Consider the following 97,173-nt stretch of genomic DNA (forward strand, 5'->3'; position numbering starts at 1 on the left):
TTAGATAAATGAGAGCATTTGTTAGATTTCTAAGAGATCTCCCTTAAACACAAGAACAGTTCAGGTTCTGGGGGATTCTTAAGTGTACGCGCCGCGTACACTTAATTCCTGATTCCAAACAAGCCTCTAATCATCATTAAATTAGATCTTATTTAGTTATTGGTTTGGATAAATAGGAGCAACTGTTGGATTACTAAGAAATATGCCTTAAGCACAAGCACACTTCAGGTTCTGGAGGGGCTTAAGTGTACGCGGCGCGTACACTACACATTATTTTCCAAATAAGCTCCTAAATAATCAGTTAATGTATTTAAATCGGTCTTTTTAAGGACTGATTTTGATAAAGAAATTCGACCTTCAGTTGTTATCCTAAAAAGAACCTCTCCTTTTTGCGATTCATAAACCCGTGTAGCACTTCTATTAGTTTTAGTATTAGATAAAGATTTATCTATTAGCTTTGATATGTTTTCTGCACCCATTCCGTCTTTAATCATAGGTGCTAATTTAATCACCACTTCGATATATGCATCACCTTTGAGACATATAGTTGATAAAAAAGCCGCCGTTCTTGGTTTAACCTTGCTCATATCCTCAACAGCAACCCAAACTTCCTTGGGGACTTTATTGAAAGCCATTAATTCACTCAACGAGGTTTTAGGCAAATTTAATCTACGTGCTAGTTCATTTTGAGAGATATTAAGATCCTTCATTAACTTTTCATATGCTACAGCTAATGAAAAAGGAGAAAGGCTTTTCTTTTTGTTTTCACTGCTTTGGATGATCATACACCCAACTTCGTCTTCATTTGTAAGTATCGCTTTTAATGTAACGCCAGCCAAAAGACAGGCTCTCCATCTTCTCTCTCCTGCTATAACCTCGTAGAGATAATCCAACGACTCTATTCTTCTTAGAATAACTGGTTGTAATTGCCCATTCATTTTTATATCGTCGGCTAACTCTTCAATATTCCCTAACTCAAATTTATTTCTATCAGCATACTTCCAATTACAGCATTTGGTAGGATCGACTTCCAAAATATCTTGCTTTGATTGATTATCTAATTCTATTTGCAGAGTGGCGATTTTATCTTTTAAAACCCTATTCTCTTCAATTTCTTTATTAGCAATGTTCTTCCAATCAGAAGTACTATCTTTAAGAATAGCGCCGAAAACGGCTTCCTTACGTTTATCAGTTTTCATAATTCAACCTTATGCTTTTAAGATAAAATCTATAACATTTAAATACTCGTCAGCAACTCCTGATTTCGGTTCATAATCAACTATAGATAGAGAAATAGCAGGGCTCTTGCATTCTTTGATTTTAACACTTTTTGATATAACTGTTGGGCAAAACTCGTTTGGGTAAACTTCTTTTAGACTATTAATAATTGCACTGTCGAATATAGACATTGGTTTCGACATAGCATTTCCCACAATAGCAGCAACTTTTAGATCATCTGCCACTTTTCTCATTTTCAGTATTTCTACCTTGTCAAAAACATCTTGCATTCCCCAACTATCATATAAATCAATTGTAAAAGGCATAACAATTTTTGTTGTGGCAGCTAAAATTGCATCAAACCAAGGAGAATCCGTTGGAATACCATCGCAAATAATTACATCATATTGGCTTTTATAAACTTGAATCTTTTCCTTTAATCTAAATAGCAAATCTTGAGGAGGGATAGCATCGAGAACCCCTCTTAATTCCTTACCAGTAGCAATAACATCAAGATTATCATTATATTTAAACGGCTCACCAATTTTTCCCATAAGTAAATCACTAGTTGATAATCCAATATTCGATGGTGATTTTACTAAAGATAAACTTAAATGGCCTTGAGGATCTAAATCGATAGCCAAAACCCGCTTTCTGTACGTGTTAGCAAGTATAAGAGCAAAGTTAAAAGCCTGTGTAGTTTTTCCTACACCGCCCTTATTAGTAATAATACTCCAAACTTCAGCGAATTTTAAAACAGTATCATTAACTTCAGAGCTCTTCCCATGTTGACTCCAAGATTCAAGAAGTCTTAACGCTTGAATAGGAGCTTTCGTATAGTATTTTTGCTCCTTTCCCATCATCCACTTTTTTATAGTATTAACAGAATAACCGGTAATTTCAGAAATATCAGAATGCTTCATTAGATGCAGTTCTTTTATTTTTTTTATTCTGTCATTAGTATCCGTATCGTCTATCATCGCTGTCATATTCAGATCCTCATATTTTTTGGTCATTTTCAATCCATTTAGACATATTTAAGGCCTGTCTAAAGCCAAAAAAGGTTCTAACGAATGAACATAATAGTTCTTTTAAGGAACTGAATCAACGATATTGACATAGAAAGTTCTATTAAGATAATATCTAAGCTAGAAAAAGAAAAATGTTACTTGGGAAATTAGATAAGAAAAAAACAAAGAATTATGAGAAAAAGTTACGGAGAGCGCCAACTCCCCATAACTTTAAAATTTATTTAGCTTGGAACGAAGCCAAACACCAAAAATTTAAAAAGGAATTCGAAGTTCCATCGAAATTTTTGGATCCATCCATTTATTATTTTAGCTTCGTTCCCCAAAAAAAACAATAAGATAAGGATATTATCTATGGGGAACCTTTGTTCTATTTTTCATACGAGATTCAAAAATCTCATAAAGATCATTCCGTGTGCGCGAAAAGCGCAATTGATGGATTACATTCTTCTAGGCTGGCAAAAAAGTACATATACACTCAAGAATTCGGACAAAAAGTGGTTTATGAAACCTCATGACGAAATTGTTGAAGAAACTCAAATAAAACTCAGTACCCTAAGAGAATACCTAAAAGAATTCGAAAAAGAGGGGTTTATAGAGCGACGTCAAGCCCGATACAATAGAAAAAACAGTAACGGTGAATATTATGTAACGATGGGTGGTTATATCCATATAACAGATAAGTTTATTGATTTAATCAAAGCCGATCCAATAAACAGCCCCAAAACATCTCAAGATCGCCAAGTAAAAAACGTTAAATCACAAATGCAAAGGGATGATAAAAAACCAAATAGTACAGATTTTGATAATAAACAGATAATTGATTCTCTTAAAACTGGAGAATCATATATAAGAGATCTTCGTAATACTTTTAATAATAATATTAAGTTTAAAAAACTTTTTCTTTCTGTGGAAAACTCGACTTTAGAAAAACTGATTAGTCAGTACGAGTCAATTCAAAATTATGTAGATACAGAAATCAAAGAAGAAATACCGGATGAAATAAGGAAAACGCTTTTAGGAACCTTTTTTAATTTAACATTCGAGCATAAAAAGCAGCTTTCGTCTCCGCAACAAGTTGCTGCGGAATATTTGTTCTCATTAATCAATACAACATATTGCTTGCCCCAGGTAAATGACTTTAAACATCGGAATAATATTCTTGCTAAAAAATTACGTTCTAATCAGTGGAAAACTCCAAAAGGGTTTTATACGCATTTTTATCTTGGCCAAAACTTTAAAGACAAACAACAAATGCGAGATAAGAAATGGCAAGAACAAAAAGAGCGAGAAATGAATCCATCTAATGACCTTAATTTGACGAAAAAAAATAAGAAGTTAATGCATATTGAAGCGCAAATCGTGGAAAAAGGCGCTTTGATAGAAACGCTTACAGAGAGTATTTATCAGCAAACAGATGAAGATCATACGTTGTTTATTCGACAACAAATTGTAACGTTGAAACAGGAGTTAAGCGTTTTATACGATGAGCAATGGATTATTGAAAAAGAGCTGGAAAACGAAGAAAACACAATGAAATGCTGCGCGTGATCTTTAATTAAGCATATTGTGTAATTTGTTCTATAATTTTCTAAGAAGGAACTTATGGAACATACAGATGGCAGTCTCTAGAGTACAGACGGAACAACAAAAAGAGGTGCACTATTTTGGTGAGCCTTTGTCTTTAAATGAACTTGAGCGTAGACCTCATCTGCATTTTCTGGCTTCGTCAATTAGAGAAACGCTTCATGCGAACAAAACAGAACGAGATAAAGAGTTTCTAAGAAAAGTTGCCTATGAAGCTTTTGTGGAATTATGCAACAGAGATATTTTCTTTTTTCTCAAAATCACCCAGCAATATTATTTGCTCAGTAAGTTATTTGAGGAGGTGTTGGGAACAAAAGAAAAATGGGCGCAGTTTGTTGATGAGTTGAAGCACCACTATCATCAACAACAAATGAATCAAGAGGGGCAGTTTATTTCCAAAAACCCTGTAGTAGACAGGCCTCTTCCATCTGTTTTATACGTTCCTCCGTCTGCATTTTCATGGAATGAACCTGATCCAAGCTGGTCTAATTTCCAAAAATGGCAACATTATGAAAATGAATTAAAACGTATAACAAATAATTATCATCAGCAAAAAGCAGCTATTTATCAAGAAGCTGTTGAAGACGATATTAAGCTTGTTGATAATGTGTTCGCTAAATTGAAAAAGGGTAGTCCCGAACATAATGATGTTAAAGCATTAAAAGACGAATTTAATATTAGAGTGAAAGAGCTCAAATCTCGAAATTTATATCATGCAAACGGAGGCCTAGACTCGGTCGCCGTTGAGCAGTATGAGCGCGATTGGGTGCGCATGCATAATGACATGAGTGAAGGGCTTAAAAAATGCTGTAAAAAACATCCGCACAGTACAGAACTACAAGAGGCGTATGTTGAGCACCAAGCTCGACATCAGGGTTTAAAATCGAAAGTAAATAAGCTTGATGCTGAGTTCGAACAAGCACGATCTGAATTAAGTGAAAAACTCAAAGAATGCAGAACAGCATGTAAAGATGAGGTTGATGAACAACTTAAAGAAATCGTCCAGGTAATAGACGAGACTGATTTGTCAGGGCTATCTGATTCTGAAAAAAATAACTTATTTCAACTGAGAAATGCTATTAATGTTCATCGAAAGCAGTTGGCTTCAGCGACTAGCTCAGAACAATGCAACACGATACTTAGTCGTATCTCAGATCAACTTAAAGAGAACGTTCCCTTTTTACCAGACTCATTAAAAGATAAAGTCCAACCCCTTGCGGCTCAATTAGAGGGGCTTACAGTCCTGGATGATTCAACTGTAGCGAAGCAGGCATCTCATACCGAAGCATCTGATTTGCAACACTCTTCTTTTACTCTTAATACATCAGAACACGAAGCGAATGAAGTTGTTATTGATGAGGTTGATTTAGGACTGGATGAAGTAATCAAGAGCAATGAAGAGGTGGAAGAATTACCTCAGGAAAACCCGTCTGATCGACATTTGACAAATGACAATGAAAAAATGCGCCTGTTTAAAGACCTTAAAGCGCAAAACATGGAACAACGTGAACAACTCAATGGAGAGGCAAACCCTATAAAGAAGGATAATAATCCACTAAGTGAGTTGTTTGCTTTAATTAACGAGAAAATTAAAATTAGTGAAAATACAAATTCTTCCGAAGCCATCGTAAACACGCGCGATGACATCAAAGAACTCATTAATGAAATTTCCAATAATCCCGAAAAAGCCCAGGAAAAGATGGATGAGCTGTACGATAAAATTAGTGCGTCTCAAGGTGTATTTCCTAAAGTACAACCGGTACTTGATGAGTTAGATGCAGCTCGAGACGCATTAGAGGACTATTTAGCCAATAAGGAAGAGGAATCGGTTACAATATCACCAAAATGAAAAAATATTCAATTTTAGGGATAAATTAGTATATACTGCGCAAAATTTGAGATTATTAACGTTTTATTAAGGAGCGACAATGCCTACTCCCGCTGATGTGTTCAAAGCCTATGATGATAAAAAATATGAGGAAGTCATCGAATTATTAAAAAAAGATTCAACGCTGGTCAATGCGTATTCTGAAAAGTACCAATCTTCTTTATTCCAGCTTAGCTTGTTGAGAGGGGCGGTTGAAGAAGATTCTCAAGCACTGCTTAAGAGCCTGGTGACCCATCCACAGTTGGATTTTTCTCTTAAAAGTAGTGATGGCGTAGCGTTAATTACCAATAGCGATGCTCTTATTAGTTCGGAGCGAATTGATTTGCTTAAAGCAGCATTAAAAGATCCAATGAACATTAATCCGACCCTCATCGAAGGGGATGGACAATTAACGTACCAACTCGCAGTTGACCAGTTGAAGTTAACACAGGAAAATCTTGCCCGCTTGGAGCGCAGACGGCCTGATTCAAGTGCGTGTATCAGGTCAAGGGAAGCGGTTGCCACCTTTACGGAGGTGGTTTCTTTGGTGCGTGATGCAACGATACTCCATGCTTTAGCACAGGATGATGTGACCTTATTGAATAAACTGGAACTCGTAGGAGGGGAGCCTACTGCCAGCATGGGCGCGTTGGGCGGTGAAAAACCACTTAATTTTTTAGTTACACGAGATAAAACGAATATTAGAGGCTGGCTTAAAGAGCGTTCAGAAGCTAATGATCAAAGGATGAGGAATAATCCAAACTCGTTTTATAATCGTGGACTGAAGGCCTCCCAATTAGAAAATAAACTAGCGCTTCTTGAGAAAGACTACTTAGAGAAAAAAGTAGGTGTGATTAAAGAAGGGATTGAGAACGAATCCCAAACACTTGCATCTCTGAATAGTCAAGGAACCTCAATTAGGAAATAAGTGCGAAACCCACTTTTTTAGTCTCTCAAAAAGCTTTTAAGAAGCCCTTTCTTAAAGGCTTTTTGTGCATTATTCCGTGCTGGCGGTATCTTTTGTGTGAAAAAAATTCGTTTGTTGCGCATGGTGTTGGTCAATGGGTCTAAACTATAAGGAGTTAGGGACAATCTAATGGATTATTATGATGTTTTTAAACGAATTACAGCGTCGAAGACACTCTCAAGCCGGATTAATCCCCCAAAAAATATGGAAACGTTATTTTAAACAGCAATTAACTCGAAGTGAAATTCAGTTAATGACAACGATGCCTCAACGCATTCATTTTCATTCGATGAAATGGCGCAAAAAGACGGTTTATTTATGTTTGTTATCTGCCTACCCCAAAATTGAACCCTCGGTGTTTTTCAACATCGTTGAATGGAATCATGAAAGTATTCTTTTCGCGTTGAAGGCTATCTGTTTAATGAATCGCCTGGATCTTTTGAGCTACTTTGCGACTCATCATCCTGATGAATTCCAGAATCAGATGGAGTGTGATCATTTTAGTCTTGTGCGTGAAGCAGTATCTGAGTATTCATTAAAAATTATTTGTTCTCTCTTTACCCTATTTAAAGGGGATGTGGAGCCTATATTACAAGCGCATGGATATCAGGTATTTGTTTTATGTGGTTGGCGTTCCGAATTTAAAATAAGATTGTTTGATTTTTTATTGGCTTTAAAACCGATTGAATTCAGTAAGATTCCTATAAAAAATAGGTTTTGGATTTTTAATCGAGCACTCATTAATAACAATGAGCCATTAGTTCATAGAATACTGGCTTTATGGCCTCAAGGGGCGGAGCTTTTGTTACGTAAGTCTAATTATGAAGCTTATATGAACGTGGTTACATCCAAAAATCTTACGCTGTTACGTTATTTATTTTCTCTAAATTATTGTTCCAAGGATGAAGTAGTTCGCCATAATAATCATGCAATCATTCATCATGCAGTGAAAAAAGGTAATCTACGAATTGTAAATGAGTTATGTGAGCATTTGAGCCGCGAGGAGATGGAGCGCCTTATTCGAGAAAATGAGTACGAAATAGTGTTTTTGGCTGCAAGTTACGGTCGTGTGCGGATTTTTAATCAATTTTTTAAACATATTTCCAAGCAAGAAAATCCAAAAATTGAAGCCCGATTATTTAAGACATTTATCAGTGCTGCTTCTAAGGGAAAAGTCCCCATGCTGGTCCGATTAATGTCCTGTTTTCCCTCGCATTGTGAGGCGATGAATGCTGCAGAAGATTATGCGGCATTTAGAAAAGCAGCACAGCACGGGCAGTTACCCGTTCTTGAATTTTTATCGAATAAATTTCCGCAAAAAACTCATGAGATGATACGAAGTGATAATTTTTATGCGTTTCGAAATGTGCCATTTTTGGGGGCTCGGTCAGTAGTTAAGTTTTTAGTACGCAGTTATCCTCAAATAACTCCGTGGATGATTGCCGCCAATGAGTTTGAAGTGTTAATTAATGCGTGCCATTCGCAAGATGTTACCCTGGTAAAATGGTTGGCTTCGCAAATACCTGGTCGTTCCAATCGATGGGTTTTCGCCCACGAGGGAATGCCTTTGTTACATGCCTTGGCGCGTGCCAATTTTCCCTTAATCAAGTTTTTAATGACTTTATTAGGAGATGATGTAAGTGATTTTCTAATGGGGATCACTCCGAATAAATTAGTTTCAAATATTACAGATGTCCGTGTTTTAAAATACATTATATCGGTTTGTCCTGAACTTAAAGACAGGCTTGTTTTTTCTTCTGAATATAATTTATTTGAACATGCAATTAGATCTTTATATATGGGTATTGTGGAGTATATAGTTCACGAGTACGCGGATCAGTTATGGGATATAATCGAAACCAAAAAATACAGCATTGTATTTTCCCTCATCAAATACAATAAAGATGCTTCGGTGGTGCGTTTATTTAGTAAAGTCATCCCTCATTTCAACAGGATAATATGTTTTACTGATATGTTAGCTGATGTGGCCTTATATTCCGAGAATCCTACCTTTTTTAATTATTTGATTAATGGACTTTCGCTTCAACAAATTCACGAGTTGTTATTGGATCAAGATTTTATGATTTTTCGAGCGGCAATTAAAAATGGAAATCTCGATATAATTAGACGCATCGATCAGTTGACCCCGATGACACCTCAGGAACTCATTGAGGGCGATGCCACGCTAATCCATGCGGCGATAGCGAACAAAAATCTTGAATTATTGGAGTTTTTATTAAGCCGTTGTCATGCTCAAGAAACAAAAACAATTTTTCATAAGTCCAAAAAAAGAAATGCTCGGTTTTTGCTTCGGATAAGACGGATGGAAATTGAAGAGGCATCAATTATTTTTAATGCGGAGTCGTTATTTCTTGATCCCGCTCAATTAACCATCAAAGAAAAACTTAATTTGGTGTTCAGTAGTATTGTCATGGGTTATGTGTTCATTGCAAAAACCATGGCGTATCAACTATTCGGTAATAAATATTTTTATTGCAAGATGCTCTTGGAGCTTGCTCAATCAAAGCCCAATGCCTCAGTGCTCCTTCCATGTCTTGTGGATTTTTTAAGAACTCGCATCGGTCTATCAGAGGAGCAACTTCAATGTTACCTAACTCAACAAAGCTTTGTTGTGTCTCGTGATAGGGGTTTAAAACGATTGGCCCGTTAGAGCCTTAGTTTTTCTTCAATGGATGAAATGGAACATGCAATTGAATCAATAAATGAATTAAATTCTTCGACCAACTCAATTAACTGTTGCTTTGCTTTGGTTTCACAGACCGCATTCTTATTTTGAATCAACCCTTCGAGGGTCGGATTTAAAAAGAACAGCATGTTTTTGGGACAAGGAAGGATAGAAGTATCTTGTAGAAACAAATTATTTTGCAACATACTGTACTCAATCCTATCTGGGTTAACGCATTCTTTCGAATATAGGCGGTGAGTTAATAGTTCCAGAAAGGCTTCAGAGTGCTCTAAATCAATTTTTTTTACGGCTTCAACTAATGAGGCAGCTTGCTCTTGAGTATAACTGTAGTGAAATCCCAACAACATCACCACCGCATTTTTGAGATCGCCATCTTGAATCAAGCCGATTACTTTCTTATGAATATCGGCTGTGAGCTTTTTCTCTACGGCATCACTCATTTTGAAAGGAGCATGATGAATATGAAACTTTTTTAATTTTGCACTGTAGTTTGATTTGGCTTTGTCCAATAATTGAAGCATTTTATCAAAGTGTTGCTGTTGCTCCGTAGTAATCCGGTACAAAATTGGTTTGGTCATTGCTAAAAGAGATTGGGTATCTTCTAATAGATTCATATCTCGGTGAACTGCATTAACAAAAAATTCCAACGTTTCTCTTAATTGTTTTTTACCTGTAGAGCCGATTTGATGGGAATTGAGAAGATTTTGAGTTCGTTTAATGTGGTCAAATAAGTTTTGCCCAATGGCGTGGTTTAGTTGTTCATGAACTTGTTGGACATTAGGCATGGGCAATTCAACATGAGGTGATATTTGTATGTTGGGTGTTTTTTTTTCTTTTACTTCACCAAAAACATCATTCCAATTCATACTCATTAATTTCTCCTAACGTATTGAATTAACAATTGATTAAATAATCACGAAACTTATAGCTCGCGACATAAGAGATGCTGTGATTATTATCTTTTTCCAGTGTGTATACGTGAGTCATTTTTTTTAGATAAGAGGTGGTTACTAAAGCAAATTGCTCCTCGCAGACCATCAATTCATTCATTTTTGAATCATGTTTTAAGCGGATGAATTGTTCTTTCATTCGATTGCTGTAATCAAAGGCTGTGCGAATGAGATCCATGCTTCCTTGTTCTTGGTTGTTACTACACATCACTAATTCTTTGCAAAGCAATTCTTTTGATGTGTTCAGTGCCTTAAGTGCTGGACTTGTAGAATTTTTAGGTTGGAGTATGGAGTCCATTTGGTTAAAAATGGTGTTGATTTCTGCCATTAGAGTGTCAATGAGCGATTGCTTTTGGTTTTTAATCTTTTGTTCTTGTATGGGTGTAAGCTGAGATAATATGTTTATTAGAAATGTGAAGTATTGTTCTGATGGAAGCGCTGAATCATTTTGTGTTGCGTATCCATTTTGAATTAAACCTAAATACCCCCGCAGCATTAAACTTATGTTTCCAATTTCATCTGCTGAAAGCACATTTATGGTGTTTGATTCCAGTTTTTGTTTAATAGGATAAATGATTTCTGAGAAGTTCTGGGTGAGCATAAACTTTCGTCCAATGAAATTTATACGTTAATTATAGACATTTATTTGAACAAAGTGCTTTAAAGATAATTATTTTTGTTTTTAACAACTAAAGTGAATTGATGAAAAGTCCTTTTTAGGTGTTTATTTAAATAACGTCTATTGTTTGATATCTGGAATCAGGAGTTTGCACCTACGGCATGGGACTAGATAAGTAAAGGATAAGTGACAATCTATTGAGCATTTAAGTGGATTTAGCTAAACTCAGCAGGATGGAAATTAATTACAAGCGAGAACTAAAATGGAAATAACTAAAGTAGCTTTTGAAGAAAAGCTCATTATCATTAAAAATAATCAGTGCATAGAACTTGTACCGTTTATCACCCAAGAACATGGAAATATTAAATTTGGCATCACTGCCCCCAAGGGCGTAAGTGTTGATCGTGAAGAAATCTATCTTTTAAAACAACAAAAACGCCGTCAAAAAGAGGCCGCTGAAGTAGACTGATTTTGGAGCATGTGGTTCCAGCTTTCATGTCGAAGTCGGATTTGATCCGCGATAGGCAATGATGTAAATGCAACACACACCTCACCTTGGCGTATAGAGAGGATAGTAATGCTCCCTAAACGGCTGTCTTGATTGAGATGCCGTTGAGTCAGTTTTTTAAAGAAATGGTGTTTTACAGACTGTACGAAATTGGAATCTTATTATTACTTGTTTTCTTGAGAAAGAACAGGTTGTACTGATTCTCCATTAATGTGTCAATTTATTCCATTCCTCTTAAGTCGTTTTCATAGGCGTTTCTACAAGACTACCCACAGGCTTGTTTGGTAACAGGGCTACATTGCTGTAGCCCCGTCCCATGAGAACGGAGCGTGCGATTTTCACCGCACTCCGCTCAAGCCTTTTCAAAGCCAACTCCGGTTGACCCAGCTGTTTGTTTTCATTTGGTGGTCTTACGCTATTGATAAGCGCACCCCGACTCTCGACTCTGCTCTATCCTTGCTGGAAAGCGTTGGCGTTTATTAAAGTACTCTGTAAAACGCGGATCGTATGGTGTTGCCTCTGATCTTATCTTTGCGTGCCGTTTGATGGCGATGGAACTTGCTGTAAATAAATCTACATAAGATCTCTTGCCATCTTTTAATGTTTTAGTCGTGAAAATCCAGTTTCTTAACCCTTGGCTTCGAAAGTACTTCCTTTTTATCCAATAAGCACCTTTCCCTGGGTGTCTGCGGCAGGCCCAACTCCACAACGCTTTGTAGATAAAATGATCAATGTAACTATACGTCTCTTTTGCGCAGTAAAACCGAAAATAATTCGCCCATCCTCGGATTATAGGATTTAGTAGGTGAATTAGATTTTCCGTTTTCGCCGTAGGATTTGCCTTTATTATTTCTCTAATGTTCATTAAGAAGCGGTTGACGCTCTTTTTCGAAGGTTTGGATATGTACTTACCCTTATATTTCCGAACATTAACACCGAGAAAATCAAATCCATCATCAACATGTGTGATCTTAGTTTTCTCCTGTGAGAGCTCCAGACCACGTTCACACAGAAATAGTTCTACCACCGGTCTGACTTTCATTTCCAATACATCTTTTGATTTACCCGTTATGATAAAGTCGTCTGCATAGATACTGAGATATACTTTATCTTTGCGTTTAGAGACAGAGTTGTGCACAGCCTGTTCTAATCCGCTGAGAGTCAGCACTAGAAGTGTTGGTGATGCTAAGCCGCCTTGTGGCGTACCAGATACCGTTTGATGAAATACGCCTTGATCGATGTATCCTGCTGATAGCCATTTATTCAAAATTTCTTTATCCATCGGGATATTTTCCCGTAGCCAATCGTGGGAAATTTTGTCGAAACATGATTTGATATCCGCCTCAAAAATCCATTGAGCCGAGCTTTTCCTTGCTAGCGCATTGAAGCAAGCTCCCAGTGCGTCTGCCGGGGAACGCTTAGGGCGAAACCCGTAGCTGTTTTTATCCGCGTAAAATTCCGCTATTGGATCCAGTGCTAGCAGGTATAGAGCCTGCATTGCTCTGCATTTCATAGTAGGGATTGAGAGCGGCCTTAGGCGTCCGTCCATTTTGGGGATATAAATACGTTTGAGCGGTTGGGTGTTGTATCCCTTCCGTTTCAATGACTGAGCAGCTTCCAGCTTTTGTTGTGGTGTTTTCCAAATGATTTTATCAACACCGGGGGTTTTCCCCCCTTTGTTTTGTACAACCCGTTTCACTGCCAGCATTTTGGCGTGAAAAGAGTGCGTTAGTAGCCATTGCAACGCTTTGACCTTGCCTTGACGACCTTCGCTGACAGCTTTCGCGATACGCATTTGCAGTCGATATACTTCAGCTTCTATGTTCTTCCAATTGATGGAGTTCCATTTGTCTGAAGCGGAGGACGCACCAGTCAGTGATTTTATCACTGCCGTCATTTGCTTCTCCTCATGCTATTGATTCTCCGAATTATCTCGCGCTTAAAGACCAGTCAGCTGTGGGCTCACTTTCGTGCCAGATTATGTTTCAATCTGTATCCTCACCATTACAGCAAGGCATTCGCTTATGCCAACCTCCTACTCCCACACAGCCATCGGCACCTCTTGCGATGTGCTTTCCCAAAAGAGGGAGCTGTATGGGGTTACCACGTTCCACTAAATAAACCGATTGGGTTAGGTTCTTTCTATTCGCCGGCAGTCTTGTCATCCGTGAAAGCCAAAGTGGATAATTCGCTTTCTGGACTGCTGTACCTTTTGGTTAGAGCCTATCAGCACTTTTGGCTCCTCAAATTTTCACGACGTTTATACAAAAGTTCACATTACATTAACCATACCATTCATCCCTAGGCCCTCTCTGCTCTAGTGCTAGCAGATTCGATTGATCTTCACAGACTTCTCTACGGTTTCCCGCGGATCCATTGTCCCTAGAGCTTCAAACCACTGAATTACTCCAGTCGCATGTCTAGGTAGAGAACTACTGACGGAACAGTAGGTTGCATTCAGGTGGCTGCCTGATGCAACAGTTTATTTAGCGACCTCGTGTCGCACATCCACAAAAATTGTGGATAATTCTTCGGAGAGTATTTTTATTTTAAATGGCTGTAATAAAGGCGTGAGTTAGGACAAATTAAAAATTATTGAAGTTAAAAAAAGAGTACCGGCTTAGGGGAAAATTAAATTATCCACAATAAAATTGCTTTATAGTTCAATAAGCTAAGTCCTATTTATTAAAAATAAAATCAAATAAACGTTGGAAAAATTCATATTAATAGTCTACGCAAAAACACTCGGTCAGTTATGAACAAACGAGTGTATATAGTATTTATGATAATCGAACGCCTTTCTTTTGGGATTTATTCTAGTTTTATGAATGATATCTGTACTGCTTTAAATATTTTAAGAAATGTCTTACAGAAAAAAACGCTTATTTTATGCTTTATTTTTTTTAAAGAACGATATACTGCACGCGCCCGGCGCAGTGGTATCGATTGGTAAGAATGCGAGTCATTTAGGTGCTAGCTGTCTACTCGCATAATAGCCGCAGATTTCCTCTATGTTTCATCCTCGACGACCACAGTCGTTTTCCTCCAATTAATCAATAGCACCTTGAAATCAACCATGTATCCATTTTAACGAAGAAACACCTGGAGCTTCTTCGTGGACGGCACGCACTTTGGCCTATTGCTTTAAGTGTTGGATGCAGTACACTTCAACTCCTTGTTTTCAGGAGTTAGGGATGCGTTTTTTACTCTGTAGCTTGTTGTTTCTAAGTCATTTTTCATGGTCCGATTCCCCCAGTTCGTTTGCTCAGTCTAAAAAAATAGTGCAGCAATTATTTCAGAATCATCCGCAAACGATTTATTGTGGTTGTACTTATCAAGGTAAAACCGTGAATCTGGATTCGTGTGGTATGAGCGAGGCCAAGGAAAAGAAGCGGGCTAATCGTATCGAAATAGAGCACATGTATGCTGCGGAGCACTTCGGTCAGCAATTTACTTGCTGGCGTGAGCCATTGTGCAGGGATAAAAACGGTCGTCCTTTTAAAGGGCGTAAGTGCTGTCAGAAAATTGACGGGCGCTTTCGACATATTGAAGCAGAACTGTATAATCTTGGGCCTGAATCAGGCCTTATAAATCAAGCGCGTTCTAATTATCGATTTGGAGTGTTGCCCAATCAAGAAGGGTATTATGGCTGTTCGATTAAGATTGATAAGTCATCACGACGCGTAGAGCCCTCGGATGAGGCTAAGGGCGTTGTTGCACGTGCTTACCTTTTTATGTCGGAACATTACACGCTTTCATTAAGTAAACAACAAGAGCAATTATTTAGAGTATGGAATAAGCAGTTCCCGCCTTCCGCTTGGGAGCAAACTTGGGCTAATCAAGTTGCCCAGATTGAAGGATATGCTAATTCTTATATAACACAGTGGCCTCACGACTCGTTTAAGCAATAGGATAATTAAAACAGCAAAAGCCATTTAATGGATTTTTCTTTGAACCATATAATTAACATATACACAGACCGCACGAGCAAACATGTCTTGCATTTTTAATCTGTCGCCATCTTTGATTACAGGCCTAATATGGATATCACTTATGGTACACATAGCAATTTTTGGTGTATTGATTGTGGGGGATGTGAGTAAGTCTATACTGTAAATAATATTCTTCGTAAAGAGCGTCTATTTATGTGCGGGCGATTTGCCTTAATCGATACGGTTGAAGAAATTAAATTTCAATTTTCTGTCGAAAATGATTTTGAGCTAAAGCCAAGCTTTAATATTACTCCAAGTCATGACGTTGCTTGTGTCATTGAATCGGAGCCGCATCATCGTCAGTGTGTTTGTTTTCGTTGGGGTTTAATTCCTTCGTGGACTACCAAAGATACTAAAGTAGGACATTTAATTAATGCGCGGTGTGAAACGATATTTCAAAAGCCTGTTTTTAGTAACCCGCTTCAATCAAGGCGTTGCTTGATGCTCATGAGTGGATTTTTTGAGTGGCGGCAGGAGGCTTCTGGAAAACAGCCTTACTACATACACAAAGTGAATCATGAAATTCTTGCGGTGGCGGCGTTTTGGGAGTCTTGGAACAATGAGGATGAAGTCGTCCATTCTTGTTGTTTAGTTACGTGTGAAGCAAGCTCCTTTATGAAGCCGATTCATCATCGAATGCCCGTTTTACTGGATAAGCAGCAACAAGCAATTTGGCTTGATAATTCCCGATGCGACAAAGAGGAGCTTGCATCGCTTATGCATCCTTCGCAAGAAAATGATTTAATCACCTATCCAGTGACTAGGATGGTGAACCGGGCTGAATTTAATAACCCACTTGCAATCGAGCCTTATTTTGATCGAAGTTAAAAAAATAATTTTTTTAATATTCTCTTCAACTTAACTTTTCTATTGGACAAATCCATTAATGGGGGGATTTACAGAGTTGATTTTGCTGCCTATGATATTTGTAACAAAAATCAAAAAGAGCATATTATGTTTCTATGTGGTGGAAAAAAAGAAGGCGCAGTTCGTCTCATGGACGAGCCATCAACGGCAATTCGCATGGCGGTATCTCAAATTAAATCGGTGAAACAGTTTATTTCAAAAACACATCAGCTTCCCGCATTTTCAAGCAAAGTGCAAGCAGGATTTCCATCTCCGGCCGATGATTACATCGAAAGCTATCTTGATTTGAACACGAAATTTATTCACAACCCCTCAGCTACGTTTGTATTGCAAGCTACGGGTGAGTCGATGATTGATGTTGGAATTTTTCCGGGTACTTGGTTAATCGTAGATAAGAGTTTGGAGGCAACGGACGGAAAAATAGTTATTGCTGCAATCAATGGAGAGCTCACCGTGAAGCGCTTTTCATGCCGAGGAGGCATAGTACAGTTATTGCCCGCAAACCCTAAATATGCCCCAATCAATGTCACTGAGGAACAAGATATGGTAATTTGGGGTGTAGTGACCTGTGTAATTCAGGAGATGCGCTAGATGTATGCGCTCATTGATTGCAATAACTATTATGCAAGCTGTGAACGGTTATTTAGGCCCGACCTAAAAAACACACCAATTGTAATTTTATCGAACAATGATGGGGCAATAATTTCGCGCTCGAATGAAGCCAAAGCACTAGGCATAGCTATGGGCGAGCCGTATTTTAAAATCAAACAATTTTGCAAGCAACATGGGGTCAAAGCATTTTCTTCTAACTATACGTTGTACGGAAACATTAGTCAGCGGGTAATGAGTACTATTGAAGAAGCATGGCCGCATCTTGAAGTGTATTCCATTGACGAAGCGTTCATTGATTTAAGTACGATGTCAGAAGACCTGCATGAGTCCTTTTGTATTGCTTTACAAAAGAAAATTCTAAAACACACAGGAATTCCAACCTCAATTGGAATTGGAAAAACTAAAACCCTGGCAAAAGTGGCAAATCATCTATGTAAAAAAGTATTTAAAATCCCAGTGTTTAATATCACACACCAAATGGGCTTGTTAAATAGTATTGCGGTGGGCGATGTATGGGGGGTCGGGCGGCAGTGGGATAAAAAGTTATTTGCGCAAGGGATTCGAACGGCTCATGACTTAAGTGCGATGAATCCGCATTTATTAAAGAAACAATTTAATGTGGTGTTGATGCGTACCGCCATGGAGTTAAGTGGCACTCCTTGCGGAGGGTTAGAAGAGGCTGCTTTAAAACAAAGTATTATGTCCTCTAAATCGTTTGGTTCCATGCAAACCGAGTTTTCAGCTCTTGCGCAAGCAGTCAGTAGCCATTGCGCCCGTGCTGTGGAAAAAATGCGTCTTCAAGGACTGGTGGTGAAAAGCATGACTGTTTTTGTACATACCAATCGTTTTCGCCAAGACCTCGCACAGCATTTTCAATCGATGGAAGTTCGTCTCGTGAATCCAACAGATGATTTACGTTTAATCACTAAGTGGGCGAAGCGGTGTTTACGCCAGATTTATAAGTCGGGTTTCTACTATAAAAAGGTAGGGGTTTGTTTGCAGGACTTAATTCTTAAGGACCCATGCCAGATGGATTTATTTCATCAACCCAGTGAGGAGCAGTTAGAGCATACAGAAAAACTAATGGATGTATTTGATCGGATTAATCAAAAATACGGGCGCAGTACAATTCGCCTGGCCGCAGAAGGGTACTCCAAGCCTTGGGCTATGCGTTCAGAGTTAAAATCGCCTGCGTATACCTCGCGCTGGTCAGAGCTTCCGCAAGTGCGCGTTTATTAGTTCTCATCTTAAAATAAGAAATATCTTACAGTGTATTGCGTAGTAGGCTGCTGGCTAAAGTGTATCATTTTTCTATAATTGAAACGTTTGGCGCAGCTTCAATCGACAGGATGTCGGCCTTGAAATCTTATGGGTATCAAGGTGTATTGTAGCTGTGCACAAGCACGAAAATCGTATTAACCGCTCATCTGTTCCTAGTCGTTGCCTATTTAACTATCTACCTTCAGAGACGTTGTCTTTAACACGACCTATCGGCAGTCATCCTTTAACATAGTCTTATGATTTTTCATCGTTATTTTTTTAAAAGATCATGTTTTGAGCGAATCTCTTGGTGGTTTCTGAGCTGATGTCTTACAAATGAACATGATTGATTTTATTTAAGCACCTAGATAAAATCGCACCTGATTTTAGGAAACTAGTTTTAGTGAGCCACACAACCTTAAAAGGAATGTTATGCCAATACCCGTATTAGCTTTACCCCTTGCAGCTGCAGCTGCATCAAGCGGTGGTACATCCACCGGTGCTGCGATCTTAACTCTTCTGGGCTTAATTGGCTTGGGAGGTGGTGGTTATTGGTGGCGTCGGCAGAGTAGTTCTGAAACAGATCCCGAGCACGTTGACTCTCGGAATAAACAAGCCCATGTACTGCAAAAAGGTCGTGATGGGGTTCAGAATGATGTAGCAGAAGTTCAGGAAATTTCAAAAGAATTTACGGATTCAATTGACTCTGTCGAGCTTGTTGAGCAGCAAGATGCATCACGCCAACACGCTGATGAAACAAAGGCTATGGCTGAATTGCGGCGTTTATTAGAGATAAAAGATACAGCCCTTGAACACGCGCAAGTGGAAAATGAGCGGCTTGAACGTTTATTAATCGATAAGTTAAGTGAAGTGCAAGACCTTCAGAAAGTCATTGATGAACAAGAGGTGACCATTGACGGGTTAAGCAAAAGTGTTGAATACCAAACCGAAACAATTATTCAATTAGATAAGAGAGCAAAAGCGGCTTGGGAGATGGTACGTTTTTTCAAACAACATAAAGAGGCGCAACCCCCACAAGAACAGTTGCCTTCAATAGACAATCCCCAAGCAGCAATGTAGCGGGTTTTAAGGAGGATTTATGAGTCAACCTGAATTAAAGGAAATAGAAGATTACTGGTTTCTACTTCGATTTTTTTATCGGGCTTATAATTATGTAAGCACAGGAGTCACTTGGTTATTTGTGGAGCAATTTGAATTACCGAATGATGCATCCGGTGAGCTGATGCGCCGAACATTGGCTAAAAAGAGTTGGTTTGATGAGCTCAGTGCAAACTGGGTTGAAAAATCATTTTGGACTAAGCTGCAAGTTTTCCTTGGGAGTTCCTTGGCTTCAGGGGTTATGGGGCTTTTTGTTGGCGCATCGATGCTTCTATCAATAACCGCCTTGTTTGTTGCTGTTATTGTCCATGTGTTGCTTGTATCTCATGAGCATCATCGTCAGCAAACAGTACAATTAATGGCGCGAGAAACAATTGAATTAAATCAAGAATTAATAAAAGAACAACAGTCGGTAGCAACTCATGCGCAAGCAGTCAAGGACACAGCCCAGCTATTAACTCAAAAGAAAGAACGCCTTCAGGCTCATTTAGACCGCCTTGAAGAGACTGTAGCTGAAGTCACGGAATGCAAAAATAATCTTGAGATACGAGATGGGGAAATCTTTGAAGCAGAGCAGAGTTTAAGAAACTCAGAGCACGACAGTAAACTCATAGAAAAAGCAGAGGATTCGCGAAGAGTCACTGCAAGTTATCTCCAAAGACATAGTGTATTTATGGAGCAACAAAGAATAAGAGAGAAATCACATAGAGTTTCTTCGTCATTAAATATAGCTGAGCTGGATGCTGACTTGGAGGAAGGAATGGCATTGATGGCTGCGCTAAAACAAGGGATAAGAATATAAGTGGATTTAAATCTACCAAATCTTAACAAGTACAAAGACCCAAAAATGTTTTACTCTGTTAAACAGGAAATGCTTTCCATTGTATTGCTCATCGCAACGAGTTCATCTGTATATGCGTTACCCAGTGACTATCTACTGAATTCTATTCAAGTAAACTCACTACCCAACGCGAAGGTTAATTCGAGTTTTGCCACTATGGCAAAGTCTAGTGTAATTAATAAGACAAATCAGGTTATTACTCTAGATTATTCTATATGTGATTATTCTTCAGTTGTTGATGTTGCGTGCCGGCACTCATCAACTCAAATTTCGCCGTACGAAAGTTATGAGGTCTCTATTAAAGGGACTAGAGTGTCTAGTGGGGTGAAGTATTACCAGAAAATGTATATTTCACAGGTAAGCTCTTAAACAAATTATCAGTACTTTTTAATAGATCCCGTGGATGAAGCTCACTACACCCAATATAAAGAAAAGTTTCATTACGGGATATTTTATCCCACTTTTGAATGTAGTTTAACGGAGGTGGACTTTATAAGAATGGGACTATTCCTGTAAAAAAATAGCTGAACAGTTAGACCTATATCTTCGTTCCCTTAATGTTTCTATTGGCCCCTAAACCCATGAATAAAATAGTTTATCATTTATTTAAATATACAGTTCTACTGCTATTTTCTTTTAATTCTTTTGCCTTGGATAGTCTAACTAATATTCAATCGGGAATTTCCATTTATTCGGAATATTATCCTAATGCGCTAACTCAATTTAAGGGCACAATAATTTTTGAAAATGGCAGTGGAACTACGATAGATGAATGGAAAGAAAACAAAAAATTTTTTAATTGTGTCACACAACTTGGCTCTGTATTTTTGTATGATCGAAGTGGGCTTGGCGGGAGCTATCCTGATCTTAAGTTTTCAGCAACAAATCCACTTACAGCAAAGTTGGTTAGTAATAGGTTATTAAAACTTTTGAAAAAGTTAAATATGAAACCACCCTATTTAATTGTTGCTCATTCATATGGCGCTATGTATGCTGGATATTTTACCTTGAAAAATCCTACTGTTGTAAAAGGTTTGCTTCTAGTGGATCCGGTACCTAAAAATTTTAATTTTTCTACTAAATTAATACAGAAACACAAAAAAGGACTAGAAGAGGCAAAAATAAAATCTGCGAGTTACATTTATAAAAAGTATGGTGGTTCAGAGGCAGAAGTTGCCTATCAATTGTTAGGATTTAGTGAGTCAAAAAATTCAATTAAAAATTTGGGTGATATTAATAATATCATTCCTGTTGTAATTATTTCATCTACCGAAATGGAAAAGGAACATCCATTAAAAGAGGACTGGTATAAAAATCAAAAACAATGGCTTAATAAAAATAAACAAAGTCAAATATATTCCGTGTCGTCGAGTCATTTTGTTCAAATAGAACAGCCCCAACTGGTCTGTAACAAAATTAAAGATCTTTTAAAGGACTAATATCTTAACAAACACGGAACCAAATATTTTGGAACTAACACATTTGGGGGGCTTCCACACGACCCCTAATTAAGAATTTTTATCTGTGCTATGGCACTACATCGAATAGTGCCAATCTAAAGAAGGGTTGAGAATCATTCCATTACACATTGTTCGCCTTCGGTAATGCAATATTCTTTAAATAACTCAATTGCCTTCGAAGTGTATCCTTCAACCAACTCATGCATAAATTTTTCTGCAACGCTATCTTTCATGTTTGATGAAAAAACAAAGAAGTTTGCGCAATGGATACGATGTACAGCCGAGATTAAATACTCCATGCTTCGGTTTGTGCTCGCATAGGTATAAGGTTCTAAGAAGTAGGAAAAATTCGCAAAATTTAAATCTTTTTTATCAGTATAATTAGCCAAATAATTTGTATATTTGGAAGCATACTCTTCCCGGAAATCATAAGATTCCCTTAAATCAAAGAGATATCTTTTCGGTAGATAAAACAAAAAGCTCATGTTATTAAAAGCATCGCCTAAAGCGTTATAATATCTTGTATCCGTTACTTTTTTAAAATAGAAGGCGCGAGAAATATCATATTTTACCAGGGTGGCCAATGAAAGCATTAATTCAAAATCGGGATTGGGTTCTTGTATCAGTTCGTAGATTCTATATAAGCGCCAAATACTCGTTTTAGCATAACCGTCACAAGTAACCCTATTACACATATCAAATATTTTATTATGTGCGTAAATGGCCGTTTTAATGAATTTGTCTTTTTCAAAATCAGTTGGATGTGGAGGGTGAGAAGTAACGGGGTATTGCCCAATACTCTCAAGATAATATCCGGTATAGTCTGCACCAAAATTGATGTTTCCAAGTTTTTCCATAGAGCACCCAATCGGTTTATGATTGGAATAAAGCTTAGGAAAAAGAATTAGGTTCTTAAAGGTTGCTTCTAAAGGGTGGTTATCAAGAAACAGTTGATGGTTTTGTTCAATTTTTTTTATGAAAGGTTCCAAAGTTTGAAAACATCCTCGACGTTTTAATATAGAAGTGGTCTCTTGAATTTGCCATTTAAAATTTTGATCGATACGTTCCTTGCTGTAGAGCGAAAATGCCTCTGGGGCATGAGTGAATGATAATATAAGTAGTAAAACGAGTTTTTTAATCATATTTTCTTTCCATATTAGTGCGAGAAATTTTAATAAGCTGAAATAAAATTGTTTTGGACGTGTAATAACCCCAATTTGTTTAAACATTAACCTGTTTTGATATTGAGAAAATGTTTAATCCATTCTCAAACTGTATGCGATTAGGGTTTGGGATATCGAATGTGTCAACGATGGTTTGATTTTTTGCACTAAAAGCAATTTTACCACGTGAATGGAGTGCGCGATTAATGTTTTGGATAATGCTCTTAGAATCAATCTCGTCAAAAATAAGCCAAATGTTACGGCTGAGGGCAAAGTCTATAATTGAATTAAGCACAAATTTATTCCCGTCAGTATCTTTTTCTCCAGGGTAATAAGTAAAAAGTCCTTCATTATTTATGGAGTCAAGAGAATTAATAAAATCATTTAAAACGGGAATAATCAATGTTTGATATTCTTGAAATTCAAACCGAGGATCTTTGAATTCATGGGAAAGCCAAGGGTTAAATACCCGGTCCTTTGAATGGGGTTTATATTCTTTTTGACATCGCTCATCGCCAAAAAAACAAAATCGTTGATTCATCGCGCGAAGAGAGCGAATTAATTCATTTAAAAAAACAGTTTTTCCTGTTCTAGTATTACCACTCAAGATTAGACTTTCATCGTTGTTCGTGTACGTAGAGAGATTGTTTTGAATCATTTGAAGAAGATCTGCATATCCATGAATTTGGGTGTTCATTCTAAATTTCCATAATGAGAAAGACCTAAACTATGAATTATATCGTAATCATGTTTTGAAAACTATTCGTTCTTTGTATGTATTTGTTTTAGATGCATTCGATAAATCTGTTCGTTGTTATCAAATATTATTGATTCAAAATACCCAATATACATTATTACCGTTATTGTTAAATAAACAAGAACTAGAGCCCTTATGAAAAAAGAAGACATTAAACTGCCTTTTGGTTTGAATGAGCAAAATAATCTTGTTCATATAGCTGATGTAGAGCGTAGTTCAACGCACAGCTATTTTTGCCCATCCTGTAAATCGCCACTCACTCCGGCAAAAGGGCGTATAAAACAACACCATTTCAAACATGCGATGGGTAGTGAGTGCGGTGGCGGCTTAGAAAGTGCAATACATTTAGCCGCGAAGCAGCAGATAATGAAACACATGCACATTATGCTTCCTGAATATGTGTCTATTGCTCAGGCTACTGATTCAAAGGGAAAGAATCACCGGGAGCAACAAGAATACATCGGGCGGGAAGGGAAGATGATGTCTTTTCCTAATATAGAGGAAGAAAAAGTACTGCATGGAATGAAAGCTGATCTTCTCGCAACTAAAGGAGAGCATTTTCTTATTATTGAAATTTATTATCGACATCGAGTGGACGAACAAAAAATTGAGAAAATAAAGAAGGCCAACATCTCAGCTATAGAAATTAATTTATCGGATTTGCAACCTGATGAGGTAAAGGATATGGATTCGTTTTGGTTGTCTCTTAATAATTCTAAACGAATGCAATGGTTACATAATGCGAAGGCTCATGCTGAATTTCCAATGCTCGAAAAGAAACTACTCACTCGGATTGAGCAACAAGAGGAACAATATAAGTTAGAAATGGAACGAGATCAAAAAAAGGAAGATAAAGAAAGAGCCCAGCTTAGTGCGGCTGTCGATGAATTACTGCTTCTGCTTCGAAGTGAATCAAAAAGTACTCGATTACATGGGGAACTAGAACAGCACCCAGCTTGGAACCGTTATTGTCAATCTCTTGGGCTTTCAATTGATCAGTTACCAGATTACCTTAATTTAGCCGTGCCTTACGGCGACTGGATCTTTGGTTGTGATCGCCGAATTTGGCAGGCAGTAGTATATTGCACTTTCATATCTGGCAACAAGGATACTAGAAAAGGGTTTTCCATTCAGCGAGTAAATGCCTGGTTAATTAAAAGTGCTCAGTTAAAGATTCCATCTTGTGCAGAAACAGTAGCAAGATATGCTCGACGTTATCCTGAACTTATCCCCGTAGAATTGAAAAATAATGTCCCCTCTTCATGGGGAGCTCTACGTGCCTTTTTTAATAATTTGTGCAAGTTAGATTTAATTATGTACATTGACAGCGATTATCATTATCCAGGGAGCTGTTGGTATTCAATAGTAAGAATGAATTCCAAATGAATTAATAAACTCAAAGGATTTGGGACCTCTTATTTACAGGGGATATTTTCAAATAGAAGGGCTCTATTTTTTTTGTATAAAGTTAAAAACATAAAGACCCTCTTTCATTTTGATGTCTCGGTATTCAAATAGGCCCTGTATAAAACCTTGAAGAACATGGTCGGGCATCATCGATGCCCGAGGGTTATCCAAGTCAGTTCGCCAGCCCTTTATTTTGGATGGGGTGGCCGTAATGCCGCCGAGTTTGAATAGTTCAATGAGTAGGTCTTTATCTTTTCCCACTCCAGTTAAGTGGAGCATCTGACGAAAGAAATCATTGTTGGTCATTTTTTTCTTCTAATTTTTCTAGTGACAAATGTTCAAAATTACATCGAATGTCACACGCGTGACACTGATAAAATTCGGTTGATATGTCATCCTCATCATAGTTTCCTTCATTTCGCTCAAACTCTCTTTTCATGAAATCGTGAAGGATTTCATCAACGCAACCCTCAATACGAGCTTCTGTAAGGATTGTCTGCGGGTTACAAATGACATTATGGAAGTATTGGGCCATTTCTTTATTTAGATCGTTTGACAAAGAGGAGAAATATTGTTCTTTAGCTTGGGCAATGATGAGCTCAGGATTACATTCAGTCTCGGAGTTATTGACCATCTCAAATAAGGCGGCTTTGTTATAATCATGTCTATAGCTGCTCTCTACTAGAATATGGGCATCATTGGCGGAGAAAGCCACATAAAATTCATGATTGGTATCGTCAGTCACCTTTTCTACATGATTAATATATAATCCAATTTCTGCTGAAGCGGCAGCACATTCAATATCTTTAAAAGAATTAAAATAATCAGCGCACAGTTGTTCAAAAATACGGTGTTGTTCTTCTACCCAATTATTATTTTCAATGCCATTAATAAGATGAATAGAATCAGGTGTGTGAGGTAGTTGTAGATAGGCTTTTTTCCATAAATTTGATTTGTAGCTTTCAGTGTAAGAAAAGGTAATCGCTGACTTATCCAGTTCGAATGAAATATTATGAATGTCGAAGTGACTCATATGAATTCTCCTGTGCGGTGAATATCTTAGGGCAAACACTATGTGTTTATGCCCGATGTTTAACAGCTGCCTATTCGGCAGTAATGTTTTCAATGTAGTAAAAAAAACTAATGATGTCAATGTATAGTGCGTACTCTAGTTAAGGTGACTCTTTTTAAAGAGGACTCACATAGAATGCTGCTTTACCTGGCTTTTGATAGCCTTTAGAATTTTTGTTATTTAGTCAGGCCTAAATGATGTTTCACTCAATCTGGTTATGCTTACCAAATTTATAAGTGACAAATCGTAGAAGTTTTGGATTTCACGAAGAGCCTTAAGTCGAGCTCGCTAGAAGAGTGCCGGGAAAGGCAAATTTTTCACCTAGGCGAACATACACAGAAAATTGGATCTTATTACCCAATTCATCGGATGAAATAATCCTATCAGTTTGTTCTTTTGCAATTTGAATCACAAAGGGGGAATCCGTTTCGTCATCGAAAATAATCTCTAATCCGCCTGGTATTAATGAAATGGACACGGATTTAGTTGACCGCATTTCCGAAAGAAGATGTTTTTGATTATCGGGTATGAGTAAACGTGCACAGCCCGCATTCCACGAGAGATAAAACTCGCCTTCTTTAGCTGCCTGTGAATCAAAATAATCGGTTCTTTGTAAGATCACACCCGTATTTTCAAATGTATACACTGTTCTCGTTACCTCAAGTCGTTGCTCGATGCTGATGGGGTTATAACTAAGTGAGCGTAAAGGATAACTTATTTTAAGTAAAACTGAAATTTCTTGGAAGAGTTCTTGTAAAACTACTTGCTGCCTATTCGGCAGTAAATTAAGTAGTTTTACAAGAGTTATAAGTATAGAATGTCTTTCTCGCGGGAAAAGGAATAACGTTAAAAAACCTTGATTTCGGGTGTTTGCGCAAGTCCTTCGTTTGCAACAGAGACAACGGGGGCTTTTTCAGAAAACAAACCCAATCCTGTTTGTGAAGCAGAGTGTTGTAAGGTGGGGCGCGGTGGCGTTTCAGGCTCATCGAATCGCTCTACGACTGAATCTAACTTGTTGAAGAGTTGTCTTTGTTGATTTAATAAATTATGAAACTCGTTTGTTGCTTCTGTGTAGCGCTCTGTTGTTGCAGAAATGTGTGTAGTTGTTTGGGTTAGTACCTCGTTTAGGCTTTCAAAGCGCTGCTGATTATTCTCAATAAAGTCAGTAATCTTTTTCTCAAAGACCGCTCGTTGTTCTTCACTAAGTGTCATCATGCCGGTGAAGTTGCTTAAAGTTTTCTTGAGAATTTGTATTGTAGTTTGGTGCTTTACTCGTTCGGCCCCCATCTCTGATTCAACCTGGCCAATTCGCATAATTTGTTCTGTTAACTGAATTTTAGTGTGTTCGTACTCTTTACGTACCGATTCAAGCTGAGCGTTAATTTGTTCATATAAGTCTGAATGAAGTGCGGATGCAGCAATGAGTTGTGCCGCTTGGGTTTCTAAGTCGTGAACTAACTTTAGTTGTTGTTCTTCTGTTGTTTTTAATCTATTTATTGTTAATGAGAGCGTGGTGCGTTCCTCCTCTAACCGAGAAACATTCTCTGATAATTTCGTGTTTTCAGTATGTATTTTTTCTATTTCTTGTTTTAATTGTTCGTGTAATTCATGTGTTAGTTCAATGATTGAGGTTTGAAGCGTATTCAAATCTTTAACAATATCTTTGAATTTCTGAGTGTTTAATGAAGCTTGTTGATGATGTGAAGTAAGTAAATTATCTCCCACAATGTAAATTGCGGAAACAAATAAGCTAATAGTAAGTAAAACAGCAAACTGCATCAGAATACTAATGAGCAACGAGGGAACAATGATCGTAACGCCAAGGCCAATTCTCCACCAAAGGGGCTGATTCCCCCAATAAGTCGCCATTTGTGTAAGTTGGCTGTGATCTCGTGCAAAGGCATCAAGTGCATGGTCAAGGAGTTGCTGTAATTCCTTTAAGCGTTCGTGCGTTGTTTTAATTTGTTCAGCTTTCAAGGCGAGTGAATCAGTTGCAGAGGTTGTTTGAGGGGCGGTACGTGTCATAATCCTTTTCCTTGTTTGATGACATTAGATAAAACCATGCAAGGTAAAACCAGCGGTTGATGATTTAAAAACGCTCATTATACTGCGCAATAAATTACCAGTCATTAAAAATTTCACCAATGTAATGCTTCATGTGCGGGTTAAAATATAACCTATTGTTATATAATAATTAATAGAAGAATGCTCGCGAGAGTTACGTCACTAAGTCTTCTGAACAGGGCGCTTATTAGGCACAATTATTGATTAGGTTCGTTTCTTTTTGACTGCTTCTGGAGAACGGGAAGCGGTTTTCTTCTTCTTGCCCATACTTTCTTTAAGTAAAGCAATGAAGTCAACTACTGAATCGCGACTTTGAGTAGCTGCTTTGGAAACTTTTTTGCCTGATTTTTTAAGTTTCGCTGTTTCCTTATCTAACCATTTTTGCATCGTTTCGCGGTATTCATTATGGTATTTTTCAGGATACCAGGCGGTGGACATGTCTTTAATTAAGGCCTCTGCCATTTTAATTTCTTTGTCAGTAACTTTATAGACTTTTAGTTCTTCTCGGGGAACATTTACTTCTTCCTCTTCGCGGATTTCGTCTGCAAAATGGATTAAATATAAAAGTAATGCGTGATCGTGCGGAATAACAAGACTTAACGATTCTTTTGTCCGAATAATTACCTTGGCTACTCCTACTTTATTTGTATTTTTAAGGGCTTCTCTTATAAGAACATAAGTTTTTTTATTTTTACTTTCCGGTTGCAGGTAGTAGGGTTTTGAATAATAAAGGTTATCTATTTCTTTCAAATCAACAAACTCCTCGATATTTATTGATTGAAACACATCAGGACTTTCTTTTTGAAACGCCCCTTCATTCACAATGATGTAACTGCCTTTTTCATATTCCCAGCCTTTAACTATATTTTCCCAGGGAACTTCTTTCCCGGTGTCTTCATTAACACGTTGATACCTAACGCGAGAGTTTGTTGTTGAATCAAGGAGATGAAACTTTAGGTCATTATTTTCCTCTACAGATACTAAGGACACAGGGATAGATACCAGCCCAAATGAAATTTCGCCTTTCCAAATTGATTTAGCCATAATACCCTCTGTTGATGAGAATTTTGGTAAATACGCATTTTAGCGATTAAGCCATCGACTTAAGGCTTCTATAGTTTCTTCATTCACCTTAATGAGCTGCAGATAGAGCGGCTCCAATAATGAGCGGTGTCCTTCTTTATAATAGCGTTCAAGATACTGACACGCATAGCTCATTTTAAGGATGCCCAGATAATTTACTCCACCTTTGATTTTGTGTGCGAGCTCTTCAACTTTATGCCAATTTAAATGTTGGTACTCTAACTTCATTTGATGAATGTCTTTTTGTATTTCATCGGAGAGGTAGGTATTCAAGAGTGTTGCAAGTAAGTTTAGATCCGGAATATGCGTCAGAGCACGTTGTTCATCAAATAGAGCAAAAGCATCTAATTGAAAGAGCTCTTCTTCGGTTTTGGGTAAACCTGCTCCCAAAAATAGTGGTTTATCCAAACCCGGGTTATTTTTAGGTACTAACGACGCTGGATTTAGTACTCGATGGATGCATTGTTCTAAGCTGTTGATTGATGCAGGTTTACTTAATACATCGTTCATTCCAGCACGCTGACATTCTTCCCATGCAGTTTCTTTAGCATGGCCTGTTAGGCCTATGATGGGAGTGATGGATTGATTTAATACACGTTCCTTATTGCGAATTCGAGTGCTTAATTGTGTCCCAGAGATACCCGGTAAGCCAATATCCGTAATGATTAAATCCACCGGATTTGTTTGTAACAAAGTCCACGCGTCCTCTCCAGAGGTGGCAGAAATAAAGGAGTAACCTTCTTGGGAGAGCATCATTTCCAGAGTTTTCAAGGCAATGACATTATCTTCCACCAATAAAAGGTGGGCTTTTTTTGAGGCCGCTTTCGAAGGAGGGGAGGGTGAAGCTTGAACCTTGCTCAGGGCTGGGGCTTCACCTAAAGGACATTGCACGTCAAAATGAAAAGTGGTTCCTTCTCCTACCTTACTGGTCAAAGTGATATGTCCTCCTAATAAGGTGACATAAGATTGGGCAATGTGTAAGCCCAAGCCATGGCCGGTATAAATTTCTTTATACGAGGAGCTCACTTTAAAAAAGCGTTGGAATACTTGAGATTGCACCTCTTCCGGGATTCCAATTCCGGTATCGGACACCCCTAACTTTAAATGTACAGTCGATTCACCCAGGTGCAGGCATTCAATTGATAAGGTAATGCATCCAGACTGAGTAAATTTGATGGCGTTACCCAGAAGATTTAATAAAATTCGATGAATTTTATTGCGGTCGCTGCGTATATAACGTGGTACATTCGGTGCAATATGAGCCTTTAAAGCAAGGTGTTTTAACGAGGTAGCCGGTGTTTCCAAACGAATTAAATCGTCAATACACTGGTGCAGGTCAAACGATTCTGTTTTAACGTCGGTTTCTCGTAGATTTCCGGCACGCACATCATCTAAAATATCATTGAGCATATGCAATAGCTCTTTACCACTGTCATGGAGCATGTGGGCTTTATCTCTGTCCTCCTGGTTATTGAGGCTCTGCTCTAACAGTTCAGATAGACCAATAACCCCAGTCAAAGGTGTTCTGATGTCATGGCTTATGTTGGCAATGAATTCAGTTTTGGCTATGTTGGCTGCCTCAGCAAGTTCACGTGCTTGCTTCAAAGCGGTGATGTCTGTAGAAATACCCGCTACCCCTGTAACTTCACCTTGTTGATTGTATAAGGGGACTCTATTGGTTAAGAAATAAAAAGAAGAACCCTCTGGATTGGGAATCGGTGGATCTTCGCTGTCTAATATAGGCGTTCCCTTATTAATCACGGTTAAATCGTCATTTTTAAGTTTTTCTGCTAACCCTTCTGGCCACTGACAGAGTTGAGATAACTCTTCGTAGGATTTACCGATAAATTCTTCTTTGTTCATTTGAAGCATATTGAGCACGTTTTGATTACAACCTACCATAAGACACTCTTTATTCATCCAATACACATTACACGGCATGTTTTCAATGAGAGACTCTAAATTATGAATGGTTTCCTTGTCTTTGCTTTGAGTAAAATTGAGGGTTTGCACTAAATAGTACTTGGTATCTTCAAATTCGATCGTTTCAAAAGACCAGGTTAATTCGATGCCTTGGTAAATAAGTTTTTTACTTTGGGCGTTTTGAGCCTGATGAACAAAAGCCAGGAGTTTGGCATCTATTTGTTTTTGGGTACAAAAAGTCGAAAAATTGACTTCATGCACCTCATTATTGGCGCATTGAAATATTTGTTTTGCACTATCATTAATAAAAAGGATATTCAATTGCTCATCAAGGATGAAAAAAAGCTCACTTAACTTGGTGGCTAATACCTGCTCCATAAGATTGAAAAAGCCTTGTGATTTATAGTTTGTATTCATTACTAACAATATCCTTCACACATAGTGCTTGTTTATTGTGCATTCATGGGCATAATAGAGATCGTTTTGAGATTAATTATAGACTAAGAATAAAGAGGGGTGGGATATGAGCATAAGCTGTCTTCTTATGGGCGAGGATAGTTTGTTGATTCAGTGCGGTCAGTTCCTTTTAGATAAAGGCCACCACATAAAATGGGTAATTTCACCCGTTAAATCAATTCAGTATTGGTGTGAAGACAACAACATTGCGTGGTGTGTTTCATTTGATGAGCTTTTTCCTACGGACGATAATCGTGTTGATTACTTGTTTAGTATTGTTAACAGCACCATATTGACGCAAAAACAATTAGACATCGCACGGTTGGGCGCGATTAATTATCATGACTCTCTATTACCTTCCTATGCGGGTGTTAACGCCACAACCTGGTCTTTAATTAATGGCGAATCGACTCATGGAATCACCTGGCATGAGCTCAATGTTGAAATTGATGCAGGAAGCATCATCCATCAAAGTCGTGTTCCTATATTTAATGAGGATACGGCGCTTACACTTAATTTAAGATGTTTTGAAGCAGCAATTAATGGGTTTGAACAGGTGATTAAGGCCATTGAAACGTCCACCATCCAGAGACAAATCCAAGATATAAAACAGCGTAGTTACTATGGCGTAACACATGTTGTCCCTGATTTGGGGTTTATTAATTGGAATACTGCTCGTGCACGTGATATCGAGCGGACAAATCGCGCCTTGACCTTTGGCCATTACAATAACAATGTGGGGTTATTAAAATTATACTTAGGGCATAATGCGGTGGTTGTACGTGAGGTAAAGCCAGTTGAAGATGAGGAAATTGCACGCATCGGAGGCCAATTACTGGCTATTAAGCCGGAAGGATTATTGATTTCCACTCAATGTGGCTCTGTTTTGTTAAATGGTTTTTACACCCTATACGGTGTTCCATTATCAATGGATGAGCTAGTGCGTTGCGCTAACTTGCGAGTGAACTCCATGCTTCCTTGTTTTGATGGGGCGCTAATACAGCACTACCATCCTTTATATAAGAAGTGCTTAAAAGAAGAACCGTTTTGGCTCAAACAACTCCTAAGAGCAGAGGAGCATACTTTATTTTCAAAAATGGCTACGGATTCTAATAGTACATACAAACAATTGGGATCTGTTTGTAGCGATTCTTATGCAATGGAGAATGTTCGTTATCAGTTATTGGTTTGTGTTTTTATTTATTTGTATCGTTTGAACAATTATGAGCCGTTCACCGTTTTTTATAATGATGATGAACTCAACGAGCTCGGCTTATGTGGCGGAATTTTTTCTAGTTTACTACCTCTTACCTTTGAATCTGATCGTGAAATCACACCCCAACAGTTGATGCAGGAACTCACTGAGCAGATTAATGAGATTAAAACGCATGGAACTTACCTTACTGATATCTTCATGCGTCATCCTGACTTGGAAACCAAACAAATTGACTTTGTGATTACCTTGGGTCTTTCTAAAAAAGAACAGGACGTGCCTCCAAACTCACTGATTCATTTTGAAATTAACGAGCAAAATGAATTAGTAATTTATCATCGATTGAATAAAAAACATCAGGGCGGTGGTTTGTCTTCTATTTTAACGAATATGCCGCAGCATTTGGAAAATATTCTTCAATGGATGTATCAAAACTCCAATCAACCCATCCATAATATGTGCTTTTTAACGACTATGGAGCGTGAAAACCTTAATGATTGGGGGGTAGGGCAGAACGAAGAATTACCCTCAACGTCCATTACTCAACTATTTGAACACCAGGTCATTACCCATCCTGAGCGCATTGCGATTTATGAAAATAACTATGAATTTTCTTATCATCATTTATGGGAACAAAGTGAAAAAATAGCGTCTTTTATTAATACGCTTAATCTTCCTCAGCAGACCTTAATTGGGATATATATTCCGCGAAGTCATAACATGCTGGCTTTAATTTTGGGAATTCTTAAAGCGGGTTGTGTTTATGTTCCACTCGACCTTCGATACCCTCTGCTTAAAATAGAGATGATCATTAACGAGTCGAAGTTAACTCATTTAATGACTATAGAAAGCCAGATGCCTGCATTGATGAATCAATTTGGACAGAGCGTACATTTATACAATGCAGAAGAATTGTTGGCACGCAATGAGAATTCTTTGTCGCTTAATCAAGACCTCGAAAATCCATCGGTGAATAATCCACTGGCTTATATTATGTTTACCTCAGGAACAACAGGAACGCCTAAAGGTGTGATGGTGTCTCAAAAGAATGTAATCAATTATTGCCATTGGTTTACTCAAAGTAATGGATTTACAGCCGATTCGATTATCGATTTCTCTTCTTCCTTAGCCTTTGATTTATCTGTGCCTTGTACTTTAGCACCACTCTTGGTAGGCGGTGCATTGGCTATTTGTGATGAACAGCAAAAAATAAATCCTAAATTGTATTTGCAGCATCTGAAACGATACGCCATAACGCATACTGAGTTGACGCCAGGGTATTTGGAGTTATTGTTGCACTATCCTGAAGACATTAAACAGTTAGGTGATTTGCGCTATGTATTGCTTGGCGCGGATGTGGTGCATACAGAAGAGGTGACTCAATGGTTAGCCTTATGTCCCACCAGCACAATAGTTAATGAATATGGACCTACAGAAACTACCGTTTCTGCAACTTCTTATTGTGTGACGGAGCTCAATGATTTAACGGAGGCCAGTGTTCCTATTGGCCGACCGGCTTTCAATAGCACCTGCTATTTATTGGATAAATATTTTAATTTGTGTCCTATCGGAATGATGGGCGAATTATATATTGGCGGTGCTCAAGTCACAGAAGGATACCTTGGAAAGCCTGAATTAACCGAGCAAAAGTTTATTAAAATGAAGTTCAATGAATTTGAGGAGACTTTATATAAGACTGGAGATTTAGCCAGCTGGCTACCTAAAGGCCATTTACAGTTTTTTGGTAGAAACGACCATCAAGTTAAAATTCAGGGTTATCGCATTGAACTACCCGCTATAGAGTCAATCCTTATGAAACATGAGGCTATTTTTCAAGCGGTGGTCGTGATTCGAGAAGAGCGCCATAAAGAAAAGTATTTGAGAGCGTATATTGTTTCCGAAGACAAAAATATCAATACCCATCAAATCAAAGAGTTTCTGGCTTTGTATTTGCCTGCGTACATGCATCCAAAAGAGTTTTGTGTTGTTTCTTCTATTCCTTTAAAAGAAAATGAAAAAATAGATTTTGATACATTGGAACGGCAAGCCAGTATTTTGCTGGCGTATAATCCTGAATTATCAAATCAAGCACTCAATGATACCCAAAGAATTTGCCTTGAGATTTGGCAGAAAGCATTTTTGTCGCAAGTGATTCATCTTGAGGATAATTTTTTTGAACTCGGAGGCGATTCACTGTTAGCCTTACAAATCATTTCTGCCTTAAAAAGCCATTTTAAATTACCAATTCCCCTCTCTGTGCTGTTTGAGTACCCTGATATTATTTCGCTTGCTCATCAATTGGATTTATTGGTTGCGGAAGGTAGAAGTACGCACGCTCACGCTTCTTCAAGCGTCATTAAATTATCATCGGGGCCTCATAAGACGCCCTTATTTTTGGTTCATCCGGTAGGCGGCTCGGTCTTTTGGTATCAACAATTAGCTCAAAGATTAGATGGGAAATACACTATTTATGGGATAGAGGATCAGAGCATTAATGGTCATTTGCGCCGATTTGCATCAATTTCGGAGATGGCACAATTCTATTTGGAAGAAATCGATAAAGTATATCAAGGTGAGGAATATTGTTTAGGCGGTGCTTCATTTGGTGCAACTGTGGCAGTTGAGATGGCGAATCAGTTAATGCGGTCTAACAAGTCTGTTACATTTTTAGGACTGTTCGATGGATGGGCAAAATACCCAGATTCGCTAATCAAGTCGAATACGATGGGGCTATTGAGCAAAAATGAGGAGATAGGACAACAAACAAGCGAACATCTACAAGAACTAGAAGAGTATAGGAAAAAACTACTATTGGCATTTAAGCTTCCTACTATTCGTTCCGACATCACGTTATTTAAAGCAAAGGATCTTTGGGATGCTTTTGTTCTAGCTGATGATCCTTTTAACGGGTGGGAGCCTTTTGTTGAACACGAGATCACGGTGCATGCGATTCCTGGCACACATGAAACTATGTTTTTTGAATCTAACGTGGATCATTTGGCGAATCTTGTGGAATTAGAGGCTTTTTCGAAAAGAAAACGGTGAATTAAATGTACCTGTTTCTAATAATTACCAAGTCATAATGATTGTTCGTTCCTCGCAATAGTTGCTCCTCTTTGGCAACTATTTGAACGTGGAAAAAGCAACCTTAAGGCTTCGGGTTAATATCATATTATATTATATTATATTATGTCATATCATATGATGGAATATGAATTGCAAAGGAGTATGATATTTTTTGCAAAAGCCCCCATTGGGACTCTTTGTATATAAATGAAGAAAGAATATCAGGATATTTTGATGAGGAGTAATCTGCTTGTACGACTAGCACTCCAAAACGTTTAGTTCAGTTGTCCTAAGTAAAACTTAAAACAGATTTAACCCCCACAACTAAGAATTTAATATCTTTAGGATAGTTGAATATGTGTATTTTAGAATCCTTATATGCTAAATGGACTTCTTTCAAAAAAAATAAGGACATTGAAAAAAGTAATAGAATTACAGATACATCCATTATTAATAGAAATCATGATAGATTAAATGTTTCTGAATCGATCATTCCGCGAATTTTAAACATCATCAAAGATGAGTCTTATTTTCCTTTAACGATCGCACTTACGGGGGAATGGGGGGCTGGAAAAACATCTGTCATTAACTTATTGAAAAGTAATTTAGCCGAAAATAAAAATAACGTTGTTATTTCTTTTGACCCATTAATCGAGGGCAAACACACTGTAAGCGAGTTGATCGAGTTATTTTACCTTAAAGTAATTCAGCAAGTTGCAAATAAGGCTATAAAGAAAGCGTTTAAAAAGCTTTTTTTATCAATGTTAACAATCATTCGATTCAAAACAAGTTTGCAATTTACAGATCCTAGTCAAGGTGTGGCTTTAAGTTTGGAAAAGGATTGGGTTGCTGATGTCGAAAAGCTTACTCGACTATGGGAAAAAAATGTTCAACAACTACCATCCCAACAATTCCAAGAGATAAACTCTATTTTATTGCGAAGCGGGATTAAACTTTATGTCTTTATTGATGAGATAGACAGATTAAGTTCCGAACAGATTATCCCTTTTTTACTTTTTTCAAGAGTTATGGAGTCAATTGAGCCTTTAGTTTGTGTAATGGGCCTTGATTACAATAGAACAATTAGAAAATTAGTTGTGGAAAATAAATTAGGAAGCTCTAGTTATAATGATGTTAAATTCTATTTAGATAAGTTAATAACTCTTACCTTTCATGTTGAGGCGACATTAGATAATCGTGTTGAATTTTTGAGTGAACTTCTAATAACGCATCATATTTGTAATAAAGAGTTTATCCACGAATATTCTCACCAGCTTCGAGAAATATGTTATTATTTAATCACGCCACGTGGCATTAAGAAATTTGTAATATTGGCTTCAGCTAATAAGCAACTTATAGATTTTTCAGGGAATAGTATTTTATTCTTACAGCTATTAGCCATAGAAGTTAAAAATCCGATCATTAAAGAGTACTTAGCAAAACATGAAAATATTTTACATTTAGAAAATATTAAAAGTGAACCTGGATATAGTCATCTAATAAACAATCAAAAACCTGAATCTCAACAAGATATTTTAAACTTAAATAATAAGATTAAGAAAGTTCTTCTAGGAATTATAGATCCGAATCTTAAATTAACAGAAGCAGATTCTGTTGCTCTGAATGATATGACCCCCTATTTTATTACAGATCACTTTAATAGTAACTATATTCTCGATATCTTAGACTTACCTCGTAGCCTACTTCATGCATATGTAAGAAATTTAAACCGATTAGAAGACATAAAGCTATATTTTGACTTTTTTCAAGGAGATTTTCATGGTGCGCTTGAAATTTTAGTGGATATGACAAATCAAAATATTGCGGCAGATATTTCATTGGCTTTGATGAAAAATATTCGCTTACAGCAAAGGCCGGAAGAGATTAATCTGGAAACCCTTAATAAGCTGTGGCTTAAAAAGGTAAATTACTCAAACGGAAGTCCTTATACACAAATCGCATTATATTTATCCTCATTCGTTCCTTTGGAAAAACTAATAGATAAAACTAATTTACTTTTATCCGAATCCTTCATCATAAAGGTTCTTTCTGCTTTCAGTATTACAAATAACAATGGAATATATAATCTAGATCACTTTAGTAGTAGGAATATAAGGTTCCTTGAAGGAAGTTTAGAAAATGTATCATTTAAAAATAATTCAATAAAAAATTTTACTAAAGAACAGATTATAGAAATACTTAATATATGGTTAAAAAAATTATCTTCTTCACTAGAAAAGAAAGATCCTAATCTTGTTGAATCAGATAATTCGATAGGCTTATTTTATCGTTATATACAGTGGGGAAAGGCTCTTGGGCAAGACAACAGAGGGAAATTGAGTGAATATGTAAATAGTGTTTTGAAGAACAGCACTGTCTCAGAGGCAACAAAAATAAATTTTTGTCAATGCGTAATCTCCGCGGGTGGCCTTAATACTTCTTTTCCTCAAAAAACCCCCAGGTATATTATATTTGAGGAGTTTTTTGGTTCATCTTCTTTACAGTCAATCATTGAACATTACGCTGCAAAATAAACTGTTGAAACTAAACATAGGGTTTAACTTTTTAAAATTAGGATAGTGGCTTTATTCTTTTTTAAAGAAGGGGGGCAAAGATTTTCGCATCAGCACCTGATGGTTAACAATAAATTTATTGCTTAATGCCCAACGAGTACTCGTAGTTAATTCGCACACGTGTCCGGTCGTCTCGACTAAAATGCCGCACATAGTCTTTTGGCCAATTATTGCGGCAAGCAACTAGATAGTCCTTGGGTAACGGGCTAAATAGATCGTTAATTAGGAAGTGATAAAAATCATGATAAGCCTAACGGCATATTGCATTATTCCATTCCGCAAACTCATAAAAAAACAATAAGTCATACGCTATTGATATATAAAATATAAACACCATTAATTTAGTTAATTATAGGCCTAGTGTAATGAAATGGAGGGAGGGGCATAACTTACCTGGGCTCGATATGATGAGGCCTTGAGGCTCATGGATTGTCAAGATTTCTGCATACGCATGTAAGCTTCGTAAAAACCTAAAGAACGAGGTGGTTTCAGGATTAACAATAATGTTTGATTTACTGTAACGTCCATAATCTTGTAAATTCAATGAGGTAGGGAAATGACCGTACACGCGATGCATCGCGTTTGGAACCCCTATATGAGATTGATCCCTTTCATTACATAAGGCCTTTAAAGCGCCAAAAAGTGAATTGGCGCAGAGTATATTTAAATGTCCATAAGTTGTAATAATTCAAAATAAAATGGTGCCGTAGTGCCTCGATGAAAGTCATCTGAATTAGATTTAATATCCTTTGCGGTATATTTGTGATGAACTTCATTTAAATAAGCGATAACTGTTTGTCTCGATTCTGGCTCAAGTAAATTTTTTCCAGTTCCTTTATAACCAATAGTAAGGGGACCAAAAAAGTAGCTGTCTAAATCTGAGTTATTAGCTTCACGGAGTTCATTAACAATTGATTTAATATAAATGGATTGTAATGCTTTAGACTTATGAGCGATTTTGTATTTAAGGGTAATAGAAGCAGGATGAGTTGCTACAGCTAGTTGGGTGTCTATTTTATCCAGATTTTGGAGAATTTCGTCTGATGTGTGCGTATCAACAAATCCCATTGTAGCCCAATTGGCACAGCTTTGGTTAAGTTTTTCACCAATTAGCTTATAAAAAAAATTGCGCAATATGGGGTAGTGACCCCATTCATGTCAAAATTTACGGTTTATCTATAGGTCTTTCTTCAGCAAGCTACAGAAGCTACTCCTAATATATCCAGAACGTTCAAAATATTGTATGTGGCCTAGTTTTTTATAGAATTCAGCAGCTCCTTGAAATTCTATTGTTTGAACAGTCGCTATTTTACATTTTTGATGTTTTCCATGCTCATGGAAAGCCCTGAGTGAGTCATATAGACAAGAATATGTTGCAAATTTGTTCATTGCCAGTTTGGGCTGGATATGCGGAAACCCTAAATTAGGCGAATAAGGGCGCTTTTTAGGAAATAAAAAGGCAGTAAAATATATATCGCGCTCCAGGAAAATTCATATAAGAGCGTTGATTTACTCGGCAAGATAAGAGAAGGTTTGGGGGCTTCACTTTTCTATTCGCACTTCCATGCACAAAAAGAGGAGAGCCCTTTTTCTCTAGGTGGGATTTTTGACTCCGACACATTTTAAGGATGTCCAAAAAAACCAGCGGTTAAATCGTCTTCAAAATCATTGTTCCATTGAGTTGCATAACCTCCTTGGTAGCATTTTTGTTTCTTGTTTGATAGTCGATCAACGGTTATTTCAAACTGTTTGACGTATAGGCCATTAGAATCTGTTTTGGTTGTATCAGTTATATCTTTGTCTTTTAAAAGAAAATCATTTTCATCAAATCCATTTCTTCGAATACATTTATGAAAATCGTCTATTTCATCTTGTCCAATATTCATTTTTGTCTCCTTAAAATGAGGTTCGGCCGAGATCTTTGTAAAAAAGGGTCATGTCAATACAGCGACACTGAATCAAGAGGTGTTTTGCCTATAATAGGCGACCCTGGACAATATTAACCCAAATCGAAATGGTGGGCTTTGATATAAAATATCAAAAACATAGTATATCTACCGTATAGAGTGAATAATTTGGTTAAGATTTAATCATGACCCTTTTTTACAAAGATCCCGGCCGCACCTCTAGTTAAATGAATTAAAGATAATCATGGACTATGATTAATTATTGGTTTTTTTCTTAAAAGTACTAATTCACTGTCAATGAGTCGAGAAATTTTTATTTATAAGGAAAAATTAACTTCTACTATAGCCAAGCAAAAAATTTAACAATTTTATCTCTGTGAAATTTTGAAAAATGAAAAGGACTTCGCATGAAAAAGAAAGATGAATTTCGCACTTTGCTGACGAGTCTTTTTCAGGAAACCGCGATTTTTAAAAATATGTTTTATTATCATCATGATAATCTCAACGAAAAATTTAGCAAAATTGTTGATTTTATTTCACAAAGGGATCTATCTGCATGCATAAACCAATTCGATCTGGAAAGTTACTATAAATATCTGCTTAAGCAAAAAGGAGTCCATGCAATAAAAGGTCCCGAAAGAGATTTCGCTTTTGGCCTCGCTAGTACTATCAACTCGAAAAGATGCTCGGATGTCATAGAAAAGTTGGCATCTTTAAAGGGGCATGATTATAAAATAACTTTTACTATAAAAAATTTTAATGGGCGATATGATTTTAAAAGGAAACAACTTAATGGCATTAAAATAAGAAATCGTGACTCGACAATACAAATTGTCTTTGATGCACAGGGTTTTTTCAATTTTGATGATGAAGAGTCCTTTAAATTTAGCGCTCTTCAATCCGCAATATCCACCATAAGAATGGTATTCGGGTATTTTTCTTTTTTCAAAAATACTCTATTTACAGGAGAGAATTTTGGGCAAGATCAAGAGTTAAGTTTATTAATTGAAAGTAAAATGGATAAAAAGGAAATTGACTGCTATAAATTAGATTTTATGTATATTTTTTATTTATGTCATGAAGAATACTACTTACGAAAATATGAACTAAAACATTTAAATAAGGACTTTCTCATTTTTATTAGGAAAAAACCTTTATTAAAGCTTTCTTTTGAATGGTTTACCAAAGCTTTATATACAGATGAAACTAATGAAAAAATTCTCATGTTATGTATAGCAATTGAAGCCTTGTATGGAAAAGAGAACTCTTCTACACAAGGTCAAAAAGGCAGAGATACTTATATATCCAAATTAGTATATTTTATTTCGACAACAGAAGAAGAGCGAATTATGTTTACTAGTCAGTTAAAGGATCTTTTTAATATTAGAAATACAATAGTTCATGCTGATAAAAAGCCTAAATTAGAAAAGAAAGATAGAGTAATTAAAGAAAGTATAATCTTATACAGGGAAGCCTTTTTGAAAGAACTAAGTATAATTTAATTTATACGCCTATATACATTGGTTGTTCATCGGACACCTGTTTCAGAACTATGCCGAGAACATATCACTAGTGCAGCAACATTTTATAAATGGCGAGCTAAATACGGTGGGGATTACCATCAATTCTGTAATTTAACAATTTATATACTTTGGGATGCGCTAATGACCGCAGAGCATTTTGATTGAGAGCAAAAAAACCAAAACTTAACTTGATTTGATTCAACATAAAAATACCTGAGTCAAACCATGCTTAGCGGTTTATAAGCATTGATAAATTGAAATAGTTTGGAATGCCGAATCCACCCATTATTTATTGGCTTACGAATATTTCTTCGTTCTGCTTGATTAAAATCATGAATCAAATAGTCAGGAGCATAAGAAATTACAAGGGCTTTTCGATCAATGCATCGAATACACTGAGCAATCCAATGCTCATGAAAAGAACATGCCAAATTAATTAAAATTAAATCAAAATCGTTTTCTAATTCTTTTGGTAGTTGTGGTTTATCTGCAATACGAACTTTATGACCTAGATAAGCAAAAAAACGCAGAGCTAATAAAGACGTTAGTGCGTTATCATCAATCAATAAGATATTGAGTACTTGCGTGCACTTCATGATAAATGAATTCCCTTTATAAACTAAAATCAAGGAAAGCGTACCGTGCACGCGACACGAGCAAAAAAGATGGGTAGAATCAGAGCAATCGTGCCACTCTTTGGACTTCCAACCCAAAAGAATAATGCCCTGCACATGTTATAAAACATAACAGCCTGCTACTTAAATTGTAACAGACAATAAATGTGATAAACTGTACTTAGCCATGATACTAGTTGACGCTAGGATTATGGTTAGTGCTGCGCTGGTGGGTTCAACACCAGCACGGCACGCTTCAAGGTAAGTTTGGTCTTTTTCAACTCAAAAGTCAACTAATCCAACAGGTTATGCTTGTGCTAAAACATCCCCTTAATTTCGCGTTGGTATCCCCGTTTAAATTCCAGCAAGGTCGCAACTTACCAGTTTCATGCGTAGCTGTGCAGCGGCAGGCGTTCAGTCATTGGCTGTTGACGACCAGCGTCGAGCCAACTCACCAGGCTAGATGACATCTCATTCCAAAGCACCATACTATCGGTGATTGGGCTGTGTTATTCAGTTTTAAAAAGGAGAAATTGAGGTTGCAATATAGGGGGTAGCGTCTGTATCCCCTTTTAGGTTTCATTGCTTCTTATGGTTTCACAAAATTGTGCTATAAGCGCAAGAAAAACGATCCATGGTCAGATGGGGCTATTGCAGAAAAATTAGGATATAAATCATACTTTCAGAATTAATAAGGCCTTAGATCACTGTAATACTCAAATATTACAAATCTACTACTTATTATACGTAAAATTCCTCTCTACAAAATTTTTCTATTATTTCTTGTTTAGTCAATTTCTCCTCATTATCCCCTGCCCTGTTACATACAATAAGTTCATCAAAATTATTATGGATATGCGAGGATACTCCCTTCTTCTCTACTCGCCTCAATCGCTATGAAAAATCATGCAAACTTTTTACACCATATTCTTGCTGATAGTAATCTTTTAAAGCCCTCAAGCTACAGCCATATATGGCAGGCGCATCAACATTCGTATCCCATATTAAATAATAATTCTTACCATTGTTCAGTATTTTAACAATATAGTTTGCCATTGTATTAACCTTAAAATCATTCGATTAAAAAATACCTCTTACGGTTTGTCGAGGCTTTAAGTATTAAAGCCATTGTTATACTACTTATCAATATAAGTTGCAGATCCTTCAATTACTAAAAATCGCTTGACTGGGTTGTATCGCTTTGCTTGACCACATCAAAAGCACTGGCTTCATGGGGCGAAGTAATGACACTCTTAAAGCATTCACTTAACAACTGATGAGCTTTCATATCAATATATGCACGATAGGAAATATTTCGTCTTTTGAGTGGGCGAGATCTTGGGAATAAGTTTTATCTAAGTTAAACAATTTGGTTGTTGTCATTATTGGTATCCTTCTAATAAATTATAGGATTAGAAAGCAGGTCATTAAAAGTCTTTGGTAATGAGCCATATAAGTCATACGCATTTGATCTTCGCATTTCTTGAAGATTCTCAAGTGCCTGATGAATGGAGTTTGACCATATAGAGCCTCTACATAACATGTCAGAAGGTAATGAAGCTAATCTTTTTTCAAGTTCATTGAGCGCTTCTATAAAGTCTCTACCCGTGACGAATGGTAGCCAATTGGTTTGTTCGATATAATCTGAGGAATTAATCATATCGATATCTCCATCGGAGGTGTATTCTTTCATTTCATCCAAAAGAAATTCGTTAGGAGCGATACATGCCCATATGCCTTTTCCATAATTATCATTCCATGATTGGAATCCAAATCCATGATTGGTAATAAGTAAATTAATACGCTCAATCATTTAAATCTCCTGAATAAGTTTGTTTAATTCGATGTTCTGATTCATTAATATATTTTTTTTCAATTTCAATTCCTATGAATTTTCTGCCTCTTTTTAATGCGGCTACAGCTGTAGTTCCACTACCCATAAACGGGTCAAGAATAACATCGTTCGGTTCAGTGAATTTTTCAATTAGCCACTCTACATGAGTCAGATTTCTAGGGCATGGATGATTTACCCTTATTTTATCTGGTTGCACAGGCGGACAAAAATCACTATGAGGTTGCCCAGGTAATAAATGATTGCCAGCTCTTGATTTAGGAGGGGTGCCAAATACGTAGGCAGTATCACCAGTAATGAGTATTCTTCCCTGTTTGCTAGGTAACGCATAGGGAAGTGTAACTATTCTAATAAAAGGGAATTGTTTTGGGATGGCATTTAAAATACGAGGATCACTATCACATCTTAATTGGATTATTATTCGCCCGGTTTTTATTAAAAATTGGCTTAAATGAAAAATAGACTCTGAAAGTAGTGTATACGGGTCGTGTGAGCCAGCTAGGGATTCAATCGCATTTGGCCAAACCGGATCGGTTAAAATTACATCGACTGCTTCTTTTAGAATTACTTTCCTGGCATCGCCATGTATTAGGAGTGCATCGCCAATTTTTTTTTCGACTCCTGTCGCATGGTGACGTTTTTCTTTATATAGGATTTTCTTTGCCTGTGAGGATAATAAAATTAGAGTTCTTTCTGCAGAAACGGGGATAGGTTGTTTTCCTGATGCCCATCGTGAAACGGTTTCTCTTCGACATCCTAAATCCTTGGAAAGTGGTGTTTTCCAACGTGACCCGTAGAGTTTTTTTCCAATGATAGCTAATTCGTTAGGTTCCATAGAAATAATATATCGTGACAATATGTCACAAATTATATTTTATTCTTTAATAAATAGATATATAATTTGTGACATATTGTCACAAGAAAGTTAAGGATAGATAATGATAAAAAATGTAACCCGTCAACCATGTCTAATGACTTTCATCTCCTTTTTATTCCTGTTTTCAACGAACATTTTTTCCAAAAGTAATTCCTATGAAATTAATGAGTCGATTAATGTTTTTGCTAGGCATGAGCTGTTAAAAACCGTCTTGAGTTCTTCTAATATCTACGCTCGTGGTGCTGTATCTTGTGATTTGGCACAAAATATAAAGAATAATGAAAAGGCTATATTGAAAAATACGAAGCCAGACCACATGGATTCAACAGTGTCTTTAATTCACTTATCAAAGGAAATAAATGAAAAATGTCTAGTAATATCCTATTTTAAAAAAAATATTCTACCAATAATAAAGAGTGGCAACCTTAGTGCTACATGTGAGCAGGATTATTATCTGATAAAAAAGCCCCAACTCCTAAGAATTAATTTAGTTGATTTAGCGAACGAAAACTTAAAGAAATTAAATAATTGCCTTATTAAAGCCTCAATTTTTGTAGATGAAAATGGGGAAATGAGAGCGACAACTCGTCAATTAGAATGCCAAATCAATCATTTGAATGTGTCATTTCATCTGATGTCATCATTTTCTGTAAAAAATGCTATTACTTGCGTTAAGTCTATTGCATATCTGCCTGAGTTTATTCAGCCTTGTAAAAAGGTAATCTTATCAAAACAGAAAAAGATTTCTTTAATGCTGGGTAATGAGTTGGATGATATTGATTTAAGCCCATATAACATATCAATACTATAAATTTTTTGAAATAAGCAATTTAATTTAGAGGCACAACGACATGAACGCTTCAGATCAAGCGGATGTAAAATTCTTAGTCAATAAATGTGAATTACTTGAGTTAATAGACCGAACCTATCAGATCGAAGCTCTTTATAGAAAAGGCGATTCTCAGCAAGGAACCTTTATTTTAGGTTCTTTAAGAGAAAGCTTGAAGGATCTATATGAAAGGTCTTCTAAACTTGATAGTAAGTAACATATAGGTTACTATATAGAATATGAAAATAAAAATTTCATCGTATATAACAAAAGATGGCATTGATCCATTTGCCAAATGGTTCGATAAACTCAACGCTATTGCTGCCGCCAAAGTATCTACGGCACTATATCGCATGGAGTTAGGAAACTATTCCAATGTCAAATCTCTTGGTGATGGTATTTTTGAATATAAGATTGATTTTGGACCTGGATATCGTATCTACTTTGGTCAAGATGGTGAGGAATTAGTGATTTTAGTTGGTGGTGGATCGAAAAAGCAACAGGATAAAGATATTAAAATCGCCAAAAATTATTGGCAAGAATATAAGTTAGCAAAAAGACGAGGGTAGTATTATGGCCTTAACACGTGAATTTAAAAGTACCATTCGAGACAGAGCACAAAAAGACTCCGATTTTAGAAGAGCTCTATTAATCGAAGCTGTTAATTCGTTATTGGCAGATGAGCTTGATGTCGCTAAATCCTTATTAAAAGATTATATAAATGCTTCCATTTTATTTGAGCCTTTAGCCGAAAGGGTTCATAAAAATAGTAAAAGTTTGCAACGAATGTTTAGTGCTAAGGGAAACCCTACGGCACAGTCATTATTTTCAATCATTCATGTTTTGCAAGAGGCTGAAGGAATAAAATTGACTGTAAATGAAGCGCATTAACGGCTTAAGTTTTTAAAAGGAGTTATAGTGACTAAAATAGATAGTCATTTGCTGTATCAAACCATCAGCCATGAACACTTGGATGATTTAGTTGGTTGGGCTTTAGGAGACTACCCTGATTCGGGCCTTGTATTAGTTGAATGTAAGGATGGCCGTTGGTTTATTGAGCAAGAATATGGGCATGCATTTGATTCATTTTCAGGGATTTCAAAACCCAAAAGCACGCCTTATTTAGAACCAACTTTTTACCCAAGCAGGAATGATGCGTTAGAGAGTGCATTAATGCTAATTACCCAAGTTTATCCAAGCATTAATAAAACAAAAACATCAGAGTATTTCGAGCAAGAACAAATATAGCCGTATCCATTTTATGGTTGAGATTGTTTATTTTAGATTTTAAAAGCCGTTTCAGATGAAATCGACCTCCAAAGAATACGTATATTAAGTGATTGCCTACATGTCAATGCAAATGCAAACCCTAGCTTTATCGCTTCTTAATTTGCAATAATAAGCCTTTTGTTAAAGGCCAATTATTTATGGAACATTTGATTGACTAATTGAACTAAATTTGTATTAAAAATAGTTAAAATAAAATCCTAATTGCTGGGGTGTTATTGGATTTTTGCAAAGATTTGATGTAAACACATTATTGATACTAACGCGTTGATGCGGCTTTCGTGGATTAATTGGGTAGTCTTTCGATAGCTGATTCATTACATTCATAGAAATAAAATGTGACAGCACATGGAGCATTAGGTTGTTATCGCAAGCCATGGTTTTTAGTAAGTAGCCGCGTTGAGTTCTTAATTTTGTCAGGCTGCAAAAATGTTCAAAGCCCTCATCAAAAATCGGAAAAAGCCAATTTCCTAGCCTAGCTCATCCACCAAATCCTTACAAAGATGAATCACATAATAGCGTGAATCTTTTTTAAAACGTTGTTCGTGGTAGCACTCTTTTTTTTAAACCGAATAAGCTGTAAAAGAATAAAGTTTAGAAACCAGAGCATTATTAAAATAATGCTAACGAGGAAATTCGTTTTAGACGTTCAGGGTTATCTTCTACATAAATAGCAGTGGTGACAATATTGGCATGCCCGGCTAAACGAGATACGGCTTTAATGTCTGCCCCTTGCTCAATAAGGCGAGTAATAAATGTGCGTCGTCCTGAATGTGAGCTTGCCCCATGGATTCCTGCTTTGTCGTAGAGTGCACGAAACCACTTTTGCAGAGTGTTGGCGGTGAATCGGCTTTTGCGTTGGGTTTGAAACAGCGGTTTATTAAAAGGGGTTTCTTTTAACGTATTTAGATGGGCTTGTAGTGTTTCACGAATTTTCTTATGCGTAAGGTAGACATGCCGTTGCTTATCTCCTTTGGTCATCGATCGCTTTAAACTGATCTCATCTAATAATTGATAGTGTACATTCGCCACATCGCCAATGGTAAGTGAGGCGATTTCTTTAGCACGCAAACCCAATCCGAAGGAGCAATAAATGATTGCCAGATTGCGAATACCAAATTTTCCTTCTTTAGCGACTAAAGTGAGCAATTTAAATTCATTTTCCGTCAAAACCTTTGCTTTGCCTTCGCGTGCCATTCTTTTCTCATGTAACTACCTAATTTATCACTATTTTATATAATTAAGGATGTATTTGCAAAGACAAAAAATGGCGTCCGCTTAGAGCCCTTTCTGGGCTTGATGACATCCTCTTTTAGACCTTAAAGGATGTGTTTGATAGAAACGTGCTCTCAAGATTTTTGTTTGAAGTTTATAGGCTAAAATTTTAAGAATGCTGGAATGTTACTTTTACAGTGGAGGTGAATTATGAGCACGGAATTTTTTACACGAAACAAACGATTGATGGATGCACTGTTAGAGTTTGCCCCTGAAGATTCTCAATTATTAAATATTCCTCTTTTTTCATCGGCAGTTGATCCATTCGTTTTGTGCTTATTAGGATCGGATAGAGGATTCCATGGAGTCATGTTACTCGGTTTTATGCAGTCCATAAACCTTGTTTTAGCAAAAATTTTGGCAGCACATAAATATATTCATGATGGAAAAGACACACCAGAGGATATTCCTCAACCACAAAGTGACATGATGGTTTATTTAAAGCATTTGGCCATATCGGAATATCACAACTCCATTACAGTTTTTTTCCTTAAATTGCGCTTGTTAGTAGATGAGTTATTGCGTATCGTTACAGATAATACATGCGATTGTATAGGTAAATTCTTAGGAAGATTTGATAAAAAATTTGAAGAGGTAAAACCTTTTTTAGTTGCTTTAAATGCATCAGCAAACTACATCAAGCATGATGAAGAATTCCTTGTAAATCATTTGTCAGAGATTCCTATTTTGTCCCCTTCGTTGAAAATAAAGGTAATAAATGCAAGGACGGGAGCCAGTAAACGTGACTTTAAGGATGTAAAAGATAATTGTACAGATAAAATAGTTACTCTTAGCCCGGATGAATCACAAATTATTTTAGATTTTCCTTTATCATTTTTCGTTGAAAATTTTAATAAATTCAAAGAGTTGTTTGAGCAAAAAATCAAAGAGTCGAGATAAGCTTAAACTTCTCCGATGGGAGAAAATAACGAATCTCATGCTGATCAAAATTTCCTTTTAAGTAGAGCGCTTATCATAAGCTAATACCTCAGTTCTGGCCGTGCTACATGCATTTGTCATCTCATGGATGAATTTACCAGAAGCTAAATTTTCCCAAGCTTCCGATATAGATATAAAATCGTTCGGATTTTGTTGTTTGGAATCCAAATGAAGTCCATAAAAATATAAAGTGACAAACAGGGAAACAATTATATAGTACACGTTATCTTTTAAGTGGGTAAATAAACCACTTGGGGATAAATTGAAAAAGGATGTATTTGGTTTCATTTATTATTTTATTCCTTAATAATAATTTACATTGTACTCCATATGATAGACACTTTAAACCATATGAGAAATGTATACCCTTTAAAGCCCATAAAATATGGCACTATGGTAGGTGTTGGGACTAATAATTATGAAATTTAGCCTGACTATTGTGAAACACCAATGACTCTGTCAGATGCTTCTACTCGCATAAGAAGAATGCCATTCTAAATGGCCCCATCATCACTATCAGAGATATAAGATGAATGCATCAGTGGTGTGCTATCGATCTGATGAATTAATAAACAGGAGTAATTTATAATGTCTTTAGAGATGATTCATTGGATTCTTGCGATTTATATGGCAGGATTATGTATTGGAGTTTTTGGTTCTGTTCAATTCTTATTGAAGCGCAATGAGGTAAAGAGAACCACCGACATTGATGTGTTTCAAACCCGTCCTAGCTTGAAAATTTATTTAATTCTAAAACCCATTTTTTGGCCTTATTTTTTTGTTGCAGAAAAAAGCCCCATCGAGCGAATTTCTGAATTATTTTTTAAGCATTATGGTGATGAGGGACATACTTATTTACGAAATAATGGGCTTAAAAATTTTCTACGGGATGTAGTCAGGGGAAAAAATCGCTATGAAAATTATCAAGTAAAACGACTTGTTTGGCCAATTGATGAGCATAGTGACGACTATCAAGAACACCAAAAATATTTTCCCAATAACAACAAGCCTCTCCATGCTGAAATAATTTATGCCCATCACCAAGAAAAGTATCTTGTTGGGGTGATATGGAGTAGTAGAGAACGTTTGGATAATGCTAAGCCAATTAGCAGATTTCAATTAGACCAATGTGAGTCAATGACTTTTTTGCAATTTCAACAGCGATTGCTGCAAATTAATCAGGCCAAAGCAAGAGAGTTCTTGAGTCAGTGTCAATAAACCAAGTTGCTTTTTTATCGCTATTTATATTAAATTAAAGGGGCTGGAGGTATTAAAAGGAACACAGTGAGCGTTCAATTGAAAAACGGGAATTATTTGCTCATCTCTGCCGAGTTATCCACGATATCCTATTTACAAAATAAGTAAATTCCAATGATTCCCTCTCCTTAATATTCAATATTTCACAAATTGATTAGTCCTATATTGCTTCCATAAGTTGACCATGATTTTAGCAAATAAATACAATCCAGCGTAGAAGAGTGTAATAACCGGAGTTACTAAAAATAGAGATATGAAAATCACCAACCAACAACCTAACCCAACAAGCTTTGATGTATACCTTGTAATAAATACATAAGGTACAATTTGGAACGCAACAAATAAATATTGCTCATTCGCCGGAACCTTTACATAGGAGGCATGTATAAAATAATAAACAATGGGCACAGAAATTGTGACAGATAGGAGCAATTGGACTATTTTGATTTTAAAAAATTCTTTTATTTTTGTGTTCACGAAACCTTTCTCCTTTCTTCTTCCAGTTTTAATGGCTCTTATAAAAAACGCGCAGATGCCTCTTCTACGCTTTTAATAAACTCCGGGGATGAGTTTATCTCTTTCAGTCTGGATAATAACTGCGAAAGTTCAAATCCTGAGCGTAATTTAGGTTTAATCCAAAGCTCAATGAGTTCTTCTGAATTAAGAATAGTGAAAGGACTTTCGCTTTGTGCAATGACATCGATTGCACAGGCACAGATCCATTTCGATGGTAGCGCATGTCCTTGAGCATACCCTTTAAAATGGCCGATTTTTATATTGGGGTTTTTCTTATAGTCATTCGTAGCAATTTGTTTAAATTGATTGTAAAAATCAGGAATTTCAATAAATTTTTTGAATAACAGCAAGGCTGAGGAATTATGCTTTTCCGAGTTTTCTGCAAGAGTTTTAAAATGAATATCCTTTAAAACATTACTTGTGATCCCTGTTTTTTCATACAAGCTTTTTTCTGTAGCCTTAATCTTATTGATTATGGACTTAAGCAAGGAGTCCACGGGTCTATAATCAATTTTGTGTTCTTGGCATTTTTTGTGTAATTCATAAATGGCTTGATAAAAATTATCTGGCATAAAGAGTCTATATCGTTCTAAATCGGTAGCATTAGCATCTTGATGCTCATGAAAAAACTTAACCATTTGGTCAAACCATGAAATTTCAAATAGCTCGGCCTCTGAAAAAATCGCCTCTTCAGGCAACGGGGGATTAGACTGCCCATAACTGTAGGAAATGTTTTCTCCTTTAGTTTTTCGAGCGATCTGAATCAAATCTTCAGACCGCCTGTTTTTTCTTAAAGTAATTTGTAAGGTTTCTTTCATTTTATAGTGCCCTAGCGCAAGGTTCAGATGGATTTGCTACTTGAGACATCAATAGTTCGTTTAGTTGCTCTGGGTGTTTATCTAAAAGCACTAAAAGCATGCTTAAAGGTTTGGGTATTGGGTTTGTTCCTCGCTCATATCGGTTAAACGAGTTAATACCACCACCAAAGAGACGACTGGCATCTTTTTGATTCAAATTCAAATGTTTTCGTATTTTGGTAATTTCACCAGGCGTTAATATTCCATCAATTCGTGAGCGATGCTCTTGAATTTCTAAGGCAGTGGCTTTGTTATCCTCAGGACTTATCACTCCTTCGCCACATGAGTCGCACCAAAGGGCAGGTTGAATGATCTCGAAGGAGTGCTTTTTATAATGATACGTTGTTTTACGTCCTTCATGTATCGCTGCCAGTTCACCACAAATGGGACATCGTTCTTTTGTCATATTATTTCTCCTTAAATGAGAGAATAAGTTCGCCATAGGTGTTTACTTGAAACTTAATGTATAAATGAACACCTTTAAAATTAGATTTATATACATCTTGCCAAGCTGTAAAGCCTGGGGTTATTGGTTCCATTGACTTATAAAAATCATTACTTGTTAAGCTTTGTATGGCCTCTACTACATCTTGATCGGAAAAACCGAGAGCTAATTGTCCTTGTTTGGCTGATACCGTCATCCGTAATTTATGTTCATTGTTAAACGCTTTTTTAATGTCGTTTAAATTATAACTTGGTCGTTTTGATGCACTCATGACATTGCCCAAATTATAACCTTTAAGGTTATTATAAGTATAAACTAAAATAACCTCAAGAGTTACGTTGTTCGATTAAATACATTGTAATATAGGAGTGTTAATTGCGCAACAATAATTTGCAACAAATATTTGTTGCAAATGTCTGCTTCTATGGTATTCTATAAATGTCTTATAAAAGACACACGTTTATAACACAAATAAGGATTAATAATGAACCAAGAAAGAATCATTCATAAGCAACTCGTTTTACAAAGAAATCGCCTAAACTTCCTTCCTAAACATGTTAAAAAACATTTTATTCAATTTGAAAATATTATTTATTACCTTGCGCATTCCATGTGCCATCAATACACCGGAGGGTACTGGGATTTTTATGAGTTAAGCAACGAGGGGTTTTTTCTTGCCCCTGAAAGCACACAGCAATTTGAGATTTATGTGGACGGAAATGGTTTTAATGGGATTGTTAGTCCAGAGGCGCTAGGAGTAATTCTTACATTATTTTCGATTAACGGGATTGCAGGGAAGGGTGAAGAGTATTTAATCGATAAATATTATTCCTTGCGTGATTATGCACTACAGCACGAAGAGCGGGATTTAATTTTGCTCGCAATTGATTAACGCTGTTGCTCCCTAATTGGGGAGCATATCAATATATATTGAACATAAGGATAATAAGAAATGACTAAAAGAATACTCCGCTTACTTGGTGCGCCACTGCAAAAAACTTGCGATTCGATCAAGAGAAAAAGAAACAAACGATTAATGATGTCTTACGCTTTGAAACTTAACACCAAATAAATGCAGGTAATGCACGGAATATAATGTTTAAAATATCGTATTCATTCTTTTAAGCTGAGCTAAACAATTATCCGCAACAATATTTTGTTGACTTCTCCGATAACTATGTTATTATATAACTGTCTACTACAGACACACGTTTAAAACACAAAAGGATATAAACATGACTTACGTAACAAACATAGAAAATGATTTAATTCAACGTATCCCTCAAGCAACAGAGTTCCTTAATGATATTAACCAATCCTTAGCAGAACTAGCATTTATTAACACCTCATTCTCCCCTGACAAAAGAGCTGCAAATGTACGTGTTGAGTACGTGGAAGTTTTGTTAAAAGATAAAATAATAGTACTGGAAGAAATAGGTAATGCCTTAAAAAGAGGGGCGGAAGTAAGGACCGATTTTGAAGTAATTGTTGAAGAATGGTTTATGTCACATCGTGAAAAATTATGTAGTGGTTACAATTCATGGTTACATGCTCACGCAAAAGTTGCATCGAGTTTTGTTGTTGGACCCGCAAACTTTCCCGTTGAAAGAAATCAAAAACTTTCCGGTTATGCTGATGCTAAATATTTGTCAATTGATGAGTTTAGAAAGAAATCAATCAAAAAAATTTTGAAATATATCTTACCTTATGGCGATGGTTTTTCTATCCAAACGGACGATCCCCGCGCCTGCGACAAAATCCAAAATAAAATTGCTGAATTAGAAAAGCAGCGAGAAGATAAGAAAGCGATCAATAAGTTGATTCGAGCCTATTTTAAAAATGGCAGTTCTGAAATATCGTCTGAAAATTTAGAAGACTTTAAAAATAAATTACGCACTGAATTTAATCTGGATGAAGAAGAAATAATGTATATATTGAAACCTGATTATTTCGGAAAAATTAGAGGCTTTGCAAGGTTTGAGTTGCAAAATTTAGGGGCTAATATTAAGCGTTATAGAAAAAGAATAACCGAGGTCGAAAAGACAAACTCTAAAACGATAGATGACGCGTTTGAGAATGGGATTAAGGTAACAATTAGTGACGATCAAAAGATTTGCATTCACTTTGGTTTCAAGCCAAGCGAGGAAATAAGAACCCTACTTAAAGAAAATTCATTTAAGTTTTCACGAAATCGAAATAATGCATGGGTGCGAAAATTTACTTTAAACGCAGCATACAGTTATAAGCAATACATTAAGCCAAAAATTGAATTACTTGAAAGCAGTTGAAACAGCAAAGCCCTTCGGGGCTTTCTAAGAGTAAGAAGAAACTCTAAATTTTCTATATTTGGGGTTTATCCGCATATCTAGACCAAACTGGCAATAAAGAGTTATCTTATTGATTTTACAAGCATCTTATTTGGTCCTTTATTTCATAAAATAGAATGCATAACCCACAAAATGGCTTGCTAAGCAGATTTTTTTTCAATAAAAGGGCATTTAGTTTTATATTTGTCCTAATATATCAAGCCATTGCTTAATTGGGCCAAATATGCGGAAAAACCCTATATTGAGGTAAATACAATGGCAAATTATATCGTTAAAATACCGCATAATGGGAAAGATTATTATTTAATATGGGATACTAACGTTGATGCGCCTGCTATTTATGGCTGTAGTTTGAGAGCTTTAAAAAATTATTATCTGCAAGAATATGGTGAAAAAGGTTTGCATGATTTGCAAGAGCGGTTGAATCGTGTTGAGAAAAAAGGTGTGTCTTCACATATTCATAGTAATTTTGATGAACTTATTGTGTGTAATAGAGCAGGGGAGAATGAAGAAGAATTGACCAAGCAAGAAATTATAGAAAAATTCTGTAGGGAAGAACTCTACGTTTAATAGGGATTCTACACGAGAAACGCCCAAATATAAGTACTAGTAAAGGAATGAAGATGGATGAGGAAAAAACAAAATTTTCAATTGTGGATGAGCATTGGCAGGTGTTTGATGACATATCTGAAAACGAAAGTTATAAAAATTTTAAAGCTCATGCAAATGAATTGGGCAAGACGATGAAAGAGGCTTTTGCTAATGTCATAGAAATCCAAAAAACTATTAACGATGATAGCTAGAGCGCTTTTATAACCTAGAGAAGGGTAGGGGCAAAAATTAGGTCTAAATATTTATGTTTAGTCTGCCGTGATAATCAGACCTAATGTAGCTATAGTTGAAATTGATTATTTCTAGCTAATTGGGGTCGTCTGGAAGAACCCCCAAAAAGATACAGACGAACATTGTACTTTGATGATTTATAGGGAATTTTATTTGATGTGGCCACCCCAAGAAGGTTATATGATACTTTTGGCCCTACTCGCCTAAGAGTAGTCAAAATAATATAATAAAACATCGAGCGGTTTTTTTAAACAACAAATACCCCTTTAAACCATACATCAATGTTTGTATTGGCAATTTAATATTGGTTATGTATTTGATAGTGACACTGTACTTTTATGATAGTGTCATTATCAACTTGGGTTCAATTAGCCAGGCTCTTATTTTTAAGCTTGTAATTGTAAGGTTAATCGCATATTGAGCGCATCAGCTACTTTGACCAATGTTTCCAGAGAAGGAATAAATGAACTGCTGCCACTTTCAAGGCGAGAGACAACGGACTGCTTGCTGCCTATTTTTTTTGCAAGTTCTGATTGGGTCATGTGGCGCTCTTTGCGTGCATTCGCAATCATTACCGCAATGTTATTAATAATTTGTTCGCGTTCGTAATGCTTTGCAAAATCATCATCCTGCTTGATTTTATTGTCAATAAATTCATTCAAGGTAAGTGCTTTCATTATCGTATACCTCCATCATGCGTTTTTCAGCAAGCTCAATCTCTTGCTTTGGTGCTTTTTGCGATTGTTTTTTGTATGCATGTAAAAGTACTATAATCTCTTTTTGAATACATACATAAAAAAAGCGATAGCCACTGCGAGATGTTTTGATCTTAATTTCCCAGAGCGATCCTTTTATTTGTCTAAATTGTACGCGCGGGCTATCGAAGCCAAGCTCCTCGATGTTTTTCAAGCATCCAGCAATACGCGCGATTTCATCTGGCGGTAAATCGTTTAGGAATTCCGCCACCGGGTTTTTTCCCGATTGTTTTTGGTAGAATTTTACTTTCATAATTAATTATAGCATAAATGTGATAATTTCACCATTGTTAAACCCATGAAGTCCAATTTTTTAGTTAATGGGATTTTGTGATCCTCCCCTTTATAAGTAGGCTTCAACTAATTAGTTGAAGTTTTATCATGTAGGTTTTTATAGCATTTGATTTTATCCATTAACTCATTTTTATTGAGATGAATAATTTTCTTAATTACGAGCTCAGGGTCATGGCTTTGATCTAATAATTGCTTCGCCCATAGCATAAAGACATCATCTTCAGTGAGCATCGTGAATAATATTTCTGGCTTCTCTTTAAATAATAATTCTATAGCACAGGCTGTAAGCCATTTGGTAGGAATTGTGTCTCCATGAGCCATGCTTTGAATGGCCATTGGCGAGAAGCTTTTGTCTTTTTTAAATAATTCTTTTGCTAGCGCATGTAATTTTTCAGAACGGTTGTAAATTGATTGTATTTCGGCAAAAACAGCTTGCATTTGGCGAGTAAAATCCTGCTTTTTATATTCTGCAAGATTTGCCTTGGTTAAAATCGTTAATGCCTCTTCTTTGCTCTGGCCCGAAAGTTTGCTAACGGCGATTTTCATTTGTTGAATGATGCTTGCTATCATTGGTTCAAAAATGTTGAGTTCGACATTGTTTTGATGACAAAGAATTTCAATTTGGTCTAATGTCTCGGTGAACTCATAAGGCAGTCGGAAGCGGAAATCAATTAATGAATTTTGTGGTGTTGGATGTAGCTGTTGATAAATCGCTGTAATATTTTGGATAAATTGTTTAAGTTCAATCAGTTCATTTATGGATAATTTAGCCCATCCGTCAAAAGAGTCGGGGGCATCCATTAGAAATGAGCCATATAAAACCTTTGAGTCAGCTTGTTTTACATAAACTCGCGGAGCTTTCCGTGAGTTTTGTCTAATTTCGAATCTTAAGAGCTTATTCATTAAGCAGCCTCTAATAAAATAAGTGGTGAATTGTTGTTATATTGAGATGCAATCTCTTTTGCATCGTTTAGTCGTGTATATGTTTTGTTTGTTGCTAAATTAACATAGTATTTTTTTCCTGCTTGTTTGTAATGGTGTTTTGCGCGAAATGCAAATACAGGTGTATTGATAACCCCCCCTATTAAGCAGATTTTCATGCTTCTAGTGATGGCTTCGGTATCATGAAGGGTTTCATTAAAGTACTTGCCAAGTATATGATGTTCATTGAGCTCATATAAGCATTTTAAATTGTTCCATCGATTTCCATAATAGCGCATGTAATAGGTAACACCTGTAATATTTATTTTTCTGGCGCGAGTTTCGTAACGTTTATAACTGGAACGCCTCAAGGAATAATAAGGTTTAAACGCTTGCAACATAGGCAGTGTTTCTTGTTGGCCATATAAATAAACAAGATTATTAAACTGTGCGTCAAGCTTCGCTTTTTGCGTTCGTGCGTCCCCTAACTTAATCCTTATCGCCTCTAGCGATTGGATAATGAAGTCAATGCCTTGCTTATCTAGGGTTGGTATGTCATGCAATGATATTTCGGTTTGATACTCCAGGCGCTCGAATGTTCTGAGGGCTTTACATAGCTGCGGGTAATGGATTAGCGTGTCGAGTTCCACGGGTTTTCCCACCGCTTCTTTAAGAGATAATCTATTCCAATAAGAGTAGGAAATCTCTTGGGGTCGCGTACACTGCGGTGTCAATCGTAATGCACTTAGTAAGTCATTTAATGAAAGGCTCAAATCAAGTGGTACTTTTCCCGAGTCTAAAGTAATCATAGCTTCCTCGTTTTTTCTTTTAGTGTCCCAATGACAGAACTTAGTCTATTCGTAATTTTTCTTGAAGTCAACGAATTTATAAAATTTAAATACAAATAATAATCGCGATTAATGTTTACAATATATAGATTTTTTGAGATAATACTCGTGTTCACTTAGGAACAATAAAGAAAAATAAAGGAGTTAAATTATGAATCAATACGATGCTCTAAAGGTGCTTGGTTTATCAGGTCAAGTGACTCAAGAGGATATCAAAATAGCTTATAAACGAGCATGTTCCAAATTTCATCCCGATAAAAATCCAGCAGGCCTTGAAATCATGAAGATGGTTAATTTGGCTTATGACGCATTAAAATCATTCGATGGCAAGGCCTCCATTTCTCAAGATGCGGCACAATATGGGGAAGCCGCGGCAAACGCATTGAATGCAATCAGTGGCCTTAACCTTATTGTAGAAATTTGTGGCGCATGGGTTTGGGTTACAGGAGATACAAAGCCTCACAAAGATTCGTTAAAAGCAGCAAAATTCAAATGGGCACCTAAAAAATCCTGTTGGTATTTCAGACCAGAGGATGCAAAGCGCTCTCGCTCTCAAGGTAATTATTCACTACAAGACATTCGGGAAAAATACGGCAGTGTGCAGTTTTCAGGGTGCGCACCCCTCCATCTACCTTAATACTCCGGCCACCTGCAAAGGTGGCCTTGAGCCTCCTTTTTCTAACAAAGAATAACTTATTGTATAGATCGCCAAATCAGGGACACTACCTAAGGATTTATAATGAAAACAAACAAGAAAGAATTTCACCCTACTACTGAAATGCTACAAACTGCACAAGAATATCTTCAAGCAGAAGCTTATTATATAACTATAGAACCCATTATAAAGGGGATTCAACAAGCGCTACTTACCGAATCTCAATATCGCCATAGGGAAGCCAATAAGGTTATAACAAACCCAAAAGATACATGGCTAATGGGTGATATCGATTTCACTCAATACAGTGATTTACTGCATCACCGCTATTTAGAAAATGGGTTTCAACCAAAATACGGTTATTGTCCCTTGCTTGTCGCTGAAGATGAATTAAGAAAGGCGGGGAAAAAGTTAATCAATTCACTCCATTCAATCACGGGCTTGAGTGCAATGGATGTTATTAACGCTAAAGATGGAAAAGGCTTAGCACACTTTAAGGATTTTATTGAAGTTTCGTTAAGGCTTTTGGTGCCCTACCTAGAATGCGAAAAGTAAATTATATTTATAATAAATATTTACATTTTGTGGTTTTTTGGTATACTGTTTTTGTTCGCTAGGAACATCATAGAAAATTAAAGGAGCTTTACAATGATCAAACACCCACTTCAAATCAACTCCATACTTTATTCCTCTTGGGGTTATGACCAAACCAATATTAATTTCTACCAAGTCATTGAGCTTGTTGGTAATGCTACCGTAGTTTTAAGGGAGTTAGCTCAAGAAATTGATACAAACCCAACTTCATTTATTGGAAAAACAAAACCCATTCTTAATCAATTTATCGGTGACGCTTTTAGAAAAAGACCTAAAGAAAACGGCCTTGTACGCATTGAGTCATTTATTAATGCTTATCCATGGAATGGTACGAGTCGGAATTATTCAACATATAGCTAATACCCCCCCCCTGCGTAAGCAGGGATTCTTGATAAGAAATTATCTTTACAAGCTTACTTAGGAACGTTGATGATGAATATAGCCCCTTTAGAAAGTCACGGATTAATAAAAGAAATAACGATCGTATGGACTATTGATGATGTACAGGAGGTTCGACCCGGTTTGACCAAAGCGCAAGCAAGTGCGGTCTTGTTTCACCTTAAAACCAATCATGACGCAGCTATTGGTATCAACTGGGATGTGATAGGAGCTGTTTGTGATTATTTGTTTGGTAAATAGCTTGAAGGTTAAGCGTGTGGAGGGTGGTGCATGCCCCTCTCTTCATTAATGAGAAATGAATCCGTTAAATAAAAGGAAAATCATGAAATTAAGACTGTACCACGGACGAACGAGCCCTGAACAAAAAATGAATGGCTGGGGATTTGAAGGGCCAATACTTACCGGGGTCGAAGGGATTATATGGACTTATGGAATACCTAGAGTCTTTTTTGTGAGTAGTCATGACTATGAGAAGGCTAAAGAGCTCACAGGGTGGGATGAATTAGGCGATGGATTAGAGATGTCAGTTTTTGAAGATATGATTAAAACAAAGGGAGGGTATTTTGGGGATTGGGAGTTAATATAAAATCAATTCCCTACCAGTAAATGTAAATAATTATTATAAACATTATTTACATTTACTGTAATTCTGTTATACTGTATTTGTTCACTTAGGAACATAATAAAAAAACATAAGGAATTAAAATGATTAAACATTCTCTTCAAATTGGCTCTATTTTTTATAGTTCTTGGGGTTATGACCAAACCAATATTGATTTTTACGAAGTTACAAAGCTTATAGGAAAATGTACTGTGGAGCTTCGTAAAATTGCTCAATCCAAGATTCCTTGTGAACGCGATTACTTCTGCGGTAAGACAAAACCAATTCCAGGTAAATTTATAAGCGACCCCTTAAGAAAGCGGTTAACAAAACTCGGTAATATCAACATTAGTTCATTCGAACATGCCTCCCCTTGGGAAGGAAAAGAGCTTCTATATTCCTCTTACGCATAAAACAATCCAATTAAGAGGAGAGCTGTCTCTCCTTCTCAAGAATAAAGGAGAATACTATGTTTGCCAAATTGATTTTACGATGTTTTTCCCCACTCCATATCGCTGTTGAGTCATTTAAAAAACAAAAAAGGGAAAAGGAAATGATTCATTATCATTTGGGTATAAAGGTTCCCGCAAAAACATGGGGTATTACCACATGGATTATATAAAGTTATGGCAAGAGTTTTCGGATGTTCCTATCAATAGCAGGGACGAAATTGAAGAACGGTTTCTTCATTTTGAAAAAGGAACCGATAAAATTGATATATGGTCGTGGTTTGATCAAAAGTTACCGAAGGGAATTGCATATGAACTTTGTAAATAGATTTGACACGGTATCGTATCTGGCGCTAATAATTTTGCTTAAAGGCTTTATGTCTTGCCCCGCTCAAGCAGCACGTTCATTATCTTTTAAAGCTTCTCCTGCTGTGGGGAAGCATATGTTACACCACCCGACAAAGACGAAGAGGGGCTCTAGCCCGAAACCTAAGAAATCTACGGAAAATTTCAATCACGGCTTTCTTTTTTATTCCATGCAAGATAAGCTCGGGAATTTTGCATCACAGAGCAAGTTCCGGGGCGTAAAGCATGCTAATTTAAAATTTTATTTAATTGATGTTGAGCTTCCTCTTCTGATGAAAAATGAGATCTGTGTTCACCATTTTCCGAAAAAAATAAATGCTCCTTTTCTCCATCTGATTCTTGAAACTCCACTATTAGATACCACTTGGATGGAATATAATATATTGACTTTATAGCGCTCGGGTCAATTGTACCGCGACCCATCCCCTCCTTAATTTGCTCAGTAGTTATTAAATTCATAGAATGTATTCCTTGTGAATCAGTAAGAATTTATCCTGCATACAAAGTTAAAAAATGCAGGGTTGAAAATCATTGACTATTTATGCCTAAAAATAGATCATAAATCAAGGACTAATAAACAAATTAGCAAACAATAAATTTCATTCAATAACTATTTAGATATTCCCGCCAAGTTAGATTTAGGGGTAGTGATGAACAAAAGATTTGCATTCCTATTGGTTATGAGACTCTTAACAAAAATGCTCAAAAGTCAGTTCTTACATTATTGAAAATTCTTAATTGTATATGTGAAGAAAGAGATATGTTATTTCTTACGTATTAACATATCAAAAGGCCATGCATAAATGACAGGCCTTGAGCAAACCCAAGCAATTAAGCGAATTAATTATTTACGAATTATAAATATACTCAGTTTCATCAATAAGTTGATAAATGCATTTTCCATCCAAATATGGCTTTGAAATCTTATCAATAACTTCCTCTGACTCAAGCTGTAGATTCACGAATAACTGGCTACCTACGCTGAGTGCGTCGTTTAAAGAACCATCAAAATTATCATGATGAATGTACCTTAAATGATGTCCAACATGATCGCTCACACTGCAGCCTTCATCATATCCATGAGCCAAATAAAATGATTTTGTTTCAAAATCAAATAATATATGTATCGTTTCATATAGGGGTAAATCAAATCCATTTTCGGTAAAACTCATAAAGCATCTTGGCCATGAGTAAATAATAGGACGCTCAACAATTTCGTATTTTCTATATGACAGATTAATTTCTTCAATTCTAATATTTATTTTATCAAACTCAGAATTATGATGTTCAAACAAATCATCTTTAGAAAATTTCTTAAAATTGTTGTTCATATTTCCCTCTCTAAAAATTTAAGCACAATATAATTATAACTGATTTTTTTTTGCACTAATTTTTCTCCTTAGAATCGTCTTTAATCGATTCTAAAAAGTTAGAGATATCCTGGATAGGATAAAAATTATTTTAGCGTTTTTTATATGTCTATGGGCTAATACTGAGAAGATTAATAGATAATAAAGGAATCAGCAATTTTCACAAAATATTCACAAAAAACATGTCAAGTTAATTTTAATTAATTTAAATAAAAATTATAACTTAGAAGCGGCTGAGCAATAACTCAAAACATATTTTCAAATTATCAATGGCATGTAAGGACTGCTGTTCATGGTTAGTAAAGGATTGCCATCTATCTGATAGTTGGTAACTTGCACTTTGAAGCAAATTTTTCGTATTCGAATTAATAATGTTTTCAGTCCAAATTATCACGGCTAGGTTTTGAAAAAGGGGAATTGCAAAATTTAGGAGATAATATTAATCGTTATAATGATGACGTGTTTGACGTCGGGATTAAGATAAAAACAATTAGTGACAATCAAAAGATTTGCATTCACTTTGTTTCAAATCAATCGAGGAAATCAGAACACTACTTAAAAAAATCAGTTAAGTTTTCTCGCATGGGAGCGAAAGTTTACCTTAAATGCAGCATTCAGTTATGAGCATTATATTAAACCAATACTAAAAACTCTTAGTGCGCTATATTTTATTTCTTCCTCAGCCACGCTTTGTAAGTGCATCGGATAATTACCATTGCATTAATTGTAAAAATTACTGAGTGATAAATGGTTTCGTGATTTGAGATCAAAGTATCTATTTGATTGAGAATTGGAGTGAATAGATTTAATAGATAAGCAAAGATAGATTTTATATATATTAATAATAAAATAAAAATGAAAAACATCACCTTTCGCTTGAGGAAGTGAAAACATAATATTGCTGAATGTGCTTTTATTTGAAGGGACCTAATATTCATTTTTTTAAAAAACCTTGGTTATCACTGGCAATTGAAATGGGTAATTCATCGTAGCAATCATCTCGGAAACAATTATTACGGGTTTTCAGCTGTATTTATAACTTTGATTCGTTCTAATTCATAGGCAATCAGTTTCTAATCGCACATCATTATTCATGATAGCAAAATCCAAAATAGCGCGAATTAGATTTGCACGATGATAGCTTTTAGCTTTTCCTTTGTAATTTATTAAAAGCAATAGCGCATCAAGACGATTCAAATTATTGAGTTTGAGATTTTCAGAATCTGCCTTGAAATATATCTGAATAATATTTGATTTCTTACGAAGAAAATTTAATGCTAATGAATTTAAAATGACCGCAATAGATAAAATTAAAATACTTGCTTGAATAAGCATATTACACGCCTCCATTAATCTAATAGAATCGCATTATTTATAATAATGCGATATTAAAAATTCTATCTATTAGCCAATGTAGTTGCTAGTTTTTGGAATTCACTATCGAGTAAATCCATATCAAATTTATTTAATCCATGCTTATAAGCAAGTTTCCCTAAATCCAATTTTTGTTTATCTTGAATTGCAGAAAGCTTACTTTGAGCATCTGCAATTATGTCCATCAAATTTTTTTCTTTATCAGATAAATTCCCTTTAATTTTAGGCATAATAGTACTCCAAAAATTTCGAATATTTAGAAAATCAATTTTAACATAAAGGTAAATATACCTATATAAAAAACATATATATTTATTAATTGAAACCTCATAATTTTTTGATTATGGAATCTAGTCTAGATGTAGTTTGATTCATTTTAATAATGATGCTTCTCATTGAAATACAGAAACGCACCTAAACAAAAAAAGCACAAACGCGCAATTTCCATGCGCTCTAATAAGCTATCTAGTAAGAATTACTAAGCAGAGGCAAACATTAACATAAATGATCTAATACAAAATACAGCACACCTTTCGTATTTGAATGAATAGTATTATTTGCCTTGTTGACAAAATAAGGTCCCGCTAAATAAACATCATATGTAATGTGAACTACATTACTAAAAATATTACACGTGAAGCTTACAAATTTAACGCGATTAATAATTAGTATTAAATGAATCGAAGCTTCTTAAAGAAGAGCTCACATTAGGTCGATGGATTTCAGTACATATATAAGAATGGGTGAATGAGCTACTGGTTCCATATGTATTGCCATTTAGATCAACACATCCAACCATTGGCAAACCAGAAGCCGGATTAATTCTTGATTCTTTAGAAGTTAAATTTTGACGTAATGAACTTTTTTTTACAACGATCATTTTTTCTTCCTCAGTAAGCTCACGAATAGTAAAAAATTTAATAAATGCTTTTAAAAATTTTATAATTAAAATCATTAATTTCTCCCTTTATAAAAATCCAAATAATTAGATTATAAATGAATACTGAATTGAAAATCACACACACGCAATTTATTTGCGCTTACTAATGATTAAAGCAAAGAAACATTAATTAGTATTCTATAACCAACGTATATTAATAAAGATATATCCACCCCAAAGTAACACACCCCTCGCAACTGTCATTGCTTTTATTTTTTCAAATATAAATCATATAGTTACGAGAGTAATTGGTTTTTAAACTTTTTAATAAGTCAAAAAGCTCAAGGTGTTGATCCACTCTTTAATAATAATCAATATGTTATGATTAGTCAACACCTGATCCACACCTATATAATGATTGCTAATGGAGTAAAATTTAATGGAACACACCCTTTAGACACCCAACCTCACATGATATAATTCTAGTACTTAATATGAGATCAACCTAGTTCAAAACCATAAAGAGGGTCATATGCCGAAGGCTTATTGTTACTTAACACAAAAAACAATCGATCAATTAGATGCAATCAAACAAGAGGAGGATCACTCCTCATCATCTCAAACCATGAAAGAAATGATCGAGTTGGGTATTAAGGTCTACCTACACAACAAAGAAAATCCTCCCTTAAGTGAAGACGAAAAATTACGTATCGAAAAAGAGGCCGAACTTAATAAGCAGCACACCACACACTTATTAAGATTATTAGGAATTAGCGCTGATATTTTCCGTTGCGTTTACGAAAAAAATAAATTGGCAGGTGAATCAAATACAGCAGACGAGCACATCGCAGAACTTAAGAAAAAGGTAGACAATTTTATCGAAGGATATATCAATAACTAAAACAAGAAGCAGATTTAATTTTGTAAAATTAATTCAATTAAATCTGCTAAAATGAACCCGAAATAACTTAGGATGGTTGTGATAATAACTGCTTAACTTGCAAATAACTGATGTACACAATGAGTATAATTGCCATTAAGGAAATGCTTAAACTACCCCAGTAGAAAAGTTCATTCCAATTTGTAAAATGGAGTACTTTATCTACAAATTCTAATAATAAAAAATACATTATCCATATCCCAATAAGGACGTATGATAACCATTTGTTAATGCTAAAATAATAACTTTGTATACCATTTATTATTACTAAAAGCACAAAGAACGGCAAAGAAAATAAATAGTATAATAGTTGCGTTCCAGATGGCTCATAAGAAAATCCAAAGAAATTATCCGGGTTCGTTGAACAAGCGATTGCCACATACAGAAATATAAGATAAAGGGCAGCCCCGTTTACTAAGGATAAAGTCATTAATCCAATAAATTTTTTCATTTTAATTCCTAGGTAATAAGTTTTTCTCGAATTTAATATATTTGCATTTCCTCTCGTTGAAGCGTTTTTATTTTATCAATTGACATGGTTTTTTCCTTAGGTATTTCCAAGTTAAGCTTACTGGAAATAGACTCTAAGCACTCCGCAATTTTTTCTGAGGTTACTTCAATTTTATTTGTATTACTCATAAATTTATCAATGCTTACCGCCTTACTCAGAGCCTCAACAACACCAGGAATACCCCTTAATTTACTTATATCGTTAAAGTCTTTTTCTCGTTGGGGAATTACAATTTTCACAGATTTCCCATGATTTTTTAAACGCTCAATAGCTTCAATAATTACCTTGTCTTTACCGATGGGTTTGCCATCATTATCAAGACAAAGCACAACCTTATCAGTTAAAAGATCCATGTGAATAGTTTTAAAATTGCCTTTACCTAGCGTTGTAATAACACGTTCATTAGGCACCGCATCGCGGACACTAAGGGCTGTTTCGCCTCCCTCTGCTAAGTATGTAACTGAGTCCTTCTCACCTTTATTTAAGATAACACCCGAACCATTTTTATCTCCATAAGACCTTTTTGATTTTATTCCTAGAGATGCTTTATTCCCGGTCAGTTTATCTAAATACACCGCTTCAACTGCTGTCACTTTATTGCCTTTATCTCGGGACAAATATAGGAGTGCAGGCTTATGCTGTTCAGCCTCAGTTTTTTTGGTAAACACTCCAGGGTGATATCGTAGATTGTCACCGGACACATGATGAATCCCTCTAATTTCCGTTAAATATTTTTCAGCCAAAGTCCCATTTATTGGTTTTGATTCGCGAGCTAATTGTAATGCATAATCTTGAGTTTTATTGGGCTCACTTTTCTTGATTTCTTTGGGCTCGTACTGTCTATTCCCCCTTTCTTTTAACTGTTCCTTTAAATCATCTCCCGTTAATTTAGCGGCATAAGAAAGACTTTGTTTGAAATCCAAGTTTAACGTTTTTTGTATCAGATGGAGCAAATTTCCCTTTTCCAAAGTTTCATGGTTGTACCAAACTCCTCTCTTATCCCCATGCAAACAAATGACCAAACTTCCATAAGTACCATAACGATACTCTTTCTTAGAAGAAAGTTCCCTATTAGGTTGCCCAAGCAAATTCTCGAGAATCACTTCGGCATGATTCGACAGATTTTGCGAAATGATATTTGCATCATAATAAGGTCTGCTCGCTAACTTAACAGGTTTACTCTGTCTAATGTTCTGGGATTTTCTTGGGCTATTTTGCACCTCTTTAGTACTGGTTTTAATATTGGGATTAATACGATTTAACGCTTCTAAGGCTGATGTTTTTTCAGGAGTAACACGAAGCTGAGCTTGTAATTTATTTCGATCATCGGTGTAGAGCATCGCGTGCAATGAGCCTCGCGTTACCATGATATAGAACGAACGAAAGTGATTTACCTTATCATTGCCTGTCTCAGCTACTCCAATCACAAAAGGAGAAGAAGCCCCCTGAATTGAATAACTGGTTGCTGTATAGCTGTAATCCCAGTGAGCATCTTTCATATCATCTTTACTCAAGTGGTGCTCTGAACCGGAACTGTCTTTAACAACTATAGCCCCCTCTTTAGCCTGAGTTACTTGTAAGCGCTCGTTAGCAAATCGTTCCAAAGATTTATCTGACTTCTTAAAGTGAATTTTTTCACCAACAGAGATTTTTGCCGGAGCTGATTGAAACAATTCAATTTTCCAATCTTTATTTTCTTTTTCAGGAACAAAAAAAGATTTATTTCCTTTTAAATCCTCTAGCAAAACAACCTTTTTCGACTCATCAATCGATGTCACTTTAAAATATTCGCCTTCTCGTTTTAAATAAAATGTGCCTTTATTCAGACATTCTTGATATGTTTCGCAAAAATAAAGCTCCGCCGTTGTGTAGTTGGTGCTCAGTAACCTGGGAAATGAGATATTCTCCGCACCAAGTGTTTTCTCTTGAATTAACGCCTCTCGAATAAGATTATTTGCGAGCTCTCTTTTTTTATTTTCATGAATAATCACTATGGTTTTGTCCCGAACCTTATCGGTTCGAGACAAATAATCGCCCACAGCCATTTTAAGACACTTATTGTCATTCAATCCTTCTTCCCTGTCCTCTCCTTTTTGTACCGCAGATAAGCGATTGTCTAACGACTCATTCGTTACCACTAACGAGGAGGTTAATTCGTGGTAAGGGCTATTCGTATCTTTTCGCTCAATAAGATCTCGCGGGAGAGCGCTTAATTGCGCTAACGCTTTTTCTGGATCTCCTTGGATTAAGGTTTCAACGGCGTTTTTATATTCGATAACCTGCTGTCGCACGATATCGTCCATGCACGCTACGCGTATGCTTCCCTCTTGCATCATTAGTTTGCTAGGCTTTCCACTTTCGATACTTTGATGTTGGCTTACATCACCTAATAAGGTACACCGAGCTCCTGAATCTTTAATTACTTGAACAAGACTGGCGCAATCCCTATTGGAAACCATTGACGACTCATCAAGTAGCACAAGGACATTCGAAGATAAAGTAGGTTCTTGCTCTTGAGCAATAAGAAAGCTTTTCAAGGTCTGAGACTCTATCCCTAAAGCCCTCATTTCTTTTACCGCTTGATGCGTAGGAGCCACTGCAATGATTTGCATCTCTTCTTTAACCATAGAAATTGCGTATTGAATGGTATCGATCGCCGTTTTGGTCATCGTAGTTTTTCCTGTACCCGCATATCCTTGAATCATATTAAATTGATCTGGGGATGTTGTGATTAGTTCACAGGCTTCTTTTTGACCTTTAGTTAATTGAGCCGATACTAATTGTTTCCGGGCATCCTCTTCAGTGATTAACGGTTTCACCGAATTAATGCCTGATTTAACCGTAGAGATTATTGACTCTTCGAAAAACACTGCCTCTTTTGTCGTTAAAAAGTCATTGCCACCTGCGATTAATTCTCCTTTTTCAAGTAAATAATCCAATTTTTCATTTAACTCTTTATAATCCACACGTCCTATGACCTTATGGATAGCCGCTTCAAGTAATTCGCTACGTTTAAATGCCGCTTCTCGCTCTCCAAGATGAGCGATTGCAAAGGCCAATGCTTTTTCACTGTCCTCCTTAATTGGTTTTTCTAAGGATAAACGAGTTAATGCATCTTCTAGTGCCATAATGAGTTGTTTGCTGCTGGCATTATCGAGCACTAGAGCACCATGGTGCCTTTGTGCTGCTTCTAACGTTAAAGAAATTGCGGTCTGTTTAGGTGAAGCCTTTTGGGCATAACGATTGGCTTTATCTACATCATCAGTAACAATATGCAATTCTTCCTTGCTTGACTCTGACAGCAAAGAAACAATATTTTGGCGTAGTGAGTATGCGGGCATTGTTGCGATGATTCGATCTGTGGATTTAAAGTCATGGGCATAGATTGTCTTCGTATACGCATAATTCATAGGAAAATGCTTTTCAGTATCCAGATCCAAATGAATCGTGTCTTTACCTGACTTGATTTTAATCCCATGAGGAGTAAATTCAGATACTTCATATTGAGCCCCTAAACGTATCCCTTCTAACGCAAGATTTCCAGTAGCAACAAGTTTTTCCCCAATAGCCACAGGCATTTGGGTTGGTTCATAGATTTGTGTTGTTTTCGATAATTTATTTGTCGAAATCATGGATTTCATTCCATGCGCATTTCGTATTATGAGCTGGTTTGCTTGTTCATTAACCCCAATTACTTTTAATTTCTGCGAAACAGAACGTGTTTTTTGAATGAGTATCATCCCTTCTTGATAACTCTTTGCCATTTTTTTCTCACTTTCTGTTAACGAAATAGGCGTTAATATAGAAATAATACGCTCCTCCTTTGATAGCTCACCGTGTTCTTTGAGCTGAGTACGTATAGACTGATTCACTTCATTTGCCTCCAATTTGGAGTGAGTTAGTATTTGGGTATTTTTTCTCTGAGTGCTGGTAAGAGATTGATAGAGTTGTGCCGTTTTAAGGATTCGATCTTCTTTTTTTCGCGCCTCCACCAAGGTAATATTGGTTTGACGTAACGGTCTATCATTAACATCGATTGTATTCATCTGGGCTTTATCTAACAGCTCGGGGATATCCGATTTAAAGCCAGTTATGGACTGAGACTTCTCTAAAAAAACGACTTTGGCTAAACGTTGTTCCGCAATAGAAAGCAATTTATTTAAGTCATCTGGAGACAGGCGTTGCGAATCATCAACAATCAGCAATTCACGTTCCTTTTTACTGTTAAAAAAAGGCAGACGATGTTCCGATTCGTGACGGTAATTAAAACCAGACACCGTATCACATAAATCTTCTTTACCTATAGAGAGCACCCACTGCCATAATGTGGATGGCCGTTTCGTAAATTCTTGATTGATGTTTTGAGAAGTGAGTGCGGTGGGGGATAAGATTCGAACCTTTTTAGACTCTTCCGCACAGTCAATCAGCGTGCTTAATACTTCACGGGATAAAGCACTTTGTTGCCTTATCCGCACAAGGCTGTCTTTGGATGACAACGCCTCAGTGACCACTTTTTGGATATGCTCATTGCCCCCTTCTTTTTCTTTTCCCCAATGAATCGCTTTTTTTTGCGATGGAAATTGGTTAATTCGATTAAGAAGTTCGTGTTCTTTTTTGATCAAATCTGGAGTAGTGAAACGAGTATCCTCTTCATTAAGCGGAATAATTTTTTTTTCTTTAAGTACATTGTCTATTTGAGCTAATAATGTCTCAAAGTTATGCTCACCCATAGAAAAGTACAGACTAGTTTGCAAGAGTTCATGATGAGTAAAACTTAACTTCTTTTCTTCTAAATGCTTAATTGCATACATCACGTTCATACCCAATTCATCCGAGCTCACCTGGGAATCCTTTACCGAGCGCGATTGAGCCGTCTTTTCTTTTAATTGTGAAAAATAAGAGGAAGGGTCAATACCAAAAACGTTACTTTCATTGGTCCACCGCTCACGCAATGCTTCAGGGGAAACCACGGTTTTTTCTTTTCGAGAATCAAGAGTTGCTCTATCGTATGCTTTTAATGAGCTAGAGCGCATTCCTTTAACTTCTTCCTTAACTTGTCCTCGCCGTTTTGATAAACATTCTAAAAGGCCTTTATCAAAGTGTTTAATTTCGAAAAGCCCATGGGCATCACCAGTACTTTCTATTTCCAACCCCATCTCATTCAAACCTAATGCAATCTCAGAACGATAAATCAGACCTAATAAAATCTGATTATTCATAATCCATTCCATGGTTCCGTGATTACGACTAATATCTGAAGCAAGAGCACGCCATTTTCCGTCCAGACGCTCTGTAAAATTCATCATTAAGGCATGGACATGAAGTTGTGGATCGAGTTCTCTTGACGTATCGTGAAGAATGGTTGCAAAACAAAGATTTCCGGTATGTTCATATTCCACCCCGGACTTTCCTGTTTTTCGTGCCTGTGCGGCTTCTTTCTCAATCACCTTTAATACCGTTTTTACTGCATTTAAGTGCAGATCAATAAATTCTTTATGTCCTGCAACCAAGCCAAGATAGGAAACCGATTTAGGTGCTGAAAAAGTTAAATCATAGCCTCCACGGTGTTTGATCTCACCTTGATGGGTTTGGAATCCGATCACATCCCCACTAGGCAAAACACCACCAACAAGTTGTTCTAGGGTCTGAACCTCTACCTCACCCGATAAGTTTTGTTTTTCTGCACTGAAACCAACCCATTCAGTCGTAAGTTGGTTTGAGAAATAATAATTTTCCTTGTCATAATAATAAGACGCTTTTTTGATTGGCTGCACACGAAGACTTAACATCATTGATTCCTTAGATTAAAAAATTGATTCCATATCCCATTCGGATTCTTTACTTTTGGATGAAGAGGTAGGCTTTGTTTCTAAACGTGAATCACTTGATTCAAGATTTTCGAGTAACGATTCAAATGCAGTATGCTGCGCTACTTCGACAGGCAGCTCACGAGGGATAAATCCTTCTGATTTGGCTTTTCTTTTTTGAAGTTTAAGTTCGAGTTTAGTAATGGGAAACTCTCCAGGGAGGCGCAAATAACAAGACAGTGGCGCTAAATTCATAATCTCGGGGTAGGTAACTAAAGGGCGAGTAATTCTATTTTTCCCTAATGAAATACCATCACGAATTGAATTTGCCCCATAAGAGTAGTTTTCTCGTGTATCATCAATCTCCTCCTCACCTAACTCTTTGCTCACTAGTTGCGCCATCTGACTGCTAGGACTTGCAAAAAAAGCACGCGTATTGAGCAAGTCAAATATTTCAGAAGCCCCACTTCGTCCATATACTTTCTCAAGTTGACTATAACTTTGCATTCCTAATAAAAAGCAACCTCCAAATTTTCGCACCTCTGCTATGGTTTCTCCCAGTAATGGTAATTTATGTAAACTGGGTAACTCATCACAGATAAACCAAATACGGCGATTAGCATCCTCCTCCAGACTTAAAAGAGTAAGCGAGGCCATCGCAATCCACATGGATATGAGTGGCTTTAATGATTTATGCTGCTCCCCATTTGATGAAATAAAAAGCCATCCTGATAACTCTTTATTTAAGAGGTAATCCCTGATTGAAAATGCTTCTTGTCCTGATTGTTCCAGTCCATTCAAAGAGTGGAGCGACTTAAGGTATGTTGTGATCACTGAACGAATCGAGATGGCGGTTTTTTCAATTTTACTACTGACTAACGTGGCCGCAGCCGTTCCTACAAGATAGGGCTCAAGCTCATCAAACTCTCCAGTGACCAAGAGTCGTAATAGCTTCGATAAAGAACGGTCCTTATCTTCCCTCATGCGACTGGCTACCGACGCGAACACGGTGCGCGCCGCATTTACCCAAAAGGGATCGTTTTCTCCATGCATAGGAATTAGGCTTTCTGCCATATTCTCCAAAAGTTCATCTTTGGGCGCTTCCCGCCATAAATCCCAATTCGCACAACGCTCATCAAACGGATTCAGTAAAATATCATGGCCTTCTTGAAAATAAGCTTGAGTAAACGTACACCCTTTGTCATAGACAATAACCCGATCCCCCCGAGCACGAATCACGTCCATCAATTTCATAATGAATTGACTTTTACCCATACCCACCGTGCCATGGACTAACAAATGCTGTACTTCGGAATTCTTTATTAATGGTAATCCATCAAGATTCAGGTCTGAGTTTTGCTTCTGTTTGATGATTTGTTGTTTCAGTTCGGAAGCAGGAACTTGAGATGCGCCACGAATAAATTGATTATCGGTTTGAGACTTTCCTCTTCGAATAAAATAGGCCGCCAAACAAAGCCCCACGATACAAGCCAATACAAACCCAATGAGTGCTGACTGGCCTACCCTATCCACCATGTGGCGCGCATTCGTCTCAAAATAGGAGTAGTTCATGATTTGCTTTACAGATTGGTGATAAGTTTTCCCATTAAATGACAACGTAAAGGTGTGTGATTTACCGGAGAAATCGAGCAAAGAAGCATAGTAATAAGCCAGTGCATGAGTGAGTTTCTCTGTAGGGAGTAGCAACCAAGAAATAAGACACGTAAAAACAACCCACAAGCAAAAACATACGGTCACTAGCGTTTTGGTGATTTGATCCCACATCCTCAAATTATGAAAACTTATTTGCCCCCCACGGGTATAATGTTTGAAATTAGGCTCGGCCTGCATCAGTTAGTTCTCCTTTTTTAGACAAAGCTTACGCGGCCACTGAGAATAAATGGCTAAAATAAGCTCTATTTGTTGGTGTTTAGATTAGGCGGTTGATTATTATTTTTTATTCACCCATTGATTTACCAAATCGAATAAAACACTGGCTCCAACGCGGCTCATTTCCATGCTTAATACAATGTAGGATGCAAATAAGGCCACGAAGTAGGAAAAACCAAGAAATATTCGGAACGCAAAAGGATCAGGGCATTGCATTACAAAACAGCAACAAGCCCCAAACACGGCGATAAAGACCCAACCGACTTGATTTAACTTTTTGACTAATAAAGAGCCAGTTTGAATCCGATGGTTTAAATGGATTTTGATTAGATAGTATTGTGTGAGCGAAGGAAGGAGCATCACTACGCCGACAAAAGTTATTAAAAAAGAACTTAATAAGATATCAAATACGAGCTCTCTGCTAACAAGAATAGAACCATTTCTAAGTGAAGACTCTACGTAACATGTCGCTAACAAAACGATGAATCCCATTTTCCAAAAACAACCGCCAATGAGTGTTAAAAGTCCCGAGTAATAAGCGCGCACTGGAACCACATCAAAATCGAGTGAAGGCAATAGCGCAATATCCGCTTTTATCGCTTGTTTTAATTCCGATTCATTCATTAGATTATTCCTTAGGATGTAATTGATTTTCTTTGAGCCAGTTTTTAGGATTTAGCGTATTTTTCTTAGCCTCCTCCCTCCCGCCCATAACTGTGGTTTGTGTTTCATGAGCAATAACCTCATGTTGTTCCGTCATGCGTTGATTACCTTGGTCTATTTGAACCTGTTTTTGCAACACATTATGACCCACTTGCTGTTGCAATTCGTGAGCTTTTTGAGAATCTACTCCCAGGTCTAAGGTGCTGGCGCTTTGTCCCATTCGGTTACTGTTCCCATGATATTGAGTTGCCAACTCGTGCTCTTTTCCTTCCAGGCGATTGTTCTCTTTAGCATAATAAGCATGAACCTCATCTTTATGTTGAGCTCCTCCGAACTCAGAGATTAACGCATCTCGGCGCTGGGCAATAAAATCCTGTCCCAACGTATTTAATTGATGTAAGGACTGGGAATCACCGGGATGGCTAAAGAGCTCATCTCGTTGAGATTGACCAACACGCTGCTCCACATATTTGGGAAACGCCTGATTTAAATCTGTTGTAATTTGTGAGCCATGGGATTCCACATAACTTTTAGCTTGGCTAATACGTTGTGATTTGGCCATACTTGCATCGTAGCTATGACTTGCTGTTTGGGCATCCCGTAAATCCGCTCCGAGTTGTGAACTTAAACTGGCTGCAGTCGAATGGCTCTCATCAAAATGATGCGTTTGGGCAAAGTTTTTGACATAATTCATCGCATTATTAAAGTCTTGAGCTTGCCGTGCAGAAATGGATGCATCCGCTCCACTATGAGAACGTGCACTGTCCGAAGAAGAACCTTCTGCTTTAACATGCGCATCAACACCCGCACTAAAGCCTGTTCCAAATTTAATCACCTTGCCAGCAAGACTGCTGTCGGATCGAACCCCTGCATGACCACCAATCCCATTAGAAATAAGGCGTGAATATGCTTCTTCGGTACTCACTCCTGTTCGACTCGCGACATCTTCAGCAATATGCTTCATGGTCGATAAGGCTTTTGAAAATTGGCCTGAATCACTCTGAGAAACCCCATCCCCCAATCGCAAATCGTGTCCCGAAAGTTGAGACAGTTGCAATCCACGATGTGCTGCATTAGACAAAGCCGTTTGGTAATGAGCCGATTGATTGCGCGCGGCTTGCGTAGTCTGTTCATAAGCATCATTCAATGAGGCACTTAAACCATCTGATGAATTAATGGATACCGCATTTCGAGACATGCCCGGACCCATATCAAATACGGTTTCGCCACTTCCTGTTACTGTTTTTAATACCCCACTTCCCATTTGCTCTGTACGCATTCCATGTAAATGGGTCCAATTCGAATCATGTTTGTTTGCGGACATATTATTCGCATTCGTATTATAAAAACTGGTTTGGCCAATACTAAACGACCCACTGGCTGCTTCACTTGCGGCCGACATACTAGAACCTTGCATATGGCTCATCATGGAGGTGGCTAAATTATTAAATGCGCCACTAAAATTGGTGACAAAGCCTAAGGAAATAAAGGGAATCATCATCATGATAAATCCGCAAGTTCCTGCTACATCGGCATGTAATTCATCAATTTTATCCAAGTTAACCATGGAAAATTGACCAAACTCACTTGAGGAAGAAGCCCCATACGCAGTCATCCCCACATTTAATATGGCGAACATAACCGGCCAAAATTGCAATGAGATAAAAAACTGAAGGTATCCTGACAAAATTTTTATGCCATTGGGCAGACTGGTTAATACGAGAATCAATGGAAAGACACCAAAGAGCAACATGGTTAAGCAGGTATGCATAATGGGTAAAATCCATAGGGCTTTATGCTCCATAGCTTGCCAACTCCAACGATGCTGTACTTGAGACTTAGAGAATTGCTGATTGACAACACCTGCTGTAGCATCCGTAAATGCTTGATAATTTCCTATTCCATCTCGCATTGCATTGATCATCATACTTTGCAAAAAGATATTACTGGAGGTATCGGTTAAGCCTTGGTAATACTCAAAAGAAGACTTTAGATGAGTTTCAAATAAGTTCTGATACGTCGTGTTTTGAGGTTTTCCAAAAAGACTCACGCCAAAAATTTTATATGCTCTATTAATTTCCTGTTCTAATTTTTTACGCAAACTGTAAGTGCCTTTTTCTGAAGCGGCCTCTTTACACGTCACCAACTTATCGCCTACTTGAATCATCCTTAATGGGGAGGCTTTAGCTGATATTAAATTCCAAATGTCTTTTGACTCAGACAACTCGCCTACGCTGTACTTACGATTAATACGAATGTCCCCAACGACACAAACGCGGAAATAATCGTTCATTTCTTCTTTTAACACCGGATCGGTAATGCGAAATGAGGTGGCAGCCTGTACCAGACGTGAACCAAACAAAGCTCCGGTACGTGTATAAAGTAACTCCTGCGGCATGGGATTACGATTTCCGATTGGAATGCTCATCAACATGTCATAAGTTTGCGCAAGCCCGTAGCCTACCGTAGTAATTAGAGAGGCGGTTAGGGCAAAAACCACCGGGACATTATCCACTAATTTAACTTTTTGCGCGGTGATGTCTTCTATTTCTACTGTAGTTTTAGGAAGAATAACCACGTTCGTACAAAGCACATAGGCAACAAACCAACGAGCAAATATCATGGGATCGCGTGCTTTTAAAAAGCCGGCAGAAACCATAATGATCCCGGCAAGAGCAGTAATCCGCAGTAATCCTTCAAAACTGTCTTGTTTAAGAAACGCCGCCAGTGCATTGAGGACTAGCTCAAACAACTCGCCACAAGCAAGCACATGAATCGTAACCATAGTATTTTAAGCCCCCACGCTATTCATATTCGATGCAACTTGCTTTTCAACGCGTGCAACGCGCTCGATTAACGCAAGTTTCTCTTGAAGTTTTTTGCCAATTTGCGGCTCGATTGATGCAACCTTAACTTGTGCCTCACGTACTCTTTTTTGAACTTGTTTGATTAAATCCTCATTCAGCTCAGAGCCGGATGTTGCATTATCCACTTCCGTAAGCAACTCGGTTAAATAGTGAGTCAGTAGATCTTGAGCAATCAACATTGAATATTCTTCTACATCAACCGCGGCACTCGCATATTGGGTACTTAAAAGAACCTGCAAAAACTTCATTACCGGTAAAGAAATCATACTCAAAAAACTTTTATCCTGAGCTTCCGGTGCTTGATCAGACACTAGCTTGTTACGAAGACTGTTGATCATTTCTCGAATTTTATAAGTTAATGTTGATTTTTCAGGAATGGTTACGTCTGATAATTTGACCGTCATGCATTGACTGGCACTTCCAGAGTCAGTACAACGCCAAATTTTTGCAGTATGAACACCGGCTTGAGTTCCTATTAACGCATTAATCAAATCTGCATTTCCAGCCAATGAAGGCACATTCGTCACCTTACCTTGCCTATCGATGATGAGCGTCCCTGTTAAACTCATCACCATTTCTGCAAGTTCTGAATCGGTATTGAGAAATGACTTGGATTGTAAAATGGACCAAACTAAATTTTTGTTAAGTACAACCTGCTTCTTACGCTCTTCATCTTTAGATGCTTTATCCATAACCGAATCAAAACCTCTACCCGAACACGCCATTCGCGCTTGAACATAATCACTGTACAACCCTTCTTTGCCCATAGCCGCTTGGTCTTTACACACCTTTTGTTGGCTTGCCGCTGTTTTGGGCCACATTCCACCCACTAGATTTTCAGCAAGCTGGCAGGAGTTAATGCTTGAATGATTGGCCATTTGCTCTAACTGTTGTAAAAAGTCTCGAACTTGTTTGAGTTCGGGTACTGTTGAGGCCAACATCACATCCACAGCATAGGCTCCCGCATTGGTCATCACGGATTTACCCAAATCCACCAACTTTTGACTGCTTAAAAAACTCATGCTGCCGGTAAATAAATCAATCCCCCCACATCCCGCTCGGTAGCTGGGTAAATCCAACTGAATCAATTGATATTGCCTTATTTGATTGCGAGCATATAAAGAGCCTCCACCAAAAAAACCTGCAGCCTGCGACTCATAAGCAGCTGGTGAGGTCACGTTGGAGGCATACCCCATCCCATTAAAAAAAGCATCCAAATCAGAGCCAACATTGGCATGAAGTGCGCTTGAACCCATTAACAAGAAACTGGCCATCAATCGCTTCATATTCCCCTCCTCTTCGGCTTAGATTCTGGATGCGAAGAAAGTTCACGTGATTTAGGCCAAGCTTCATCAGCAATTCGCTCAGCAAACCCATTGCTCGGAACTGCACCTTTAAATTGAATATCATCAAAAAAGTGCTCCCGGCTCCTATCCTCTGGCGGATTAGAGGCCAAGCTTATAAGTAATAATAAAAGTGCGCTCATAAGGCACCGCCTTGATGCTCATGAGCCTTAATTAGAGGTATCAGTTGTTCCATCCTCGTATCAAGCTCCACATAACTCATAGCCCCAAATGCCACGGGAAAGAGTTGTTTGGTATCAGGATTTACCATAAAAAGAGCGGGGTAATTAATCGGATTTCCTTGAAATGCCGCATTAATCCATTCGGTAGTTGCCGGAATAAATTGGGGAAACTCAGCCAAGGGCTGATTGTCTAATGACAAAGGCAAGATACGCACATGATGTTGGCTTGCCCATTGTTTTAAAATCGGGGCAAACTGTCTGCAGTGAGGACACTGACTGCCGTAGAATAAGATAAATCCATGGTTTTTATAAAACCCATCTTCTGGTGATTGAATAGGTTGAATGCCCCGACGTTCAACTTGTGGACGCTCCTTTTCAGAAATTAAATCAGATAACCATGCCGCCTGACTCGAAGCACCCAATGAATAAAACATCAATACAATTCCTAACAGTCGAACCGAGCTCATACACTACCTCCTTTAAATTGGGTTGCCACCTGTTCAAATCGTTCCATTAATACATCCTGCGTGGTTAATCCAAAAGCCAGCGGAGCAGTCTTCTTGCTGTTTGGATTAACCAACAAAATAGCAGGGAAATAACGCACCTTCATCTGATTGGCTTGCCCAACATCCACCCGTGAACCCGGTAGTTCGGGTGCAATCACCCCATCCACACTCACTGGCATCAGCGCTAAATTAAATCGCTTACAAAAATCAGAAATAATGGGAATTTGCTTGATGTCGTATGGACTTTTACCGCGATAAAAAAATAACACCCCATGGGTTTGTGCCATTTTAGAAATCAAATGTGTTCGTGCTTTATCACGAAACTCATCCGTTATTTTGGCTCCAATATTTGAAGTAGGATGGGTTACGGTATAATCGTATTCGGGATAAGCCAGCATCGTTTGTTGAAAGAGTTGTTTAAATCGGGAAGATTCTTCCAACCAATAATGCTGTAAGCTTAAAAACACGCGCATATCCTCTACACGTTTTGTATGGCGTGCTTTATGCAAGGCTTCCATGGTGTAGAACCTGAGTACCGCATCCCGCTGAGTGAAACTAAGCTGGTTAAAGGGAACACCTTTTTTAACTTCTGGGGCTCTTTTTTTCGCTTGGAGCGATTTTTCTTTTTTTATGTTGTACCAAAGAAAACCCACAGGCTCCTCTTCAGCAAAACACCAAGAGCTACACACCATTAAGATAATAAATAACATTTTAGTCATGAGCCTTCCCCTGTGCACTCAAGTGTTGAATGCGAGACTGATTCACCTGGCTAATTTGCCCATTATTCGGAGGAGTCATTCGGTCGACAAATTCTTTTTCAATGAGCGACATATCCAGTGCAGAAAAATTAATGCGTTCTAATTCTTCAGGAGATACCCCCCGACAATTCGCCTCATTGTCGTCATCTTTGGCCCGGCCAAAACTGATTCCCAACTGGCTGTAACGTCCTTGAATTTGAATAATGGCCGCAAGAGCATTCGGAAAAACACACCATGATTCTTTCGTCTCCACACATCCCATCATTCGCTGAGCACAATACTCACCCACCTTAAATGCACGTCCTTCCTCTTTGGCTTTAGCAAGACGTTTTTCATCATCACTGCAATGCGTCATCTGATAACTGCTGCCGCAACAATTACGCATGTTTGCAAATACCTTTCTACAGGTTGAGTTATGTCCTTTAAATATTGCAGTAACACCGCTATGAATTTGATTGGCGGCTACATCGCCTGCAGCACCAAATAAAACACCTAGACGAGAAATTCCCTCTCCGGCATCGGTGCTTTCTTCTATTTGTGACTCATCACACTGGCCATCGGCACAGCCCACCGTTCCTGGACAAACCGTTTTTTCAGGAAGGCATTGTTGTTCCATGCACCGAAAGGTTTGCTCATATTGGGTACATTGATTCTGTTGGTGTGCACTACATTGCGAACCCACTTGAGAACATCCTTGATTCATCAAACCCGTACATCCACTCCTGGTGATGTACATGCATTGGTAGTTATATTCTTGCTTCCAGCAGGGACGTGTGACGAGAACCCCATTAATCCAGCGTGCTTGGTTTGCATCCAAACATTTATTGGCTTCTTTAATGAAGCACTGCCCTTGGTTAGTTTGAGTTTGGACTCTATCGCAATCGCGATGCATCCACTCGTCATCTGTAATTTTTTGCGTGAGCGTAATGGTTAATTTGAGTTCACGCTCCCAATGAGAACGTTTTATTTTGAACGTGGGATCTGTACAGGTAGGGGTTTTTGTAATGTTTCTCGTTCTGTTGTTTGTAGTAACAGAAATATCCACCCCTTCACATCGTTCTAAAAACTTAATTAAATGCGCGTCAGAACAACGCCATTCCCCCTTAGCACAGCGACTTAGATCAACTGTAGTTTCTAAACCAAAAGGAGATACTTTGATTGTTCGGGTCACTGTTTGGCTAATCGGTTGGACTGAAACCTTCAATTCTTCTGCACAGGTTAACCCCTTATAGGCAATTGATTCGAAACACGTATGATCCGAGCGTTTTTCAGTACACTCCGCCTTTTGGGTATAACATGCGCCATTAAGTACCTCTTGGGGATTATCTAATAGCTGTTCCGCATAACGAACTTCAGGACTATTGGCCGATAATCGAGACGCATGCCTTCCTGCATTACGATAAATATCCTGACCGGTAGCATTCGAACTTAATGCATTAATCCCTGAACGTTTTAATTCCTTGGCCTTTAATGTTTGTTCTTTAGGACTCTCAGTAAAACCGGGTAAAATCGCTGAAGGATTTAATCCTTTCAGTGCATTCATAGCACGCTCGCGAGCCGTTAGCGCATCATTTTTATTTGCAGCCAAAGCACAACCACTCAACAACCCAATTAAAAGAAATCGTTTAGCGTTCATCACGACCTCGTAATTGTTTTAAGCTCAAGCCACTCACGCCTTGCAGTGCAATTCGCTCCAATCCCTTGGCTAAGGACAAATTCCCATAAATCACATCGAATTTTTTCCCATTATCAACGACTAACGCGGGCACTGACGTGATGGAATAACGTTCAAATGCCGTGGGATCGATTTGCAAATTAAGGTTAGGGACACGTTGAGTTAAGCTCATAATTTTACGAACCGTTTTCTCCATAGAATCCTGATGTAATCCATTTAAGTAGACCGGTATATTTAACTGCACACTCTCTTGTAGTGTTTCAATTAATAATTGCTTGGGCATCGAAAAGCTCACATACACTGAAAAGGTATGTGCCAAGCAGGTTACGGACACAATAAACTGCATAAATAAACCGATGATTAGGCGCATGCTGTTATCTCCTCATAATCCAGTCCGCAGTAACGATTCCAAGCTAAGAAAACGCCAATCACGGCAATGATCAAACACAAGGAGCTATTGGGAACAATTTTATGGGCGGCTGATCCGTAACGTAAAATTAAGTCTGGAAAAACAAATAGGCAAAAATTCAGCGTGGAATAACGAATCACATGCAATAAATCATGGTAACAACGCCATTCCCAATAATATTTGACCGCATAGAACGTTCGAAATAACGAAGAGCCAAACAAGAAGAGCCCGGAACACCAACATAAAAATAAAAAAAACTGGATCAATTTGCTAGGCTCACAAAGGGCTGCAACATCGTCTGACGTTATTATTGAGAGGATACTACCCGTGTGAACACAGATTAATACGAAATAGCATCCTAATAATCCAATCAAAACCGAATTTCTTAATAACTTAAGATTCATTTCTCACTCCATTTTATAAAAAGGTGCAATTACGCTTTCGCCAAACTAAAAACCCATATTGAGACGGTTTATCCGCTCTGATTTTCCCCGCCTCCCAAGCAAGAGTGCTGTACCCAGTTGGGTAACAATGTGTTCCATCAGCGACTTGATTAACCAACTCATAGCGGTATCGTGATTTTGGGGTCACTGGGTAATATTGCTCTTTACAAATGGCCCCTGACTCAGGACTGGAATCTGAAAGAAGAAACTCACGATGCATCTTATAATTCATACGCTCAGTCAGTAATAATGCGGTTTGTACAGGGGATACTGGCGCATTCACATGGCCAGTTAATGGGTAATGAGTTCCTTGGCTTCCAGCACACCAAAACAGTTTATCCATTGGCATTTTGCGCACCGTAGAGGATAAACTGTCTGCCGCACAGGATGCTTGCGTCATGGGATTACCGAACAAAATGGATTCAGGACTTAGTACAAAACTCATTTCTGAGTCCATCCATGTGGGATCAAGTTCGGTTAAATACGCGATGTCAAAACCTCCTCCTTGCAAACACCCCACAGAGGTAATTAAATTAAGCCAATAAATTAAGGGATACTTGTACCAATGCACATGAAAAAACGCATGTTGCTGCCCCATTCCGACAACATGCCTGCCCCCTTGAGCCGACTTAAGACCGATATTGAGCTTGGTTCCTCCTAAATTAACCAAGCAATAAGGCGTATCCGTAACATCCGTTAATGCCATGGGCTCCCAATACCCAATATTTAGCCCTACCCTCATCCCGATGTTCGTTGGGCACATGCCTACAGGTAATTTGGCATTGTCAGTATCTTCTAAAGAGGAGTGAACAATTTTGGTATTGCCAATCGAAAGCGGAAACAAACAGCGCCAACACACATCTTTAATGGGATTTACAAAATGTCCCTTACATGGAGCACTGGATATTTGGAAAGAGAACAACATCCCCAAAACAATCAAAACACCCTTAATTCTCATCACCGCTCTCCTTGATTGCGACCTCATTAATAACCAAATGATGATTCAATCGGCTCACTCGCGCGGGAACACCAGCAATATGTAACTTTCGAGTGATGCGGCCCTCTTGATCAAAAAAAATCGGCGCATTTAACGTTCTTTCGGCCTGTGAAATGGCCCCACCCGTGAGAATGAATTTGGCGTTAATACACCCTAATGCTTTTTTCTTGGCCCAACGAATTTGAGCCTCATCATCTGCATTAAAAAATAACCAACACGGTTGATAGGAGGGAAGCTTCTCTAATGCATTGATTCGCGTCCCTTTGGAATACAGCATCCTTCCAGTACTGTCTTTAATATCCTGTGTTAGTGTCAGCTCAGGTGTGTACTCATGACGACGTGAATACCTCACACGGGTTAAACTCAATGGCTTGGGACGATTTGCATGTTCTGCAGCCGTTTGTAGCCATTGTTGATTGAGTTTCTCAATTGCTCCTTGAGTGCTTAACTGAGTTAAGCGTTCATAAATGAGTTTAAGGAAACTCTTCTCTTTGATTGGAAATACCGCACCCGCAACACCTAATGAGTGCGCATTGAGTGCAGAACACTCAAGAAAGAGAAGCCCTACTAAAAGAATCCGTCTCACACCGAGCTCCTCATCGCCGTGCTCAACATCAGCATGAGTTCAGAAGTCACATCCACACCACCACCTAAAACACGGTGCTTTTCAATCACAAGAACATGATGTTTGGTTGCGTACTCATTAATGACTTTGGGTAATATCCTTTTCAATTTTTTAGATGCATTAGCGATTTGTGCCTCGGTGGCCTGATGCAATGCCAATTGACGAATTAGTTGAGCCTGGACTTGGTCCGTATCAAAAAGTACCACTTGGGGTCTACTGTTCCATACCCCTCCAACGCCTAGAGCCAGGGCAAACAACCCCATGCCTAAACCATACTTCCATGTTATGCGCATAGTTCGGCCCCATAATACTTGTACGCGACTTCCTTAATTGCCGCAGCCATTGGAGCCCCCTGTTTTATCAGCGCTTCAATATCACTGTATTCTTCCCCAGAGGTAGAAAACAAAATGCGAGAAAATGGATCGCAGAAATAACGATGAAAACTACTCACAGAACCAAATTGCAGCATGACATCAGAAAAACCTTGTACTTTTGCTTCGCCAAACGAATCAATTAATGTGGACTCCAAAGAGGAAAAATAATCAGGATGTTCCGCTATGAACCGTTTAAAATCACCTTGTCGCATAATGATTTTAGTATCTGCACTGGCAGCAATGGCGGCTCCTTGAACGGTTCTTACCGTGTCTTTAAGAAATTGCGTAATGACAGAGAAACCACCCATGTGTTTTCGAGCAGTACGAAATCCCTGTTCAATAAAGGCGGCACAAATAGGGTTCGTTCCATTGGCCAAAAATCGCCATGCTTCATCGATAATGCACCGCTTTTGTCGTTTTCTATCGGAGTTATAAAATTGGCCTTGAATAATGACAATCATGACAAACATCACAATGCTCATTAATTCAGGATCACGTTGTAAATCACCTAGTTCCAAAACGACAAAGTTAGACCCATTGAGTAAGGGGGTATCACTATTGAAAATATGGCCATAAATTCCATTGCTTCCATATTTGTCCAATAAAATAAGCAAATCTTTAAGACGTTGATCGTTTTTCGAATCAGGATGTTCTAACAAATCACGAAGTGCATTCAACACATCATCCATTCGTGTCTTACGGCCCTCTTTCTCCCAACTTTTCAATACCGCCGTTAATAACCACGCACGCTGTACTTCGCTAATCGGCTCATGAGGATTAGCCATAATCGCTAACAAATCACGGATTTGGGTGTAATCATTGACCGTTTCATCTTCAAGTTCGGTAACACCATCAAAGTCAAATAAAGTAAATGGATTTAATGTGAGTGTTTTCGCATTAATATAGGTTCCACCAACCAAGTCACATAAGTGTTTGTAAGATCCCCCTAAATCAATGACATAAATTTGCTGCCCCCGTGATAAGCCATCCAAAATTTGGGCCTGTTCAAAAAACGACTTACCTGAACCCGTGCTCGCAACAGTTAATCGATTGTAGTTCGTTATAGGCAAAGCCCTGTCATCAAATATGTCTAAATAAAAGAGTTGATTACGTATAGTAGGCAATAACAAGCCTTGATTTGACCCCTTAAAGTCAGCCACAACAGGGGCTAAATTGGCCGCATTGTAGTGACTTAATAGTTTCGTTTTCCCTAGGAGCTCCATAGGTGAAAAAAGCCCCTCCGTTAACATAAAAGGGAGGCTTGCTAAAAATCGCAACCATTGGATGCAGGGGCTTCTAATTAGGGTAAAGTCTAAGCTTCGATAACATGAAATGGCTTTTGCGACATGTTGACGCTCGTGTTTTTCATCCGTAAATAAAATTAAATTATAAAACGTGGGCATTAAATGCAGATCACCTTTGGAGGCCTGCGCATGAACAAATCCCCACTCGTTTGCCTCATCGCTTATCCCTGGATTAATAAACGATTGCACCTTATTGTTATTCGCATCAGCAGAACTAGCACGACTTTTAGCGCGCGCTTTCATTTTTTCCTGACTGGTCCCACGAATGGTGAACGACAATAAAAATGGGCAGGGTATGCCTTGCTCTTGTCTTAACACATTGGCAAATAAATCAGGGGTTTGCCATAACGGAAAGGAATTTTTGGGATAAGAAACCACTTCACAACTGACGATCCGTGATTTATGAAGCACGCCCTCATCATCAGACACCGAAACGTTGACTGCATTAGCTCCTCCTTTATATACCGTAGAAGGTCGAGGGATTGTGTCACTTAATCTATCCGAAGAATCATGTACTTCAGGCCAGGAGAACTCATTAAAATTTGGAGAAACGACTGCACGTAAAAATACTTGAAAATCCTGAGCATCACAGCGAGAGAAACAAAAACTCGCTACTTTAAGTTCGGACTCAAAATCATGACGTAATTGGACCAACTCATGTTCTACACCAGGGCTTTTTTTCCGCGAAATAAAGATCATACATTGATAATCCGCGAGGGCTGCAGGAATATTTCGATTGTTTTTATATCCGTTGTGTATGGCATTCAGATGATATTTAATGCTCATTCGTGCAAGTTCTGCATAAATACCTCCACGCTCAAGAATTGGCCCAAAGTTATTTTGGAGTGAACCGGCCAACCAAGGATGCTTGTACATCATGAAGGTGCAATCGGTTCCATAGGTCAATTTATTTTTAAACATGGAAGCCAATGAATTAATCAAGGTTTCGTCTGCGCCCGGCATAGGCAATAACATGAGTCCAAACCCAATTGAGTTGCGATTAACAAAAAATCCATTCTCATCGACTGACTCGTAGGGGAGTAGTTTTGAAAACGAAGGCAAATCAAGATTTAATGATTCGTTCGCATGATAAATGTCTGCCAAAGAGTCGGGCTTAACTCCCTCCGTTTCGCCTAAAGCATGACTCAGGCGATGAAAGGTAGCACGCGCCTTATCCCTTAACTTCATGATTTTTAGCTCCATGATTTCCCCTTAACTGATTTTGAAACCCATAATGAACTTCCGTTGCTCTTTTGAACGACACGCCCATACCCAACTTGACTGTGATGTTTAAATTTCGTGGAGTACGATTTTTTTCGAACATAAGGCACGGCCTCATCTGCAAAACGCGTCATGTCATCAACCTGCTCAATGGTCAAACAACTGTCTGTTGCCGTGGCTTTACATGCGGTATTGGTACTTATTGAGCTGCATCCAACACAACCTAAACCCATCAGAAATAGTAAACTGGACCTAATTACTTTCATTGACGTTCTCCTGCACCCATGCGACTTGCCGCATTAACCTCATCGATTCGTCCTAAAACCTGGGGAGGAACCGTGAAGTTCATTTCGTTGTTTTGATTTGAATGCTCCTCTTGCACCACTTCTTGTGCTAATTCTCGTGCTTCATGAACTTGTTTTTTGGCATATTCTTGTTTGTCTTCATCAGGCTCTAAATAGAAACCATCTTTAAAGACCACCGTCACTTCATTACCGGCACCAATAGGGATAATGGGATGGTATTGTTCTGCACGTTTGATGTAGTATTGTGCCAACATATCTCCTGACTTGGATGCGCCTCCGTATGCTGCATAAGGAACAATATTTCCCGAAGGAATAATGGATGTTGCCCCAATAGGACTAATGTTTTGCATACTTTGCGCATATTGTGCCGCAGAGGTGACTCCTGAAATGATTCCGCTTAAACCAGCCCATTTCATGACCTTGCCATCCTTCATCACCGGAGTGCCTTTAATTCCTACTTTTCCTTTATAAAAAACCCAGCCAGTAACCCGTTTGTCAATGATTGGCTGTCCAGGATATGCACACGATAAATTATAAAGAGAAGGAATAGCACGCTCGCTGGAAATATCTCCGTAAGTAAAACTACTGACACGACATCCGTGTAGCCGCGCACGTTGACCATTGGGTAATCGTGCATCTTCGATAAACTTAAATATCATGGCTCCATTTTCTTTCGCCTGACCATTCACCGAAGAGTCAGCATCCGCACCACCTAAAATAACCGCCTTTACGGATGTATTTGAGGGAACATAGTGCTTGGGATTAAGGTAATTTTTATAATGATTACTGTGTCGCTTAGGTTTAGGACGAAATGACACCACATGAATCTTAGGTACTGCATCCGAGTGAACGGCCTCACCCAGCTGATTCAATGAATTCATGGCATAACTATTCGCACTGTGCCAAAACCCGGAATTTTTTGCCTGATTTAATTCGCTCGGTAATTGCGACTCAGCCTCTGGGCGTTCTGCAGATTCCTGTTTCGCAGTAGCAAGTGATGCTAATTGAGCACTTAATTCGTCTTTTTGTGTTTTTAGTTCAAACTGATGTTCCTCATTCATTTTTTTTATGTTGCGTGTTAACTCACTTAGTTGTTTTTTAAGTAACTCCACTTCGGTTTGTTGAGCTGTTAACGCATTTTGAGCCACCTCTTCGGTAAATGATTCTTCAATAATACCGGTCAAATCGGCGGATTCTTGGGCTTGAGGTTTCTTCTTTGCATGCCCACCCGCCATCAACGCAAATACAACGAAAAATCCCATAATCAAACTGCCACCAATTAGAAGAAGACGGCGGATTTGGACTTTTTTAACTAATTTATTCAGTTGCCAGTTAGCCATGTCCGACCCCTTGGATACGATAAAGTGTTGCTGATTCACCAGGCGCAATTGTTGATTTGGAAAATTTCACAGCCAAAGTGCCGTCTTTTACAAACCAATCTTGCGCCAACTGCAGCGGATGTTTTCCTCCATTTCGAAGCGTGATTGCTTCGCCCGAAAGCTCTTTTCCTTCCCACGTTTCGTTTATTTGCAAGGTAAGACCACGATTCCACCGCTCCACCCGTCCAAAATGACGCTTCACGGCAACATCAGTAAACGGTTTATGCTGTTCCATATGAGACAGCAGTGAAGTAATTGCTTGTGGCACCTCTTCCTCAAGCACTTTTTCAGGCTTTTTCACCGGAGATTCTTTAGCAAGAACAGGGACGGGTTCCTTAGGAATTAGTTCAATGGTTTTTCCTAAAGAATCCTCAGTGTTCACTGTAAGCGAATAGTGGCGGCCTAGTTTTGTGGTAATAAATAAAGTGACCGGAGCCCTTACAGGGAGCACATACACACTATGGTCCCCTTTGTCTTGTTGAATACCTAACGCGCCGGGTGGGAATGCAAAATCCCAGATTTCATCATCTTTAATGAGAATTCTATTGTAGTTATTTGCACTCAAAGACAAGCTAATCTCCCCGTTATTAGCAACCGGAACTGCTGTCTGCGCAAAGCTATTCATAGAGAATAAAATAAGCGCAATCTTTAGTTTTTTAACCATTTTTGTTTTCCTTTTCTACTGCAAATTGGACTATTGATAAGCGACCTTGAGCATATCGAAATGCTAATTTGTAGACCCTGGCTTCTTCGCTTATTTGTTTAATTCCCACATACCGCGCCAAACGTCCCTTTACCTTGACCGTAAGGGTTTGAGGTGATGGAAAAATATGGGTAATGTAGAAATTTGACGATATTTTTTGCGCTTTAATTATTTTCGATTCGGCATTCAACGTCTTAACGAAATCAGCGTAATGTTTTGGATTAACAAACGCTAAAAGCTGCTCATGATTTGAATGCACGGTTTCTGGTGTCACATTAAGGCGGGCATAAACAAAATTCTTAGTCATAAGACTTAAATAATTCTCATCGACATGTTGAGCACTCTTAATGTATCCAGGACTACCATAAAATGGGGTTATTTCAATACTGTGTCGATTCCACCCCATATAGACCAGAAAGGACAAAACCACATTAGCAATGAGTAACCCAAAGACCAGACACACCATTAAGTTAAATCGTGCAGACAGCTGACTCAGTTTATTTTGATACACCCGATAATCCATATTAATCTCCTTAAGCAACCCATACGCGGTAATACGACTTTGGTAATCTAGGCAGGAAAAACTGCGTTATGGCATGGGGTAAATACCAATATGCCAAAACAAGCAGGGCCTTAGGCCCCTGTCCTTTTTTGATTGCTCGTAGCCCACTAACAAGACTAAAACCTAGAATGCTCACCAATATTCGTTGACTTAAAAAAGTAAAAAGCAACAGACTAATACCGGCCACAACCAACTCATCTAGGGTCAATGTGAGGTATCGCTTAGGTGCATCAATATGATTCAAAAACGGATGGTGCATTGGATTCATCGCATGCCCCTTTAGTGAAACACAAAGATTTTAAGGAGCGCTCCTGGGATAAATGCGATAAAGAACACACCAAAAAATACTTTGGGGTTTCTCGCGGCAACCGCAAGCGCTGTAGCAGCAATAATGTCGATTAAGATAAAGATCCCCCAAAACTTCGCATCACTGGAGAATGTATCTTTCACATCCCCTTCCAATGCATTAACCAATAGGTCTTTAGCAAAAAGACTATGTGACATGATGAACATAAGAACCATAAGCGCCCCTTTGTTCATAAAATTAATCAATGATTTACCCGCGTTCATGTTTCGTTCCTTATTCATTTACTGATGCACGAAAAATTGATTCCAATTCACGACCTAGATTGCTTGCTTTCTCAATGTAAGGCTTCATCATCGAGGAAAAATAGCTGCAGTCCTCGTAACGCGAACGGACACGCTCCAAAGTTCGATTCACAAAGCCAAGGTTATCTAGCGCGGACTGTATTTTATTCGCGTTAATATACGTAGCTGTTTGCTGCATCATGATTCCTGAATAACCCACATCAATAGAACAATGCTCTTTTGTGTTGGCATTGGCTAATTGGCTTAAACTAGCCCCTAGATATTTGCATTCGCTAGCCAATTCATCTTTATCTACAGATGCTGAAAATACAGCACCTGACAACACGACTGAACTTAAAAACAGAGCTGCTTTTTTGTATAAATTTTGTTTCATTTTCCTTCGTCTCCTTTTTTTAGGTAAAAAAATCCCATCAACCACAATATCTGGTCGTTTTTAGTTCATTTATTTCTTTTTAATTACGGACAGATAGTGTCCGTGGTTTAAAACATTCCTGAAATTGTTTTAACCAATCCTTGCTCTAATGCAGGACGTGCCTCAGAAAATTTCAAATTCACTTTATCCGCATTGGATACGATCCGCGTGCTGTACGTCTGAAATTGGCTCGTTTTGGAATAAGTCTGTTGCGTGCTACTCGACGCTCCACTAGCAAGATTTGCTTTGAATTGTTCTTTTACTTGCACCCCTTTCCCTACACGCTCACTTATTCGGACATCCGTAATCATTGTGATGTTTACGGGCTTAATAAGTGCATCAGCAGCTACTCCTACCACTCCTCCCACGACTCCTCCAGCAATCATTCCCGAAGTATTGCCAGATAAAGCACCTAAGGCAGTTCCTGCAACAGCACCCGTTATCGCCGACCCAACTCCTCCATCTAATGCGGATTGACTAGCAGATAACTTCATCTTTCCTATCTGAAGGACTGTGGCTTGTACCTTATAATGTGCACTGTCAGGAGATGAAACTACTTTATAACCCTTCGCTGATAACGCAGTTTTTAAAGGAGAACTAATGCTAACGTCTTCATCTGTAGTATTTTTTATTGAAATAAAAACTGTTTTTTGTTTAGTTGAAACATCTTCCAAATAAATTGGATCGCTAAGTCGCGTACTTACCTGTAACGATCCATGCTCCAATACTGTTTGAGTCGCAGCACAACTCATAAGCATTACAGCTCCACTCACAAGGAGAATAGATTTGACGGTTGTTGTTCTATGTTTATAAAGAAAATTCATTTAATATCCTTATACCCTTTTTATATTATTAGTGATTGCTCAATCAACATACATTGGTATGATGACTATTTATTGGTGCATTGAAAGAACCGATTCATCTTCAACCATAGTGTCAGAGTTGTCATACAAATAGCTTTCCTTAATAACTTCAACACAACGATTCATTGCAGTAACCACAGTAGGTTCTTTAAAAAAGGAATATCCTGCAGCAAAGGCAACCCCTAAGCTTATCGAAGAAGTTAAAGCCGTAGCAGCAAAGGCGGGTAGCTCAAATGCCAACAAAGAGGCCATAAATGCGAAGGGGGTTTGCCAAAGCCCTGAAAGAATTCCTAACCCAAGACATAAAGCGCCGCCAGTAAGTAATGTTGCACAAGCAATTCCAACAACGGCAATACCCAGCACTAGTTGATAAGAAGCATTAAATTTGTGACCTAGAATTGATTTGCATCTTATATGAAATACATCTAGAGGATTTATCGAATCATTAGGTTCATTTATTAAGCTATCTAATAGCTGTGTTGCTGCCGAATACAAATTAATTTGGGTAATTGGATCAAGATTTTTTATTTCCTGGTCTAATAATTTAAATGATTCATTAATCTGTTTTCCTTTCTTTACATTTAGACCATTAAGTGATTTTAGATATTTCTTTTGACAATATGCCAAAGCTGATTTAGCTTCCATTTTTTCCCTTACATATAAATATTAAAGTTCGAATTAACCCATTTAGTTTTTTAATTTGTTTTATCTGATCTCTTTCTTGTCTTTTTTTTTCCTTTATCTGCCTATAAATTTCTAATCTATTAACAGCCATTTCCTTTGGAGCCGATATTCCAACGTCAACTTTTCCATCAATATTTTTAAGGATTGTGATACATATTTCATCAGTAATCATGATGCTCTCACCCACCTTTCTGGATAAAACCAACATTATTTACTCCACATCTACCAATTGATTATCTATGGGACCATATTCAGAAACCGATACGTAATTACTCAAATGGTGTTCCAACCTTAATATCGCCTCTTGAACTTTTTTACGTTTTGACCTTATTGCTGACTCAGAAAGTAGCTTATTAGAGCTCGCTGATAGGCGGAGTGTTATATAAACCTTTTCGTAATTGATATCAGATTCCAATTTTATTTCCTTACATTAATTTTCATATTATTCTATGCTCGATAAAACAACTTACTTGTCAAAGTGTAAAATATTTGTTACATTTTGGTGTAGAAAGATCTAATAAACATGTTTACCTGCTCGAATACGAGTATCTTGTCTCATTAATGAGACAATTGCAAGTTTTTTTTAAAAGGATGATAGATGTCTTCTTCATTAACAGATATTAATTCCGTGCTAGCCTGCCTATTAGATAAGGCGTGTATCAGCGAAGCTGAGTTAGCAAGAGAAATACAGATACCTCGTGCTACTATAAATCGACTTGTATCTGGACGAACGCCGGACCCAAGAGCCTCTACATTAAATGCCATCGCAGCTTATTTTAGAGTTTCTGTAGATCAATTAATTGGTAAGCAACCATTATTTGACAATAGCCAAGATGTAATTCTGAATACAAACAGCTTAATCCCCATAATTGAATTAGACGAAGCTTTTGAATGGAGCAAAGTACTTTCTAATATAACACCTACAAATCATTCCGATTTCGTTGTTATAGACCACTCTACTTGCCAAGGTAAATTTGGTATAAGAGTTAAAGGGGAATCCATGTGGCCCCAATTTCAGATCAATACCATTTTAATCATATCGACTGAAAAAATGGCCAAAAATAGGGACTTTGTTATTGCTTACATTAAAGAATCAAACGAAGTCGTTTTTAGACAATTGATGATTGATGGTAACTACAAATTCTTAAAAGCCATTAATACTCTTTTTCCAGCTATTACCTTCCAGCCCGACGATAAGCTCATAGGTACAGTTATTCAAACAAGACTAAATTTAGATTAATTATAAGTTTTATATAAGGATTTAAATGAATTTTTTTAGATTTATTTTTAGCTACTTTTTCCAGCTAAAAAATTTATACGGTAATTTTGGAACTTGTCACAATGGAGATAAAGTATATTATCTAAAGCTTGACGGCTATTATTATTGTGTACAAAAGCAATGTACTTATGTAGTCATAAGGATTAGAAATAAAAGGACTTCTGAATCATATCCCGTCCTTGAATTAGTAAATGACAAAATTTATTTAAAAGAACTTCATCCCTTCGATGCCTTCATAATTGGTATTTTATCAAACAACGAAAGAAACGGAATTATCGACAAGAACTGTCTTGGATTAAAGAACATGAACAGGACTAAAGACTATAATTGTAATACAAAATACTCACCTATCTTAGAAGTTAGCGGAGCTTATTACAATGAGCATAATGTTAAAATTACAATTCTTAAATCCAAATTTTTTAATAAACAGATAGAAGTTTCATCCGCTGATTTATGTAAAAACCAATATCTAATTCACTCAATAGATAGTTTACAAGCTTTGGCCGTTGGTTACGAAACCAGCGAGGCTCTTATCCAAAATATATAATGGCAACGGCAGAAATGAATAACCAATTATTAAATAAACTTATACACGAAGATCAAAACCTTAAGTATTTCTATATTTTAAGCAACCTCTATATTTTTGGGATTCTAACTTCGCTTACAGTTTCTGCCCGGCTACTGCCATTCCATATACCTTTCACTAATTATAATATAGTTTTAAGTGGAGGAACGTGGATTATACCTTTTACATTTTTCATTCAAGATATTACTACTGAAGTATATGGATGCAATAAAAGTAACGGTATTGTCCTATTATCAGTACCAATTATTGTGGCTTACATACTTTATTTAAAAATTACGACATTTTTTCCTCTACCGAATACTCCTAACATTGTTGCTTCATATAATGAAGTTTTTAACTCCTTACCCAGACATTTAGTTGCTTTGTTAGCAGCTTTATCCGCAGGTATCCTTGTTAATAATTTTATTTTATCTAAATTAAAAACACGATTCAAAGGCAAATATTTACCCATAAGATTCATTATAGCAACAACGGTTGGCGAAGCTTCTCTTCAGATGATCGGAACAACAATTGCTTGGTTTGGTACACTATCTTTTACCACAGAGATATTACCATTCATATTATTTTCATTTTTTTACAAAGTATCTTTTGAAGCAATTCTAACGCCTGCAAACATATTTTTGTGCCGCTGGCTAAAAAAAGCTGAAGGGATAGATATCTATAATAACTAATTAATAAGGAATATATGCCTATTTTCGCCGCTATACAAATGTGTTCTTCTAGTTCAGTCGATGAGAATTTAAGTCTTGCTGAACAGCTAATAACTGAAGCAGCTAAGAACAATGCTAAATTAGTCGTTCTCCCTGAGATGTTTGCAATCATGGGTGATAATGTAACTACCAAAGTAGATGTAAAAGAACCCTTTGGAGAAGGGAAAATCCAGTCTTTTTTATCCGAACAAGCTAAAGCCAATAAAGTTTGGATAGTTGGTGGAACAATTCCCATTGAATGCAACGAAGAACAAAAGATTAAAGCCGCATCGTTGGTATATGATGACACAGGAAAATGTATAGCACGTTATGACAAAATACATTTATTTGATGTAACTCTTTCTGAAAATGAGGTATATCGCGAGTCAGACAGCACAGAACCAGGAAATAGTTTGTGTATTGTAGATACACCCTTCGGTAAAATTGGACTGGCCGTTTGTTATGATCTTCGATTTCCTGAGATGTTTCGCTGCTTCTTTAATGAAGGTGTTGAAATTATTTTACTTCCAACTGCATTTACTGAAAAAACAGGCAAAGCACACTGGGAGGTTTTATCAAGAAGTAGGGCAATAGAAAACTTCTGTTATTTTGTAGGCTCATGTCAAGGAGGGCTTCATTCTAATGGAAGAACAACTTATGGAAATTCCATCATTATAGGCCCATGGGGTGATGTAATTTCCAAGAAAGAAAGCATAGAGCCGGGCATTATTTATGGAAGCATGGATCTGAGCAAGGTTCATGAAGCAAGAAAGTCTATCCCCGTACATAATCATCAACGAATATTTTTTGATACCTCGGGCTTAAACAACATCAATGAACACGATGATGAACGTACCTTAGAGTACAGAAGTTCGATACACATGTGACTTATTCCTGACAGGTTATATTATTTTAAATGCCTGTCAGTCTATTTTTTTACCTTTTTATTTTGTAATTTTAGTGGCTCAAAAATTAATGTTCATATTTTATATTATTTAACTGAGTGAATTTCGCTTTAATGCAGATAGATTCGGACGCTTGTTAATACATTAAGTGTACGCGCCGCGTACACTTAATTCCTGATTCCAAACAAGCCTCTAATCATCATTAAATTAGATCGTATTTAGTTATTGGTTTAGATAAATGAGAGCAATTGTTAGATTACAAATAGATCTCCCTTAAACACAAGAACACTTCAGGTTCTGGGGGATTCTTAAGTGTACGCGGCGCGTACACTTAATTCCTGATTCCAAACAAGCCTCCAATCATCATTAAATTAGATCGTATTTAGTTATTGGTTTAGATAAATGAGAGCATTTGTTAGATTTCTAAGAGATCTCCCTTAAACACAAGA

The 97,173-nt window shown here is 37.4% G+C and carries 100 protein-coding genes and 1 pseudogene; 41 read left to right on the forward strand and 60 right to left on the reverse strand.

Translation table 11 applies throughout. The features are described 5' to 3' along the window. Window positions 1–263: 263 nt before the first annotated feature. Both BN3124_RS00060 and BN3124_RS00065 read right to left on the reverse strand, forming a co-directional pair. Window positions 264–1,199, reverse strand: coding sequence for a ParB/RepB/Spo0J family partition protein (locus tag BN3124_RS00060; RefSeq protein ID WP_058532838.1), 936 nt, complete (start codon window positions 1,197–1,199; stop codon window positions 264–266). A 9-nt stretch (window positions 1,200–1,208) separates the two neighbouring features. Beyond that, complete coding sequence (locus BN3124_RS00065; RefSeq protein ID WP_058532839.1) at window positions 1,209–2,234, reverse strand: ParA family protein; 1,026 nt, start codon at window positions 2,232–2,234, stop codon at window positions 1,209–1,211. A 516-nt stretch (window positions 2,235–2,750) separates the two neighbouring features. Here BN3124_RS00065 and BN3124_RS00075 point away from each other — a divergent pair. The 4 genes from BN3124_RS00075 to BN3124_RS00090 all read left to right on the forward strand — a co-directional run bounded on the left by BN3124_RS00075 (window position 2,751) and on the right by BN3124_RS00090 (window position 9,338). After that, the gene (locus BN3124_RS00075; RefSeq protein ID WP_230849018.1) at window positions 2,751–3,797 is read left to right on the forward strand and encodes a hypothetical protein; all 1,047 of its coding nucleotides are present in this window, start codon (window positions 2,751–2,753) and stop codon (window positions 3,795–3,797) included. Window positions 3,798–3,864: 67 nt separating this feature from the next. Then, on the forward strand, window positions 3,865–5,682 hold the full coding sequence (locus BN3124_RS00080; protein ID WP_058532842.1) for a hypothetical protein: 1,818 nt from the start codon (window positions 3,865–3,867) through the stop codon (window positions 5,680–5,682). A gap of 79 nt (window positions 5,683–5,761) precedes the next feature. Then, window positions 5,762–6,628 carry a hypothetical protein gene (locus BN3124_RS00085; RefSeq protein WP_058532843.1) on the forward strand — a complete coding sequence of 289 codons (867 nt, stop codon included), beginning with the start codon at window positions 5,762–5,764 and terminating at the stop codon, window positions 6,626–6,628. A gap of 178 nt (window positions 6,629–6,806) precedes the next feature. Continuing rightward, on the forward strand, window positions 6,807–9,338 hold the full coding sequence (locus BN3124_RS00090; RefSeq protein WP_149865158.1) for a hypothetical protein: 2,532 nt from the start codon (window positions 6,807–6,809) through the stop codon (window positions 9,336–9,338). Here the strand turns inward: BN3124_RS00090 and BN3124_RS00095 are convergent. Both BN3124_RS00095 and BN3124_RS00100 read right to left on the reverse strand, forming a co-directional pair. After that, window positions 9,335–10,246, reverse strand: a complete 912-nt coding sequence (locus BN3124_RS00095) for a hypothetical protein (protein ID WP_058532845.1) — start codon at window positions 10,244–10,246, stop codon at window positions 9,335–9,337. The two genes, BN3124_RS00090 and BN3124_RS00095, sit on opposite strands and share 4 nt — an antisense overlap. A 22-nt stretch (window positions 10,247–10,268) precedes the next feature. Further along, entirely contained in the window at window positions 10,269–10,925 is a 657-nt protein-coding gene (locus BN3124_RS00100) for a hypothetical protein (protein ID WP_058532846.1), read from the reverse strand. Between the two features lie 280 nt (window positions 10,926–11,205). On the opposite strand from BN3124_RS00100, the gene BN3124_RS00105 reads away from it, so the two are divergent. Continuing rightward, window positions 11,206–11,412, forward strand: a complete 207-nt coding sequence (locus BN3124_RS00105) for a carbon storage regulator (protein WP_058532847.1) — start codon at window positions 11,206–11,208, stop codon at window positions 11,410–11,412. Window positions 11,413–11,866: 454 nt separating this feature from the next. Here the strand turns inward: BN3124_RS00105 and ltrA are convergent, their stop codons facing one another. Beyond that, the gene (gene ltrA / locus BN3124_RS00110; RefSeq protein WP_058532848.1) at window positions 11,867–13,348 is read right to left on the reverse strand and encodes a group II intron reverse transcriptase/maturase; all 1,482 of its coding nucleotides are present in this window, start codon (window positions 13,346–13,348) and stop codon (window positions 11,867–11,869) included. Between the two features lie 1,297 nt (window positions 13,349–14,645). Between ltrA and BN3124_RS00115 the strand changes: the two genes are divergently transcribed. The 7 genes from BN3124_RS00115 (at window position 14,646) to BN3124_RS00150 (ending at window position 21,581) form a co-directional block, all read left to right on the forward strand. Continuing rightward, window positions 14,646–15,362 (forward strand): endonuclease, encoded by a 717-nt coding sequence (locus tag BN3124_RS00115; protein ID WP_149865160.1) that lies wholly within the window; start codon window positions 14,646–14,648, stop codon window positions 15,360–15,362. A gap of 234 nt (window positions 15,363–15,596) precedes the next feature. Next, on the forward strand, window positions 15,597–16,271 hold the full coding sequence (locus BN3124_RS00120; protein WP_058532850.1) for an SOS response-associated peptidase: 675 nt from the start codon (window positions 15,597–15,599) through the stop codon (window positions 16,269–16,271). A 126-nt stretch (window positions 16,272–16,397) separates the two neighbouring features. Continuing rightward, complete coding sequence (locus BN3124_RS00125; RefSeq protein ID WP_058532851.1) at window positions 16,398–16,901, forward strand: LexA family protein; 504 nt, start codon at window positions 16,398–16,400, stop codon at window positions 16,899–16,901. Beyond that, a complete protein-coding gene (locus BN3124_RS00130) occupies window positions 16,902–18,161 on the forward strand; it encodes a Y-family DNA polymerase (protein ID WP_058532852.1) in 1,260 nt (419 codons plus the stop codon). A gap of 453 nt (window positions 18,162–18,614) precedes the next feature. After that, a complete protein-coding gene (locus BN3124_RS00135; RefSeq protein WP_058532853.1) occupies window positions 18,615–19,262 on the forward strand; it encodes a hypothetical protein in 648 nt (215 codons plus the stop codon). A 19-nt stretch (window positions 19,263–19,281) separates the two neighbouring features. After that, a complete protein-coding gene (locus tag BN3124_RS00140; RefSeq protein ID WP_058532854.1) occupies window positions 19,282–20,103 on the forward strand; it encodes a hypothetical protein in 822 nt (273 codons plus the stop codon). A 620-nt stretch (window positions 20,104–20,723) separates the two neighbouring features. Next, on the forward strand, window positions 20,724–21,581 hold the full coding sequence (locus BN3124_RS00150) for an alpha/beta fold hydrolase (RefSeq protein ID WP_058532856.1): 858 nt from the start codon (window positions 20,724–20,726) through the stop codon (window positions 21,579–21,581). A gap of 134 nt (window positions 21,582–21,715) precedes the next feature. Here BN3124_RS00150 and BN3124_RS00155 read toward each other — a convergent pair whose 3' ends face one another. Together BN3124_RS00155 and BN3124_RS00160 are read right to left on the reverse strand one after the other, a co-directional pair. After that, window positions 21,716–22,744 carry a hypothetical protein gene (locus BN3124_RS00155; protein WP_149865161.1) on the reverse strand — a complete coding sequence of 343 codons (1,029 nt, stop codon included), beginning with the start codon at window positions 22,742–22,744 and terminating at the stop codon, window positions 21,716–21,718. Window positions 22,745–22,823: 79 nt separating this feature from the next. Then, complete coding sequence (locus tag BN3124_RS00160; RefSeq protein ID WP_058532858.1) at window positions 22,824–23,462, reverse strand: hypothetical protein; 639 nt, start codon at window positions 23,460–23,462, stop codon at window positions 22,824–22,826. A gap of 195 nt (window positions 23,463–23,657) precedes the next feature. On the opposite strand from BN3124_RS00160, the gene BN3124_RS00170 reads away from it, so the two are divergent. Continuing rightward, a complete protein-coding gene (locus tag BN3124_RS00170; protein ID WP_058532860.1) occupies window positions 23,658–24,908 on the forward strand; it encodes a competence protein CoiA family protein in 1,251 nt (416 codons plus the stop codon). Window positions 24,909–24,971: 63 nt separating this feature from the next. Here BN3124_RS00170 and BN3124_RS00175 read toward each other — a convergent pair whose 3' ends face one another. From BN3124_RS00175 to BN3124_RS00200, 6 genes are all read right to left on the reverse strand, one after another. Continuing rightward, window positions 24,972–25,235 (reverse strand): YehS family protein, encoded by a 264-nt coding sequence (locus BN3124_RS00175; RefSeq protein WP_058532861.1) that lies wholly within the window; start codon window positions 25,233–25,235, stop codon window positions 24,972–24,974. Continuing rightward, on the reverse strand, window positions 25,222–25,962 hold the full coding sequence (locus BN3124_RS00180; RefSeq protein WP_058532862.1) for a hypothetical protein: 741 nt from the start codon (window positions 25,960–25,962) through the stop codon (window positions 25,222–25,224). Before BN3124_RS00180 ends, BN3124_RS00175 begins: the two co-directional genes overlap by 14 nt. Before the next feature lie 313 nt (window positions 25,963–26,275). Next, window positions 26,276–26,647, reverse strand: coding sequence for a hypothetical protein (locus BN3124_RS00185; RefSeq protein ID WP_058532863.1), 372 nt, complete (start codon window positions 26,645–26,647; stop codon window positions 26,276–26,278). Window positions 26,648–26,847: 200 nt separating this feature from the next. Beyond that, the gene (locus tag BN3124_RS00190) at window positions 26,848–28,026 is read right to left on the reverse strand and encodes a hypothetical protein (RefSeq protein ID WP_058532864.1); all 1,179 of its coding nucleotides are present in this window, start codon (window positions 28,024–28,026) and stop codon (window positions 26,848–26,850) included. Between the two features lie 243 nt (window positions 28,027–28,269). Continuing rightward, on the reverse strand, window positions 28,270–29,109 hold the full coding sequence (gene ku / locus BN3124_RS00195) for a non-homologous end joining protein Ku (RefSeq protein WP_058532865.1): 840 nt from the start codon (window positions 29,107–29,109) through the stop codon (window positions 28,270–28,272). A 39-nt stretch (window positions 29,110–29,148) separates the two neighbouring features. After that, a complete protein-coding gene (locus BN3124_RS00200; RefSeq protein WP_058532866.1) occupies window positions 29,149–31,488 on the reverse strand; it encodes an ATP-binding protein in 2,340 nt (779 codons plus the stop codon). A 106-nt stretch (window positions 31,489–31,594) separates the two neighbouring features. Between BN3124_RS00200 and BN3124_RS00205 the strand changes: the two genes are divergently transcribed. Both BN3124_RS00205 and BN3124_RS00210 read left to right on the forward strand, forming a co-directional pair. Then, window positions 31,595–35,785, forward strand: a complete 4,191-nt coding sequence (locus BN3124_RS00205; RefSeq protein ID WP_078061425.1) for an amino acid adenylation domain-containing protein — start codon at window positions 31,595–31,597, stop codon at window positions 35,783–35,785. Between the two features lie 377 nt (window positions 35,786–36,162). Then, window positions 36,163–38,340, forward strand: coding sequence for a P-loop NTPase fold protein (locus BN3124_RS00210; protein WP_058532868.1), 2,178 nt, complete (start codon window positions 36,163–36,165; stop codon window positions 38,338–38,340). Between the two features lie 51 nt (window positions 38,341–38,391). Here BN3124_RS00210 and BN3124_RS17425 read toward each other — a convergent pair whose 3' ends face one another. The 3 genes from BN3124_RS17425 to BN3124_RS00220 form a co-directional block, all read right to left on the reverse strand. Further along, complete coding sequence (locus BN3124_RS17425) at window positions 38,392–38,532, reverse strand: DUF6012 family protein (protein WP_269057614.1); 141 nt, start codon at window positions 38,530–38,532, stop codon at window positions 38,392–38,394. A 510-nt stretch (window positions 38,533–39,042) separates the two neighbouring features. Further along, window positions 39,043–39,447 carry a hypothetical protein gene (locus BN3124_RS00215; RefSeq protein WP_230849019.1) on the reverse strand — a complete coding sequence of 135 codons (405 nt, stop codon included), beginning with the start codon at window positions 39,445–39,447 and terminating at the stop codon, window positions 39,043–39,045. Between the two features lie 554 nt (window positions 39,448–40,001). Further along, on the reverse strand, window positions 40,002–40,265 hold the full coding sequence (locus tag BN3124_RS00220; protein ID WP_058532869.1) for a hypothetical protein: 264 nt from the start codon (window positions 40,263–40,265) through the stop codon (window positions 40,002–40,004). 428 nt (window positions 40,266–40,693) lie between these two features. On the opposite strand from BN3124_RS00220, the gene BN3124_RS00225 reads away from it, so the two are divergent. Both BN3124_RS00225 and BN3124_RS16910 read left to right on the forward strand, forming a co-directional pair. After that, window positions 40,694–41,788 carry a HEPN domain-containing protein gene (locus BN3124_RS00225; RefSeq protein ID WP_058532870.1) on the forward strand — a complete coding sequence of 365 codons (1,095 nt, stop codon included), beginning with the start codon at window positions 40,694–40,696 and terminating at the stop codon, window positions 41,786–41,788. 33 nt (window positions 41,789–41,821) lie between these two features. After that, a pseudogene (locus BN3124_RS16910) lies at window positions 41,822–41,899 on the forward strand (transposase); the annotation flags it as partial. 128 nt (window positions 41,900–42,027) lie between these two features. Here the strand turns inward: BN3124_RS16910 and BN3124_RS00230 are convergent. From BN3124_RS00230 to BN3124_RS16575, 4 genes are all read right to left on the reverse strand, one after another. Then, on the reverse strand, window positions 42,028–42,405 hold the full coding sequence (locus BN3124_RS00230; RefSeq protein ID WP_058532871.1) for a PleD family two-component system response regulator: 378 nt from the start codon (window positions 42,403–42,405) through the stop codon (window positions 42,028–42,030). Between the two features lie 912 nt (window positions 42,406–43,317). Beyond that, window positions 43,318–43,479: a hypothetical protein gene (locus BN3124_RS17035; protein ID WP_155522654.1), complete on the reverse strand. Its 162-nt coding sequence runs from the start codon at window positions 43,477–43,479 to the stop codon at window positions 43,318–43,320. Window positions 43,480–43,819: 340 nt separating this feature from the next. Further along, complete coding sequence (locus BN3124_RS00240; RefSeq protein WP_058532873.1) at window positions 43,820–44,236, reverse strand: hypothetical protein; 417 nt, start codon at window positions 44,234–44,236, stop codon at window positions 43,820–43,822. After that, the gene (locus tag BN3124_RS16575; RefSeq protein WP_078061426.1) at window positions 44,229–45,110 is read right to left on the reverse strand and encodes a DNA methyltransferase; all 882 of its coding nucleotides are present in this window, start codon (window positions 45,108–45,110) and stop codon (window positions 44,229–44,231) included. Before BN3124_RS16575 ends, BN3124_RS00240 begins: the two co-directional genes overlap by 8 nt. A 103-nt stretch (window positions 45,111–45,213) precedes the next feature. Here BN3124_RS16575 and BN3124_RS00250 point away from each other — a divergent pair, with 103 nt between their 5' ends. The 5 genes from BN3124_RS00250 to BN3124_RS00270 are packed head-to-tail and all read left to right on the forward strand — an operon-like array spanning window position 45,214 to window position 47,229. Further along, window positions 45,214–45,963, forward strand: a complete 750-nt coding sequence (locus tag BN3124_RS00250; protein ID WP_058532874.1) for a hypothetical protein — start codon at window positions 45,214–45,216, stop codon at window positions 45,961–45,963. A gap of 40 nt (window positions 45,964–46,003) precedes the next feature. Beyond that, on the forward strand, window positions 46,004–46,198 hold the full coding sequence (locus BN3124_RS00255) for a hypothetical protein (RefSeq protein ID WP_058532875.1): 195 nt from the start codon (window positions 46,004–46,006) through the stop codon (window positions 46,196–46,198). A gap of 22 nt (window positions 46,199–46,220) precedes the next feature. Then, window positions 46,221–46,550 (forward strand): type II toxin-antitoxin system RelE/ParE family toxin, encoded by a 330-nt coding sequence (locus BN3124_RS00260; protein WP_058532876.1) that lies wholly within the window; start codon window positions 46,221–46,223, stop codon window positions 46,548–46,550. 4 nt (window positions 46,551–46,554) lie between these two features. Next, window positions 46,555–46,872 carry a hypothetical protein gene (locus BN3124_RS00265; RefSeq protein WP_058532877.1) on the forward strand — a complete coding sequence of 106 codons (318 nt, stop codon included), beginning with the start codon at window positions 46,555–46,557 and terminating at the stop codon, window positions 46,870–46,872. A gap of 27 nt (window positions 46,873–46,899) precedes the next feature. Further along, window positions 46,900–47,229, forward strand: coding sequence for a hypothetical protein (locus tag BN3124_RS00270; protein ID WP_058532878.1), 330 nt, complete (start codon window positions 46,900–46,902; stop codon window positions 47,227–47,229). A gap of 651 nt (window positions 47,230–47,880) precedes the next feature. Here the strand turns inward: BN3124_RS00270 and BN3124_RS00275 are convergent. Beyond that, a complete protein-coding gene (locus tag BN3124_RS00275; RefSeq protein ID WP_058532879.1) occupies window positions 47,881–48,465 on the reverse strand; it encodes a tyrosine-type recombinase/integrase in 585 nt (194 codons plus the stop codon). A gap of 228 nt (window positions 48,466–48,693) precedes the next feature. Here BN3124_RS00275 and BN3124_RS00280 point away from each other — a divergent pair, with 228 nt between their 5' ends. Beyond that, the gene (locus BN3124_RS00280) at window positions 48,694–49,443 is read left to right on the forward strand and encodes a hypothetical protein (RefSeq protein ID WP_058532880.1); all 750 of its coding nucleotides are present in this window, start codon (window positions 48,694–48,696) and stop codon (window positions 49,441–49,443) included. 57 nt (window positions 49,444–49,500) lie between these two features. On the opposite strand, the gene BN3124_RS00285 is transcribed toward BN3124_RS00280, so the two are convergent. Then, a complete protein-coding gene (locus tag BN3124_RS00285; RefSeq protein ID WP_058532881.1) occupies window positions 49,501–49,770 on the reverse strand; it encodes a hypothetical protein in 270 nt (89 codons plus the stop codon). 300 nt (window positions 49,771–50,070) lie between these two features. Between BN3124_RS00285 and BN3124_RS00290 the strand changes: the two genes are divergently transcribed. Next, complete coding sequence (locus tag BN3124_RS00290) at window positions 50,071–50,700, forward strand: hypothetical protein (protein WP_058532882.1); 630 nt, start codon at window positions 50,071–50,073, stop codon at window positions 50,698–50,700. 554 nt (window positions 50,701–51,254) lie between these two features. Here BN3124_RS00290 and BN3124_RS00300 read toward each other — a convergent pair. Genes BN3124_RS00300 through BN3124_RS00310 form a run of 3 tightly spaced genes read right to left on the reverse strand, consistent with a single transcriptional unit; the run spans window position 51,255 to window position 52,828 of the window. Beyond that, on the reverse strand, window positions 51,255–52,073 hold the full coding sequence (locus BN3124_RS00300; RefSeq protein WP_058532884.1) for a hypothetical protein: 819 nt from the start codon (window positions 52,071–52,073) through the stop codon (window positions 51,255–51,257). 1 nt (window position 52,074) lies between these two features. Continuing rightward, window positions 52,075–52,518, reverse strand: a complete 444-nt coding sequence (locus BN3124_RS00305; protein WP_058532885.1) for a type II toxin-antitoxin system MqsA family antitoxin — start codon at window positions 52,516–52,518, stop codon at window positions 52,075–52,077. Window position 52,519: 1 nt separating this feature from the next. Continuing rightward, window positions 52,520–52,828 carry a type II toxin-antitoxin system MqsR family toxin gene (locus BN3124_RS00310; RefSeq protein ID WP_058532886.1) on the reverse strand — a complete coding sequence of 103 codons (309 nt, stop codon included), beginning with the start codon at window positions 52,826–52,828 and terminating at the stop codon, window positions 52,520–52,522. A gap of 213 nt (window positions 52,829–53,041) precedes the next feature. Here BN3124_RS00310 and BN3124_RS00315 point away from each other — a divergent pair, with 213 nt between their 5' ends. From BN3124_RS00315 to BN3124_RS00330, 4 genes are all read left to right on the forward strand, one after another. Beyond that, window positions 53,042–53,449: an antirestriction protein gene (locus tag BN3124_RS00315; protein WP_058532887.1), complete on the forward strand. Its 408-nt coding sequence runs from the start codon at window positions 53,042–53,044 to the stop codon at window positions 53,447–53,449. Window positions 53,450–53,792: 343 nt separating this feature from the next. Then, on the forward strand, window positions 53,793–54,845 hold the full coding sequence (locus BN3124_RS00320; protein ID WP_058532888.1) for a hypothetical protein: 1,053 nt from the start codon (window positions 53,793–53,795) through the stop codon (window positions 54,843–54,845). A 294-nt stretch (window positions 54,846–55,139) separates the two neighbouring features. Continuing rightward, window positions 55,140–55,454, forward strand: coding sequence for a hypothetical protein (locus tag BN3124_RS00325; RefSeq protein WP_058532889.1), 315 nt, complete (start codon window positions 55,140–55,142; stop codon window positions 55,452–55,454). Window positions 55,455–55,507: 53 nt separating this feature from the next. Beyond that, complete coding sequence (locus tag BN3124_RS00330; RefSeq protein WP_058532890.1) at window positions 55,508–55,687, forward strand: hypothetical protein; 180 nt, start codon at window positions 55,508–55,510, stop codon at window positions 55,685–55,687. A 426-nt stretch (window positions 55,688–56,113) separates the two neighbouring features. On the opposite strand, the gene BN3124_RS00335 is transcribed toward BN3124_RS00330, so the two are convergent. The 4 genes from BN3124_RS00335 to BN3124_RS00350 all read right to left on the reverse strand — a co-directional run bounded on the left by BN3124_RS00335 (window position 56,114) and on the right by BN3124_RS00350 (window position 58,506). Further along, on the reverse strand, window positions 56,114–56,404 hold the full coding sequence (locus BN3124_RS00335) for a helix-turn-helix domain-containing protein (RefSeq protein ID WP_058532891.1): 291 nt from the start codon (window positions 56,402–56,404) through the stop codon (window positions 56,114–56,116). Continuing rightward, window positions 56,382–56,735, reverse strand: coding sequence for a type II toxin-antitoxin system RelE/ParE family toxin (locus BN3124_RS00340; RefSeq protein WP_058532892.1), 354 nt, complete (start codon window positions 56,733–56,735; stop codon window positions 56,382–56,384). Before BN3124_RS00340 ends, BN3124_RS00335 begins: the two co-directional genes overlap by 23 nt. A 107-nt stretch (window positions 56,736–56,842) precedes the next feature. Beyond that, entirely contained in the window at window positions 56,843–57,679 is an 837-nt protein-coding gene (locus BN3124_RS00345; RefSeq protein WP_058532893.1) for a hypothetical protein, read from the reverse strand. After that, window positions 57,679–58,506: a hypothetical protein gene (locus BN3124_RS00350; protein ID WP_058532894.1), complete on the reverse strand. Its 828-nt coding sequence runs from the start codon at window positions 58,504–58,506 to the stop codon at window positions 57,679–57,681. The genes BN3124_RS00345 and BN3124_RS00350 overlap by 1 nt, the downstream gene beginning before the upstream one ends. Window positions 58,507–58,696: 190 nt before the next feature. Here BN3124_RS00350 and BN3124_RS00355 point away from each other — a divergent pair, with 190 nt between their 5' ends. The 8 genes from BN3124_RS00355 (at window position 58,697) to BN3124_RS00385 (ending at window position 62,004) form a co-directional block, all read left to right on the forward strand. Then, entirely contained in the window at window positions 58,697–59,182 is a 486-nt protein-coding gene (locus BN3124_RS00355; protein WP_058532895.1) for a DnaJ domain-containing protein, read from the forward strand. Between the two features lie 102 nt (window positions 59,183–59,284). Next, complete coding sequence (locus tag BN3124_RS00360) at window positions 59,285–59,755, forward strand: hypothetical protein (protein WP_058532896.1); 471 nt, start codon at window positions 59,285–59,287, stop codon at window positions 59,753–59,755. A gap of 93 nt (window positions 59,756–59,848) precedes the next feature. Then, window positions 59,849–60,154 (forward strand): hypothetical protein, encoded by a 306-nt coding sequence (locus BN3124_RS00365; protein ID WP_058532897.1) that lies wholly within the window; start codon window positions 59,849–59,851, stop codon window positions 60,152–60,154. Between the two features lie 69 nt (window positions 60,155–60,223). Then, window positions 60,224–60,433, forward strand: a complete 210-nt coding sequence (locus tag BN3124_RS00370; protein WP_058532898.1) for a hypothetical protein — start codon at window positions 60,224–60,226, stop codon at window positions 60,431–60,433. 82 nt (window positions 60,434–60,515) lie between these two features. Next, entirely contained in the window at window positions 60,516–60,779 is a 264-nt protein-coding gene (locus BN3124_RS00375) for a hypothetical protein (protein WP_058532899.1), read from the forward strand. Window positions 60,780–60,898: 119 nt separating this feature from the next. After that, window positions 60,899–61,207, forward strand: coding sequence for a hypothetical protein (locus BN3124_RS00380; protein WP_058532900.1), 309 nt, complete (start codon window positions 60,899–60,901; stop codon window positions 61,205–61,207). A gap of 56 nt (window positions 61,208–61,263) precedes the next feature. Next, window positions 61,264–61,416, forward strand: a complete 153-nt coding sequence (locus BN3124_RS17040; RefSeq protein ID WP_155522655.1) for a hypothetical protein — start codon at window positions 61,264–61,266, stop codon at window positions 61,414–61,416. A 138-nt stretch (window positions 61,417–61,554) separates the two neighbouring features. Beyond that, entirely contained in the window at window positions 61,555–62,004 is a 450-nt protein-coding gene (locus BN3124_RS00385) for a hypothetical protein (RefSeq protein ID WP_058532901.1), read from the forward strand. 453 nt (window positions 62,005–62,457) lie between these two features. Here the strand turns inward: BN3124_RS00385 and BN3124_RS00390 are convergent, their stop codons facing one another. From BN3124_RS00390 to BN3124_RS00405, 4 genes are all read right to left on the reverse strand, one after another. Next, a complete protein-coding gene (locus tag BN3124_RS00390) occupies window positions 62,458–62,940 on the reverse strand; it encodes a hypothetical protein (RefSeq protein ID WP_058532902.1) in 483 nt (160 codons plus the stop codon). 1,095 nt (window positions 62,941–64,035) lie between these two features. Continuing rightward, complete coding sequence (locus BN3124_RS00395; RefSeq protein WP_058532903.1) at window positions 64,036–64,314, reverse strand: hypothetical protein; 279 nt, start codon at window positions 64,312–64,314, stop codon at window positions 64,036–64,038. Window positions 64,315–64,376: 62 nt separating this feature from the next. Beyond that, complete coding sequence (locus tag BN3124_RS00400; protein WP_058532904.1) at window positions 64,377–64,583, reverse strand: hypothetical protein; 207 nt, start codon at window positions 64,581–64,583, stop codon at window positions 64,377–64,379. A gap of 428 nt (window positions 64,584–65,011) precedes the next feature. Beyond that, window positions 65,012–65,308, reverse strand: coding sequence for a hypothetical protein (locus tag BN3124_RS00405; RefSeq protein WP_058532905.1), 297 nt, complete (start codon window positions 65,306–65,308; stop codon window positions 65,012–65,014). Between the two features lie 457 nt (window positions 65,309–65,765). Between BN3124_RS00405 and BN3124_RS00410 the strand changes: the two genes are divergently transcribed. Further along, window positions 65,766–66,134: a hypothetical protein gene (locus BN3124_RS00410; RefSeq protein ID WP_058532906.1), complete on the forward strand. Its 369-nt coding sequence runs from the start codon at window positions 65,766–65,768 to the stop codon at window positions 66,132–66,134. A gap of 67 nt (window positions 66,135–66,201) precedes the next feature. On the opposite strand, the gene BN3124_RS00415 is transcribed toward BN3124_RS00410, so the two are convergent. The 27 genes from BN3124_RS00415 to BN3124_RS16580 form a co-directional block, all read right to left on the reverse strand. Beyond that, window positions 66,202–66,624, reverse strand: a complete 423-nt coding sequence (locus BN3124_RS00415; RefSeq protein WP_058532907.1) for a hypothetical protein — start codon at window positions 66,622–66,624, stop codon at window positions 66,202–66,204. A 32-nt stretch (window positions 66,625–66,656) separates the two neighbouring features. Beyond that, entirely contained in the window at window positions 66,657–72,476 is a 5,820-nt protein-coding gene (gene traI / locus BN3124_RS00420) for a conjugative transfer relaxase/helicase TraI (RefSeq protein ID WP_230849021.1), read from the reverse strand. Between the two features lie 12 nt (window positions 72,477–72,488). After that, complete coding sequence (gene traD / locus BN3124_RS00425) at window positions 72,489–74,342, reverse strand: type IV conjugative transfer system coupling protein TraD (protein ID WP_058532909.1); 1,854 nt, start codon at window positions 74,340–74,342, stop codon at window positions 72,489–72,491. Window positions 74,343–74,441: 99 nt separating this feature from the next. Next, on the reverse strand, window positions 74,442–75,005 hold the full coding sequence (locus tag BN3124_RS00430; RefSeq protein ID WP_058532910.1) for a hypothetical protein: 564 nt from the start codon (window positions 75,003–75,005) through the stop codon (window positions 74,442–74,444). Between the two features lie 4 nt (window positions 75,006–75,009). Next, a complete protein-coding gene (gene traG, locus BN3124_RS00435) occupies window positions 75,010–77,829 on the reverse strand; it encodes a conjugal transfer mating-pair stabilization protein TraG (RefSeq protein WP_058532911.1) in 2,820 nt (939 codons plus the stop codon). 6 nt (window positions 77,830–77,835) lie between these two features. Next, window positions 77,836–79,197 carry a conjugal transfer protein TraH gene (locus BN3124_RS00440; protein WP_058532912.1) on the reverse strand — a complete coding sequence of 454 codons (1,362 nt, stop codon included), beginning with the start codon at window positions 79,195–79,197 and terminating at the stop codon, window positions 77,836–77,838. Then, the gene (locus BN3124_RS00445; RefSeq protein WP_058532913.1) at window positions 79,194–79,397 is read right to left on the reverse strand and encodes a hypothetical protein; all 204 of its coding nucleotides are present in this window, start codon (window positions 79,395–79,397) and stop codon (window positions 79,194–79,196) included. Before BN3124_RS00445 ends, BN3124_RS00440 begins: the two co-directional genes overlap by 4 nt. Next, window positions 79,394–79,903, reverse strand: a complete 510-nt coding sequence (trbB, locus tag BN3124_RS00450; protein WP_058532914.1) for a type-F conjugative transfer system pilin assembly thiol-disulfide isomerase TrbB — start codon at window positions 79,901–79,903, stop codon at window positions 79,394–79,396. The genes BN3124_RS00445 and trbB overlap by 4 nt, the downstream gene beginning before the upstream one ends. After that, window positions 79,900–80,661 (reverse strand): type-F conjugative transfer system pilin assembly protein TraF, encoded by a 762-nt coding sequence (traF, locus tag BN3124_RS00455; protein ID WP_058532915.1) that lies wholly within the window; start codon window positions 80,659–80,661, stop codon window positions 79,900–79,902. Before traF ends, trbB begins: the two co-directional genes overlap by 4 nt. Beyond that, complete coding sequence (traN, locus tag BN3124_RS00460; protein ID WP_058532916.1) at window positions 80,654–82,336, reverse strand: conjugal transfer protein TraN; 1,683 nt, start codon at window positions 82,334–82,336, stop codon at window positions 80,654–80,656. The genes traF and traN overlap by 8 nt, the downstream gene beginning before the upstream one ends. After that, a complete protein-coding gene (gene trbC / locus BN3124_RS00465) occupies window positions 82,326–82,745 on the reverse strand; it encodes a type-F conjugative transfer system pilin assembly protein TrbC (RefSeq protein WP_058532917.1) in 420 nt (139 codons plus the stop codon). The genes traN and trbC overlap by 11 nt, the downstream gene beginning before the upstream one ends. After that, window positions 82,736–83,188: a hypothetical protein gene (locus tag BN3124_RS00470; RefSeq protein WP_058532918.1), complete on the reverse strand. Its 453-nt coding sequence runs from the start codon at window positions 83,186–83,188 to the stop codon at window positions 82,736–82,738. Before BN3124_RS00470 ends, trbC begins: the two co-directional genes overlap by 10 nt. Before the next feature lie 13 nt (window positions 83,189–83,201). Further along, window positions 83,202–84,152 (reverse strand): conjugal transfer pilus assembly protein TraU, encoded by a 951-nt coding sequence (gene traU / locus BN3124_RS00475; protein WP_407927372.1) that lies wholly within the window; start codon window positions 84,150–84,152, stop codon window positions 83,202–83,204. Between the two features lie 22 nt (window positions 84,153–84,174). Further along, complete coding sequence (gene traW, locus BN3124_RS00480) at window positions 84,175–84,810, reverse strand: type-F conjugative transfer system protein TraW (RefSeq protein WP_058532920.1); 636 nt, start codon at window positions 84,808–84,810, stop codon at window positions 84,175–84,177. After that, window positions 84,807–85,142: a TrbI F-type domain-containing protein gene (locus BN3124_RS00485; protein WP_058532921.1), complete on the reverse strand. Its 336-nt coding sequence runs from the start codon at window positions 85,140–85,142 to the stop codon at window positions 84,807–84,809. The genes traW and BN3124_RS00485 overlap by 4 nt, the downstream gene beginning before the upstream one ends. Further along, window positions 85,133–87,730, reverse strand: a complete 2,598-nt coding sequence (gene traC / locus BN3124_RS00490; protein WP_058532922.1) for a type IV secretion system protein TraC — start codon at window positions 87,728–87,730, stop codon at window positions 85,133–85,135. The genes BN3124_RS00485 and traC overlap by 10 nt, the downstream gene beginning before the upstream one ends. Further along, the gene (locus BN3124_RS00495) at window positions 87,721–88,014 is read right to left on the reverse strand and encodes a hypothetical protein (protein WP_058532923.1); all 294 of its coding nucleotides are present in this window, start codon (window positions 88,012–88,014) and stop codon (window positions 87,721–87,723) included. The genes traC and BN3124_RS00495 overlap by 10 nt, the downstream gene beginning before the upstream one ends. Beyond that, a complete protein-coding gene (locus BN3124_RS00500; RefSeq protein ID WP_058532924.1) occupies window positions 88,011–89,393 on the reverse strand; it encodes a TrbI/VirB10 family protein in 1,383 nt (460 codons plus the stop codon). The genes BN3124_RS00495 and BN3124_RS00500 overlap by 4 nt, the downstream gene beginning before the upstream one ends. Further along, window positions 89,386–90,096 (reverse strand): type-F conjugative transfer system secretin TraK, encoded by a 711-nt coding sequence (gene traK / locus BN3124_RS00505; protein WP_058532925.1) that lies wholly within the window; start codon window positions 90,094–90,096, stop codon window positions 89,386–89,388. The genes BN3124_RS00500 and traK overlap by 8 nt, the downstream gene beginning before the upstream one ends. After that, window positions 90,089–90,658: a type IV conjugative transfer system protein TraE gene (gene traE, locus BN3124_RS00510; RefSeq protein WP_058532926.1), complete on the reverse strand. Its 570-nt coding sequence runs from the start codon at window positions 90,656–90,658 to the stop codon at window positions 90,089–90,091. Before traE ends, traK begins: the two co-directional genes overlap by 8 nt. Window positions 90,659–90,668: 10 nt before the next feature. Further along, complete coding sequence (gene traL, locus BN3124_RS00515) at window positions 90,669–90,965, reverse strand: type IV conjugative transfer system protein TraL (RefSeq protein WP_058532927.1); 297 nt, start codon at window positions 90,963–90,965, stop codon at window positions 90,669–90,671. Between the two features lie 11 nt (window positions 90,966–90,976). After that, window positions 90,977–91,267, reverse strand: coding sequence for a hypothetical protein (locus BN3124_RS00520; protein WP_058532928.1), 291 nt, complete (start codon window positions 91,265–91,267; stop codon window positions 90,977–90,979). Between the two features lie 10 nt (window positions 91,268–91,277). Continuing rightward, entirely contained in the window at window positions 91,278–91,679 is a 402-nt protein-coding gene (locus BN3124_RS00525; protein WP_058532929.1) for a hypothetical protein, read from the reverse strand. A 107-nt stretch (window positions 91,680–91,786) separates the two neighbouring features. Beyond that, window positions 91,787–92,542, reverse strand: coding sequence for a complement resistance protein TraT (locus BN3124_RS00530; protein ID WP_078061428.1), 756 nt, complete (start codon window positions 92,540–92,542; stop codon window positions 91,787–91,789). 69 nt (window positions 92,543–92,611) lie between these two features. Continuing rightward, on the reverse strand, window positions 92,612–93,226 hold the full coding sequence (locus tag BN3124_RS00535) for a hypothetical protein (RefSeq protein ID WP_058532930.1): 615 nt from the start codon (window positions 93,224–93,226) through the stop codon (window positions 92,612–92,614). Then, window positions 93,216–93,473 (reverse strand): carbon storage regulator, encoded by a 258-nt coding sequence (locus tag BN3124_RS00540; RefSeq protein WP_078061429.1) that lies wholly within the window; start codon window positions 93,471–93,473, stop codon window positions 93,216–93,218. The genes BN3124_RS00535 and BN3124_RS00540 overlap by 11 nt, the downstream gene beginning before the upstream one ends. A 3-nt stretch (window positions 93,474–93,476) precedes the next feature. Beyond that, window positions 93,477–93,680, reverse strand: a complete 204-nt coding sequence (locus tag BN3124_RS16580) for a TraY domain-containing protein (RefSeq protein WP_078061430.1) — start codon at window positions 93,678–93,680, stop codon at window positions 93,477–93,479. 183 nt (window positions 93,681–93,863) lie between these two features. On the opposite strand from BN3124_RS16580, the gene BN3124_RS00545 reads away from it, so the two are divergent. Genes BN3124_RS00545 through BN3124_RS00560 form a run of 4 tightly spaced genes read left to right on the forward strand, consistent with a single transcriptional unit; the run spans window position 93,864 to window position 96,706 of the window. Next, window positions 93,864–94,505: a helix-turn-helix domain-containing protein gene (locus tag BN3124_RS00545; protein WP_058532931.1), complete on the forward strand. Its 642-nt coding sequence runs from the start codon at window positions 93,864–93,866 to the stop codon at window positions 94,503–94,505. Window positions 94,506–94,530: 25 nt separating this feature from the next. Beyond that, a complete protein-coding gene (locus tag BN3124_RS00550; protein WP_058532932.1) occupies window positions 94,531–95,091 on the forward strand; it encodes a hypothetical protein in 561 nt (186 codons plus the stop codon). A gap of 14 nt (window positions 95,092–95,105) precedes the next feature. Continuing rightward, a complete protein-coding gene (locus BN3124_RS00555) occupies window positions 95,106–95,801 on the forward strand; it encodes a queuosine precursor transporter (protein WP_196398882.1) in 696 nt (231 codons plus the stop codon). Window positions 95,802–95,815: 14 nt separating this feature from the next. Further along, complete coding sequence (locus BN3124_RS00560) at window positions 95,816–96,706, forward strand: carbon-nitrogen hydrolase family protein (RefSeq protein WP_078061431.1); 891 nt, start codon at window positions 95,816–95,818, stop codon at window positions 96,704–96,706. Window positions 96,707–97,173: the final 467 nt, after the last annotated feature.

Origin of the sequence: Legionella saoudiensis (assembly GCF_001465875.1) — a bacterium.
In the GTDB taxonomy this organism is placed as follows: domain Bacteria; phylum Pseudomonadota; class Gammaproteobacteria; order Legionellales; family Legionellaceae; genus Legionella; species Legionella saoudiensis.

Bases quoted from the DNA above. Each gene is read 5' to 3' on its own strand.
- BN3124_RS00550 (WP_058532932.1), top strand. From the start codon at position 94,531: ATGAATTTTTTTAGATTTATTTTTAGCTACTTTTTCCAGCTAAAAAAT.
- BN3124_RS00405 (WP_058532905.1), bottom strand. From the start codon at position 65,308: ATGATTTTAATTATAAAATTTTTAAAAGCATTTATTAAATTTTTTACT.
- trbC (WP_058532917.1), bottom strand. From the start codon at position 82,745: ATGCGCCTAATCATCGGTTTATTTATGCAGTTTATTGTGTCCGTAACC.
- BN3124_RS00485 (WP_058532921.1), bottom strand. From the start codon at position 85,142: ATGCGCATAACATGGAAGTATGGTTTAGGCATGGGGTTGTTTGCCCTG.
- BN3124_RS00140 (WP_058532854.1), top strand. From the start codon at position 19,282: ATGAGTCAACCTGAATTAAAGGAAATAGAAGATTACTGGTTTCTACTT.
- BN3124_RS00080 (WP_058532842.1), top strand. From the start codon at position 3,865: ATGGCAGTCTCTAGAGTACAGACGGAACAACAAAAAGAGGTGCACTAT.
- BN3124_RS00215 (WP_230849019.1), bottom strand. From the start codon at position 39,447: ATGGGATTTGTTGATACGCACACATCAGACGAAATTCTCCAAAATCTG.
- BN3124_RS00535 (WP_058532930.1), bottom strand. From the start codon at position 93,226: ATGGAAGCTAAATCAGCTTTGGCATATTGTCAAAAGAAATATCTAAAA.
- traN (WP_058532916.1), bottom strand. From the start codon at position 82,336: ATGAACGCTAAACGATTTCTTTTAATTGGGTTGTTGAGTGGTTGTGCT.
- BN3124_RS00115 (WP_149865160.1), top strand. From the start codon at position 14,646: ATGCGTTTTTTACTCTGTAGCTTGTTGTTTCTAAGTCATTTTTCATGG.
- BN3124_RS17425 (WP_269057614.1), bottom strand. From the start codon at position 38,532: ATGTGCGGCATTTTAGTCGAGACGACCGGACACGTGTGCGAATTAACT.
- BN3124_RS00500 (WP_058532924.1), bottom strand. From the start codon at position 89,393: ATGGCTAACTGGCAACTGAATAAATTAGTTAAAAAAGTCCAAATCCGC.
- BN3124_RS00290 (WP_058532882.1), top strand. From the start codon at position 50,071: ATGTCTTTAGAGATGATTCATTGGATTCTTGCGATTTATATGGCAGGA.
- BN3124_RS00150 (WP_058532856.1), top strand. From the start codon at position 20,724: ATGAATAAAATAGTTTATCATTTATTTAAATATACAGTTCTACTGCTA.
- traL (WP_058532927.1), bottom strand. From the start codon at position 90,965: ATGAATCCAATGCACCATCCGTTTTTGAATCATATTGATGCACCTAAG.
- BN3124_RS00090 (WP_149865158.1), top strand. From the start codon at position 6,807: ATGATGTTTTTAAACGAATTACAGCGTCGAAGACACTCTCAAGCCGGA.
- BN3124_RS00325 (WP_058532889.1), top strand. From the start codon at position 55,140: ATGGCAAATTATATCGTTAAAATACCGCATAATGGGAAAGATTATTAT.
- BN3124_RS00230 (WP_058532871.1), bottom strand. From the start codon at position 42,405: ATGAAGTGCACGCAAGTACTCAATATCTTATTGATTGATGATAACGCA.
- BN3124_RS00330 (WP_058532890.1), top strand. From the start codon at position 55,508: ATGGATGAGGAAAAAACAAAATTTTCAATTGTGGATGAGCATTGGCAG.
- BN3124_RS00200 (WP_058532866.1), bottom strand. From the start codon at position 31,488: ATGAATACAAACTATAAATCACAAGGCTTTTTCAATCTTATGGAGCAG.
- BN3124_RS00095 (WP_058532845.1), bottom strand. From the start codon at position 10,246: ATGAGTATGAATTGGAATGATGTTTTTGGTGAAGTAAAAGAAAAAAAA.
- BN3124_RS00385 (WP_058532901.1), top strand. From the start codon at position 61,555: ATGAACTTTGTAAATAGATTTGACACGGTATCGTATCTGGCGCTAATA.
- ltrA (WP_058532848.1), bottom strand. From the start codon at position 13,348: ATGACGGCAGTGATAAAATCACTGACTGGTGCGTCCTCCGCTTCAGAC.
- traD (WP_058532909.1), bottom strand. From the start codon at position 74,342: ATGCAGGCCGAGCCTAATTTCAAACATTATACCCGTGGGGGGCAAATA.
- BN3124_RS00060 (WP_058532838.1), bottom strand. From the start codon at position 1,199: ATGAAAACTGATAAACGTAAGGAAGCCGTTTTCGGCGCTATTCTTAAA.
- BN3124_RS00410 (WP_058532906.1), top strand. From the start codon at position 65,766: ATGCCGAAGGCTTATTGTTACTTAACACAAAAAACAATCGATCAATTA.
- BN3124_RS00190 (WP_058532864.1), bottom strand. From the start codon at position 28,026: ATGACACGTACCGCCCCTCAAACAACCTCTGCAACTGATTCACTCGCC.
- BN3124_RS00260 (WP_058532876.1), top strand. From the start codon at position 46,221: ATGAAAATAAAAATTTCATCGTATATAACAAAAGATGGCATTGATCCA.
- traE (WP_058532926.1), bottom strand. From the start codon at position 90,658: ATGGATTATCGGGTGTATCAAAATAAACTGAGTCAGCTGTCTGCACGA.
- BN3124_RS00275 (WP_058532879.1), bottom strand. From the start codon at position 48,465: ATGGCACGCGAAGGCAAAGCAAAGGTTTTGACGGAAAATGAATTTAAA.
- BN3124_RS00495 (WP_058532923.1), bottom strand. From the start codon at position 88,014: ATGAAAGTAATTAGGTCCAGTTTACTATTTCTGATGGGTTTAGGTTGT.
- BN3124_RS00160 (WP_058532858.1), bottom strand. From the start codon at position 23,462: ATGAACACCCAAATTCATGGATATGCAGATCTTCTTCAAATGATTCAA.
- BN3124_RS00255 (WP_058532875.1), top strand. From the start codon at position 46,004: ATGAACGCTTCAGATCAAGCGGATGTAAAATTCTTAGTCAATAAATGT.
- BN3124_RS00365 (WP_058532897.1), top strand. From the start codon at position 59,849: ATGATCAAACACCCACTTCAAATCAACTCCATACTTTATTCCTCTTGG.
- BN3124_RS00560 (WP_078061431.1), top strand. From the start codon at position 95,816: ATGCCTATTTTCGCCGCTATACAAATGTGTTCTTCTAGTTCAGTCGAT.
- traG (WP_058532911.1), bottom strand. From the start codon at position 77,829: ATGGTTACGATTCATGTGCTTGCTTGTGGCGAGTTGTTTGAGCTAGTC.
- BN3124_RS00390 (WP_058532902.1), bottom strand. From the start codon at position 62,940: ATGAACAACAATTTTAAGAAATTTTCTAAAGATGATTTGTTTGAACAT.
- BN3124_RS00120 (WP_058532850.1), top strand. From the start codon at position 15,597: ATGTGCGGGCGATTTGCCTTAATCGATACGGTTGAAGAAATTAAATTT.
- BN3124_RS16575 (WP_078061426.1), bottom strand. From the start codon at position 45,110: ATGGAACCTAACGAATTAGCTATCATTGGAAAAAAACTCTACGGGTCA.
- BN3124_RS00520 (WP_058532928.1), bottom strand. From the start codon at position 91,267: ATGAACGCGGGTAAATCATTGATTAATTTTATGAACAAAGGGGCGCTT.
- BN3124_RS00265 (WP_058532877.1), top strand. From the start codon at position 46,555: ATGGCCTTAACACGTGAATTTAAAAGTACCATTCGAGACAGAGCACAA.
- BN3124_RS00175 (WP_058532861.1), bottom strand. From the start codon at position 25,235: ATGACCAACAATGATTTCTTTCGTCAGATGCTCCACTTAACTGGAGTG.
- BN3124_RS00440 (WP_058532912.1), bottom strand. From the start codon at position 79,197: ATGAAGCGATTGATGGCCAGTTTCTTGTTAATGGGTTCAAGCGCACTT.
- BN3124_RS00555 (WP_196398882.1), top strand. From the start codon at position 95,106: ATGAATAACCAATTATTAAATAAACTTATACACGAAGATCAAAACCTT.
- BN3124_RS00240 (WP_058532873.1), bottom strand. From the start codon at position 44,236: ATGATTGAGCGTATTAATTTACTTATTACCAATCATGGATTTGGATTC.
- BN3124_RS00065 (WP_058532839.1), bottom strand. From the start codon at position 2,234: ATGACCAAAAAATATGAGGATCTGAATATGACAGCGATGATAGACGAT.
- BN3124_RS00300 (WP_058532884.1), bottom strand. From the start codon at position 52,073: ATGAAAGAAACCTTACAAATTACTTTAAGAAAAAACAGGCGGTCTGAA.
- BN3124_RS00280 (WP_058532880.1), top strand. From the start codon at position 48,694: ATGAGCACGGAATTTTTTACACGAAACAAACGATTGATGGATGCACTG.
- BN3124_RS00320 (WP_058532888.1), top strand. From the start codon at position 53,793: ATGACTTACGTAACAAACATAGAAAATGATTTAATTCAACGTATCCCT.
- BN3124_RS00395 (WP_058532903.1), bottom strand. From the start codon at position 64,314: ATGCTTATTCAAGCAAGTATTTTAATTTTATCTATTGCGGTCATTTTA.
- BN3124_RS00445 (WP_058532913.1), bottom strand. From the start codon at position 79,397: ATGAGCGCACTTTTATTATTACTTATAAGCTTGGCCTCTAATCCGCCA.
- traU (WP_407927372.1), bottom strand. From the start codon at position 84,152: ATGTTGTTCTCTTTCCAAATATCCAGTGCTCCATGTAAGGGACATTTT.
- BN3124_RS00220 (WP_058532869.1), bottom strand. From the start codon at position 40,265: ATGAATATTGGACAAGATGAAATAGACGATTTTCATAAATGTATTCGA.
- BN3124_RS00100 (WP_058532846.1), bottom strand. From the start codon at position 10,925: ATGCTCACCCAGAACTTCTCAGAAATCATTTATCCTATTAAACAAAAA.
- BN3124_RS00355 (WP_058532895.1), top strand. From the start codon at position 58,697: ATGAATCAATACGATGCTCTAAAGGTGCTTGGTTTATCAGGTCAAGTG.
- BN3124_RS00400 (WP_058532904.1), bottom strand. From the start codon at position 64,583: ATGCCTAAAATTAAAGGGAATTTATCTGATAAAGAAAAAAATTTGATG.
- BN3124_RS00285 (WP_058532881.1), bottom strand. From the start codon at position 49,770: ATGAAACCAAATACATCCTTTTTCAATTTATCCCCAAGTGGTTTATTT.
- BN3124_RS00415 (WP_058532907.1), bottom strand. From the start codon at position 66,624: ATGAAAAAATTTATTGGATTAATGACTTTATCCTTAGTAAACGGGGCT.
- BN3124_RS00525 (WP_058532929.1), bottom strand. From the start codon at position 91,679: ATGAAACAAAATTTATACAAAAAAGCAGCTCTGTTTTTAAGTTCAGTC.
- BN3124_RS00210 (WP_058532868.1), top strand. From the start codon at position 36,163: ATGTGTATTTTAGAATCCTTATATGCTAAATGGACTTCTTTCAAAAAA.
- BN3124_RS00310 (WP_058532886.1), bottom strand. From the start codon at position 52,828: ATGAGTGCATCAAAACGACCAAGTTATAATTTAAACGACATTAAAAAA.
- trbB (WP_058532914.1), bottom strand. From the start codon at position 79,903: ATGAGCTCGGTTCGACTGTTAGGAATTGTATTGATGTTTTATTCATTG.
- BN3124_RS00370 (WP_058532898.1), top strand. From the start codon at position 60,224: ATGATGAATATAGCCCCTTTAGAAAGTCACGGATTAATAAAAGAAATA.
- BN3124_RS00360 (WP_058532896.1), top strand. From the start codon at position 59,285: ATGAAAACAAACAAGAAAGAATTTCACCCTACTACTGAAATGCTACAA.
- traK (WP_058532925.1), bottom strand. From the start codon at position 90,096: ATGGTTAAAAAACTAAAGATTGCGCTTATTTTATTCTCTATGAATAGC.
- BN3124_RS00380 (WP_058532900.1), top strand. From the start codon at position 60,899: ATGATTAAACATTCTCTTCAAATTGGCTCTATTTTTTATAGTTCTTGG.
- BN3124_RS00105 (WP_058532847.1), top strand. From the start codon at position 11,206: ATGGAAATAACTAAAGTAGCTTTTGAAGAAAAGCTCATTATCATTAAA.
- BN3124_RS00205 (WP_078061425.1), top strand. From the start codon at position 31,595: ATGAGCATAAGCTGTCTTCTTATGGGCGAGGATAGTTTGTTGATTCAG.
- traF (WP_058532915.1), bottom strand. From the start codon at position 80,661: ATGACTAAAATGTTATTTATTATCTTAATGGTGTGTAGCTCTTGGTGT.
- BN3124_RS00375 (WP_058532899.1), top strand. From the start codon at position 60,516: ATGAAATTAAGACTGTACCACGGACGAACGAGCCCTGAACAAAAAATG.
- BN3124_RS00125 (WP_058532851.1), top strand. From the start codon at position 16,398: ATGTTTCTATGTGGTGGAAAAAAAGAAGGCGCAGTTCGTCTCATGGAC.
- BN3124_RS17035 (WP_155522654.1), bottom strand. From the start codon at position 43,479: ATGGCAAACTATATTGTTAAAATACTGAACAATGGTAAGAATTATTAT.
- BN3124_RS00085 (WP_058532843.1), top strand. From the start codon at position 5,762: ATGCCTACTCCCGCTGATGTGTTCAAAGCCTATGATGATAAAAAATAT.
- BN3124_RS00335 (WP_058532891.1), bottom strand. From the start codon at position 56,404: ATGAAAGCACTTACCTTGAATGAATTTATTGACAATAAAATCAAGCAG.
- BN3124_RS00545 (WP_058532931.1), top strand. From the start codon at position 93,864: ATGTCTTCTTCATTAACAGATATTAATTCCGTGCTAGCCTGCCTATTA.
- traI (WP_230849021.1), bottom strand. From the start codon at position 72,476: ATGATGTTAAGTCTTCGTGTGCAGCCAATCAAAAAAGCGTCTTATTAT.
- BN3124_RS00135 (WP_058532853.1), top strand. From the start codon at position 18,615: ATGCCAATACCCGTATTAGCTTTACCCCTTGCAGCTGCAGCTGCATCA.
- BN3124_RS00340 (WP_058532892.1), bottom strand. From the start codon at position 56,735: ATGAAAGTAAAATTCTACCAAAAACAATCGGGAAAAAACCCGGTGGCG.
- BN3124_RS00530 (WP_078061428.1), bottom strand. From the start codon at position 92,542: ATGAATTTTCTTTATAAACATAGAACAACAACCGTCAAATCTATTCTC.
- BN3124_RS17040 (WP_155522655.1), top strand. From the start codon at position 61,264: ATGTTTGCCAAATTGATTTTACGATGTTTTTCCCCACTCCATATCGCT.
- BN3124_RS00155 (WP_149865161.1), bottom strand. From the start codon at position 22,744: ATGATTAAAAAACTCGTTTTACTACTTATATTATCATTCACTCATGCC.
- BN3124_RS00180 (WP_058532862.1), bottom strand. From the start codon at position 25,962: ATGAGTCACTTCGACATTCATAATATTTCATTCGAACTGGATAAGTCA.
- BN3124_RS00075 (WP_230849018.1), top strand. From the start codon at position 2,751: ATGAAACCTCATGACGAAATTGTTGAAGAAACTCAAATAAAACTCAGT.
- BN3124_RS00350 (WP_058532894.1), bottom strand. From the start codon at position 58,506: ATGATTACTTTAGACTCGGGAAAAGTACCACTTGATTTGAGCCTTTCA.
- BN3124_RS00540 (WP_078061429.1), bottom strand. From the start codon at position 93,473: ATGTTGGTTTTATCCAGAAAGGTGGGTGAGAGCATCATGATTACTGAT.
- BN3124_RS00345 (WP_058532893.1), bottom strand. From the start codon at position 57,679: ATGAATAAGCTCTTAAGATTCGAAATTAGACAAAACTCACGGAAAGCT.
- BN3124_RS00430 (WP_058532910.1), bottom strand. From the start codon at position 75,005: ATGAATGAATCGGAATTAAAACAAGCGATAAAAGCGGATATTGCGCTA.
- ku (WP_058532865.1), bottom strand. From the start codon at position 29,109: ATGGCTAAATCAATTTGGAAAGGCGAAATTTCATTTGGGCTGGTATCT.
- BN3124_RS00225 (WP_058532870.1), top strand. From the start codon at position 40,694: ATGAAAAAGAAAGATGAATTTCGCACTTTGCTGACGAGTCTTTTTCAG.
- BN3124_RS00305 (WP_058532885.1), bottom strand. From the start codon at position 52,518: ATGACAAAAGAACGATGTCCCATTTGTGGTGAACTGGCAGCGATACAT.
- traC (WP_058532922.1), bottom strand. From the start codon at position 87,730: ATGGAGCTAAAAATCATGAAGTTAAGGGATAAGGCGCGTGCTACCTTT.
- BN3124_RS00470 (WP_058532918.1), bottom strand. From the start codon at position 83,188: ATGAATCTTAAGTTATTAAGAAATTCGGTTTTGATTGGATTATTAGGA.
- BN3124_RS00170 (WP_058532860.1), top strand. From the start codon at position 23,658: ATGAAAAAAGAAGACATTAAACTGCCTTTTGGTTTGAATGAGCAAAAT.
- BN3124_RS00250 (WP_058532874.1), top strand. From the start codon at position 45,214: ATGATAAAAAATGTAACCCGTCAACCATGTCTAATGACTTTCATCTCC.
- BN3124_RS00130 (WP_058532852.1), top strand. From the start codon at position 16,902: ATGTATGCGCTCATTGATTGCAATAACTATTATGCAAGCTGTGAACGG.
- BN3124_RS00315 (WP_058532887.1), top strand. From the start codon at position 53,042: ATGAACCAAGAAAGAATCATTCATAAGCAACTCGTTTTACAAAGAAAT.